Source organism: Ensifer soli, from assembly GCF_041928815.1.
Taxonomy (GTDB): Bacteria; Pseudomonadota; Alphaproteobacteria; order Rhizobiales; family Rhizobiaceae; genus JBHFEI01.
The window spans coordinates 1-112544 of record NZ_JBHFEI010000003.1 but is presented as its reverse complement, the minus strand read 5'-3'; the positions used below and the strand labels follow the sequence as shown (position 1 = coordinate 112544).

Sequence of the window (112544 nt, the reverse complement as noted above, 5' to 3'; positions counted from 1 at the left end):
CGATCTCCACCGCCCGCCTCAACGCCGCGACGAACGCCCAGGGCGAGCTCGACGAACTCTACACGATCGCCGCCGCGGTGATCGGCGGGACGTCGCTCGCCGGCGGCATGGGCACCATCGCCGGCGCCATGCTCGGCGCCCTCGTCATGCAATCGCTGCAATCCGGCATGGTCCTGCTCGGCATCGACAGTCCGCTGCAGCGCATCGTGGTCGGCATGGTTCTCGTTGTCGCCGTCTGGCTCGACACCGTCTACCGCGGCCGCGCCAAGTAAGAAGGAGTTTTGGCAATGACGGAACAACGCACGCCGCTGGTCGAGATGCGCAACATCTCGATCTCCTTCGGCGGTATCCACGCGGTCGACAACGCCTCCGTCGACCTCTATCCGGGCGAGGTCGTGGCCCTGCTCGGCCACAACGGCGCCGGCAAGTCGACGCTGATCAAGATCCTCTCCGGCGCCTACAAGCGCGATGCCGGCGACATCCTGATCAACGGCGCGCCGGCGGAGATCGGCAATCCGCGCGACGCGAAGAAATACGGCATCGAGACGATCTACCAGACGCTCGCCGTCGCCGACAATGTCGACGCCGCCGCCAATCTCTATCTCGGCCGGGAACTGCGCACCCCCTGGGGTACGCTCGACGACGTGGCGATGGAGGCGAAGGCGCGCGAGGTGATGGGGCGGCTCAACCCCAACTTCCAGCGTTTCAAGGAGCCGGTGAAGGCGCTTTCCGGCGGCCAGCGGCAGTCGGTGGCGATCGCCCGCGCCATCCTGTTCAACGCCCGCATCCTGATCATGGACGAGCCGACCGCAGCACTCGGACCGCAGGAAACCGCCCAGGTCGGCGAACTGATCAAGCAGTTGAAGCGCGAAGGCATCGGCATCTTCCTGATCAGCCACGACATCCACGACGTCTTCGACCTCGCCGACCGCGTGTCGGTGATGAAGAACGGCCAGGTCGTCGGCCATGCCAGAACCCAGGACGTCACCAAGGACGAGGTGCTCGGCATGATCATTCTCGGCAAGGTGCCGCCGGGCGCCGTGCCGGGCCCCGGCGCCATGCAGACGGCCTGAAAGGCGGGCGCCGCCGCCGGCGGCGGCGCAGGCCCAGGTTGTCGGCCAGTATCTGGACGGCACCCCACGCCGTCGACCTCCCCGCTCCTGCAGGAAAGCGGACGGGCGGGTCGGCGGCGGTCCTCGCCGTCCGACGCCGGGGATCCGGGCGGCTGCCCACCCCCGACGCTGCGCCAGAAGGACTGATAGGGAAGCCTGCCGCGTTCCGGAAGCGAAACGACCGACCCTTTTCCGGCGTGTCACGCCCCCGACGACGAGGTGCCTTTTCCAGGCGCCTCATGTCTTACGCACGGAACGTCGTCACCGGCGACCGGACACAAACAAGACGTGTTCGTTTCTGCTTAATTAATCTATAGTTGTATTTTCGGTGCTTCACTTGCATTGGCGCTGAATATGATAAATAAAGTGTTAATAGTTGTATTTTTCCAAAGAACGACCCTTGCGTGAAATCAGCGCCCGCGAGCGCTCGACCTGTTGCGTCCGAGTTTGATCAAGCCGAAATCATTTCAGATGACCAGCAAGTGATGGGGGCAGCGCATGCCGCACGCCATATCGCGTGTTTCATCCTTCATGGCCGGGCGCGGAAAGTCACGCCGGCCCGATATCACGATGGCGGAGATCGTGCGGGCCGCCGACCGGCTTCTCGTGCGAAGCCATGCGCGGCCGGACGAGGATGCTCCGGACGGCCCCCCGCGGGATATCGATCCGCCCGTGGCGATCAGCGGCCCGGTGGCACCGCCGCGCCGGAGCGCGCTCGTTGCCAAGCGGTGCGTCGATATCGTCTTTTCCTGCATCGCTCTTTCCGCATTGATGCTTCCCATGCTCGTCCTTGCCCTGCTGGTGCGACTGGAAAGCCGGGGATCACCGATCTTTCTCCAGGAGCGCATCGGGCTCGGTGACCGCCGCTTCCTGATCGTCAAGTTCCGCACCATGGGCACGGCCGGCTGCGATCCCTCGGGCGTGGCGCAGGCTGTCGCCGGCGATGCCCGCGTCACCCGCCTCGGCCGCGTCCTGCGCCGGACCAATCTCGACGAACTTCCGCAATTGTGGAACGTGCTCGTCGGCGACATGTCGCTGGTCGGGCCGCGGCCGCATGTGCCGGGCATGCTCGCCGACGGAAAGCCCTATCCGGAGGTGGTCGCGGGCTACGGCCTGCGCCACCGGATGCGACCCGGAATGACGGGGCTTGCGCAATGCCACGGCCTGCGCGGGCCGACGGACGACCGCAGCCGTGCGCTCCGCCGCATCGCCTGCGACGTCGCCTATATCCGGAATTTTTCCCTTCTCCTCGACCTGAAGATCATGGTGAGAACCCTCGTGACCGAGATCCGCGGCGGCACCGGGACATGAGGCGCGGAGTGTCGGGCGCGCACAGCGGTTCCTCGTCCATCCCGACGCCGCGAAAATTGGCCATGAGAACGGGGACGCGACGACCCGACGGCCACTTGAGATCCATGTCCGGACGAGCCCGCTGCTCGTCGGACCCGAGGCGATTACGGCGCGGCACGGATCGCGCCTTGCCCGCGCCGCCGAAAGCCGGGCCGATCGGCAAAACGGTTTCCGTCCTGCGCGCCAAGACGCAAAAGCCGCCTCTGGACGCGGCTGCGATGTCTTGTCATCTTCGGGACCGTGCGATGAAGCGAAGGGGAAAAAGCGCATGTGCAATGCCTGTGTCATCGAATCGGTAAAGGACCGGATGCTGTCCCGGCGCAGCCTGTTCCGCGCCGCCGCCGCCGTGGCGGCGGTCTCGGCCGTGCCGGCCGTCGTCACGCCGCGTGCTGCCCAAGCCGCGCCGCCGTCTGGGGTCACCGACCTGACCCACGAACTGCATGAGGGATTTCCGACCTTCTTCGGCGACCAGCAGTTCTTCCGCGACCAGAAGTTCAATTACGCCGAGCACAAGTTCAATCTCTTCGAACTGCGCGTCAACGAACACACCGGAACCCATCTCGACGCGCCGCTGCATTTCTCCGCCGATGGCGCCTCGGTCGCGGAAATCCCGGTCGAAAGCCTCGTCGTGCCGCTGGTCGTGGTCGACATCCGCGAGAAGGTCGCGGCAGACCCGGACGCGCAACTGACACCGGACGACCTCAAGGCCTGGGCCGCCAGGCACGGCGACATTCCGGACCGCGCCGCCGTCGCGCTTCTGTCCGGCTGGGACGCCCATGTCGGCAGCGACAAGTTCCGCAATGCCGATGCCGAGGGCAAGATGCATTTCCCCGGCTTCCACGCCGAAACGGCGCATTACCTGCTCGAAAACACCAAGGCCGCCGGCATCGTCGTCGACACGCTGTCGCTCGACCATGGCCCCTCGCCCGATTTCGCCACCCATTACGCCTGGCTCGCCGCCGGCAAATGGGGTCTCGAGGCCGCGACGAACCTCGACAAGCTGCCGGCGAGCGGGGCGACCCTCGTCGTCGGCGCGCCGAAGGTGCGCGGCGGCACCGGCGGCCCGTCCCGCGTCTTCGCTCTCGTCTGACGCGGCGTCGCCCCGCCGACGCCTGGGGCAGGAACGCACGCTTCGCGCTTGACGCAGGCGGCGATCCATCGATACTCAGGCGTCGATACGGGGAGAGGGCCATGCCATCGGGAGGAGACCGGCGCGACGCGGATGCCGGAGGGGAACGGCGCGTCCGCGTGTTCATGCGTCGATACGATTGCGGGCAGATCGCCCGTGACCGCGCCCGCCGGCGGGCAGTCTTGCCAAAGGCTGCATCCGGCACAATGACCGTTACCCTCCCACGGAAAGCACCACGGAGCGGCGGCCGTGCCTCTCCCGCGTTCATGCTCTCGGGCGGTGTCCCTGTGCCTGCGCACGCTCTCGACACGCGGGCCTGAGGCATGGCCGGTCGCTTTTTCCTGGCCGTCGACGCAGGCACAGGCAGCGGCCGCGCCGTTCTCTTCGATGCGGAAGGCCGGCAGGTCGCGGCCGCCCAGCATGAATGGTCGCACCGCGCCGATCCGCGCGTCGAAGGCTCGATGGATTTCGACGTCGAGGGCAACTGGGCGCTGCTGAGCCGGGCGATCCGCCAGACGATCGCGGAGGCGGGCATCGTCGCCGCCGACATCTCCGCCGTCAGCGCGACCAGCATGCGCGAGGCGATCGTGCTCTACGACGCGGACGGCGGCGAGCTCTGGGCCTGCGCCAATGTCGACAGCCGCGCGACGGGCGAGGTCCGCGACCTCAAGCGCGATCATCCCGCGCTTGAGCGGTCTCTCTACGACCGGTCCGGCCAGACCTTCGCGCTCGGTGCCCTTCCTCGTCTGCTCTGGCTGAAACGCCATCGTCCCGATGTCTACGCCCGCGCGGCCCGCGTCGGCATGCTCTCGGACTGGGTGCTGGCCCGGCTTTCCGGGGTGATCGCGTCGGACCCCTCCAATGCGGGCACGACCGGGCTTTTCGATCTTTCCCGGCGTGACTGGCTGCCGGAGGCGGCGCGCAAGGCGGGGCTGCGCGACGATCTCTTCCCGCCCTGCGTCGAGCCCGGTACCATCATCGGCGCGGTCACGCGCCGCGCGGCGGAGGCAACGGGGCTTGCAGAGGGAACCCGCGTCGTCATGGGTGGCGGCGACTGCCAGATCGGCACCGCCGGCCTCGGCGTCGTCCGGCGCGGCGATTGCGCCGTGCTCGGCGGCACCTTCTGGCAGCAGGTCGTCAATGTGGCTCCCGACCTGCGCGATCCGTCGATGGATCTGCGGATCAATCCCCATGTCGTCACCGGGCTCAACCAGGCCGAGGCGATCAGTTTCTTCGTCGGCCTCGTCATGCGCTGGTTCCGCGACGCCTTCGGGGCCGAGGAAGTGGCGGAGGCCGCCCTGACCGGGGCAGACGCCTATGCGCTTCTGGAGCGCCGGTCGGAAAGCGTGCCGCCGGGCGCCTACGGCATCATCCCGATCTTCTCCGATGTGATGCGCTACGGCCGGTGGTACCATGCCGCGCCATCGCTGCTCAATCTCTCGATCGACCCGGCGCGCGCCGGCAAGGCGGCGATCTTCCGGGCGCTGCAGGAGAACGCGGCAATCGTCGCGGCACGCAATCTTTCCGCCGTGTTCGACCTTGCCGGCACGAGACCCGACAGGGTGATCTTCGCGGCCGGCGCCGCCAAATCGGCGCACTGGTCGCAGATCCTCGCCGATGCCACCGGGCTGCCGGTCGTCACGCCCGTGGTCAAGGAAGCGACCGCGCTCGGCGCGGCCGCGGCCGCCTCGATCGGCACCGGCGCCCATCGCGACTTCGTCGAGGCCGCGGACCACTGGGTCCGCTGGGACCGGCGCTTCGACCCCGACCCAGCCCGCAACGAGATCTATGCCCGCGCCGGCGAACGCTGGGCCGCGGCCTATGCGGCCCAGCGCCGCCTCGTCGACGACGGCGTCACCACGGCGCTGTGGAAAGCCCCCGGGCTTTGACCCTTCCGCGACCATCCGCCTTCAAAAAGGAGACACCATGCTGATCCAGATCGTCACCGTCCATGTCCGCGAGGGATGCGCCGAGGAATTCCTTGACGCCTTCCGCCTCAATTACGAGGGGACGCGCAAGGAGCCGGGCAATGTGCGCTTCGACGTGCTGCGCCACGCCGACGCCCCGAACAGCTTTTCCATCTACGAGGTTTTCCGCTCGGCCGAGGCCGTGGAGGCGCATCGCCAGACGGAACACTACAAGGAATGCATCCGCCGGATCGAATCGATCCAGGCCGCGCCGCGCAGCAAGGTCTTCTACGAGGCGGAATTCGCCGATTTCGGCGATTGACCGCGCGGCAGACAGAGGCAAAACGGCCTCAGTCCGCCTGAAGCCGCAGGAGACAGGCGCGCAGCTCGTAGGCGGCGCAGACGATGTGGTAGAGACTGCTCGCCGGCGCCGCCTCCTCGACGAAGCGGCCGTCGGGCAGCATCTTGTCGCGCCAGAGCCCCGGAAGGGGCGTGTCGAGAAAACGTTCGAAGGCGCGGGCGGCGCTGACGGCGGAGGCAAGATAGGGCGCCTGCCCGGCCGACGGCACACGCGCGGCAAGCCGCACCGCCGCCTTCAGCCATTCGGTCTGCGACCAGAGCCGCGCCAGCGGATCGGCGACGCTCAGATCATCGAGCAGGCCCATCATCGCCACGTTCCGCTCCGGGCAGACGCCATGGGCGTCGGCGAGGTCGAACAGCCGTTTCGAGGCGGCAAGCGCCCGCTCGTTGCCGCGACGCTCGCCCCAGTTCGACAAGAGCCAGGACCATTCGAAGAGATGCCCCGGCTCCACCTTCCGCCCCTTCGGACCGGGGAAAGGCGTCCAGTCGACATCGAAGAACTCGCGCAGCACGCCGCTTTCGGCATCGATCAGGCGGGAAAGCGCCAGTTCCGCGATGTCGTCGGCGAGCTTGGACCAGGCCGTCCGGTCGAAGCCCTCGACCGTCTCGCTCGCCATGCAGGCCTCGAAGAGATGCATATGCGGGTTGGCGCGCAGGGGATAGCGCCGCGGATCGTCCTCGTGGAAGCCGCCCTCGGGATGCTTGCAGCGCAGGACGAGCGCCTGCCGCATGGCGTCGCTGCGGGCCGACAGTTCCGCCCGGCGTTCCGGCAGCGCCTCGGCGAGCGTCGCAAGCGCGAGAAAGGCGAAGGCCTGGATGTAGAGATCGAAGGACGGATCCGTGAGGACGCCGTCCGCCGTGGCGACCGCGCCGTAGAAACCGTCGCCGCGCGCGAAGACGCGATCGAAGGACGAGAGCGCGGCTTCGGCCGGCAGGCGCCAGTCGCCGCCCCATCCCTTGAGCCCGGCCTCGGCGAAGGCATAGGCCTGGCGCGGCGGAACGCGGCCGCGCCGGTCGTCCCGCGTCGCGGTTCCGTCCAATGCCACGGTCTCGGCCAGGCCGCCGCCCGGACCGTCGAACCCGACGCGTGCCCAGAGCGGCAGCGCATCGTTTTCCAGCCAGGAGATCAGACGTCCGCTGAAATCGGCCAGGGCCATCAGGCTCGCACGGCGAGGATCATGCGCGCTCAAGGATGGACCGCCACTCTCATTCGGAAACCCACGCTCATGACGTCGCATCAATCGCTCAACCCTGTCCGGCTCCACCGGGAGCCGTCCCTCGCCGCGATGCTGGCGCCGCCTTACCGGAATGCTTGGCATCAACCGGGCTCCCCGCCCCCGCAACCGCGGAAGCCATAGACCAAATCCCCCCGGTGCCGCAACGAAAATGCCGCACCCTGCCGCCGTCCTGCCTGATGACGACACGGACGGCGCAATACAGGAAACCGCGACATCCTGCACCTGTCGGATCATGTTTTCCTTAAGAAGAGGCCGAACTTCTTAACGAACAGACGAAACGCCAGGATATCGCCGATCGCGGTCGGGAGGGATGTGCGGGTCCTAAACGGGTGCGGTTCGGCCCGACCCGGGTCCGCAGGCAGGCGCTCGCAGATCGATGGCGCGACGGACAGGGTCGCCGCGCGGCTTGACCGCACGTCGTCGCGGTCAGCCGGAGCGCGCGAGCTTTCCCTCCTCCGCCTTGTAGAAATACTGGCTCGCGACCAGCCAGCCCTTCAGCGGCCGCAGCGGCGGAATGCAGGTCAAGAGCATGAACGGTCCCGTGACCAGAAGCTGCGTCATAAGCGAGGCCGAGAAGGCGACCTCCAGCCAGACGGCGAGAAGAACGCTCGGCACGCAGGCAAAGCAGATGACGAAGAAGGCCGGGCCATCCGCCGGATCGGCAAAGCCATAATCGAGCCCGCAGGCCTCGCAGCGCGGCGCGAGCGTCAGGAACCCCTTGAAAAGATGGCCCTCTCCGCAGCGCGGGCAGCGGCCGCGGATCCCGGTCTGCATCGGCGGCAGGATCGGATAGGAATCGGACATGGCGGACACCTCAATGAATGCAATCAACATAATTCTTGAATGCATTCATTCAATGCAACAATACGCCGTCTTTGTCCAGTCGACAGAATGACGCAGCGCCCGCCGTCCCGGACGACACGCGCATGTCCAGCTGATACATGATCGCTTCAGCGGCGGAGAAAGCGGCAAAAACAAATGAATAGAGCGCGTCCGGTGAACCGGTGACGGCCGGCAAGGCCCTGAAACGACGGAACGCCGCGCATCCGAGAGGGACACGCGGCGTTCGCCAATCCGGTCTTTTTTTAAGAGGCGCCCAGGCGCACGACGCGGAGGATGTTGCCCTCAGGGCGCCAAAAGTCCCGCAAAGCCGGCATTGATCCGCTCGGCCGCCTTCGGCGGCAGTTTCACGGCCCTGGCGGCCTCGAGATTTGCCGGCGCATCGCCCGCCTGAATGACCGCAACCATGCCCATACTGAAATGCGGCGAGCATTTGACGCCGTAGATGCCTAGCTCCGTCACCGTCAGCACGTATTCCTCGTTCATCTTGCTCTTGAATGGCTTCACACCTTCGGGGAGCATGCCCTTGATGGCCTCGACATTGTGGCTCTTGTCGGTCGGCACGAAACGGATCGTGTCGCCCGGCGCCGCCTTGACGAAGGCGGGCTCGAAGACCATCGCGCCTTCCTTGCCCTTGTTCAGCATCTGCACCTGATGTTCCGCCGCCGCGGCGGCGCCTGCCGCCATCGTCAGCGCCAATGCCATACCGATCACCTTGCGCACCCGCCTGCACCTCCCTGTCGCCAAGATCGTTGCCAGCGATGTCCCATGGCGGGCTAGGCGGCGCAATGCGACCTTGGTGCCGGGCTTTCCTGCCCGGCGGCAGATGCCGGTCCGGCTGCGCGCCTCATCCGCCCTGGAGCACGAAGGCCGCAAGCGCCTCGGGGTCGATCGGCTTGTAGAGGATTTCGAGCCCCGCCGCCCGCGCCGCATCACGGGTTTCCGCCGTGCGGTTGGCGGTGATGATCCGCGTCGGCCGCTCGCCGTGGCGGGCGTGGAGCATCGCGACCGTCTCGACCCCGGTCAGCCCATCGCCGAGCTGCTGGTCGACGAGATAGACGTCCGGTACGATGCCGATTTCCTCCAGCAGGTCGAGCGCCTCCTCGCCGCTCGCCGCCTCCAGCACACCGACCCCGCGCCGCTCGAGCAGCAGCGCGATCGCCCGGCGCAGATCGGCATCGTTCTCGACGAGAAGGACGATGCGGTCGCTGCTGTCACCGGGTTCCTCCGGAATGTCGGGCGGCGCGTCCCGGTGGACCGGCGCATCGGCCGAAAGCGCCAGTTCTACGGAAAAGCAGGTGCCGGTGCCGGGCACGGAGCGCAGCGACAGGCGGTGATCGAGCAGCGCGCAGGCGCGCTCGACGATGGCAAGGCCGAGGCCCATCCCCTCCGAGGCGGAGGCAGACCCCTGGATCCGGTGAAACTCGCGAAAGATCGCCTCCCGCTCCTCAGGCGCGATGCCGGGCCCGGTATCATGCACCTCGATGCGGACGAAACGCCCGGCCCGGCGCGGGCCGACCAGCACCCGGCCCTTCGCCGTGTAGCGGATGGCGTTGCTGATGAGGTTCTGCAGGATGCGGCGCAGATAGGTCGGATCGCTGGAAACCGTCAGCGCCGAGGGCAGGATGTCGAGCCTCAGCCCCTTCGCCGCCGCCATCGGGGCGAATTCGTCGGTGAGCTGGGAGAGCAGCACCGACAGCGGCACCGGCGCGATCTCGACGGCGGCGCCGCGGGCCTCGAGCCGCGAGATGTCGAGCAGCGCGCCGAGAATGCCCTCGACGCTGACCAGCGCGTTGTGCGCCTTTTCCAGCGTGGCGCGCAGGCGCGGCGCCTCCGCGTCGTCGCGCGCCGCCGCCATGAACAGCTTCGCCGCCGAGAGCGGCTGGAGGAGGTCATGGCTCGCCGCCGCGACGAAACGGGCGCGCGCCGCATTGGCGCGCTCGGCCTCGGCGAGCGCCGCCTCGAGATCCTCGGTCCGGGCGGCGACGCGCGCCTCCAGGGAGGCATTGGCACGCAGCATCGCATGGATCGCCAGCCGTTCGCGCGTCACGTCGGTGAAGGACATGACGAAGCCGCGCCCGGGCATTTCCTGGGCGAAGACGTCGAGCACCATGCCGGAGCCATGGCGCAGTTCGAACGACAGCGGCCCGCGCGGCGCGGCCTTGCGGGCCCAGGCCCAGAGCGCATCGGCGGTGAAGCCTTCGCCGAAACCGGCCTGCCGGGTCATCCGCGCCGCCAGCACGTCGAAATGGGTGCCCATCCGCAACAGCGTCACCGGCATGTCGAGAAGCTGGGCGAGGCGGCGGTTCCAGCCGACGAGGCGCCGGTCGGCGTCGAAGATGCCGACGCCCTGGTTGATGTGGTCGAGCGTGGCGCGGATGATGCGCGCCTGGTCGTCGAGCAGCTTGCCGCGCTCCTCGCGCTCCAGGCGGATGATGTCGGTGACGTCGGTCTGCAGGATGACGGTGCCGCCGTCGGCCGTGCGCTGCTCGCTCACCTGCAGCCAGCGGTCGCCGACGAGACCGACATTGAAGACCTGCCGCTGGCGATGGTGTCGGATCCGCTCCGTCGCCCAGCTCTTCGGCGTGACGCCGCCCGGCAGGGCCAGCGCGCTCGAACGGCTGACGAGATCGACATAGTCGCTGAAGCTGATACCCGGGCGGATAAAGGGGAGCGCATCGACGAGGTCGCGGCAGAAGCGGGAATTGCTCAGAACCAGCACCTCGGCCGCGTCGAACAGGGCAAATCCCTCCTCGATCGCCTCGATCGCCTGGGAGAGGTCGCGCCGCGCGCGCTCGGCCGCGCTGTTCGCCTCGTTGAGCAGTTTCAGCGTCACTTCGAGGTCGCGGGTGCGCTGGCGCACGCGGTCCTCGAGTGCGGCGGCGCGGCGGAACTGCTCGAAGGCCGCGCCGCGCTCGCCGGAGCTCTGTTCCGCATGGCGCATCAGCGATTCCGCGATGGTCAGAAGCTTCTCGACATTGCGCTCCGCACCGTCGGCCGGATCGATCAGGCAGTCCGAAATGCGCTCGCTCACGGTTCCCTCTCGGCGACCGGCGACCCGGGCGGATAGAAGGCGAGGCCGGTCATGGTGTGGTTGACATGCATCGGGCCGATCTGCTCGCCATAGGTGGAGAAGCCGACGACGCCGTGGCGGCGCAGGAGGTCGGAGACGCGGCCGGTCATCTGCTTTTCCTGCGCCTCGAGCCGGCGCAGGATGCAGTCGAAGGCGAGGATGGCGGCAGGGGGCACGCGGTCGTAGAGCCGGTCAAGCTCGCGGGCGAGATGGGCGACGAGGTCGCGCGGCTCGGCGAGCGTCAGCACCACGCCCTCGTCGATCGCGGAGAAGAACAGGAGCTCGCCGGACGGCAGGATGCGCTGGATGGCGCGCACGTGATGGCGCTCGCCCATCTGCACGGCGAGCGGATGGGAGGCGAAGGTCCCGGCGTCGAGATCGGCGGGATCCATGCCGAGGACGCGGCCGATCTCGTTCAGGGCCGGCTCGGCATTGATGCGCCGCACGATGCGGGCGGCGGGATCGGCCTCGGTCACCACCAGACGCCGCGCCGTCGGCACTAGGTGATCCATGTTGAAGACGCGCACCGCACAGGCGCTGCGCACCACGGCGACCACCGCGGCATTGCGCAGGATGCGCGTTCCCTCGATGACGAAGGTCTCGCGGAAGCGCACGCCGTCGCCGGCCGAGCCTCCGACGATCGGCATGGCGCCCGTTCCGGCGGCAAGCGCCGAGGTCAGTTCGTCCTCCTTCGCGGAGAGGCCGTCGACGAGCAGCAGCGCGAATTCCTCCGGCAGATGCGCATGGTCGCGGGTCAGCCTCTGGCGCACGTTCAGAAGGTCGTTCGACAGCGCGCGCGGCACAATGTGCGTGAGATCCGGAACGAGCACGGTCTCGGCGGCGAAGTGGCGGTCGGGAAAACCGATCGCGACGATGCAGCCCTCGTCATAGCCCTTGCCGGCGATCTCGCCCGCCGTGGTGCAGCCGACGAGCCGGCTCGCCGGCAATTGGCGCGCCGCCGCCGCGACGATCGCGCCGAGGTCGGCGTCCGGCGACAGGAACAGCACGACCAGCGCGAAGGGACCGGGCCCGAGCCCGGCCGAAAGCCGCGTCACCGCATCGGGCTCGCGGGCTCCGGCGACGGCGCGCGCGACGAATTGATCCTCCACGGGCATTGGCCTCCTCCGCCGAACGGCCCCGTCGACAGGGTATGCCGGAACCGCACCGCACGGAATGCCCTCCGGCCGGAAAATGCGCGCCCCCTGACGAAAGTCGCAGACGCGGCGTCAGGCCTCGGGGGCCATGACGGCGAAGCTCGCCCCTTGCGCGAAGAGCACCGCCTGCATCCGCGTCTGTACGCCGAGCTTGCGCATGATCGCCGTCACATGCGCCTTCACCGTCGTCTCGGCGATCGACAGTTCGTAGGCGATCTGCTTGTTCATCCGCCCGGCGCAGACGAGCTGCAGGATGCGTGCCTGCTGCTTCGTCAGGAGTGCAAGCCGCTTCACCGCCTCGTCCGAGGCGGTCGGCGCGGAGGATTCGAGCACCATGCGGCTCGCATGGATCTCGCCGCGCGAAATGACGGCGAAGGCTTCCCGGAACTCCTCGCGCGGCGCGTGCTTGGGGATGAAGGCGTTGACCCCGGCCTTCAGCGCCGCCCGCACCACCCGGACCTCGTCGAGCGAGGAGACGACGACGATGGGGGTGTCCGGCGCCGCCTGGCGCAGCCGCACCACCCCGTCGAGGCCGTTGACGTCGGGCAGGTTGAGATCGAGCAGGATCACGTCGGGAAGCGGCCCGGTCGACAGGCGCGCGAGCGCGGCCGCAAGCGTGCCGGCCGATTCGACCTCGGCGATGCCGACCGGCCCGGTGAGCGTCATCGCCAGCGCATCGCAGAACAGCGGGTGATCGTCGACGATCAGCGCGGAATGGAGATGCCTCACGGTCCTCTTGGTCTCAAGCCCCTGCGTCATGCGGAATTCCCGGAAAGGCTGGCGATAGGTCAACATCGTGCATGTCCATTCTGAGTGCATCAGGCTCCGCCCGCAGCGGAAATGCAAGGGCCGGGCATGATGCCCGGCCCTGCCCGATCAGTTGGCCGAGGCCAGTTGCTTCGGGAGGCGGAAGGTCCAGACGAGGCCGCCCTGATTGAGGTAGTTGACCTTCTTGGCGACCTCGCCGCCCCAGAGCGGCACCGCGCCGCCCCAGCCGGAGATGACGGAGACATATTGCTCGCCGTTCTGCTCCCAGGTCACCGGCTGGCCGACGATGCCGGAGCCCGTCTGGAACGACCAGAGCTTCTCGCCGGTCTCCGCATCGAGCGCGAGAAACTCGCCCTCGGGATTGCCGAAGAACACGAGCCCGCCCGCCGTCGTCATCGCCCCGCCCCAGAGCGGCGCGCCGTTCTTGTACTCCCACTTGATCTCGCCTGTGTTCGGGTCGATCGCCTTCAGGCTGCCGATGTGGTCGTCGAAGATCGGCTTGATGGTGAAGCCGGCGCCGAGATAGGCGGCCCCCTTCTTGTAGCTGATCGGCTCGTTCCAGATGTCCATGCCCCATTCGTTCGAGGGCACGTAGAACAGGCCGGTCTTCTGGCTGTAGGCCATCGGCATCCAGTTCTTGCCGCCGAGAAAGGAGGGAACGGCGAAGACCTGCGCGCCCTTGTCGCCGTCAGCCGCCGCCGACGGGTCGCCCGGACGGTTGTCCTCGTTGTAGATCGGCCGGCCGGTCTCGTCGATGCCCTTGGCCCAGGAGATGTTCTTGACGAAGGGATGGGCGGAGACGAACTTTCCGTCCTCGCGGTTTAGCACGTAGAAGAAGCCGTTGCGGTCGGCGGTGGCGAAGCGCTTGTTGCCGTCCTTGTCGACGAAGGGCACCACCTCGTTGACGCCGTCGAAATCCCAGCCTTCGCGGGGCGTCGTCTGGTAATGCCACTTGATCTCGCCGTTCTTCGGGTCGATGCCGAGGCGGCTTGCCGCATAGAGGTTGTCGCCCTTGTTGCCCTCGACCGGCTTGCCGGCGCCGCGCAGGTGGCTGTTCCAGGGCGACGGGTTGCCGGCGCCGAAGACCAGCGTCTTCGTATCGGCGTCGTAGGAGCCGCCGAGCCAGGTGGCGCCGCCGCCGGTCTTCCAGAGATCGCCCGGCCAGGTGGCGTTGAGCGTGCCCGTCATGGTGCTGTCCTTGCCCATGTAGGTGCCCATGTGCCCTTCGATCACCGGCCGGGTCCAGACGAGCTCGCCATTCTCGGCATTGCGCGCCTGCACCTCGCCGACTACGCCGAACTCGCCGCCGGAATTGCCGGTGACGACGAGGCCGTCGACGATCAGCGGTGCCGCCGTATAGCTGTAGCCTTCCTTGTAGTCGGCGATCTTCTTGTTCCAGACGACGGCGCCGGTCTTGCGGTTGAGCGCGACGAGACGTGCGTCGAGCGTGCCGAAATAGACGTTGTCGCCGAAGATCGCGGCACCGCGATTGACGACGTCGCAACAGGGCAGGATGCCCTCCGGCAGGCGGGCGTCGAACTGCCAGAGCTCCTTGCCGGTGGCGATGTCGATCGCGTAGAGCCGGCTGTAGGAGCCGGTAATATACATGATGCCGTCATAGATGATCGGCTGGCTCTCCTGCCCGCGCTGCTTCTCGCCGCCGAGGCTGAAGGCCCAGGCCGGCAGGAGGTTCTTGACATTCGTCCTGTTCAGCGTTTCCAGCGGCGAGAAGCGCTGGAGACCGCGGCCCATGCCGTTGGTCAGCACGTTGTCGACGGTCTCGGCATCCTTCGCCAGGTCCTCCTCCGTCACTCCGGCCTGCGCAAACCCTGCGTAAGCCAAGACCGCCACCGCGGCCAGCACGACGCTCTTCATACCATCCTCCCTCTCGGATCAGCCCGCGGCAGCGCACGGACGTTGCGCCATCATCATCCGCCAGCCGCCCCGGGAGATGAATTGGACCTAGGTCGTAGGGGGCCGCCCCCGCCATAGGTCGTATTTCCGCAACGTTGACGGGGAGATAGGCTGGCACGGACGAGGGAGGAGGAACCCGATGGCCGTCATGCGACCCCTGATCGGCGCGATGCTCGCCGCGCTCGTTCTCGTCCTGCCGGCATGGGCCGGCGAGCCGGTGCTGCGCGCCGCGCTGCAGCTTTCCGGCACCGTCAACTGGGAAGCGGACACGATCCGCCACTACAGGCTCGACCGCGACAACGGCTTTTCCCTGGAGGTCACCGACGTCGCCGGAACGCCGGCGGCCCAGATCGCGCTTCTCTCCGGCGCGGTCGACCTGATCGTTTCCGACTGGCTGTGGGTGGCGCGCGAACGCGCCGGCGGGCGCGACCTCGTCTTCATCCCCTATTCGAGAACTGTCGGTGCGCTCATGGTTCCGGCGGACAGCCCCGCCCGGACGCTTTCCGACCTCAAGGGAAAGGCGATCGGCGTCGCCGGCGGGCCGCTCGACAAGAGCTGGCTGATCCTGCGCGCCTACGCGCTGAAGATCGAGAATGTCGACCTCGCCCGCGAGACCGAACAGGTCTTCGGCGCGCCGCCGCTGATCTACAAGGCGGCGCTTGCCGGCGAGGTGGCGGGTGCGGTCAATTTCTGGAATTTCGGCGCGCGGATGCAGGCGGCGGGCATGCGGCAGCTGGTCGGCATCGCGCAGGCGGCCGCCGCGCTCGGCCTCGACCCCGACACGCCGCTGCTCGGCTACGTCGTCAGGGGGGATGTGCTTTCGGCGCATCCCGGCCTCGCCGACCGGCTCGCCGCCGCCTCGCGGCAGGCGCGGGAAAGGCTTTCGGCGGATCCCGGCGCCTGGGAACGGCTGAGGCCGATGATGAAGGCCGCCTCGGAGGCGGAATTCGCGGCGTTGAAAGCGGGCTTCCTCGCCGGCACGCCCAAACCTGGCCCGGTCGACGAGGCCGCCGCCGCCCGCATGCTGGCGCTGATGCGCGAGATCGGCGGCGCGGACCTCGTCGGCGACCTGGAGACCCTGCCCGATGGCGTCTTCCACCAGCCCTGACGCTGAGCCTGCCGCGCGACTGGCGCTTAAGGGCGGCGGCCCGGCGGGGGTGCTCGGCCCGCTGGCGCTCACCCTTCACCGCGGCGAAACCGTGGCGCTCACCGGCCCGTCCGGCGTCGGCAAGACGACGCTCCTGCGCATCCTCGCCGGGCTCGAGCGGCGCTTCAGGGGGGAGAGACAGGTGCCCGGCCGCATCGCCGTGGTCTTCCAGGAGCCGGTGCTCCTGCCCTGGCGCGACGCGCGGCAGAACCTGTCGATCATGACGGGCATCGATCGCGCCGGGGCGGAACGATGGCTCGGCGCGGTCGGGCTGGAGGGCCTCGGCGGGCGCTATCCCGGGCAATTGTCGCTCGGGCAGCAGCGCCGTCTCTCGCTCGCCCGCGCCTTCGCCGCGCGGCCGGACCTGATCCTGATGGACGAACCCTTCGTCAGCCTCGATCCGGGCCTGGCGGGCGAGATGATGGCGCTCCTCGAGCGGCTCCAGTCGGCGCAGCCCTCCGCGACGCTGATCGTCACCCATGTCGAGGCCGAGGCCCGGCGCCTCGCCGGCCGCATCCTGCGCCTCGAAGGGCGCCCGGCACGCCTTGTCGGCGATCAGAACGCGGGCGCGTATTTCCAGTTGTCGGCGTCGGGCGTCACGACGTCGAGATCGTAGCCGGCGTCTTTCAGCCTGCGGGCCGTGCCGAGCCCGCCGCGCGCCGCCTCGTCGACGAGACGCCGGCCGAGAGCCTCGTTGCGCGCGACGCCGCGGCCGCGCATCAGGTCGAGGCCGTAATTGAACATGCCGACCGGATCGCCGGCATCCGCCGCGCGCCGGTCCCAGTCCGCCGCCGCATCCGGGTTCTCCGGACCGCCGAGGCCGTTGTCGTCAAGCTGCGACATCCAGGTCATCGCCCCGGTCCAGCCCTCGGCGGCGCAGCGCTCGAAGAGGGTGCGCGCCATTGCGTGCCGGCCCGACTTGGTGATGTAGTAGCCTGTCGCGCAGATCGTCATGCTGGTGCGCCCCTCGGCGACGTCCTTCATGACGCGGTTCAGCGTCAGTTCCTCCGGGTTGAGCGTCCCGCCTTCCGTCTCGATCGACTCGGGCACGGCGGCGGTGCCGTCGGCAAGGGCGGGCGACCCGGCGAGACAGGCGGCGACGAAAACGGCGGAAACGGCGATGCGCATGGCGGGTCTCCTCAGGCCTTTCGCGCGGTCAGTCCCCGCGCCGGATCATAGCCCCAGAGCGCCGCGAGCGCGAAGACCGCGAAGGCCGCGAGCGTCACGCCGAGGGCGACCGGGTTTCCCTTGGCATAAAGGGCGAAGCGGATCAGTTCCACCGCATGGGTGAAGGGATTGAGCGCGCAGAGGTCGCGCAGGCGCGGCGATGCCTCCGCCATCTTCCACAGCGGATAGAGGGCGGAGGACAGGAAGAACATCGGGAAGATGACGAAGTTCATCACGCCGGCGAAATTTTCAAGCTGGCGGATCAGTGACGAGAGCATCAGCCCGAGCGCGCCGAGCATCATCGCCGCGACCGCGATCGCCGGCAGCGCCGCGACATAGCCGAGGACGGGAAACCTTATACCGTAAAGGCCGGCGATCAGGAGGAAGACATAGGCCTGCTGGACGGAGATGAGGCTGCCGGCGAGCAGCCGGCAGAAGAGCAGCCATCCGCGCGGCAGCGGCGCCGTCAAAAGCAGCCGCATCGATCCCATCTCCCGGTCATAGACGAGGCTTAAGGACGACTGCATGCCGTTGAAGAGCAGGATCATGCCGACGAGGCCGGGGACGATGTAGATCTCGTAGGTGATGTAGGTCTGGTAGGGCGGCGTGATCGAGAGGCCGAGCGCGGCGCGGAAGCCGGCGGCAAAGACGAGCAGCCAGACAAGCGGGCGCACCAGCGCCGCCACCAGCCGGCCGCGCTGGCCGAGGAAGCGCAGCGCCTCGCGCTCAAGGATCGCGACGAGGGCGACGAAGGGTCGGGCCCGCCGCGAAGGCCGCTCCGCATCCTCGGGCAGTCGGTTCGCACCCCTACCGGCTTCGGTCATGGCGCGGCTCCGGTCATGGCGAGAAAGCGCCGCGTCAGGTCCGCGCCGCCGATCGCGCCGGCCTCGCCATCGGCCAGCACCCGGCCGCGATGGAGCACGACCAGCCGGTCGTCCGGCCGGACCTCGTCGACGAGGTGGGTAGCCCAGAGCACCGTCAGCCCGTCCTCGATCGCCAGCCGATGGACATGGGCGGTGATCGCGGCGCGCGAGGCGGCGTCGAGGCCGACCGTCGGCTCGTCGAGCAGCAGCACGTCTGGCCGATGGAGGAGCGCGCGGGCGATCTCCATGCGCCGGCGGTGGCCGCCGTTGAGCGCCGCCGCCCGCTCGCCGGCACGTTCCGCCATGCCGAGCCGGTCGAGCGCCGCAGCGGCGCGCATCTCCGCCTCGCGGCCGGAGAAACCATGCAGCGCGGCGAAATAGAGGAGGTTGCGCCTGACGGTCAGGTCGAGGTCGAGCGTCGAGGCCTGGAACACCACGCCCATGCGGGAAAGCGCGGCCCTCGGCGCTCGGGCAAGATCGAAGCCGGCAACCGTGACGCGGCCGGCGCGCGGCGAGAAGAGCCGGGTCAGGATGCCGAACAGCGTCGATTTGCCGGCGCCGTTCGGCCCGAGCAGGGCGCAGAACCGGCCGGGCTCGACGGTGAAGGAGACCGCGTCCAGGGCGCGCTTCGCGCCCCAGTCATGGGTCACCCCCTCGATCGCCAGTCCGGCCATTTCCGCAAATCCCGTTGCGGAGCATTTGCAGCGAGAACGGGCTCGCCTGCCATGCTCCCTCCTGTTGTCCTCGACGCACTGCCCAACGGCCGGGCAGGACCGCTTCGGCGTCGGGCAATCCCCTATTCGATGGTGATCGACACCTGCTGCGTCTCGCCGGTGCTGCCCGGCACCTTGAGGTGGTATCGTCCGGGTTTGATCGCGATGAAGCTCACCTCCGCTTCCCCCGCCTCGTCGAATTCAAGCGAATCGAGGCCCAGGGGGCGGATCTCGATGCCCTCGATCACCACCTCGTTGACCCAGATCGCCCGGAAGAAGCCGGCGCCTTCGAGCGCCAGTTCCTGGCTGCCGTCCGCCTCGATCGTCAGCGTGTAGTATGTGCCAGACTTCAGCCGGAGCGCCTCCTTCGACACCGGCTCGCCGGCCGAGAGGGTGAGCTTCGGCAGCTTTTCCCGGTTGCCCGCCGAAAGCAGCCCGGCGAGCCCGAGCTCCGCGCCGCCCGCCTTGTCGTCGTCGTCATCGGCGATGGCGCCGGCCGGCAGCATCAGCGCCAGGGCCGCAGCCAGCATCAGGCGTTTCGTCATCTCTCTTCCTCCCTCTCTCTCCGGAAACCTCATGGCCGCGTCGCCGCCCCCCAGGGAAAGCGCCCGACCTTGATCGACTTCACCGGTTCGAGCAAGGCGACGTCGATCACGGTGACGTCGCCGGACACCCCGTTCGTGGTGAAGAGCTGCGTGTGATCCGGCGAGAACGCCATGTGCCACACGCGCCGGCCGACCAGCACGTAGGACGTGACCGCGAAACGCTCCATGTCGATGACCGCGACATGGTTCGCCGGCCCGAGCGCGACGAAGGCGGTCTTCTGGTCCGGCGTGAACTCGAAACCGACCGGCTGGATGCGGTCGGCATTGATGCCGGGGATCTCGAAGCGGATCTTCGCCTTTTCGGCCTGGGTCGCGACGTCGAAGACGGTGATCGTGCCGCCGATTTCCGAGGAGACCCAGAGCTCGGTGCCGCCCTTGGCGAATTCCGCATGCCGGGGCCGGCTGTCGACCAGCGTGTTGGCGAAGATCTTCTTCGTCTGCGTGTCGATCCAGTGCGCCATGTTGGTCGTCTCGGAGGTGGTGATGACGATCCTGCCATCCGGCGAGACCGCCATCCCCTCAGGCTCGATGCCGACATTGATCTGGCCGACAACGGTGCGGCTCTCGACATCGACCACGGTGGTCACCGCGTCGTCCTCGTTGGCGATCCAGAGATGCCGGTTGTCGGGCGCCAGCACGAACTGCTCGGGATCCTCGCCGGAGGGCAGCTCGTGCAGGATCTCGCCGGTCGCGGGATCCATCACCTGCACCGTGTCGCTGTCGGAGGCGCAGATATAGACGCGGCTGTGGTCGGAATTGAAGGTGATGCCGCGCGGCCGCTCGCCGGTCGGGATGGTGCGCGTTACCTCGAGCGTCGCGGTGTCGATGACGGAAATCGTGTCGTCCTTCTCGTTCGTCACCCAGATCTCGCCCGCGCTCGCGGCAAGGGGCGCGGTCGCGGCGGCAAGGGCCGCCAGCATCAGCGTCGCGTGTCTCATCATCCTCCTCCGAAGGCGGTGCAGGCGCTTTCGGGCTGGTCGAGCCCGAGCGTGTCCATGTCGTTCGTCTGGTGCAGGTAGCCCTCGAGCGGCGCGAGCTCGACGAGCGCGCGGTCGTTGACCACCGCCATCGGCTGGCGAAGCTGGCCGTTCCAGCCGCGATAGCTGAGCGAGCGGCCCTTGAAGCCGTCGAGCGCGAAGGCCGGGGACAGGATGAAGGCGCGCAACGCCTTGGGATCGGCCGAACCGGTGCGCGTCACCGCCTCGCCGACGCTGCGCAGCGCCGCCCACGCGGCATAGTCGCGCGGGCCCATGTCACGCTTCGCCGCTTTTTCGAAGCGGTTCTGCAACTGCACCGCGCCCCATTGTTCGAGGACAGGCGCCCAGACCTCGCCATGAAGGCCGGTCGAACCGGCGACCGGGCGCGGCAGCCAGGTGTTGTGCAGCACGTAGCGGGCGAAATCGTCGGCCTCATCGGCGACGAGCAGCATGTCGTGGTCGGGAAAATCCTGGGTGAAAAGCGGGATTTCCTGGCCGGCGGCGCGGCGCAGGTCCGTGTCGAAGCTCCAGTCCTTCTCCGCAAGAATGTCGACGCCGAATTTCTGGGCCGAGGCCTTCAGCGTCGCGGCGAAGGCCTTGTCCTCCGGCTTCGGCCCGGTGACGAGCACCGTCCGGGTCCAGCGCCGCGCCTTCAGCACCTGCATCAGCGCGTCGGCGCGCATGCCGTCCTCGGAGATCGTATGGAGGAGATTGGCCCGGCAGTCGGCGTCGCGCAGGCGCCGCGCGCCGGAGGAAACGTTGAAGAGAAGCGCGCTGCTCGCCTCCGCCAGATCGGCGATCCTCAGCATGTCGGCGGCGGTTGCATCGAGGAAGAGGATGCGGGAGCCGGCGAGCGCCTGCCTCGCCGCCGCCAGAAGGTCGCCCCCCGGCTCGACCGAGACGACCGCGAGGCTGTAGTTGTGGCCCATGAAGCTGCCGGTGGTCTTGGTGTCCGTCAGCGCCAGTTCGGCGCCGGCGATGCCGCGATCCTCCGGGATCGGATCGAGGTTGGAGAGAACCGGCGGCGCCTCCGCCTCCTGCCGGAGATAGGTCATCGGGATGGCGATCTCGGCCAGCGCCGGCCCCGCCAAAAGCGCGGCGATCAGCGCAAGGCACGGCAAGGCGCGCAACGTCGCAGAACCTGTCATCGTCGATCCTCCCGTTCGAAACGGTAGAGGCTGGCCCCGCCCGTGGCCAATACGACCTTGGTCCCATCCGAGGCGGCGAGCAGCACGAGGGTCGCGACCTAGGTCGAATGTTCCGCATCCTCCGCCTCGCCTACACATTCGGCGACAGGCAGGAGAGACGAAGGAGGAGACCATGCCCACGAAACGATCCGCGACGCTTTCGCGCGGCGGCCTTGCGGCATTGACGCTGCTGGCGACGGCCGGCGTGGTGATCGCCCATGGCGACGTCGCACCGCAGCCGGTCAAGACCGACGCGCTGCCGGATGTCGGCGAGGAATGGCTGACGGAGAACCCCTACCGCGAGGCGAAGGCGGGCCGCGAGGTCTGGCAGAAGGCGGTCGAGATCGGCGCGTCCGGTTTCACGCAGAACTGCGCCCGCTGTCACGGGCTCGGCGCGGTCTCGGGCGGGCTGGCGCCGGACCTGCGCTTCCTCGAGGCAGCCGAGTACGGCGACGAATGGTATATCGAGCGCTTCCGCCACGGCTATACCCAGGACGGCACGACGAAGATGCCGGCCTTCGGCGACGTGCTCGGCCAGAAGGCGGCCTGGGCGATCCGAACCTATGTCGAGACGCGGCCGGAGGACGGGGCGCTCGACGCCCATTCGAAGCGCCTGCACGAGATCCGCGACCAGCTCGCGGCCGGCACGGTGAGCGATGTCGCCGGGCTGAAGACGGAGCTGGAGACGATCTCGGCGGAGGTGAAGACCGCCTCCGGCGCACCGATCGCCGACAGCGTCGCCTTCGAGGCCGCGCGCCTGCTGTCCGACAAGGCGGAGAGCTGGAAGAAGGCGAGCGACGTGCTGACCGTCGGCCTCTCGGCGACGAACTGACGCCATGATGCGCCGCCTGCTGCTGGCCGCCCTTGCCGGCGCCGTCCTTCCGGGCGGCGCCTTCGCGCGTTGCGAGGGCTCCGTTCCCCAGCCGAAACCGCAGAACACCTTCTCGCAGGATGTCGGCCGCGACTTCGACCGCATCCTCGACGACGGCTGGATCGAATTCGCGCTTTACGAGGATTTCCGCCCCTGGTCCTACGAGGAGAAGGGCAAGGCGGCAGGGGTCGACGTCGAGATCGGCAGGCTGATCGCCGGAGACCTTGGCGTGACGCCCCGCTTCCGCCTCGTCGCCGCCAGCGAGACGCTGGAGGCCGATCTCCTCAATTACGTCTGGAAGGGTGCCACGGTCGGCGGCCATGTCAGCGACGTCATGCTGCACGTGCCCTATGACAGCGCGCTCGTCTGCCGCATCGAGCAGGTGAGCTTTACCGGGCAATATGCCGTCGAGGCGGTGGCGATCGCCTATCGCAAGGCGGACTATATCGAAAAGCCGCCGACGCCGCCCTTCTTCCGCTTCGACCCGGTCGCCGTTGAAAACGATTCGATCGCGGATTTCTACCTGACCTCGCTGATCGGCTCCGTCGAGACGATCCGCCGCTACCGTTCGGCCGACCTCGCCATGAACGGGCTTGCCGCCGGCGAGACGCGGGCGGCGATGGGGCCGCGCGCCCAGCTCGAGGAGGGTGTCAACCGTCATCCGGGAGCGGGCCTCGGCGTGCACGAGCCGCCGCTCGTCGGTTTCGCGCGCGGGCGCTGGACGCTCGGCGTCGGCGTCAACTTCCAGCACAAGGACCTTGCCTACGCCGTCGACATGGCGATCGAGAAGGGGCTTGCGGACGGACGGATCGCGAAGATCTTCGCGGCGCACGGGCTCACCTATACGCCACCGGAACGTTAGAGCATGTCTCGCAAAAGCGCGCAGCGATTTTGCGAAAAGACATGCGTAAAAACAAAGACCTAAAGCGTACGAGCGAATCTGAAAGATCGCGACACGCTTTAGCCGTCAGAAGGTGGAGAGATCCCCGGCAGGATCGACGGCCGTCACCTGCAACAGTTCCGGCACGCGGCGGAGCGTCGCGCGGATCTCTTCCGCCGGCATCAGGCAGAAGGCGGTGGAGAAGCCGTCGGCCAGCGCGGCACTTCGCGCTTCCACCGAGACGGTCGACCAGAGCGGTGGGCGACCGTCCGGCGCAAGGATGTGGAAGGCCTCGCCGAGACGCATCGCCGCCGGGCTGGAGGTGGCGATCGCCGTGCCGTCGAGCGAGCGCGTCGCGACGAGCCCCTCGGCCGGGTCCTCGACGCCGATCGCGAAGGGACCGCCGATCGCCGCGAATTCGCCCATGTCGATCAGCACCTGGCGATAGCCCGCCGTCTTTAGCAGGTTTCGTACCCGGTCGGCGGCATAGCCTTGGGCGATGCCGTTGAAGGTCAGCGCCTGGCCGGGGCCAAGCATCGGAGACGGCGCGAGAACCACCCGGTGCCAGCCGATCGCAGCCCGCGCTGCCGCCGTGTCCCGCCCCTCGGCGAGCGCGCGCCACAGGGGTTGCACCGTCGGGTCGAACCGGCCGCCCGTGTCGCGATGAACCCGATCGCCGAGGTGAAGGAGATCGACGAGCGCGGTCGGCGGATCGTCGAGACGGCCCGCCGCGTTCAGCCGCGACAGCGCCGAATCGGCGCGGAACAGGCTCGCGGCCGCCTCGATCTCGGCGATCGTCGCGGCGATCGCGGCGCCGACCTCGTCCGCCAGCGGCCGCGGTCCCCGGAGATCGACGCTGACCAGCCCGCCGAGCGCCTCCGCCTGCCAGCGCGTCACCGAGGCACGGGCGGCGCCGGCGATGGGAACCGTCGCGCAGATGGCGAGAAAACGCCTCCGCCTCATGCCGCCACCCCTTTTTTTGCCATACGCGGACCCGGCATCGCCTTTCCGCGCGCCGCGAGGACCAGCGGCACGCATTGCCGGCGGTCGTCATGGATGGTGACGCAGTCGAGGCACTGGAAGCATTCGGAATAGTCGATCCTGCCGGAGGCTTTGATCGCGCCGTAACGGCAGCGCACCCGGCAGAGCTGGCAGGGCGTCCCGCATTCCGTCCGGCGCGGGATCCAGTCGCGCCCGCGCACGAGGCCGCCGATCGCCATCAGCGCCCCAAGCGGGCAGAGATAGCGGCAGAACCCCTTGAAGGTCACCATGGCGAGGACGAGCCAGAAAGCGGCATAGGCGACATAGTACCATTCCCGCCGGAAAAGCGTGGTCACCGCCGTCTTGAACGGCTCGACCTCGGCCGCCGTCTCGGTCGCTTCCGGCAGCAGGAAGGCGACGGCGACGAGGCCTGCGAGGGCGAGATACTTGATCCGCTTCAGCCGCCGGTCCCAGAGCGGCGACGGGTTCCATTCCTTCAGGCGCAGCCACTGGCCGAGATGATGGGCGAACTCCTGCATGGCGCCGAAGGGGCAGAGCCAGCCGCAGAAGAGCCCCCGCCCCCAGAGCACGAAACCGAGGATCGCCGCCGCCCAGACGAGGAGCGAGAACGGATCGTAGAGCAGCACGGCAAGGCTGCCGCCGCCGGTGGCCGCCCGCATCGCCGCGAGCGCGGTGACGATCGAAAGCTGCCCCTGCCCCCACCAGCCGACGAAGACGACGACGACGCCGAGGATCGCAAGCCGCGCGGGCGTGGCGACGCGCGGTGCCGACAGGCGATGCATGCCGGGCCCGAGCGCCAGAAGCAGGCCGGAAAGCCCGATGGCGAGCACGATAAGGTCCCCCTTGCGCGCAAGGATCGCCTCCTGCCAGGCCGGGCGCTGTTTCGTTTCTCCCGCGCGGATGTAGAAGGCGGGATCGGCAGCGAGCGTCAGGGAGAAATGCCGCGATCCCATCTCCGGCTGCAGCATGCCGTGGGCGCGCACCGCCTGCGCCGACAGCACCCAGTCCCGCGTCGGATCGAAGCCGAGGCGGCGATCGATGCGCAGGATCATCGCGGTGCCCTCCGGCACGCCCGGTCGCGTCGCGAAACCGAGGTCCGCGTCGCGAAGCGCGACGGGCAGGCCGTCCTGTTCGGCCGACAGCCGGTCCGGCGCGGTGTTGCGGACGAAATCCGGGGAGACGAGTCTATGCCGGCCGGCGTCGATGACGAGGATCGGTTCGTCGTCCGGCGAGACCGCGAGAAAGCGCGCGAGGTCCTTCAGGCTGTCGTCGGTCAGCACGGCGCGGGCGATGGAGGGCGAGCCGATGTCGATCGCCCAGAGATCGAGGTAGAGACCGTGCGGATCGGCCGCCGCGTCCGGGTCGTCATCGGCCCAGCGCGTGCCGGCGAAGCTCGTGTCGAGCTCTGCATTGGTCACCTTGAGATTACGGGCAAGTCCTCGGGCGACGAGATCATCGAAGGAGAGCACCGTATCCATCGAAGGGTCAGGGCGAACCGGGGGGCCGCTGGCGATGCCCTGCATCTTCTCGCGCGCGACCGCCAGCGTCGCGGCGAGGATCGATTCATGCGCGATGCGCACCGAGGCGGTCGCCTTGGTCACCCCGTCGAGATAGACGAGGTCGCTGCCGCCGCCCGCCGCACCGTAGGGCGTGCCGACCACGAGGGGTTCGCGGATCGAATGGCCGCGATACTGCTCGAGAAAGGCACGCAGCGGCGCCTCGCCGAGGCCGGAGACGAAGATCGGCTCGTTGTGCGACACGAGGCGCACGTCGAGGAAACGGCCGTCGCGGTCGATCGTCACCAGCATGTCGATCGGCGCGCCGGAGAAGCCCGGCAGCGGCGCCAAGGGCCCGGTCTCGAAGACATAGCCGGCCTCCGCGCCTCCCGAATTGAGAAGGCTCCACACGCCCTTGTCGTTGACCGGCTCGCCGAGCGCGTAGGGCGGCACGATCATCGCCTCCAGCGCCTCGCGCGCGAGCGGCGCGGCGGCGGCAGGCAGGGCGACCAGCGCCAGAAGCAGCAAGGCAAGCCGGATCGCCGCTGTCCTCCACATGGCGCGATCCTCCCTGAGCCGAACCTAGAGGCGGTGCGCGCGCGGGAACATACGACCAAGGTCGCGAGGCGCCCCGACCGGGGTCATCGCTATGATCCGGCACCGGGGAGGACGAGATGACCGAGGAACCGATCGCCCACCGCCCGCCGCGCGGCGTCTTCCTGGCGTCGCTGGCGCTCCTCGTCCTCTTTTGGGCCTTGCTCGCCTGGCTGAAGTCCGACGAAAGCGTGCTTCCGGGCCCCTGGCATGTGGCGGACGTATTCTGGACGGAGGCCGCCTCGGGCAGGCTTCCGCGCGACCTGGCGGCGACGCTGGCGCGGGTGGGCCTCGCCTTCACGCTGGCGATGGCGGCAGGGTCGCTGATCGGCATCCTGCTCGGCCGCCATCCCCGGCTCGACCGCTGGGCCGATCCCTGGGTGACCGTCTTCCTCAACCTCCCCGCGCTCGTCCTCATCGTCCTCTGCTATCTCTGGATCGGCCTCAACGAGACGGCGGCGATCACGGCGGTGACGCTGAACAAGACCGCGATGGTGCTCGTCACCCTGCGCCAGGGCATGCGCGCCTGCGATCCCGCGCTCGACGAACTCGCCACCGTCCACCGTCTCGGTTCCCTCGCGCGCCTTCGCCACGTCGTCCTGCCGCAGCTCCAGCCCTGGTTCGCGCTCAGCGCGCGAAACGGCATCGCCGTCATCTGGAAGATCGTGCTCGTCGTCGAATTCCTCGGCCGCTCGAATGGTATCGGCTTCCGCATCCACCTCTATTTCCAGCAGTTCGAGACGGCGCATGTGCTCGCCTATGCGCTTTCCTTCGTCGCGGTGATGCTCGCCGTCGAACGTCTCGTCCTTGCGCCGTGGGAGGCGCGCGCCAACCGCTGGCGCCGCTTCCCGTAAGGCAGGCTGCCACCGCGACCTTGGTCGCATTGTGGAACGGCACCGACGGGTGCAGCCTCCGTGTCGCGGTGACCCCGCCTACTGGAGGAGAGCAAGACATGGCCTGGAAGAAACCCGTCGTCAAAGACATCGCCTGCGGCATGGAAATCAACATGTACGGCCCGGCGGAGGACGATCCGCGTCCCGACTATCCGTTCTGAACAGGACGACGGTGCGTATCGTCGTTCTCGGGGCAGGCGCCGGCGGCGGCCTGCCCCAGTGGAACTGCGGCTGTGCGCAATGCGCGGCCGCGCGCCGGGGCCTGATCGCGCCGATGACGCAGAGCGCGCTCGCCGTCAGCGTCGACGGCGACGAATGGGTGCTGCTCAACGCCTCACCAGACCTGCGCCAGCAACTCGCCGACTGTGCGGCACTCCATCCGCGCAGCCTCAGGGGAAGTCCGGTCCGCGCCGTCGTGCTTACCAACGGCGATGTCGACCACATCGCAGGCCTTCTGACCCTGCGCGAGAAGACCGGTTTCATGCTCTTCGCCACGGAGGCAACGCAGGGCGTGCTCTCGGCCAACAGCGTCTTCAACGTGCTCGACCCGGCGCTGGTGACCCGCAGCGTCATCGCGCTCGACGTTCCGTTCGAGCCCCTGCCCGGCCTGACGGTGACGCCCTATGCCGTGCCCGGCAAGGTGCCGCTCTACCTCGAGGACGAGGGACCGCCGGCGCTTGCGGCGATGGGGGAACAGACGATCGGCCTTGAACTGCGCACCGCGGAGCGCGAGGTGCACTATGTTCCCGGCTGTGCGGCACTGCCCGACTGCCTGGTGAGACGGCTGGAACCCGCCGACGCCGTCTTCTTCGACGGCACGATCTGGACGGACGACGAGATGCCAGCCTCCGGCACCGGCGCCAAGACCGGCGCCCGCATGGGGCATATCGCGATCGGCGGAGCGGAAGGCTCGCTTGCGCGCCTCGCATCGCTTCGCGGCCGTCGCCTCTACACCCACATCAACAACACGAACCCCGCTTTGATGCCCGGAAGTTCCGCCCGCGCTGCGATCGAGGCCGCCGGCTGGGAGATCGCGCGGGACCGGATGGAGATCCTGCCTTGACCATCACGCCGCGCCATGACGACCTGCCGCTCGACCGCGGCACCTTCGAGGCGCGGCTGCGCCGGATCGGCGCGGAGCGCTATCACGACCGCCATCCCTTCCATGCGAGGCTGCATGGCGGCCTCTGCACCATGGACGAGGTGCAGGCCTGGGTGATCAACCGCTGGCACTACCAGTCGTCGATCCCGATGAAGGACGCCGCCTTCCTCTCGCGCTGCCGCGATCCGGACCTGAGGCGCATCTGGCGCTCGCGCATCGAGGACCATGACGGCGGCGTCGAGGCGGGCGGCGGCATCCGTCGCTGGCTGCGGCTTGCCGAAGGCGTCGGCCTCGATCCCGCCTATGTCGCCTCCGGCCGCGGCGTCATGCCCGCCACCCGCTTCGCCGTCGACGCCTATGTCCGCTTCGTCCGCGACGAACCGCTGATCGCCGCCATGGCAAGCTCGCTTACCGAAATGTTCGCCCCGGCGATCCATGCCGAACGCATCGAGGGGCTGCTCTCCCACTATGCCTTCGCCGATCGCGAGACGATCGCCTATTTCAGCCATCGCCTGACCGAGGCGCCCAAGGACGTTCGCTTCACGCTCGACTGGGTGCTGACCCATGCGACGAGCCGGGCCGAGCAGGAGGCGGCAATCGCCGCCCTCTCCTTCAAGACCGACGTGCTCTGGGCCCAGCTCGACGCGCTCTGGAACGGCTATGTCGAGGGCCGGATTCCGCCGGGCGCCTGGCGCCCCGGCGAGGGCCGGCGGGAGATGCACCGATGAAAGGCGACCCCGTTCCCGTGCTGCCGCGCGGCACGCGGCTTCATCACGACCGCGTGCGCGACGCCATGGTGCTGCTCGCGCCGGAGCGCGCGCTGATGCTCGACGAGATCGGCACGGCCATCCTCGCCGAGGTCGACGGCGTCTCGACCCTCTCGGAGATTTCCACGCGGCTGGCGGCGCGCTACGGCGCGCCGGAAGAAGAGGTCGCCGGCGACGTCCGTGCCTTTCTCGACGGTTTCGCCGTCAAGCGCCTGGTGGATTACCGATGACCCTGCCGCCGCCCCCGATCGCGCTGCTCGCGGAACTGACCCATCGCTGTCCGCTCTCCTGCGCCTATTGCTCGAACCCGCTCGAACTGACGGGACGCGCGGCGGAACTCTCGACGGAAACCTGGACGCGGGTGTTTCGCGAGGCGGCTGCGCTCGGCGTGCTGCAACTCCATCTTTCGGGCGGCGAGCCGGCCGCACGGCGCGATCTCGAAGCACTGGTGCGGGCGGCGCGCGAGGCAGCGCTCTACGTCAATCTGATCACCTCGGGCATCGGCCTGACGCCGGCGCGCCTCGACGCGCTGGAGGCGGCCGGCCTCGACCATGTGCAACTGTCGCTGCAGGCGATCACCGCGGAAAAAGCCGACTGGATCGGCGCCTATCGCGGCGGCTTCGCGCGCAAGCGCGCCTTCGCCGCCGAGGTGCAGGCACGCGGACTGCCGCTGACGGTCAATGCCGTCATGCACCGCCACACGCTCGACGATCTCAAGGCGACGATCGCCTTCGCCGCCGATCTCGGCGCGCGCCGCGTCGAGGTCGCCTGCGTCCAGTTCTACGGCTGGGCGCTGCAAAACCGCGCGGCCCTTATGCCGTCGCGCGGGCAGGTGGAGGAGGCCAAGGCGGTGATCGCCGGGGCGCGGGAGGCCTATGCGGGCCAGATGATGATCGACTTCGTGCCGCCCGACTACTACGCCGATTACCCGAAGGCCTGCATGGGCGGCTGGGGTTCGACGGGGCTGAACGTGGCGCCGGACGGAACCGTGCTGCCCTGCCATGCCGCCGCGACCATCCCGGGCCTCGTCTTCGACCGGGTGACGGAACGCGGCCTTTCCGAGATCTGGCGCAACGGTACGGCCTTCAATGCCTTTCGCGGCCATGGCTGGATGCAGGAGCCCTGCCGGAGCTGCGCGCGGCGGGAGCACGACCATGGCGGCTGCCGCTGCCAGGCGATGGCGCTCGCCGCCGATCCGGCCGCGACCGACCCGGTCTGCCGCCATGCGCCGACGCGCGGCCTGGTCGACGCGATCCTTGCGGCGGAGGCCGCAGCCCCCGCGCCGGACTTCGTCCATCGCGGCCAGCCGAGCTGAAGGGGGCGCGATCCAGCCCTCGGCGGAGCTTGCGCAATCGGCGGGTGGAGGGCGCTGTCGCCCCGGAGCGTTGCGCTATCAAAGGGAGCGGGATGGCCCAAGGCGGTGCCGAGCCCGGAAAACCCGCGCTGCCGCCGCATCCGAAGCGGCCCTGCCCCCTCCCGCCGGCCGCGGCGGAAGCGCCGCCAGACCGGCACCGCATGCGACCGTCCGGATTCCGGCACCACACGGGCGCCGGAAAACCGATGGGCACCGGGGGACGCGTTGCCCCGGCCGATCAGCCCGTCTGCCACAGGCGACACCCTCGTCGCCGAAGGATGTCCCACGGCCCACGTCCTCAGCCGAGCGTATTGTCCGACCAGTCCGGCGCGATATGCCGGTGGGAGACCGCCGGTTCGCGGTCGTGCAGCAACCGCAGCACGCGTGGCGGTGTCAGCGGCAGGCGGGCGACAGGCTTGCCGATGGCGTTGGCGACAGCGCAACCGATCGCGGCGCCGACGGCGAGGATCGGCACCTCCCCCGCGCCCTTGGTGCCGAGCGGCCCGATCGAGGGGGCGCCCTCGTAGAGATCGGCGACGACCGGGACGACATCCCCGGCGAGCGGCACGCGATAGGTCTCGAACCCGTCCTCGGCGATGCGTCCGTCCTTCGCGATCGTCACCTCCTCGTGCAGCGCATAGCCGAGCCCCTGCACCACGCCGCCCTGGATCTGGCCGAGAATGGCGCGGCGGTTGAGCGCGCGGCCGACATCCTGCACGACGCGGTAGGCGAGCACCTCGACATGGCCGGTGTCCGGATCGACCGCCACTTCCGCCTCGTGCACGACGAAGACCGGAATATCGAGCGCATCGAGGAAATGGCCCATGGCGCAGCCTGCCATGGCCGGCACGTTCTTCGCGGTGAAGCTGCCGGTGCCGCTGATCGGCCCCGTGGTCGCCTGCGCCTGGGCGACGATCGCGGGAATGGCGACGCCCGAGCCCGGCCGCCCGGCGATCTCGACCCGGCCCTCGCGCAGGACGAGGGCGGTCGGTGCCGTCTGAAGCATCTCACCCGCCGCCTTCAGCAGCTTCTCCTTCACCTCGCCGCAGGCGGCAACGCTCGCGGCGCCGATCGACACCGTGGTGCGCCCGCCGCCGACGCCGACGTCGAGACCCGCCGCATCCGTATCCGCCTCGCGCACGATGACGCGGTCGGGATGGAGCCCGAGTTCGCCGGCGACGATCTGCGGCAGCGCCTGCATCATCGTGCCCGAACCGATCTCCACACCGGAGGTGACCAGCGTCGCGCTGCCGTCGGCATTGAGGTTGACGGTGGCAGCCGACGGGCCGACGAAGACGAACCAGGTGCCGACCGTCGTCGCCCGGCCGTAGAGTCGGCCATCCGCCTGTGCCTCGGCCGTGCCGGTCGTCGCGCGCAGCACGTCCATCCGCTCCAGCATGGGCCCGAGCACGTCGGCTTCGAAGACCTGGCCGGTGGCGCCGAGGTCGCCGTCGCCCAGCACGTTCCTCTTGCGGAAGTCGACCGGGTCGAACCTGAGCGCCGCGCAGATCTCGTCCGTATGCCGTTCCAGCGCAAAGGTGTTGTAGACGCCGTTGCAGGCGCGAAACGCCCCGTTCGGCGGGGTGTTGGTATAGACGGCGCGGCTGACGAGGCGGATCGCGCCGACCTTGTAATTGCCGCCGAGCGTGTGGGCGGTCATCGTCGTCAGGAACACCTGCTCGCCGCCATAGGCGCCGCAATCCATCAGCACCACCGCCTCGCGCCCGGCGATCTCGCCCTCGGCGGTGACGGCGGAGCGGATGACGATCTCGGCATTCTCGCGGCAGAGGCAGGTCGCCATCTCCTCCTGCCGGCTGTTTTCGAGGATCACCGGCCGGCCGGCGATCTTGGCGAGCAGCGCCGTGATCGGCTCGATGGTCGCATCGAACTTCAGGCCGAAGCCGCCGCCGACCGGTGGCACGGTGACGCGCACGCGGCCCGGCGGGAGCTGCATCACCCGCCCGGTGACGCCGCGCACGGTCCAGGGCACCTGCGTCGAGGTCTGGATATGGGCGCGGCCGTCTTCCCAGGAACCGATCGCCACGCGCGGCTCGAAGGGGACATGGCTCTGGCGGCCGACCTCGAGCCGCGATTCGACGATGGTGACATCCGGCCGGGCGAAGGCGGCGTCGACGTCGCCGCGCACCGATTTCGCCTCCCAGGCGATGTTGCCGGCCCGCGCGCCGCCCTCCGTCAGCACCTCGTAGCTCTTCCAGTCGGCATGAACGAGGCGCGCATCGGGCGAAAGCGCGTCCGCCATCGTGTAGAGCGGCGCGAGTTCTTCCACCTCCAGCATGATCGCGGCCAGCGCCGCGTGCGCTTCCGCCTCGCTGTCGGCGGCAATCGCGGCGATCGGCTCGCCATGGTAGCGGATCGCGTCGATGGCGAAGAGCGGATGGTCGGCGATGCCGATGCCGTAGAGGCCGGGCGCATCCGCCCCGGTCGCGACCGCCCGCACACCAGGACAGGCGAGCGCGGCGGAGACATCGAGACGCAGGATGCGACCGCAGGGGATCGTCGACCGCAACAGCACGGCATGGAGCATGTCCGGCCGGCGGCGGTCGTTGGTGTATTTCGTCCGGCCGCGCAGCTTGTCGCGCGCATCGCGCCGGGGGAGGTCCATCACGGTCGCGGATGGATCAGCCATGGGTCGCCCCCTCCTGCCCGCGCGCGACGAAGGCCATGACGGCATCGACGATGCGTTCATAGCCGGTGCAGCGACAGATATTGCCGACCATCGCCGCCTTTACCGCCTCCCGGTCCGGAGCCGGAGTGTCGCGCAGGAAGGCGGAGAGGCTCATCACCATGCCGGGAAAGCACATGCCGCACTGGACGACGTCGGCCTCGGCGAAGGCGGCCTGCAGCGGATGCATCGCCGCCTCGCCGGTCGCCAGCGCCTCGATCGTCGTCACCGAGGAACCGGCAAGGAGCCCGACCGGCTTCAGGCAGGACATCACCGCCGCCCCGTCCACCTCGACGGTGCAGGCGCCGCAAAAGCCCTCGCGGCAGACGGCCTTGGTGCCGGTCAGGTAGCGCTCGTTGCGCAGCAGATCGACCAGCGGCGTCATCGGATCGCCATGGAAGCGGCAGGTGCCGCCATTGAGCGTGAAGGTCACCGTCATGCCGCAGGATCCCCTTTCGCGGAAAGCCCGGCCAGCGCGCGGCCGAGAAGCGCCGGCAGCACCTGCCGGCGATACCAGCCGTCGGCCTCGATGCCGTCGCGGCCCTCGAAATCATTGTGTTCGGCCGCGAGCGCCGCGACGCGCTGCGGCTCCTGCCATCCCGGCCCGGCCTCGGCGGCGATTGCCGCCTCCAGCGCCGTCCAGCGCCGCGCCTCCGGCTCGACCGAACCGACGGCGATGCGCAGGCGGCCGTCCCCGTCGCGTGCGACCGAGACGATGGCGACGGGATAGTCGCCGGCCCGGCGCAGCGGCAGCCGCCGGTGTGCGCTCGCCATGATGTCGCGCGGACAGCGGATGCGGGTCACGAGGGCATCGACAAGCAAGGCGCGGCGACGCGCGAGAAAGTCCGGCATCGGCAGGACGAGGGTGCCCTGCGCCGTTTCCACCTCCACGGAAGCCCCGCAGGCGAGAAAGGCGGGCACGAGGTCGGCGGCGGCAAAATCCGGCGTGCAGAGATTGCCGCCGACGGTCGCCACGCGCCGGATCGCCGGATTGGCCGCGCCACGCGCGGCGTCGGTGACGGCGGCGAATTCCGGCACGCCACCGAGCGCCCGGGCCAGCGCCTCATGCGTCACGCCGGCGCCGATCGTCACATGGTCGGCGCCGATCTCGACGGCGGAAAGGTCCGCGATCCGGTGCAGCGACACGAGAGACGCCGGGAGCGGAACGCTCCGGCGCGGATCGCGCATCAGCCAGGTCGCGCCGGCGAGCACCTGCGCGCCCTGCCGACGCGCGGCGAGCGCCTCGCCGAGCGTCGCGGGCGACAGAAGCATGCGCTTTTCGTCAAGGATCATCGCCGGGGGCTCCCTTCGCAATGCAGTCGCGATTGATGCGATGCAGCATCGTCGCATGAAAAAGCGGCGCGGCGAACCTGAAATCCGCCGCGCTGGCGATGTCTCAGCCCCAATGGGCGACGGAGCGCGCTTCGAAGCTTTCTCGGAACTGCGCGGTCGTCTTCGGCAGCACGGCGCCCGTCTCCCAGTCGAGGATGACGGCATAGCGGCGCACCGCGTCGAGCGCATCGATCTCCCCGGCCCGGTATTTTTGCGAGACGATCTCCGGATCGGTACGCGCCCAGTCCCTGCGCCCGGCGCGGATCTCGGCGCGGGCCGCTTCGGTCGCCGCCAAGTCCACCTCGTAGGCGCAAAGGTCGGCGTCGATCTCGCGGATGACCACGCCGTAATCCGCCTTCGCCCGCGCGATCGAGACGTAGTCGTCGATGACGTCCTCCTTCACCTTTTCCGGATCGCGCTCCAAGGGATCGCCGAAGCCGCCGCCGCCGGCGGTCGGCCGGGCGAACTCGTCGCCGGAGAAGACCGGATAGTCGGAGAAGACCGAGCCGAGCCACTTGGCGTTCTCGTCGCCGGCGCGGCGGATGGTCAGCCCGTGCGGCATCGAGGGAAGGCCGCCGTCGACGCCCCAGACGACGGCGCGCTCGCGGTCGCATATATAGGACATGACGGCGCTTTCCGCTTCCAGCAGCACCGAGGTCTTCTGCAGGCCGACGCCGCCGCGCCATTTGCCGGGACCGGCCGAGTCGCGCAGGATCTGGAATTCGGTGGTGCGGGTCGGGTTGACGCGCTCGTTGCCCTCGTTCGGCTGCGACATCAGCCCGGTGCCGAAGCAGGCGGTGGTGACGTCGGCGCCGTCCTTGCCGTTGCGCCCGCCCCAGCCGCCCGGCAGCCATTCGTAGAACATGAAGATCGGCTTTTCCGGCTTGCGGGCGTCGCGGCCGCCGGCGAGCAGGTATTCGAGGTTGAAGGCGCAGGCGATCGCCCGCTCCGGCATGATCTTCGACCACATCTCGAAGATCGCGTTCATGATCTTCTCGAAGGGCATGAGGAAGCCGGTGACGGCGACCGGCCATTCGGCGCTGACGACGCTGTTCTTCGGCGCCGTCACCGAGATCATCCGGTAGAAGCCGGAATTGAGCGGCAGGTCGGGGAAGAAGGTCTTGGTGCCGGCGACGACAGCCGAGAAGGTGGCGCCGGGCGCCGAATTGTACATCGAGGCGATGGTCGAATGGCTGCCGGTGAAATCATAGTGGATCTGGTCGCCCTTGATCGTCATCTTGATGCGGATCGGGATCATGCCCTCGCCGGTCGCGGGATCGCGGTCGATATAGTCGACCGTCTCCCAGGTGCCGTCCGGCAGTTCGGCGACGCGACGACGCACGGCGCGCTCGACATAGTCCTGCACCTCCTGCATGCCCTGCGTCACCTGCTGGCGGCCATATTTGCGCACGAGCCGGAGAAGTTCGCGCTCGGCGACCTGGGTCGCCTGGGCCTGCGAATGGATGTCGCCGATGATCGAGGCCGGATCGCGGGTCTGGGCGGCGATCAGGTTGGCGACGTCCGAGCAGAAGGTGCCGCCGCGGAAGAGGCGGACCGGGGTGATGCGCATGCCCTCGCGGAACATGTCGCGGGCCGAGACGTCGAAGGAACCGGGCACCGAGCCGCCGAGATCCGACCAGTGGCCGTTCGACTGCGAGAAACCGATCAGCTTGTCCTCGTCGAAGATCGGCCGGACGAGGCGCACGTCGCTGAAATGGGTGCCGCCGGCGTAAGGGTCGTTGATGGCGTAGACGTCGCCCGGCGCCATCTCGCCCTCGAACACGCGGATCACCTCCTTGCAGGTGTTGTGCAGCGTGCCGACATGGACGGCGATGTCGTAATTGCCCTGCGCCACCGAATTGCCGTCGGCATCGTGCAGCGCGTTGGAGAAGTCGCGGTTGTAGATGACGAAGGAATAGCAGGTGCGCAGCATCTGCTCGGCCATCTGGTCGACGGCGGTGATGAAGGAATTCTTCAGCACCTCGAAGGTGACGGGATCGAGGCTCTGTTCCGTCTGCGGGAAGGTGTTCATGGCTCAGCCCTTCGTCGTCGTGATCAGGATGTTGAGGAAGGCGTCGACCTTCGCGCCCATGCCGGGCGGCACCACGGTGGTGCTGTCGAACTGCTCGACGATCGCCGGACCGGAAAAGGCCGCGCCGGCGGAGAGTTTTTCGCGCTCGTAGATCGCTGCGTCGTGGGACACGCCGTCGAACCAGACCGCCCGGCGGCCGACGGGCTCCGGGGCATGGGCGACCTCGTCATATTTCGGCAGATCCGCCTTGGGCACGATGCCGAGCGCCTTGACGGCGACGCGGAAGACGGAGACCGGCGCCTCGTCGCGGCGGAAGTTGAACTCGCGCTGGTGCTCGGCGTGGAAGGCCTCGATCAGGTCGGCGACGCTGACGATGCGGGCGGGCGCGGCCACGGACAGCGAGCGCCACTGGCCCTGATACATCATCTCGACGGAACGTTGCAGCGCCATGTCCTTCTCGGCGACGCCCTCATGCGCCAGCCGCTCGACGGCGTGCGCCTCCATGCGGGCAAACGCCGCCTCCATCTCCTCGGGTGCCACGGAGGACGCATCCGCCATGAAACTGTCGGAGAAATCGTGCTGGATGTCGACGAGCAGGCAACCCAGCGCAGACGTCACGCCGGGATTGGGCGGGACGATCACGGTCGGAATCGCCAGTTCCTTTGCCACAGCAGCACCATGCAGCGCGCCGGCGCCGCCGAAGGCGACGAGGGCGAAATCGCGCGGGTCATAGCCGCGACTGATGGAGAGCAGCCGCACGGCATTCGCCATGTTGGCATTGGCGACGGCGACGATCGCCTCCGCCGCCTGGTGCAGCTCCATGCCGAAGGGTTCCGCGACCGTGGTCCTCACCGCCGTCTCGGCAAGCGCCGGGTCGAGCGTGATCTTGCCGCCGGCAAGGCTGGTGCCGAGCCGGCCGAGCACGACATTGGCGTCGGTGTTGGTCGCCGTCCCGTTGCCGTTCTTGTAGCAGGCGGGACCCGGATAGGCGCCGGCCGATTGCGGGCCGTTGCGCAGCGAACCGCCCTCGTCGCGCCAGGCGAGCGAGCCGCCGCCGGCGCCGATCGTCAGTACCTCGATCGAGGGGAACCGGATCGGATAGCCATACTCGATGTACCAGTCCTTGGTGATGCGCGGCTCGCCGTTCCAGGCGAGCGACACGTCGGTCGAGGTGCCGCCCATGTCGAAGCCGATCGAATTGGGGAAGCCGCAGAGATTGCCGATGAAGCGGCTGGCGATCGCACCGGCGGCGATGCCCGAGCCGGCGAGGCGGGCGGAGAAATCGCGCACGCTGCCGGGCGTCATCACGCCGCCGCCGGAATGAAGGAGAAGCAGGTCGCGCGTGTAGCCGCCCGCAGCCAGCGCGTCGCCAAGCCGCGAGACATAGTCGACGACGACGGGAGCGCAGACCGTGTTGGCCATCGTGGTGGAGAAACGCTCATGCTCGAAGATCTCAGGCATGACCTCCGAGGAGATCGACACCGGCACGTCCGGCATGACCTCCTTCAGGATATCGCGCATGCGCCGCTCGTTCGCACCGTTGACATAGGCATTCATGAAGCAGACGGCGATCGACTTGACCTCGCGCTTCTTCAACACGGCGGCGACGCGGCGGGCCTCCTCCTCGTTCAGCGCCTCCAGCACCGCGCCCGTCGCATCGACACGCTCGCCGACCGTCAGCCGGTCGCGGCGCGGGATATAGGGCTTGGCGACATCCTTGTAGGTGTCCCAGAGGTCTTCCTTGTTCGCCCGGCGGATTTCCACGACATCGCGGAACCCCTCGGTGCAGACCATGGCGGTGCGCGGCAGGCGGCGGGTGATCAGCGCGTTGGTGGCGACCGTGGTGCCGTGGGAGAACATCGTCACCTCTGAAAGATCGATGCCGCCCTGCTCGATGCCGTTGAGGATCGCCTGCATCGGGTCGTGCGGCGTCGAGGCCGTCTTCTCGATGCGGATCGCACCCGTTTCCTCGTCCATGATGCAGATATCGGTGAAGGTGCCTCCGACATCCACGGCCACTCTCGTCTTCGTCATGTTCGGTCCTTTGCAGGCTGGGTGTTGCGGACACGGCTGCCCGACCGCCGCGTCTCCGGGAGGCGGCGTCAGCGTCGTGACATCGATGAAACCTATGGCTGGAGTCTGTCAGGTTCATTCTGAACCAGACAGACCCGCGGCTCTTTTGCTGTCGTTTGTCGTTTCGGGATAACCGGGGTCCACCCCATCCCCGACAACCCTAGTGCCGGCTGCCCGCCCGCGCCACGGCCTCCCGGCGCGTGTCGCTCGGCGAGCGGCCGAAGCGCGCCCGGTAATGCTTGGAGAACTGCGACTGGTCGGCAAAGCCCCAGCGATAGGCGATCTCGGCGATCGTCGCGGTGTTCGTCGCCGACATCAGTTCCTCGGCGCAGTGGTCGAGGCGGCTGTCGCGGATGAAGCCGACGATCGAGGCGTCGCTGTCCTGGAACAGGCCCTGCAGGTAGCGCAACGAGATGCCGCAGGCCTCCGCCACCGCCTGGGGGCCGAGCGCCGGGTCCTTCAGATTGTCGCGGATATACTGCTCGGCGCGGTGCAGGTGCCCGGCGCGGATGGAAGAGACGCTGCTGTTCAGCACCCGCTCGTCGCTGACGATCGAGAGGCAGAGCATGTCGAGGATGTGCCGGCCCATCATCTCGCGCGCCGCCGCGTCGATCTCGTCGATATGGCCGATCGTGGTGCGCACCGTGTCGAGGAAGAGGGCGGCGACCCCGCGCGTCGCGTCGAAACTCAGCGCGCTCAGCCGCTCGGTCGCGCCGATGCGCGAGCGCACGCTTGCCGACGGCACCTTCAACACCCAGAGCGCGTTCGGCCGGCCGTGCCAGAATTCGTAAGGGGCATCGCCGCGCTCGACGATGAAACCGCCCGGCGCGCAGGCGACGGTGCGCGACCCTTGCGAGAAATGCACCTCGCTCGTCTCCGGCACGGTGATCAGCAGGCTCGCATCCCGCTCGTTCAGGAAGTGGCGGCGATGCCTGCGGTAGCTGACCCCGCCGCAGCGCATCTTCGACACGCCGATCAGGCCGAGATTCCAGGTTTCGAGCACACCCGAGAATTCACGCCGGCTGCGATAATCCGTATCGAGCGGAAAGTAGGTTTCGGTGACCGCGGCCTGCCAGGCATCCCCGCCCGAACGGCCGCCGATGCTATCGACGACGTATCTCATTCCTCGACATTCCCCTGCCTGCCGGGCCCCAGCCTGCCGGGGTCGGCCCGTTCTTTTTGTGGAAGGAAGGATACAGCATTTTCGGGCGCCGTATTGGCAAAAAGCGCATAAATTTATGTCCGCCGCCGCGCGGCTTGCGCCTACTGGGCGAGATAGCCACCGTCGATCACGAGCTCGGAGCCGGTCATGAAGCTGCTTTCGTCGCTGACGAGGAACAGGCAGCCATGGGCGATCTCGCGCGGCGTGCCGGCGCGTTTCATCGGTGTCGCCTCGATGACCACGCGGTTGAGATCGGCGGGCTGGGAATCGGTCAGCGGCGTGGCGATGAAGCCCGGATGGACGGAATTCACCCGGATGCCGAACGGCGCATAGGTGATCGCCGCGTTCTTCGTCATGTTGCGCACCGCGCCCTTGGTTGCATGGTAGGCGTGCGCGCCGGAAACGGACGCATTGCCCCAGATCGAGGAGATGTTGACGATGGCGCCGCGCCCCGCCCTCTTCATCGGCTCGACCACCGCGCGCATGCCGAGGAAGACGCCGGTCTGGTTGACGGCGACGATGCGGCTCCATTCGGCAAGGCTCAGCGTGTCGAGGGGCTCATAGGAGATGATGCCGGCATTGTTGACCAGTGCGTCGATGCGGCCGTGGGTCGAGAGAACGGTGCCGACGGCGTCCCGCCAGTCCTCCTCGCTGGAGACATCGAGGCGGATCGCCTCGACCCCGGCGGGATAGGCGCACCCCTCCGGCCGGCTGCTCGCCGCGACGACGACCGCCCCCTCCTCGGCGAAGCGTTCGACGATCCCGAGACCGATCCCGCGGGAGGCACCGGTGACCAGGACGACACGATCTTTCAGGCGCATGGACTCGACTTTCACTTTCGGCATGACATGCGCCGTACTGTCGGGCGGCGCCGGCGGCCTGTCAATCGCGCGGCGCCGCGCGCGAACGCCGCCCTCCTGCACCACCCGTTCGCCGGTGACGACGCTATCATGACAGGACAAACGCCACCGCGCGCAGGACGCGGCCGGCACCTTGAAAATCCGGCATCCAAATGCATCGGGAGACCCGCAGAACGCATAGTACATCGGAGGAAATGTGCTACGCTCCGTTCCCGAAACGACAAAATGCATCGAACATGCCGCTGACGTCTGGGAGGACTCCATGGTCGAGATCATTTCGAAGCGCGACGGTCCGCGTCGGGAGGACGCGCATCTCAAGGACATGCTCCGGCAGAACCGGGGAACGATCCACCGGCTCGCCGATCTGCTGAGCGACGGCCACTATTCCCGCTCGCTGCAGCCGAAACAGAAACCCGAGGCCGAAGGGCTGGTCATCCATGTCGGTGGCGCGCCTCCCGCAGCACCGGAACCCTCGCCGCAGGTGCGCGTCACCCCGAACGGCCGGGTGATCGTCGCCGACATCTCGAGCGGGCGGCAGATGCTGCATCTCGGCGACCTGCGCGACAGCGGGGCGATGCGCAGCTTCGTTCTCGCGACCGCAGCCCACGGCTATATCGCGCCGCTCGACGCCGCGACGGCGACGATGCTCGACGACCTCGACCGGGTCATGATCGGCCCGGCCTACGGCGCGGATGCGCTTGCCGCCGACATCGGCCAGCGCCTCGACATTCCCTGGCAATCCTGAGCGTCGACCGGCGGCCGGGAACCGGCACGCCTCGCCCTCGCCGTCTTCCCTCGAAGCGTGGATGTGATTGCCGATGAAACAGGACAGCACCGCCAGCAGCCCGCCGATCGGCCGGTTCGTTCCGGACGCCACCGCCCTTTATGCCGATTACGATGAGATCAACACGATGCGCGCCTGGGAAAGCGTGATCGAGGGACGGACGGGTCCGCGCTCCTGCGCGCTTCCCGTCCGTTCGACGATCAACGAATCCTGGTTCCGCTGCGCCGAGAGCGGCATCGACGCCCAGCGCAACGAGGCCCCGCTCGAGACCGACCGCGACGCGGTCGAGGCGATCGCGCGGGGCAATGCCGAACTCCTCGCCGCCGCCACGCGCCCGTTCGCCGCCATCGGCCGGATGCTCGAAGGCACCGGCGCCATGTTCGTGCTCGCCGACAGCGACGGCGTGCTGATCGACGTGATCGGCGACCGCAAGACGATCTTCAGCGGCATGGACATCCATCTCGGCATCGGCGGCAAGTGGACGGAGGACGTCGTCGGCACCAACGGCATCGGCACGGCGCTGTGGACCGGCGAGCCGGTCTTCGTCCACGCCGCCGAACATTTCTGCGCCGGCATCAAGAGCTGGACCTGCGCCGGCGCGCCGATCCGCGACCCGTTCGACGGCAAGGTGATCGGCGTCGTCGACCTGTCCGGCCATCCCGACATCTTCCGCCCGCACAACATCGCCCTCGTCGCCGCGGCCGCGCGCGAGATCGAGCGCGCGCTCGCCGACTCGCAGAACGCCGAGCGCACGCGGCTGCTTGAGGCCTTCATCGCCTCGGCGAGCAATTACCGCGCCTCCGACGGGCTGATGATCATCGACCGGCACGGGCGCGCGATCTACAGCAACAACGTGCCGATGGCGGAGGGGACGCGTTTCGGCGAGACGATCCGGCAGGGCGCGCGCCACTGTCGGTTGCCGGAGCTTTCGAACTCCGGCTTCCTCGACACGATCGCCAGGACACTGCCCGAAGAGATGCAATCCTGCCTGGTGCGCCCGCTGGAACTCGACGGCAATGTGCGCGGCGCGGCGCTGGTCTTCCCCAAGGTCGACATGGCGCGGGTGCTGGTGGCAGGCATAGCGCTTCCCTCCCGGCTGCGCGAGGCCTCGGCCGCCATAGTCGGCGAGAGCGACGCGCTGCGCGAGGCCGTCGACGTCGCCTGCCGGATCGCGGCGACCGGCGAGGTCACGTCGCTTCTGATTGAAGGCGAGACCGGCGTCGGCAAGGAGCTTTTCGCCCGGCTGATCCATGCCGGCGGCGGTGCGCCCGACAGCCCCTTTGTCGCGCTCAACTGCGGCGCCGTCACCAAGGAACTCTTCGGCAGCGAACTGTTCGGCCATGTGCCGGGCGCCTTCACCGGCGCGTCGCGCGAGGGCAAGGCCGGCGTCTTCGAGCGCGCCCATCGCGGCGTGCTGAGCCTCGACGAGATCGGCGAGATGCCGATCGACATCCAGCCCTTCCTGCTGCGGGTGCTTGAGGAGCGCATCGTCCACCGGCTCGGCGACAGCCGGGGCCGCACGGTCGACGTCCGCCTCGTCGCCTCGACCAACCGGGACCTCCGCCAGGAGGTGGCCGCGGGGCGCTTCCGGCGCGACCTGTTCTATCGCGTCAGCACCGTGTCGATCCAGGTGCCGCCGCTGCGCGAGCGCGGCGGCGACTGGTTGCGGCTCGTCGAGCATTTCAACGCGAGGCTCGCCGCCCGCAAGAACGGCGCGCCGCTGCATTTCACCAGCGAAGCGCTGGATGCGCTCTCGGCCTATCGCTGGCCGGGCAATGTGCGCGAACTGCGCAATCTGGTCGAGAGGCTGCATGTCCTGTCGCGCGACGGCATCGTCCGGCGCGACGACCTGCCCGCCGACCTGCGCATGGCGCAGGCGATGCCGCTCGCGGTCGCCGGCGCGGCTCAGGCGCAGGGCAGCGCCACGATCCTGACTGTCGAGGAGGCCGAGCGCCAGGCGGTGATGAGCGCGCTCGCGGCGGAAGACGGCAATGTCAGCCGCGCCGCGCGCCGCCTCGGCATCTCGCGGCCGACGCTCTACCGCAAGCTCGACCAGTTCGGCATAAGGCGCGGCTTCGTCTGACGGCCAACAATGCCGGCGGGTCCGACAAGGGATGTCAACCGCGTGTTGCGCGGAAGCCGGAAGCGGTCGCGCGACAAAGACGGCGATAGGCTGTGGACGGAATACTCTGAAGCATCGGGACGACGGGAATACCGCTCCTATGCGCCCTCGTCCCAAAACAGTGAGCCGGCGGAGAGGATCCGCCGGCTTTCGTTTTTACCGTCGCTCAGGCGCGGCCGAGCCGCTCCGCTCCCCCGCCGAGCGCCGGACCGGCGGTCGGATCGACCTCGTCCTCGGCGAGATCGCCGATCAGCGTTTCCGTCGTCAGGATCAGCTTGGCGACGGAGGCCGCATTGCGCAGCGCGGTGTAGGTGACGCGCACCGGATCGACGATGCCGGCATCGATCATGTTCTGGTAGGTGCCGGTCGCCGCGTTGTAGCCATGGCCGCTGTTGACGCGGGTGACCTCGGCGATGATCGTCTCCGGATCGGCACCGGCATTGACGGCGATGCGCCAGAGCGGCCGGGTCAGCACCGATTTCACCAGCCGCACGCCCTCGGCGACGTCACCGCTGACGCCCGCCAGCACGTCGTCGAGGACGGGCGAGACCTGGGCGAGCGCCGAACCACCGCCGGCGACGACCCCTTCTTCCGCAGCAGCCCTGACGGCATGCAGCGAATCCTCGATCAGCTGGATCGTGCGCTTCTGCTCGACCGGGGTCACGCCGCCGGCGGAGAGGACGGCGGTCCCGCCCGAAAGCTTGGCGAGGCGTTCGCGCAGCTTGTCCTGCTCGACATTCGGCGGCGCCGCCTCGTATTGCCGCTGCACCTGGGCGCGCCGGGCGGAAATCGCCGCCGGATCGCCGCCGCCGCGAATGACGGAGGTGTGGGTCGACGAGGTGCGTACCCGCTCGGCCGAGCCGAGATCCTCCGCCGTCACGTCCTCGATGCGGCCGCCGAGATCGCGGGCGATCACGCGCCCGCCGGTGACGATCGCCAGATCCTCCATCATCGCCTTGCGCCAGTGGCCGTATTCCGGCGGATGCACGACGAGGTATTTGCCGGGGCCGCTGCGGCCGAGCAGCGTCACCACCACTTCCGGCGCCATTTCCTCGGCGACGATCAGCAGCGGCCGCCCCGCCTTGTCGGCGATCGCCCGGACGCCGTCGAGGGCGGAGGGCTCGCGGATCTTCAGGTCCGTCATCAGGATCAGAGGATGCTCCAGCACCACCTCCATCTTCTCCTGGTCGGTGACCATGTGATGGGAGAGGTAGCCCCTGTCGAAGGACATGCCCTCGACCACGTCGAGCGTCGTTTCCGTCGTCACGCTGAAATCGGTGGTGATGACGCCGTCGGTGCCGACGCGCTCATAGGCCTCGGCGACGAGCGCTCCGAGCTTCGGGTCGGTCGCGGCGATCGTGGCGACGGCGGCGAGCGCGCCGTTGCCCTTGGCCGGCTTCGCCTTGGCCTTGAGAGCGGTGACAATCGCGTCGACGGCAAGGTCGATCCCCTTGCAGAGATCGACGGATTTGGCGCCGCGCTCGTTCGCCTCGATGCCCTTCTGCACCAGCGCGTTGGCGAGCACGATCGCCGTCGTCGTGCCGTCGCCGGCAATCTCGTTCGTCTGCATCGAGACCTCGCGCACCACCTGCGCGCCCATGTTCTCGAAGCGGTCGGAAAGCTCGATCTCGGAGGCGATGCTGACGCCGTCGCGGGTGACCATCGGTGTACCGATGGGACGGTCGATCATTGCGTTCATGCCGCGGGGTCCGAGCGTCGGCTCGACGGCGGCGGCGAGGCGGCCGACGCCGCGGGCAAGCGCCTTGCGCGCCTCGGAATTGTGCAACATCAGTTTGGGCATGGTTCCTCCTTCCGCCTGACGGGCGGCTTGTTGATTGCTGGCCAGTCGGGACATGGCCTTCTCGTTTCAGATCACGGCCGGCCGCCCCTGCGCCGGCACGCGGCCGGCGATGAAATCGACGAGCGTCGGCTCCCCGTCGACGCGGTCGACCTCCTTGTAGCGCGTGCCCTTCAGCCCCCGGCAGAGCGCGCCGTTGAACTCCATGTTGATGCGGACGCTGCGCAGATCGGCGAGATGGGCCACGAGCCCCGCCGCATCGACCGCGCCCCCGTCGAGGTCGACGATCGCGGCCTCCTCCGGCGTCCGCTGCGGAAAGCGGATACGGACGATCTCGCGGTAGCGGGCGACGACGGTGCCATCGACGCCGCGCACGGCATCAAGACCGGCAAGCGTCAGGCCGACGACCGCCTCATCGGAAAGTCCGGCGGCGCGCAGGGCGAGGATCACCGCCTCCTGCCGCCGCTGGAAGGCCTTGCGCCGGAATTTCTCCCGCAGCGCCTCCAGATCCGCCTTCTCGGCGAGCGCGCCGAAGATCTCGGAGAAGCCCCTGCCCTCGGCGATGCCCTTGTTCACTTCCTCGGCGAACATGTGGTCGTGCAGGGTGATACGGAAGGAAGGTTGCCAGGAGAGGGCGGCAAGCGCATTCCTCAGGTCTTCCAGCATCAGGAAGGCGAAGTTCGGCGAACACCAGTAGGTCGGCAGGCGGAAATCGACGGCGACGGCACCCGATCCGTCGATCTCCGCCCGGTCGATGAAGCCCATCTCGGTGACGGCTTCGTCGAGCTCGGGATCGTTGACGGTCGCAAGCTGCCGCCAGAGTTCCCTCCGGCGGCGTTCGTCAAGGGCGAGGCTGTCCATCGCCTCACTCCGCGGCGATGCTGAAGGGCGAACCGGCAAGCGCCTTCTTCTTCGCCTCGATGTCGATGTCGTAAAGGCGCGCGGCGTTGAGGCCGAGGATCTTTTCCTTGATCTCCGGCGTCAGGTCGACACCGCGCTCCTGCTTGATATCCTCCGGCAGCTCGAAGGCCCAGAATTTCTCCACCAGCCAGCGCGGCGTCCAGATCGCGTAATCCGAGCCGAACAGGATCTTCTCCGGCCCGACCCAGAACAGGAGCTCGGCGATGACCTCGGCGAAATAGCGCGGCCGCGAATGGATGAACGGCAGGGCGACGGCCAGACCGCCATAGACATTGGTCTCCTGCACGGCGACCCAGCAAAAGTCGTCGAGCCGCGGCAGGCCGCAATGCTCGACGATCCAGTTGAGGTTCTGGAAATCGGTCGCGGCATAGTCGACGTCATGGACGTCGAAGGCGTCCTTGTTGAGCGGGATGATCGTCGGGCCCTTGTGGACATGGACATTCTTGATGCCGAGCTTCTCGCAGAGCTCGAAACAGCGATAGGCGTCCGGGTCGTTGAGGCGCCAGCCCTTGGACGCTCCGTTCCACTCGGCCGTGTACATCTTCACGCCCTGGATGTCGTAGGTCTCCTTCATGAAGTGGATGTATTCGAGCGCCTTCTCACCATCGCGCGGATCGAAGGAACCGTTGATGATGAACCGCTCCGGGTAGCGCTGCGCCATTTCGGCATTGCGCTCGATCGTGTTGAAGCCGGTCTTGTAGAAGTCCTTGAGATAGGTCGACTGGACGATGGCGACGTCGTCGGGACCGTCGATGAACAGGTCGCGATAGAGGTCGTCGGCGCTGTATTTCTCGAACTTCGCCTTCTCCCAGAGCTGCTCCTTCGGGCTCAGCGCCGTGTGATAGGCGTAGAAACACTCGACGAACTGCTTGCCGTGGATATTGCGCTGGTTCTCCGGGCTGCCGTCCCAGAAATGCGTGTGGCCGTCGACGATGAAGATCTCTTTGCCTTCGGGGGTGACGTACATGGTTCTCTCCTCCTCTTCGATGATGCGCTTGCGGCCGGCGCGGCCTTTGGCGGACGCGCCGGCCCTTCCCCCGCCCTCAGATGTATTCGAACACCTCGTCCATATCGCCGAATAGGATGACCTCGTTGTCGTCGATGCGGACCATGCGGCCGTAATGGGTGGAGGTGTTGACCTCGAAGATCTCGGCGGTCATCTCGCGGCCGAGATATTCGCTGATCTCGTCCATCTTGAAGATCAGCTTGCCGTTGCCGTCGATGCGGATCATCGCCGGCTGGTAGGTGACGACGACGCCGGGCTTCTTGCTCATGAACTCGGCGATGGCGCGGGCCTCGACCGAGTCGTTCATCGTCACCCCACACTGGTGCGAGATGGTCTGCTCGAAGGTGATGTCCTTCATCGACTTGAAGATGTTGTCGTGCGAATTGTCGCGGGCGACCACGGACATGTGAGTTCTCCTTGTGTTGTTTAGCGCTTGAGGCCGAGTTCGCCGAGGATCCTGCCGATCCGCTCCTCGGACTGGGCGCGGACGTCGGTGAAGGCGACGGGCTTCGAATGCGGCATCGACCAGATCGGCTGAAGCCCCTGCGCCGCCTTGTCGGCGAGCGCGGCATGCTTGTTGATCCAGCCCTGGAAGAGCGCGCGGTTGTGGTCGCCATAGGCATGGTCGTTGGCGAGCAGGTAGGCGAGGTCGATCGTGTTGGCGAGGTTGCGTTCGTAGTCGGCCTCGGCGGCGGAGATCACCGGCGGCGTGATGAAGTCGTGATTGGCCGCCGCCGCCTGCATCAGGAAGCCGGAGCGGAACAGTTCCCCGACCAGCGGCTCGAAGACGAGGTTGATGGCGAAATACTGTTCGAGATAGTCGGTCGTGCCCATGATGGTCTCGACCGCCTCGCGCGTGCCCTGCCAGATGCCGTCCTCGAGCCAGGTCTTCTTGCCGAGCTCGTCGTCCCAGCCTTGAATGTCCATGCCGATCTCGGCGAGATAGAGCGTGATGTCCTGGGAAAGGCGGAGCTTGTAGGACGAATTCGTCAGCGTCGCATTGTTGATCATCTGGGTGTAGCCGTAGCGCTGCGCCTGCATCAGCGAGGTGCCGAGGCCGAATTCCGCGTGTTTCCAGGCGCCGAGATGGGCCTGCAGCACCTTGCTCCAGACCTTGTCGAAGGTTTTTGGCGCACCGGCGCGCCGCGCGTTGGCGATCACGCTCTGCACCATCGTCTCGATCTTCGACTGGCGCTGGTAATGGGTGCGCTCCCACTCCTGGTCGGGTGCGCGGAAGGCGTGCCAGTTGGAGCTTTTCGCCGCCGTGTTGTCCTTGACATAGGCGCCCTTGCCGTTGGCGAACGAGATGATCCAGTTCTGGATCAGGTAGCGTTCGGGATCCGGCTGGACGTCGACGGTGACGTCCTCGTAATGGGTGGCGCGCTGGCCGCGCGGTTCGAAATAGCGGTATTTCCGGCTGTCGGAATCGGCGAAGATCGCCGCGCCGGCGGCGCCTGAGCCGACCGAACTCGATAGTGCAGGCATGGTCTCACTCCCTTGTTGCCCGTTCCAGTGATGCCGGCGGCAGGCCGCGCGGCTCCGTCCGGCGCCTCTCTCCCGACGCGCCGCAACTCGCTGAATGTTCGTGGAGTCCCTTGAGGGGACGGATGTGTCAGTGGCCCGGCGTGCCGCCGCCGGACGAGGTGGTGAACTTGTCGAAGAAGATGCGTTCGCTCTCGAAACCGTTCATGAACAGAACCGGCTGCAGCGCGTCGATCATCGGCGGCGGGCCGCAGGCATAGACGTCTCCCTCGCCGTCGATGGCGAGCGCCTTCAGCCAGCCGTCGACCCGCTCGTGCACGAAGCCGCGCTCGCCCGTCCAGCCGCTCTCCTCGCCCGCATGCGAGAGCACGGGGATGAAGGTGACCTCCGGATGCCTGTGCGTCAGCGCCGCGATGCGGTCGAGATGGAACAGATCCGCCTCGGTGCGGGCGCCGTAGAAGAAATAGACCGGACGCTGCTCGCCGCTTTCGAGATGGTCGTTGAGGATCGACCAGACCGGCGACATGCCGGAGCCCGCCCCGACCAGCACTAGCGGTCCCTCTCGTCCCTCGCGCCGGAAGCAGGTTCCGTAGGGCCCGACGACGGTGACGGCGGCGCCGATGCGGATTCCGCCGGCATCGAGCTCTCCGGAGAATTTTCCTTCGGGGTATTTCTTGATGATGAAGGAGAGTTTCTGGGTTTCGCCCGGCGAATTTGCCATGGAGAACGAGCGTGTAATCGTCTCCCCTTTTTCCGTGGTGACCGTGATGTCGACATATTGCCCCGCCCAGAACTTCATCGAGGAGCCGAGTTCGATGTCGATGCCCCGGATGTCGTGGGTGAGTTTCTCGATGCCGGTGATGCGTCCCTGGAAGGTCTTCACCGCGATCGACTTCGACAGCACCTCCTCGTCATAGTTGAGAAGCTCGACCTCCATGTCGGAATAGGCGATCGTCCGGCAGAGCAGGATATGACCGGAATCCTTCTCCATGTCGTTGAGCGCGAAGGTCGAATATTTGAGCATGTCGACCTCGCCGTCGAGGAGCACGCATTTGCAGGCGGAACATTGCCCCTCCTTGCAGCCATGCGGCAGCGCGATGCCCTGGCGGAACGCGGCGTTCAGCACCGTCTCCCCGTTCTCGACCTCGAATTCGACGCCGACCGGTTCCAGGCGGACCGTGTGCGCGGCGACCGGCACTTTCTGAGCCTCAGCCATCGTTTTGAAATCTCCCAATCCCGTCCACGTCCCTTCGTCAGGGCCGCGGCCTCTTCCCTGGTGTCGCGGAGGCCGGCAACCGGCCTCCGCGCGCGTCTGACCTTAGTTGCAGGGCTTGATCTGGAAGCCCGCGCGGTACTCGGCGAGGTGCTTCTCCCGGTCGGCCGGCGACATCTCCCGCAGCAGCGTCAGCGGCGAGAGCAGCGTGTGGCCGCGCACGTCGTCGAGCGTCCACATGTCCTTGGCGTCGAAACGCAGGTGCGGCTGCGGCACCAGCGTCTTGCCGTCGGAACGGACGAAGTTCAGGTCCTTGATCGCGTCAGCGAGATCCCAGCCGTGATAGAGGGTCTCCCATTCGCGCTTGCCGGAGAAGCGGCCCATCGCCGGCGTCGGCCGGCCCTGGTACTCGTCGGCAAAGGCCTCGACGGCCGTCCAGCGGTCGAGCTCGTGGGCGAAGGTGTGCAGCTGCCCGTCGATCTCGTCGACCACCATGTCCTCGCGGATGAGGCAGGGAACGAGGCAGCTCCAGCAGCGATGCGGATAGACGTAGCCGGTGTCCTGGTTGAAGGTGATGACGGTCTCGCCCGGACGGCTGAGCTTGTCGTACCACTTCCAGAACTCGCCGAACTGGGCGTACCAGCCCGGATACTTCGCCTCGAACCAGTCGAAATCGGCCTCGCGCTGGGCCTCGATGCGCCAGAAGTTGACCGGCCAGCCGACCGCGAAGAACTGCGCCACCTTGTGGACATAGTGCTTCTTGGTGATCCGGTTCCACGCCTCGTGCACGTCGTCGTGGTGGATCTTGATGCCGTATTTCTCGAGCGGCAGCATGTAGGTGCGGTAGTAGTCCTCGAAGATCCAGCGATGCCACATCTCCGCGTAGGACTCCTTGTTCTTGTCGCGGTTGGTGGTGCCGTATTCGATGAAGGTGCCGATGGCGGCATCGACGATCGCGTGGTTCTGCCAGAAGGCGTAGCGCAGGTCGCGTTCGAGCAGCAGGTGGTTTTCCGGCTCCTTCAGCGCCGCCATCAAGAGCGAGTGGCCGTTGCCGATGTGCCGGCTCTCGTCCGACTGGACCGAGAGGAACACGGTCGGCAGCGCGTAGTCGCCGTTGCGGGCGGCTTCCGAGGGCATGGCGACGAACAGCGTGTTGGTGAAGGCGGTCTCGGCGACGACGGTGAGGTACAGGCAGGCGGACGTCATCACGTCACCGGTGATGAAGCCCTCGCCGAACTGGCGGCCGATCGTCGTGGCGTAGCACTTGCCGAAGGCCTCCTCGGTGATGTCGAAGCCGGCCGGGTCGATGTAGTTCTCCATGTACCACTTCTTCAGGTTCATCTGAATGGTGGAATGGCGGAACTCGTCGACCATCTGCATGGTGAAGCCGGTTCTGAGGTCCTCGCCCGGCGCGATGCGGGCGACCATCGCCATGGAGCGGGCGGCAGAGATTTCCGGGAAGGGGATTATCGCCAGGAACAGCTTCATCCATTCGACCCAGCGCGGCTCGACATTGCGGAACATGTCGCCGCGCAGCGCCGCGTCGAGCGCGCCGTAGACGCGGTTGTCCTTTTCCTCCTGCATCGGGAAATAGGAGCGCAGCACCTGCTTCATCGGGTCGCGCGGCGCCTTGGTGATCTTGTAGTCCGTCGGAAACGTCATCGCTTCCTGGACATAGGTCGGGTTCCAACCGAGGTCGGAGATCTTCTTCGTCGCCTCGCCGACGGAGATGCCGCGCTGCGAGGTAATCTTGTTCAACGTCAAGGACGACATGGGTCATCAGCCTCCACTTGATAAGGATGCCGCGAACCGCCTCGGGTTCCGGCCGGTACGGCGCATGCGGCGCCGCGAGCGAGAGTCGGAACGGCTGGGCAAGGGGCACGCAAAGATCCGCGCCCGAACACCGCAGCGTTCGTGAAATCTCGGCAAAGGTGATGAAGGGGTGCCCGGACTCCTCGACCGGACGACGCATTACCGCTCCCCTTGCCCTTCGTTCTTCTTGCGTCGCTGTGAGCGCGATGACTTTGTGTCACAAGCGATGCAACGGGCGTGCCAGTTTCAATTTCCGCCGTTTTCCACCAAATGACGCGCGGCCAGCCCGGCGAACTGTAACATTTCTTTACGTTCGTAACGGACAGATGTAATGGTGTATCTTCAGGATTTACAGATCTATACATCTCGCAACTGCGAGATAAACAGAAGTAGACACGAATATTTCTGTAAGATACCTTCGTAAATCTCGACTTCGTCAACAGAATAGGGAAGACCCATGCCCGGCACCCATGGAGACAGGCCGCTTCCCGACGGCGGCGCGGCGGACGTGACGACCGCGCTGTCGCGGCTGATGCAGCGCGACCTCGTCTTCGTCATGCGCTTCATCGGCGAGAGCCAGTCGCTGATGCAGGGCCATTTCCAGTCCTTCATCCTCGCCGAGCTGGCGCTGAACGGCATCACCGAGGAGACGCATCCGCTGATCCATGCCTTTGTCGAGCGCCATGCGATCCTGCTGCGCGACTTCGTCTTCTCCGGCGTCGCGCTGTCGCGGCAGTTCCGCGTCGAGGAGATGGAGCGGCTGACGGGCGACACGATGATCCGGGTCGACGTCTGGGACCAGCTGCGCAGCCATGTCGAGATGGCCGAGCGCCAGTTCAGGACCCAGATTCCAACGCTGCCGACCCTGCTCGACGCCTGGAAAACGCCGGATGGTGGGGCCGGGCCATGACGGCCGGAACGTCGCTTTCAGTGGCGCGTCGGGGCCGAGGGCCAGGCGGAGAGGAGGCCGGCGGGGTTTTCGCGCAGCAGCCGGTGTGCCTGCGCCATCACGGCCTCGGCGACCGCCGGATCGAGCGCCGCGAGCGCCTCCTGCGCCGCGAGGGTGGCGGCCGGATCATCGGCGGCTCCGGCGGCGGCGAGCCGCTCCAGGCAGGGATGGCCGGGGTCGAGGCGGTCCTGCGCTGCCCGGTGGAGCGCGGCGAAGAAGGCGGGCCCGAAGCTGTCGAACATGGCATGCCTCCCGTCGCTTTCGCGCGCTTTCCCGCGCACTCCCCTTCAGGAAGGACACAAGCCCGATGAACGGTCAAGACCTGTTCCCCGCCCCGCCCGCGCCCGCCTCCGTCGTCCACCTGCTCGAACGCAGGCTCGCCCTGACGGCGGGCGTTGCCGCGCTGACCGCCCGGATGCAGCGACTGATCCGCGAAACCTCCGGCATCGAGATGGAGGTACTGCGCCTCGAGATCGCGCTCGGCGCCGCGCCCGGCGATGGCGAACTGGCGCGCGAATTGCAGGAGGTTCTGGAAAAGGAAACGGCGCTGCGCTCGGCCCAGCTCGACTGCCTGCAGGAGACGGTCGCGGCCGAGGACGCAATCGCCGAGGTCGACCGGCTGATCGCGGTTTCGAACGGAGGACAGACATGAACCAGCAGACGACGCCCAACCTCACCCTGTTCGACCTGCTTGCGCGCCACTGGAAACGGCCGTCGCCGGTCCGGGAGATCCGCTTCAATGTCGACGACACGCTGCTCGCCGCCCGCGGCGAGGACGGCACCGTCGTCTTCGCCCGCATGGCCGACAACGAGCCGCCCGAGGCGCGAATCGTCACCGAGGGCGGGCAGACCGGGCTGAAGCCGCGCGAAGGCAGGCCGGCGCCGCTGATCATCACCCGCGTCAAGGACGGAAGCGCGATCGCCGCCGATGCCGGCGGTGGCTTCCTCTGCGGCACCGGCGAAGGCCGGCTCGTGCGCCTCAGCCGCGCGGGAGAGACGAGTGAGGCGATGAAGGTCGCGGACCATGCCGTCGCCGCGCTCGAGCGGAATGCGGAAACGGAGCGGATCGTCTTCGTCGCGGGCGACCGGCTGACGCTGCTTTCCGGCGACGGCGAGAGGGTGGAGCTCGATCTTGCCGGAACCGCCACGGACCGGATCGCGCTTTCGCCCGACGGCACGCGGCTGGCGCTCGCTGGCGGGGAGCGGCTGGAAATCCGCGTTGTCGGCAGCGCCATGAGGTCCGTCTTCCGCCTGCCGGTGCCGGCCGCCGTCCTGACGCTTGCCTGGAGCGGCGACGGACGCTGGCTCGCCGCCGGTCTCGAACGCCACGGCCTCTGCCTGGTCGACGCCATTGCCGGGCGACCGGTGCAGATCGAGGATTTTCCAGGCCCCGTCGCCGATCTCTGCTTCGGCGGCGAGGGCGCGTTCATCGCGGCCGGCGCGTACCGCATCGCGGCCTGGTCGATGCAGCCGCCGCCGATCGCCAGCAGCGCCGACGGCTCGTTGCTGACCGGCCGCGCCGGCCTTGCCCTGGTCACGGCGGTTTCGGCGCAACCGGCCGGCCGGCTCGTCGCCGCCGGCTACGCCAACGGCCAGGTCGTCGTCGCGCCCCTCGGCAGCCGCGAGGACCTGATCGTGCGCCCCGCCGGCGCGCCGGTGACGGCGCTCGCCTGGACAGCGGACGGCCGGCATCTCGCGCTCGGCGACGAGGGCGGCACGCTCGCCGTCGTGACCTTTCCCGCCCAGCTCTTCAAATGACATCAAAGGAGGAAACCATGCAGACAGAGCTTACCCCCGAAGACACCAGCAAGGACCTGTTCTTCGAGAAGATCGCCGCGCTTTCCCGCGAGATGGTGGCCGAGCACGGCCGCGATTTCAGCATGGGCGCGCTGGTGCTTGGCGCCCGCTGGATCGCCGAGGGCCGCGCCGATCCGGGCCGCCTCGCCGGCAAGGCACGGGCGAGCTGAGCGTAAACGGTGTCGTCCCGCCGGGAGCACCACTCCCGGCGGGACGGGCACCAGAAGGGCTGTTTCAGCCGGGGCGAAGCTGCTGCGGCGTGCCGTCGCGATAAAGCAGGCAGACCGTCCTCAACAGCGAGGCGAGGTTCGGCATGCCGCCATGCTGCTCGAGCGCCTCGTCGTAGAGCGCCGCGATCAGCTTCGGCGTCGACAGGCCCTCGCGGCTGGCGATGTCCTCGAGCACCTCCCAGAAGGCCCGCTCCAGCCGGATGCTCGTCGAGTGCCCGGCGATGCGCACCGAACGATTGATCTTCATGAAACGCTCCCGGCGCTCCGCCGCCAACATCCTGCACATCATGGTCTCCTCCCTGCCGCCGCGCGGCCCGCTCATGACGACACTCCCCGCCCGGACCCGGACGGAGAGCGATGTCTTCCCTTCCCGACGGCGTGCGCCGAGGGAGGGCGGCCCGTCGCGACGGCCGCCCTCCCTCGGCAGCCGGTTACGGAACAAGCACGGCCCGCCCGTGGATCTTGCCGCTGTTGAGGTCGTGCAGCGCCTTGTTGGCATCGGCCAGCCGGTACTCCACCGTGGTGAGGTTGACGAGGCCGCGATCGGCAAGCGCCATCAGTTCGACGAGTTCGGCCCAGGTGCCGACCAGATTGCCGATGATGTTCTTCTCGGTGATCACCATGTCGACCGTCGGCACGCGGATCTCCTCGCCATAGCCGACGACGTAGTAGCTGCCCATCGGCCGCGTCATCGCCAGTCCCTTCGTCGTCGTGCCCTTCTCGCCGACGAAGTCGATCACGGCCTCGGCGCCCTGGCCGCCGGTCAATTGCAGCACCGCCTCGACCTCGTTGCCGTCCGCCTTGACCAGCCGGTCGGCGCCGATCTTGCCGGCGAGCGCCAGCGAATCGTCCGACGTATCGACGACGATGACGTCCGCGGCGCACATCGCCTTCAGGCACTGGATGCCGATATGGCCGAGCCCGCCGGCGCCGATGACGACGCAGCTTTCGCCGGGCAGCAGGTGGCGCGTCGCCTTCTTGACGGCGCGATACGCGGTCAGCCCGGCATCGGCATAGGGCGCGACCTCCTTCGGCGTCAGCGTCTTCGGCAGCGGCACGATGTTGCGCTCCGAGGTGCAGAGATATTCGGCATAGCCGCCATTGCAGTCGAGGCCGGGAAAGGTGCCCGGCCCGTGCATGTCGAAGCCGCGCCGGCAGGCAAGGCAGGTGCCGCCGGAGATCTTCGGATGGACGATGACGGGGTCGCCGACCTTGATGCCCTCGACCTCCTTGCCGATCGCCTCGACCCAGCCGGCATTCTCGTGGCCCATGATCAGCGGCAGGAGCGACTGGCCGTCCTTGTCCATGTGCGGCCGCCAGACGCCCTCGATGATGTGAAGATCGGTGCGGCAGACACCGGCGCCGCCGATGCGGACGATGACGTCGGTGGATTTGGTGATCTTCGGATCCGGCACATCCTCGTAGGACACCCAGTCGCCCGCCTTCAGATGGTCGTCATACCGTTTCAGAACCTGCGCCTTCATGCTTGCTGTCTCCTCCACTGGCCGGATCGATGCCGGCGACGACGGAAGATCAGCAACCGCCGTGCCAGGCGAAATTATCAAGATACGTCATGAGCTTGACCGGATCAGAGCCCGCCGCGCCGTCCAGCCGCTGGACGCATCGGACGGGCGGACTGTCCAGTTTCTGTCTATTGCCGCGCCGCGGGAGCCGCTGGTATCCTGACGCGGTCGTTGCATGAAGGAGGAGACATGCAGCACCTGTCCGGCATGGACCGCGCCCGCCAGGCGCTCGAGAAGGGCGACCGCTTTCCGGCCGGCGCGCTGCAGCCTATCGTCGCGGAAAGCTGGCTGCGCTGCCGCGACGCGGGGCTCGATCCGCGTGCGGCGCCGGGGGTAAGCGTCATCCCCTTTTCCGACGTCCGGCGGCGGCGCGAGGCCCATGCCGCCGTGCGCCGGCTGGCGATGGCCGAGATGCAGCTCCTGCACGCGCAGATCGCCGGCTCCAATTTCATGATCGCCTTCGCCGATCCCGACGGCGTCGTCCTCGACACGATCAGCGACCAGCATTTCGCCGACAGCGGCGCCGGCCGCGCGATCATTCCCGGCAGCCGGTGGAACGAGAACGAGCGCGGCACCAATGCGCTCGGCCTCGTCGCCACCGCGCGCCGCCCCGTCGCCGTCTACGGGCGGGAGCACTATTTCGTCAGCCACGGGCACCTCAGCTGCATGGCGGCGCCGGTCGTCGGCGCGGACGGCACGGTGCTCGGCCTGCTCGACGCCTCCTGCGCCTTCGAGGCGCGCCAGGAACACACCCACGCCCTCGTCCGCATGGCCGCCGCCCAGATCGAGAACAGCCTCGTCTTCCAGCACTCCTCGCAGAGCTTCGTCTTCGCCTTCCATCCGCGCGCCGAATATCTCGACACGCTCTCGGCCGGGCTGCTCTCGGTCTCGGTCGACGGCGAAGTCACCTCGGTCAACCGGGCGGCGCAGGCGCTTCTCGCCGGCCTGCCCGCCCGCCTCGGCGCCCGCTTCGACGCGCTGTTCGACGCCCGCTTCGGCGCGGCGATGGACGGGCTGATGGGCGGCGGCGTGATCCGCGTCCGCGATCGGGCCGGCAGCGGCGTCTTCATGATCTGCCGCCAGATCGGCCAAAGCCAGGGCGCGCCCTCCCCGAAACCCGCGGCCGCCCCGCCGCCGATGCCGTCGGACGCGGCACCCGATTTCGTCTCGGACGATCCGGCGCTGCGCGGGGCGCTGAAAGACCTCGCCGAAGCGGTGGCGCTCGCCATGCCGGTGCTCGTCACCGGCGAGACCGGCACCGGCAAGGAGCTGATGGCGCGGCACGTCCACCGCCTCAGCCGGCGCAAGGGCGCCTTCGTCGCGGTCAATTGCGGCGCCGTGCCGGAGGACCTCTTCATCGCCGAGCTGTTCGGCCACGAGCGCGGCGCCTTCACCAACGCCCGCAGCGAGGGCGCGCCGGGGCTCGCGCGTGCCGCCCATCTCGGCACGCTGTTTCTCGACGAGGTCGCCGACATTCCGCTTGCCGCGCAGACCGCGCTGCTGCGTTTCCTCGACGGCATGGAGGTCCGCTCCGTCGGCGCCAGCAGGACGGAGCGCGTCGACGTGCAGATCGTCTCGGCGACGAACCGCGACCTCGAGGCGATGGTGGCAGGGCGCGGCTTCCGCGCCGATCTCCTCTACCGGCTGAACGCCTTCACCGTGCGCCTTCCGCCGCTCGGCGCCCGCTCCGACCTTCCGGCGATCGTGCGGACGCTGGTCGAGACCCTGGCGCCGGGAACGCCGGTGACGGACGCGGCGGTCGCGGCCCTGTCCGCCCGCCCCTGGCCGGGCAATATCCGCGAGCTGAAGACCGTGCTGCAGCGGGCGCTGATCCGGAGGCGCGGCGATTTCCTCGACGAGGACTGTTTCGACGCGCGCCCTTCGCAGGCGACGGCGGGCGACTGCTGCGCGGAGTGCGGCGAGCGGCCCCTGAGCCGGGCGAAATGCCAGGAGATCCGCGCCGTCCACCGCCAGACGGGCGGCAACATCTCGCATACGGCCAAGAGGCTGGGACTGTCGCGCACCACCGTCTACAAGCATGTGCGTCCCTGATGACGCCCTGCCGGGCCGGTCGGAAGCATCACCCCACTGCGGCCCGCAGCCGGAACCGTTCTTGCCAAGGCCGGAACATCGGGGATAGGTCTTCCGGATCGCTGCCCAAGGGAGGTCAAACGTGCCGCATCCATCCGAACTCCTGGACGAGGCGAGCCTGCGCATCCTCGATCTGATCCAGGCGGACAGCGAGATCAGCAATGCGGAACTCGCCGAGCGCGTCGGCCTCTCGGCCTCGCCCTGCTGGCGGCGCGTCTCGGAGATGCGGGCGCAAGGGGTGATCCGGGGCGCGGTCGCGCTCGTCGATCCGCTGAGGCTCGGCCTCGCCGTCAATGTCTTCGTCCACGTGACGCTCACGAAGCAGGACCGGGATTCGCTCGACGTCTTCATCAAGGCGGTGCGCGGACGGCCGGAGGTGATGGAATGCTACCTGATGACCGGCGAGGCCGATTTCCTGCTGCGCGTCGTCATCGAGGACCTGATCCGCTACCAGGAACTGATGCTCGATTGCCTGACGCGGATTCCGGGCGTCGCCAACATCCGCTCCAGCTTCGCCCTCGACCAGGTGAAGTACACGACCGCGCTGCCGACGGGGCACCTGCGCCGGATGAAATGATTGACCCGGATGCGGCCCGGATCCGGTCGATCCTGCCGGCGACCGCGCCGGCTCCGGAGATATCCGGCAAGCTTTTCCGCCTCTGCCGGCGTAATCTCGCCGGGCAACGGGAGCGAGGGAGGAGAGCATGACGGAACCGGTGATGGCGCCCGAGGCGCTGGCGCGCCTGCGGGACCTGGAGCGGCAGGTGCTGTGGCACGCCTGCTGGATGATCCACAACGCCAACCACATCCGGGAGAAGGACGATGTGAAGGTCGGCGGCCACCAGGCCTCCTCCGCCTCGCTCGTCTCGATCCTGACGGCGCTCTATTTCCATGTGCTGCGGCCGGAGGACCGCGTCGCGGTCAAGCCGCACGCGGCCCCCGTCTTCCACGCCATCCAGTATCTGATGGGCAACCAGACGCAGGACAAGCTCGAACGCTTTCGCGGCTTCGGCGGCGCGCAGTCCTATCCGAGCCGCACCAAGGACGTCGACGATGTCGACTTCTCCACGGGTTCCGTCGGCCTCGGCGTGGCGATCACCGCCTTCGCCTCGATCGTGCAGGACTACATCGCCGCCAAGTCCTGGTCGAAGGACCGGCCGGCAGGCCGGATGGTGGCGCTGGTCGGCGATGCCGAGCTCGACGAGGGCAATGTCTACGAGTGCCTGCAGGAAGGCTGGAAGCACGACCTGCGCAACACCTGGTGGGTGATCGACTACAATCGCCAGAGCCTCGACGGCGTGGTGCGCGAGGGGCTGTGGCAGCGCATCGAGGGCATCTTCACCGCCTTCGGCTGGGACGTGAAGGTGGTCAAATACGGGGCGCTGCAGCAGGCGGCCTTCCGCGAGCCGGGCGGCGAGGCGCTGCGCCGCTGGATCGACGCCTGCCCGAACCCGCTCTATTCGGCGCTCACTTTCCAGGGCGGCGCGGCCTGGCGCAGGCGACTGACGGACGAGATCGGCGCCGAGCCCGGCGTCGCCGCGCTTCTTTCCGCCCGCAGCGACGACGAACTTTCCGACCTGATGAGCCATCTCGGCGGCCACTGCCTCGAAACCCTCGTCCACGCCTTCCGGAGCGTCGACCACGACCGGCCGACGGTCTTCGTCGCCTATACGGTGAAGGGCTGGGGCACGCCGCTCGCCGGCCACAAGGACAACCATGCCGGCCTGATGACGAAGGCGCAGATGGAAACGTTCCGCGCCCGGATCGGCGTCGCCGAGGGACGGGAATGGGAGCCGTTCTGCGCCGTTCCCGAACCTGGGGCGCTTCGCGATTTCCTCGCCACGGTGCCGTTCTTCGCCCGCGGCACGCGGCGCTTCACCGCCCCTGCCCTTCCCGCTCCGGGACCCGTCTTCCTCGACGACCGCGAGCTTTCGACCCAGGCGGGCTTCGGCAAGATCCTCGACCGGCTCGCCCAGCGCGACGATCCGCTCGCCGGGCGCATCGTCACCATGGCGCCCGATGTCACCGTCTCGACCAATCTCGGACCCTGGGTCAACCGGCGCGGGCTCTTCTCGCGCGACCGCCGCGCCGACACGTTCCGCGACGAGCGGGTGCCCTCGGCGCAGAAATGGGAGTTCGGCCCGGCCGGCCAGCACATCGAGCTCGGCATCGCCGAGATGAACCTCTTCCTGCTGCTCGGCGCCGCCGGCCTCTCCCATGCGCTCTTCGGCGAGCGGCTGCTGCCGGTCGGCACGGTCTACGATCCCTTCGTCGCCCGCGGCCTCGATGCGCTGAACTACGCCTGCTACCAGGATTCCCGCTTCATGATCGTCGGCACGCCCTCGGGGGTGACGCTGGCGCCGGAAGGCGGCGCGCACCAGTCGATCGGCTCGCCGCTGATCGGGATCAGCCAGGACGGGCTCGCGAGCTTCGAACCGGCCTTCCTCGACGAGCTCTCGGTCATCGTCGACTGGGCCTTCGACTATATGCAGCGCGACGGTGCGGCAACCCATGACGCGCGCACCTGGCTGCGCGACCAGACCGGCGGCTCGGTCTATCTGCGGCTGACGACGCGCCCGCTCGAGCAGGTGGCGCTGCGCCGCGAGGACCCGGCCTTCCGCCAGGGCGTCATCGACGGCGCCTACTGGCTGCGTCCGCCCTCGCCGCGCAGCCGCGTCGTCGTCGCCTATCAGGGCGTCGTGGCGCCGGCGGCGCTCGCCGCGGCCGGGCGTCTCGCCGGCCGTCACGGCGACGTCGCAGTACTCGCGATCACCTCCGCCGACCGGCTGAACGCGGGATGGACCGCCGCGCAGCGGGCCCGCAGGCACGGCAGCCGCCAGGCGATCAGCCATGTCGAACAGCTCCTTGCCGGCCTGTCGCGCGCGGCGGGCATCGTCACGGTCATCGACGGCCACCCGGCAACACTCGGCTGGCTCGGCGCCGTCGGCGGCCACAGGACGGTCTCGCTCGGCGTCGAGCATTTCGGCCAGACCGGCACGGTCGCCGACCTCCACGCCCATTTCGGCATCGATGCCGAGGCGATCGTCGAGGCGGCCGAGGTGCTGGACGCGCAGGGTGCCGGCTGAGCAGCCGCACGACGACGATCCGCCCATAGGGCAGCGGCGGTCAGTCCGCCGTCGCCTTCAGCTTGTCGATGACCGCGGCGCAGGCCTCCGTCCAGGCCTGCGGCACGTCCCGCCCGCGCAACACGTCAAGGCCCCGCTCGGTGATGCCGCCCGGCGTGACCAGTTCCTCGAGCAGCCGTTCCATGCCCTCCGGCTTCTCGGCGATCAACCGCCCGGCGCCGGAAAAGGTCAGCGCCACCAGGCGCCGCGCGGTTTCGGGATCGAGCCCCTCGGCCGCCTGCCAGTTGGCGGCAAGCCGGATCAGCTCCTGCGCCCAGCCGTAGATCGCGGCGCTGACGGTGGCGATCTCGAAGTCGGCTTCGGCCTTGAGCGGGATCACCGGCCCGAGCGGATCGAGCAGGATGCGGGCTTCAGCGATGTCGGGAAACGCGGTCGTCGGGCTCGCGCCGACCTCGCAGGCCGTGACCGGCATGATGCGCATCACCCGCGCGCGAAGGGCGGCCTTCTCCAGAACGGCGATCGGGACGCCGGCGCAGGCCGAGACGATCAGGTGGCGCTCCCGCCAGGGCAGGCCGGCAACGGCTCCCGCCGCATGGGCCGGCCGGACGGCGAGCAGCACGATGTCCGAGCTTTCGACCAGCGCATGGTTGTCTGCGGCCAGCGGGATCATGTATTCAGCGGACAGCCTGGCCGCCTGCCCGCGCGGGGACAAAAGCAGGCCCGCGGGCGGATGGCCGCTGGCGATCAGCCTGCGAAGGATGGAATGCGCCAGATGACCGACGCCGAGAATTCCGATAATCATGGTTTCCCTTTCCGCTGCCCCGCCGAGCCTCCCGCGGCGACGGGCGGCATGCTGCCGTTTCGAGGTTTTGTGGAATGACGATCGAGAAGACGAAGCCGGCGCGCAAGCCGGCGACCGCCGCGAGCGCGAAGACGGACAAGGCGCCGAAACCCGCCAAGGACCCGCGCCGCAGCGCCGACAGCAGCGAGAAGGCCTATGCGATCATCCGCAAGCAGCTGGTCGAATTCCAGCTGAAGCCCGACGAGAGGATCAACGAGGTGCAGCTCGCACGCTCGCTCGGCCTGTCGCGCACGCCGATCCGCGAGGCGCTGAACCGGCTGGCGAGCGAGGGCTTCGTCGCGCTGACGCCGAACCGCGGCTTCTTCTTCCGCGCGCTCGACATCGACGACCTGCTCGATCTCTACGAACTGCGCTCGATCATCGAATGCGCCGCCTTCACGCTGATGTGCGAGCGCGGGACGGATGCGGACCTCGACAGGCTGAACACCTACTGGCAGGCGGCGAGCATCCGCTACCGCGAACGCGACCCGGACGAGATCCTGCAGCTCGACGAGGGGTTTCACCTGCTGATCGCCGAGCTCTCCGGCAATCCGGAGATCCGCAACCAGCTGGCGACGATCAACGCCCGCATCCGCTTCATCCGCCGCATCCAGATCCAGCATGTCAGTCACGACCAGGACCAGGTGACCGCCCATTCGCGCATCGTCGACGCCGCGCTCGCGCGCGATGCCGGCAAGGGGGTGGAGCTGTTGAAATCCCACATCGTCATGACCGTCTCGGCCACCAAGCGCGCGCTCAAGGATGCCCTCCTGAAGGTCTATGTCGGCGATGCGGAAGGGCGCCGCCGCGGCCGCGAGGCCGGCGAAAGCTGACCCCGGCGCCAATCTACAAATTTGAATGCATTAATGTCGACACTTTTCTTGACGTCGCCGCCGATGTCTGGTGTGATGCCCCTCGTCGGTCGCAGGGAGCGGGTTCCCGACAGGTCCGATGGCGGCTTGCCGCGCATCCATGACGACGCCTCGCCAGCACGGGCCGGAGCGAAACAAGATAAGGGGAATGACGATGAAATACCTGATTGCCGCCCTTCTGGGCACCACCATGCTCGCCTCGCAGGTCCAGGCGGAGGAAATCACCGTCGGCATCGCCGGCCCCATCTCCGGCCCCCAGGCCTTCTTCGGCACCACCTGGCACAACGGCTTCAAGCTCTATGTCGACAAGCTGAACGAGGCCGGCGGCGTCAACGGCGTCACGATCAAGTACAACCAGCAGGACGATAAGGCCGACCCGCGCGAAGGCACGCTCGTCGCGCAGAAGTTCTGCGACGACGACGACGTCGTCATCACCGTCGTCAACTTCAATTCCGGCGTCGCCCAGTCGACCCTGCCGATCTACGAGGAATGCTCGCTGCCGAACATGACCTTCGGCTCGAACCCGGCGCTGACGCAGCAGGGCTACAAGTTCATGGTCCGCCCGGTCGCCAACGATCTCGCCGGCGCCCTGCTTCCGGCCGAATACGCGCTGAAGGAGCTCGGCGCCAAGACCGCCGTCATCGTCAACGACAAGCAGGTCTTCGGCCAGGGCATCTCCGAGATCTTCGGCAAGAATTTCCAGGAAGGCGGCGGCAAGGTGCTGAACACCTTCGCGGTGGCGCCGACCGACGTCGATTTCACCGCCGTGCTGGCCCAGATCAAGACGCTGAAGCCCGACGCGATCTATCTCGGCGCCGTCATGCCGCAGCTCGCCCTCTTCGCCAAGCAGATGCACGAGCAGGGCGTCACCGCGACGCTGATGGTTCCGGACGGCGGCTACACGCCCGAGCTGATCGACCAGGCCGGCGAGGCCAATATCCAGGGCACGCTCGTCGCCATCCAGGTCCCGCCGATGGACGCGTCGCCGGCGATCGCCGAATTCGCCAAGCTCTACAAGGAGAAGTATGGCGAGGAGGCCGGCCCCTACTCGATCTACGGCTACACCCAGGGCCAGATCCTCGAACAGGTGCTGAAGACGACCAAGGGCCTGTCGCGCGAGGAGATGAACGACGCGCTGCATGCCGTGAAGGTCTCGACCGCCGTCGGCGAGCTCGAATTCGACGAGATCGGCGAGCTGAAGGTTGCCCCCTCCTACCTCTACAAGGTCGAAGGCAAGAACTTCGTCCTCATCGGCCAGAAGTAAACGCACCGGCCGGCCGGCAGGGCCGTTGCCAACGAGGCCGCGCCGTCGCATCATCGACGGTGCGTCCTCGGGCAGTGCCGGCAAGGCCAGAGCCGGTCGTTTCGAGGTTTTCGGCGCCAGAGACGAACGGGCCCGCGCGGTCGCATGTGACGGATCGAGAGTGTCGGCTGCGGCCGGCGCCGCCCGGCATGCCGCGCCCGAGCCTCCCCCGTCGTCGCACATCAAGCGGGGCTCCCCATGCTAGGAACCATCGTCCAGCAGACGTTCAACGCGCTGACGATCGGCGCGATCTATGCGCTGATCGCGCTCGGCTACACCATGGTCTACGGCGTGCTGCGCATGATCAATTTCGCCCATGGCGAAATGTTCATGCTCGGCGCCTATGCCGCCTTCGTCCTGCTCGTCCTCATGCTGCCGGACATCGGCGCGGCCGGCGCCTTCGCGCTCACCGTCGCCTTCTTCGGCGCGGTGCTCGCCGTCGGGGCGATCGGCGTCGGCATCGAGCGTCTGGCCTACAAGCCGCTGCGCAGCTCGACGCGGCTCGCCCCGATGCTGAGCTCGCTCGGCGTGTCGCTGTCGCTGGTCACCGGCGTGCAGATCGCCGCCGGGCCGCAGCCGCGCGTCTTCCCGAGCTTCTTTCCCGTCCAGCGCTACGAGATCCTCGGCGGCACGGTGACCTCGGTGCAGATCGGCATCCTCGTCGCCTCCTTCCTGCTGATGGGGGGCCTGCATCTCTTCGTCAACCGCTCGCGCCTCGGCATCGTCGTGCGCGCCGTGTCGGAAAGCCGGCCGACGGCGCAGCTCCTCGGCATCAACGTCAATGCCTCGATCAGCCTGATCTTCTTCCTCGGGCCCGTGCTCGGAGCCGCCGGCGGCATCCTCTATTCGAGCTATTACGGCATCATGACCCCGAGCATGGGCGCAGTGGTCGGCCTCAAGGCCTTCACCGCCGCCATCCTCGGCGGTATCGGCTCGATCCCCGGCGCGATGCTCGGCGCCTTCATCCTCGCCTTCGTCGAGGTCGGCGGCACGGCGCTGCTGCCGATCCTCTCGGGCGGCGCCATCGGCACCGAATACCGCGACGTGCTCGCCTTCGCCATCCTCATCCTCGTGCTGCTCTTCCGCCCCGCCGGCCTGCTCGGCGAGCCGGTCTCGGAAGAAAGCATGGTCTACAAGAGGGAATTCTGATGGCCGCATCCGCCACGCGCCCGCCCCTGCCGCGCTGGGCCGCATTCCTGATCATCGCCGCGGCGGTCGTGCTCCTCGTCGCGACCCCCTTCCTGCCGAACTACTACATCCGCGTCGTCAACGGCCTCCTGATCTACATCCTGCTTGGCATCGGGCTCAACATCGTCATCGGCTATGCCGGTCTCCTCGATCTCGGCTTCGTCGCCTTCTACGCGGTCGGCGCCTATACCTACGGGTTGCTGGCGAGCGGCCAGTTCGACATCCACCTGCCGCTGCTCCTGATCCTGCCGATCGCCGCCTTCATGGGCGCGATCGTCGGCATCCTGCTCGGGCTTCCGGTGCTGAGGCTCCGGGGCGACTATCTCGCCATCGTCACGCTCGGCTTCGGCGAGATCATCCGCATCGTGATGAACAATATGGACTGGCTGACCAACGGTCCGCAGGGCATCGCCCGGCTCGACCGGGCCGACATCCTCGGCATCCCGGTCGCAAAGCCCTCCGAGATCTTCTTCCTGCTCGTCTTCACCGTGGTGCTGACCGCCATCATCGTCTGGCGGATGGAGAAGTCGATCCTCGGCAAGGCCTGGGCGGCGATCCGCGAGGACCAGGACGCGGCGCGCGGCGTCGGCATCAACACGACCAACGCCAAGCTCGCGGCCTTCGCCACCAGCGCCACGATCGGCTCGATCGCCGGCGTCATCTTCGCCGCCTCGCAGCGTTTCGTCAGCCCCGAAAGCTTCACCCTGCAGGAATCGGTGCTGATCGTTCTCCTGATCGTCGTCGGCGGCATCGGCAACATCCTCGGCATCGTCGCCGGCGCCACCATCCTGATCATCCTGCCGGAGGTGCTGCGCGAATTCGCCGAGTGGCGCATCCTCTTCCTCGGCCTGCTGATGGTCGTGCTGATCATCATCCGCCCGGGCGGCCTCGTGCCGCGCGGCTTCGGCCCGGAAAAACTGTTCGGAGCGCTGTTCCGCCGATGACCCTCGTTTTCGACCATCTTCGCAAGCAGTATGGCAGCAACGTCGCCATCGACGACGTCTCCGTCACCTTCGAGCCGGGGCTGATCCACGGCATCATCGGCCCGAACGGAGCCGGCAAGTCGACGCTGATCAACATGACCGCCGGGTCCTACACGGTCTCGGCGGGGAGGATCGTGCTCGACGGCAAACAGGTCAGCGGGCTGAAAAAGCACGAGATCGCCAATTCCGGCATTGCCCGCACCTACCAGAACATCCGCCTCTTCGACCAGATGACGGCGCTCGAGAACCTCGAGGTCTGCTTCTATCCCGAGGATGCCGGGCGCTCGGTCAAGGAGGTGCTCTGGCCGCCCTATGCGCGGGCGCGCAGCAAGGAGCGCCGGCGGATCTGCATGGAGAAGCTCGCCTTCTTCGACCTTCAGGGCTGGCGCGACGAGGATGCCGGCAACCTGCCCTACGGCCGCCAGCGCATGCTGGAAATCGCCCGTGCTCTCGTGCGTGATCCGCGCGTCCTGCTGCTCGACGAGCCGGCCGCCGGCCTCAACCATCTGGAGACGGCGGAACTGACCGCAAAACTTTCGGCGCTGAAGGCGCCGGACCGGATCATGATCATCGTCGAGCACGACATGGATCTGGTGATGACGCTCTGCGACCGCATCGTCGTCATGCATCACGGCAAGCTGCTCTTTCAGGGAACGCCGGCCGAGGTGCAGGCAAGCGCCGACGTCCAACACGCCTATCTGGGGACAGCCAATGACATCGACGAGATCAAATCCGCTGCTGAGGATCGACGGCTTAAGCTCGGGCTACGGGCGCATCGGGGTGCTTCATGACGTCTCCGTCGCGGTCCATCCGAACGAGATCGTCGTCATCCTCGGGCCAAACGGCGCCGGCAAGACGACGCTGCTGAACTCGATCTCGGGCGTGGCGCGGGCAAGCGCCGGCACGATCACCTTCGACGGCGAGGACATCACCGGCGCACGGCCCGAATCGGTGGTGCGCAAGGGGCTTGCCCACTGCCCGGAAGGCCGGCAGATCTTCCAGCGGCTCTCGGTCGAGGAGAACCTTGTCGCCGCCCATATCGGGCGGGGCACGAAGAGCTTCGAGGCACTGCGCGAGGACGCCTTCACGCTCTTCCCGATCCTCAAGGAACGGCGCAATTCCTCGGCAAGCCGCATGTCGGGCGGCCAGCAGCAGATGCTGGCGATCGCCCGCGCCCTGATGGCCGAGCCGAAGCTGCTAATGCTCGACGAACCCTCGCTCGGCCTTGCGCCGAAGATCGTGCACCAGATCTTCCGCATCATCCTCGACCTGTCTCAGACAGGCATCGCCATCCTGCTCGTCGAGCAGAACGTCCAGCTCGCGCTCGAATGCGGCGACCACGCCTACCTGCTCAACACCGGCCGGGTGAAGCTCGCGGGCAACGCACAGGAGATCGCCTCGCACAGCGCGCTCGGCGACCTCTATCTCGGCCATGTCACGGAAGACAGCTTGCATGTTTGAGATCGACTGGAAGACGCCGCATCTCTGGCGCAAGACGGCGCCGTCGGGCGCCGGCCATCCGGCGCTGAAGGAGGACGTCACCGCCGACATCGTCGTCGCCGGCGGCGGCTTCACCGGTCTCTCGACGGCGATCGCCGCCGCCTCGACCGGCCTGAAGGTCGTGCTGCTCGAGGGCAACGAAATCGGCTCGGCAGCATCAGGCCGCAACAACGGCCTCGTCATCTCGCATCATTCGAAGGCTTCGCCCTCGGAGATCGAGGCGGCCTATGGCAAGACGATCGGCGAGCGCTATAACGGCCTCGTCTCGACCGCCGCCGGCACCGCCTTCGGCCTGATGGAGAAATACCAGATCGACGGGCACCAGGTCAGGAACGGCTGGATCCAGCCGGCCCATTCCGAGCAGGCCGCCGCCCGCGTGCGAAAATTCCATGACGAGTGGCGCGCCTTCGGCCATGACGTCGAATGGTTTGACGGGGCGGAGGTCTCGCGCCGCATCGGCAGCCGCTATGTCGGTGGCTGGATGGCGAAGGACAGCGGCCACATCAACCCTTACGCCACCGTCTGCGGCTTCGCCGCCGCCGCCGCCGGCGAAGGTGTCGCCATCTACGAGAATTCGCGCGTCGAGGCGATCGAGCCCGATGGCAAGGGCTGGCGGCTGAAGACGGCGCAAGGCTCGGTGCGCGCCGACCAGGTCGTGCTCGCCACCAATGCGCTGACCGGCAAATTCTGGCCGAAGCTTGAACAGGCGATCATCCCGATGCAGGTGTTCCAGGCGGCGACCGCGCCGGTGCCGCCGGAATTGCGGAGCAAGATCCTGATCGACAACCCCGCCGTCTCCGACACCCGGCGTGACATCCGCGCCTTCCATTACGACCGCGATTTCCGCATCGTCACCGGCGGCACCCACACGCTCTGGCACAATGCCAAGGCGCGCGGCCTCGCCAAGGCGCAGAAGATGCTCGCCGACGCATTCCCGATGCTGGGGCCGGAGCCGAAGGTCGACGAATACTGGGAAGGTGTGTTCGGCGCCGTGCCGGACCGGAAACCCCGGCTGATGCGCCTCGCCCCCGGCGTCGTCTTCGCCGGCATCTATTCCGGGCGCGGCGTCGCGCTCTCGCTGACGCTCGGCCAGAAGGTCGGCCTCTGGGCCGCCGGCAAGCTTGAGGATGCCGACATGCCGCTGCCGGTGACGGACCTGAAGCTGGTGCCGATGCATCCCGTCGCCGTGCAGGTCGCGCGTCACATCCATCCCTGGCACCGGATCAAGGACCGGTTTTCCTGAGGGCGCTTTCCTGGCCACAATGACAGGCTGCGCGGCCGCTTGGCGGCGCAGGCCATCCGGGATTTCGAGGCCGAGTGCCTGTCGATCGTCGATCGCATGGAGGCCGGCGAGGATATCCGGCCGGTGATCACCCGCGATGGCGTTCCGAGAGCCTATGTCCAGCCCGCGGCATCCGCCGACATGGGAAAACCGGACCCGCCACCGACCGGCGGAGGGTCCGGGGCCCGATCACTGGTTCTGCTTCAGCATCGTCTCGGCCGAGATGAAGCCCCAGGTGAGGTTGGGGCCGAGCGTCGTGCCGGCGCCGAGCGCGCGGGTACCGATCGGATTGGCCATGGCGAGGCCGGCGGCGTAGAGGCCGGCGATGATGCTCCCGTCCTCGCGCAGCACCTGGCCGCGCTCGTTGGTGCGCGCGCCGCCCTTGGTGCCGAGGAAGGAACGGTTGAGCGACAGCGCCACGAAGGGTCCCTTTTCGATGCGGCCGAGCTTGTTCTTGGCGCCATGCGCCTTGTAGTCCTCCCAGCCGCCCTCGCCGCGGCGGAAATCCTCGTCGCGGCCCTTGTCGCAGAAGCCGTTGAACCGGTCGACGGTGGCGCGCAGCGCCGCCGGATCGAGGCCGATCTTCCGCGCCAGTCCCTCGATCGTCGCGTCGCGCACGATCCATTTGCGGTCGTAGGCCGCATACCAGCGGAAGGGCAGCGAACGGGTGAGGAAGCGTTTGTCGCCGACCAGCCAGACCGGCAGGTGCAGCGGCGCGCCGGTCGCCGGGTTGCGGCGGTCCATCGCCTCACCGATGTTGAAGTCGTTTTCGCTGACGAAGCGTTTCGCCGTGCGGTCGACGACGATCGAATGCGGCTCGGCCTGGAAGGTCATCGGCAGGCCGTGCAACTGTCCTTCGTAGCGGGTCGGCATGCAGGGATAGACGTTCGCCTGGTCCATCCGGTCGAGCTTGGCGCCGATCTTCCCGGCCATGATCTGCCCGTCGCCCTCGTTGGTGCGCGGGCTGCCGATGCGGTCCATCGGGCCGGGAAAATGCCGCTCGCGCAGCGCCTTGTTCCATTCGAAGCCGCCGGTGGCGAGCAGCACGCCGCGCCCGGCCGCGATCGTCTTCCTGACGCCCTCGTGCTCGACGACCGCGCCGGTGACGCGGCCGGTGTCGTCCTGCGTCAGGTCGAGCGCGCGGGCGTTCAGAAGGAAGCGCACCCCGGCATCCATCGCGCCGCGGATGAGCCCGGTCATCAGCGCCGTGCCCTGCCCGCCGCTGTTGGTGAGGAAGCGCCAGGCAAGCTTGTGCAGGACCTTGAGGCCCGCCGCCACCGGATGGTGATAGGGGTCGAGATCGACCATTTCCTGATAGGTGAAGATGTGCGCGAGCGTCGAGCGGCGGATGTTGTGCGTATACTTGCCGAGCAGCCGGCGGCTCAGCGGCTTCGGCGAGACCATGCGGCCCTTCATCTTGCCGCCCGGCTTTTCCGCAATCGGGTCCGGCTCGTTGACGAGGGCGAATTCGAGCGGCGTCGACTGCTCGATGAATTCCAGCGCGCGCGGCGCGGCTTCCGAGAAGGACTGCCACAGCGCATCCTCGTCCTTCGCCCAGCCCTCGGGAGAGGCGGCGCGCAGATAGGTCAGCGCCTCCTCGCGGCTGTCGGAAATACCGGCCGCCTTCGCGACATGGTTGGCCGGGATCCAGACGCCGGCGCCCGACATGGCGCTGGTGCCGCCGAGGAGACCGGTCTTTTCCACGACGAGCACGTCGAGACCGCCCTTGCGCGCCCGGAGCGCCGCCGACATCGCGGCGGAACCGGAACCGATCACAAGCACGTCGCAGGTCAGGTTGACTTCGCTCATCGAGAACACCGTGGAATGGAGAGGGCCGATGCACCGGTTGGCGGGCCCGCGTTGGCCGGAAGACAGGACGGAGTATGGGACAAGATTCAAAATCTGTCCACTCTTGTGTAGACACTTTAGATGCGCTAGCGTCGTCGCCTGTCGACCGATTTTTGCCGGAGGAAGAGCCGAGATGACGGAAGAGACCAGAGCGGAGGATCGCGGGCATGTGCTTGTCGTCGGTCCCGACAAGGCCGAGAGCTACTGGCAGCCGGTGCCGGCCAACGGCCATATCGAGGTGGCGCTGGCGCCGCATCATGTGCCGATGGAATTTCCCTTCGCGCTCGGCACCCAGACGGTCGCCCCCGGCGGTCACGTTCGCGAGCACGCGCACGACCGTAACGAGGAGGCGCTCTACATCCTCGAAGGCAGGGGCCGCGCCGTCATCGACGGCGAGAACCATCCGCTGCTGCCGGGCACGGCGGTCTTCCTCGGCCGCAACCGGCGCCACATGTTCATCAACGAGGGCGACACGGACCTGAAATGGGTCTGGCTGATCATCCCGAACGGGCTTGAGGACTTCTTCCGGCTGATCGGAAGACCGCGCACGGCCGGGGATCCGGCGCCGGAAAACTTCCCCCGGCCGGAAAACGTGCTGGAAATCGAGCGCCAGACGGTGTTCGCCGCCCAGCCGCAGGACCAGCGCAAGCCCTGACGACCCTTGGGGCATGGTTGGCGGAAGATGGCCGGTGGGGCATCGCCGGTGGTATATGCCCGGCGCATGACGGCGGAGAAGGCGCGTTCAGGTGATCGCGTTGTCTCCGGAAAGCTCCGGCGGAAGGGCGAGACGATGGCGACGACGCGCGGACTGCATCTCGGCATGATCGGCTTCGGCGCCATCGCGCGGGACGTGCACCGTCATTTCTCCCGCCGCGCCGGGTTTCGCTTCACCGCGCTTCTGCGACCGGAAAGCCGGGCGAGGCTTCCCGACGACGTCACCCGCGTCGACGGCGCCGGCGCGCTCGTCGCCGCCGGCGCCGATCTCGTCGCGGAGATGGCCGGACATTCCGCGGTCGCCGCCGATGTGCCGGCGCTGCTTGCGGCCGGCCTGCCGGTGCTGATCTGCTCGACGGGCGCGCTTGCCGATCCGGCCGTCGTCGAGGCGATCGAGACGGCGCGGCATTCCGGCGGAACCCGCCTGATCCTGCCGCATGGCGCGATCGGCGGCCTCGACTATCTCGCCACCATCGCCCTCGTTCCCGATGCCGAGGCGACCTACGTTTCGCGCAAGCCCCCCGCCGCCTGGCGCGCCGAACTTGCCGCGCTCGGCCACGATCCGGAGGCGCTCGCCGCCCCCGTCATTCTCTTCGAGGGGTCGCCTGCCGAGGCCGCCCGCCTCTATCCGAAGAACCTCAATGCCGCGCTCACAGCCGCGCGCGCCATCGGCCCGGCGCGGCTCACCGTCCGCGTCGTCGCCGATCCGCAGTCGGCCGGCAACACCCATGAGATCGAGGCGAAAAGTGCGGCAGGCACCGCCTTCTTCCGTTTCCTCAACACGCCTTCGCCGGACAATCCGAAAACCTCGATGCTGACGGCGCTGAGCGTGATTGCCGCCATCGAGGCCTTTGCCGGGGCCGCCCGATGAGCGCCTATGTCGCCGATGACGGCTGCCGCATCCATTACGAGGTTTCCGGAGAGGGACCGCCGCTCCTGCTGCTGCCCGGCCTTGGCGGCGACGGACGCTTCTGGTCGGGCGTCGCGCCGCTGCTGGCCGAACGCTACCGGGTGATCGTCGCCGACCATCGCGGCGCCGGGCGCAGCGACCGGCCGGACGGCACCTACACGATCGGCCGCATCGCCCGCGACGTCCTCGGCATCCTCGACGCGGAAAGCATCGGCGGCGCGCGCCTCGTCGGCCATTCGACCGGCGGCGCCGTCGTCCAGACGCTGGCGCTCGACTGGCCGGAACGGGTCGAGGCCATCGTCATCAGCGGCAGCTGGAGCCGGCCGGACGCCCGCTTCCGCATGATCTTTTCCGTGCGCGAGGCACTCCTCGCCCATGGCCTGACCGAGGCCTACCAGACGCTCACCCATGTGCTCGGCCATGACGCCGCCTGGCTTTCCGGGCGCGAGACGGCGCTCACCGAGGCTGCCGCCCGGGCGGGCGAACGCCTTGCGCCTCTTTCCGTGACGATCGCCCGGATCCGCATGCTTCTCGACTTCGACCGCCTCGCCGATCTCGGTGCGATCCGCTGCCCGACGCTGGTGATCGGCGGCAGCGACGACATCATGGTCCCGCTTTATCTGGCCGAAGCGACCGCTGCCGCCATTCCCGGCGCGCATCTCGAGACGATGACCGGCGGACATTTCTATCCGGCCGCCCACCCAGCCGAATTCGCCGCCCGCGTTGAAACCTTCCTCCGGCAACAGGATCGAAACCGATGAGCGAGATTGCCGCAGAACTGAAGGCCGAACGCATGCGCCCCGGCGCAGACCTCGTCGCCGAGGGCCGCGCCATGGCGGGCGACTGGCGGCTCGGCACCAGCCGCTTCATGCGCGAACGGGCGACGGCGTCAGAGGCCGCCTACAAGCGCGAGGCCGGTGCGGCGGGCCGGATCATGCAGCATGCCCATATCGGCTTCCGCAATGTCGAGCGCACGCTCTGGGCGATGGACCATGTGCACGAGACCTGCGCGAAGGGCGGCGTCACGGTCGACCGCTTCGGCATCACGCTCGACTGGTCGATGGGCTATCCGCTGGCGATGCGCGAGAAGGCGCCGCGCGGCACCGGCATCGTGCTGACGGGGGCGGAGGACTTTTCCCGCATCATCGAGGCGACGCCGGCGGCCGCCCATTTCGGCGACTTCATGCTCGGCCTGCCCGGAGCGCTCGAAAACACCCGTGCGGCGATCGCTGCCGGCGCCACGGCGATCGGCAATCTCGGCCAGTACTTCACCTTCCGCCTGCCCTACTGGGACGACGACGTCGCCACGACCGAGGCGACCGTCACCGCGCTCGGCCTGATCGCGGCGCAGGAGACGGACATCCTCGTCCATTCCAATCTCGACGACGGTTTCGCCGGCCTCTTCCTCGACATGTGCTGCGCGCTCGGCATGGTCGTCATCGAGAAATACATCGTCGACGACCTCATTGGCGCCAGGGTCTCGCACTGCTATGGCCATCATTTCTCCGATCCCCTGTCGCGCATGGCTTTCCATGCGGCGCTGCTCAAAGTCAACGACACGCCGGGCACGATGATCTTCGGCAACACGGTCAGCTACCAGTCGACGCCAGCCGGCAATTACGCCAGCCTGTCGAGCTACCTGATGGCCGACATCATGGCGCTGCGCCGCTGGCCGGCGGGCCATGCGGTCAATCCGGTGCCGGTGACGGAGAACAGCCGCATTCCCGACGTCGACGAGATCATCGACGCGCAGACCTTCGCCACGCGGCTCGCGGGCCATGCGCATTTCTACGAGGCGCTGACCGACTGGGGCCCGGTCGAGGCGCTGGCCGACCGGCTGGTCGACGGCGGGCGGCGCTTCGCCGACGCAGCGCTTGCCGGCCTCGCCGCACTCGGCGTCGACATCCGCGACCCGGCGGCCCTGATGCTGGCGATCCGCAGGATGGGGCCGAAGCGGATGGAGCAGCGCTTCGGCCCGGGCCTCCTGTCGGGCGAGGAGACGCGCCGGCCGCTCGTGCTCGCCGAATGGGCGCAGGAACTGAACCACATGGCGCGCGACTGGGTGGCGGAAAAGGGCGCGGGCGCGCTCGGCGACCTTGGCGGCCTCGTCGCCTGCATCGGCACGACCGACGTGCACGAGCACGGCAAGTATCTGGTCGAGCAGGCCTTCGAGGGCCTCGGTGTCGCGATCGTCGACGGCGGCGTCGCGGTCGATCCGGACGTTCTGGTCGACCGGGCGGTCGCAGGCTACGCCGACGTCATCGCCATCAGCACCTATAACGGCGTGGCGCTGCGCTATGCCCGCGACGTGCTACGGGTTCTGGCGGAAAGAGGTCTCGCGCTGCCCGTCATGGTGGGCGGGCGGCTGAACGAGATCCCGGAGGAGTCCAATTCCGGCCTTCCCGTCGACGTCACCGCGGATCTGAAGGCGCTCGGCGTCACGCCCTGCACCTCCCTCGACGACATGCTTCCGCTGCTCGCCGCGATCCGGAGACGCGACACGCCCCGCCCCGCCGCCTGAGGGGCCGGTCCGCAGGACGCAACGGCTTCTCCCGCTTCCCGCTCAGGACAATGCGCGATTTCCCGCTTGCGCCCGCTCCCCCTGTTGTCGGATGATCGGGACGGCGCGGAAGCATGGCGGGGCGGAGGCCGCGGGCTGCCGGAAACGCGGAGCGGCCGGCACGGGACAAGCCGGCACGGCGGGAGGAGACGACCATGAAGGCCCACCTGAAGATCGTACCGGATTTCGAGATGATCATCTGCCCGCCGGCGGAGTCGTTCCGCTGGAACATGCACGACTATCCCTTCTTCGGCGCCAAGTGGCACTACCATCCGGAATATGAGCTGCACCTCACCCGCGCGACCTCCGGCGTGATGATGGTCGGCGACCATATCGGCGAATTCGAGCCGGGCTGCCTCGTGCTGACCGGGCCGAACGTGCCGCACAACTGGGTGAGCGACATCGAGCCGGGCAAGATGGTGCGCAACCGCGACATGCTGATCCAGTTCACGCCCGACTGGGCCGACCGCATCGCCGGGCTCTGCCCCGAACTGGCGCCCGTCCAGACGCTCTTCGACGACGCCGCCTATGGCGTCGAGTTCCTCGGCGCGACGGCTGCGGCCGGCGCCAAGCTTCTCGGCCAGATGGGCCATGCCGACGGGCCGGCCCGCATCGTCCTCTTCATGGAACTGATGATCGCCCTGTCGCGCAATCCGGCCGAACGGCGGACGCTGTCGCGGCTCGCCCCCTTGCGCGAGAAGGTGGCGCTGCCGGCCGAACTCGACGCCGGCATGCGCTACATCCTCGAGCACTACAGCGACGACCTCGACCTCGCCACCGTCGCGCGCCAGGCCGGCATGGAGCCGCAGACATTCTCGCGCTTCTTCAAGCGCCACACCGGCCACACCTTCGCCCGCTACGTCATCCTGGCGCGCATCTACGCCGCCTGCTCGCTGCTGACCCAGACCTACCGGCCGATCACCGACATCTGCTTCGACGTCGGCTTCAACAATGTCGCCAACTTCAACCGGCAGTTCTTCAAGATCTGCCACCGGACGCCGTCGGATTACCGCCGCAGCGCCCACAAGGTCGGCACGGAGGCGCGCGCAGATCCCTTCCGCGAGATCCGCGGCTACGCGGCCGGCCTCGTCTGAGGCCGCGCGCGACCGGGCGCTTCCGCCATATTGCTTTGCACAATCGGCCGTTTTGCTGCATCTGCACAGGCCGAAAAGTATCGGTCGGCAGACACCCACGCGTGGCGTGGCCCGCATTGCGCCTCTAATCTTCCCGTCACGACCAGCGCAAGCCCTTCCGAAAGATCGGGATTTCACTGGGCGAAAGCGATCTCGCAGCCGGGAGGAGCCGGGCGCGGGTCGTTCGGGACGGCCGGCCTGACGCCGGTTTGGGGAGTGGCCGCGCAACGACCGCGGTCCGTCAATTATCCGTGGAGGAAAAGCATGTACAGGAAACATGGCATGGGTCTTGCGGCTCTCGCTTTCGGCCTGATGGCCAGCGTGATGCCCGCGAAAGCCGATTTCTGGTCGGATGCCGGCGCCAAGCTCAAGGGCGCGACCATCCGTGGCATTTCGGAAAGCTCCGCCCCGTCGCAGTATGTCCGCGACGTTCTGGCCCCCGCCTTCACCAAGGCGACCGGCATCGCCGTCGAGTTCGAGGCGACCTCCTGGGACCAGATGTACGACAAGGCGATCAAGGACATGGAAGCCAATACCGGCGTCTATGACTTCGTCTACATCGAGCAGGACATCATCTATTCGTACCTCTCGCGCAACTTCCTCGTCGACATCACCAAGAGCCTCGACGAGAACGCCGGCATCAAGTCGCCGAATTTCGACCCGTCGAAGTTCACCACCTTCATCGACAACTTCAAGGGCTCCGACGGCCACCTCTTCGGCGTGCCGATGGAAGCCTTCCTGAAGATCTACCTCTACCGCACCGACCTCTTCGACGACCAGGCGAACAAGGACGCATTCAAGGCCAAGTACGGCTACGACCTCGCGCCGGCCAAGACCCACCAGCAGTATCGCGACATCGCCGAATTCTTCACCGAGCTCGGCAAGGAAAAGGGCATCGAGCTCTGGGGCACGACCGTCCAGGCGAGCACCGGCCACCCGGCCTCGTACTACGAATATGTCGAATCGATCGCGCCGACCTTCGGCATCTACAACTGGGGCATCAACCTCGAGAACTTCGGCGCCTCCGTCGAAAACGGCGGCAAGATGAACAGCCCCGAGGGCAAGGCCGCGCTGAAGTGGTGGCTCGACAACCTCAACTTCGCCCCGCCGGAATCGACGAGCAGCACCTGGGACGAAGTCGCGGCCACCTTCGCCGCCGGCCGCGCCGCTCAAGGCTTCGTCTATGGCGAGAACGCCGCCTGGATCGCCACCGATCCGGCGAAGTCGAACGTCGTCGGCAAGGTCGGCGTCGCCCTGCCCCCGGTCGAGGACGGCGTGATGGCCGCGGCCGAGAGCGGCGAAGGCTATATCGGCTATTATGACGGCGGCGCCTTCGGCATCCCGACCTCGTCGAAGAACAAGGACGCGGCACTGCTCTTCGTCCAGTTCATCGGCCAGGAAGAGGTCCAGGCGGACTGGGCGGTCGCCTCGTCCCGCGTCACCCACACCTCGACCTATGACGACCCGAAGGTCAAGGAGCAGGACGGCAAGGTCAGCGGCTACTACACGCTGATGAAGGACCAGGGCAAGCTCTTCCGCGGCGCGCCTCCGTTCCCCTTCCACAACCAGGTGCGCGAGGTTGCCGCTCCGTTCATCTTCCAGGCGATCACCGGCGAACTGACGGCCGACCAGGCCCTCGACCAGGCCGCCGCCGCCGTCGACACCGAACTGAAGACGCTCGGCTACCGCAAGTAAACCTCCCAGTCCACGCTGATCGCCGCCGCGCAGGAATGCGCGGCGGCATCGTCGGAACAAGCCTGCTGCGGCCGGGCGCGCCACGCGCCGTCGGGGGGCGGCGAAGCGCCGACATGTTTCCCATCCGATGCCATGATGGCCGCGGGACCGCATCCGCCGACAAGGCGCGCCGGCCCTCCGCCAAAGCGGCATCCAGACGCTCTTTCCGGCGACCGTGTGCGGAGGACATTGGAATGCGATCATCCACAATCGGCTGGCTGATGCTGGCGCCGACCATCATCATCCTCTTCATCTTCGGCGTGCTGCCCTTCCTCTACGTCCTCGTGGTTGCCTTCAGCCAGTGGAACAGCTTCGCCGCCGATCCGACGATGCAGTATAACGGCGTCGAGAATTTCCGCCGTCTCGTCTTCGATCCCCAGTTCCTCAACTCGCTCTGGGTGACGCTGAAATTCGGCATCTTCGCCGTTGTCAGCCAGATCATCCTCGGCTACCTGCTTGCCCAGCTCTTCATGAAGGATTTCCCCGGCAAGGGCTTCTTCCGCACGATCCATACCCTGCCGCTCGTCGTCGCGCCGATCGCCGTCGGCGCCACCTGGCGCCTTCTGACCACCCCCGGCATCGGTCCGCTGCCCTACATCATGCGTACCTATTTCGGCTTCGATCTCAACATCGGCCGCTATGCCGACCAGGCCTTCCTCGCCACCGTCGTCATGGACATCTGGCACTGGACGCCGCTCGTGACGCTGACGATGCTCGCCGCCCTGTCGTCCATGCCCAAGGAACCCTTCGAGCAGGCGCAGATCGACGGCGCCAACCGCTTGCAGATCTTCTGGCACGTCACGCTGCCGCTGCTGAAGCCGACCATCCTCGCCACCGTCTTCATCCGCCTGATGGACGCGCTGCGCACCGTCGACGAGATCTGGCTGCTCACCGGCGGCGGACCGGGCTCGGCCACCCGCTATATCGGCCTGCACATCTGGCGCGTCGTCTTCCCAAAGACCGACTACGGCTATGGCGGCGCCATGTCGCTGATCGTCCTCTACCTCACCATCGTCATGTGCTGGCTGCTCTATGCCGGTCTGGTCGCCCGCCGCGATCTCAGGAGGCCCGAATAATGCGCCGTCTCGCCATCGTCCTGTTCTGGATCGTCTCCAGCTTCGTCACGCTCTTCCCGATCTACTGGATGTTCGTCATCTCGGCGAAGAGCCGCAACGAGCTGTTCAGCATCCCGAGCGTCTGGCTCACCTCGATCTACTGGGAAAACTACACCGGCGCGCTCGCCAATCCGAGCTTCCAGCGCTTCATGACCAACTCGATCGTCATCGCCACGTCGAACGCGATCCTCGTCACCGTGCTCGCCTTCCTCGCCACCTACGCGCTGTCGCGCTACAAGCTGCAGGGCAAGGAGAACGTGTTCTTCTGGACGATCACCAACCGCATGGCGCCGCCGGCCGTCTTCCTGCTGCCGCTGTTCCTGCTCTACACCCAGGTCTTCGTCATCGGCGACTGGAAGCTGTTCGACACGCGCATCGGCCTCATCCTGCTCTATTGCGTCTTCAACCTGCCCTTCGCCATCTGGACGCTGCGCTCGATCGTCGATGCCATCCCGGTCGAGCTCGACGAGGCGGCGACGGTCGACGGCGCCAACACCTTCCAGGTGATCACCAAGGTCGTCTTCCCGCTCGCCCGTCCGGGCCTCGCGGTGACGATGATCCTCACCTGGATCTTCGCCTGGAACGAGTACCTGCTCGCCGCGACGCTGACGAGCGTGGAGGCCCGCACCATCACCACCGTCCTTGCCGAATATGTCTCGACGACGGGCACCAACTGGGGCCAAATGGCCGCGACCTCGATGCTGACCCTGCTGCCGGCGCTCGTGGTGCTCGGCGTGGTCCAGCGCCACATCGTCGCCGGGCTCACCTTCGGCGCCGTGAAGGAGTAGAGCCATGGATCACCCCCCGATCGTCGACCTGGACGCCGAGGACGAGGAAGCGAAGGCGATCAAGCCGGAGCGCCGCGGCTTCCTGCCGATCCACACCAACGCCTTCGACCGCGGCTTCATCGGCGTGGTCTGCTTCATCGCCATCCACCTGTTCTGGATGCGCTTCCTCGAACAGTCCCTGTCGCTCTACATTGCGACGGTTCTCTCGGTGGCGCTCGCGGTCCTGATCGTCTCGCGCGGCTGACGGGCGGACACAATCCCTTTTGCGGGCGCAGAGCGCCCGTGCCCTCTCGCGGGTGGCAAAGCCCGCGCACCCAAGGAGCTCAAACGTGGAATCGCTGGTTCTCGAAGAAAAAGGTCGCCTGTCGCTGCGCGACTTCCCCATCGAACAGGAGGAAAGCGTCGGACCGCACGACGTGCGCATCAAGCTGCACACGGTCGGCATCTGCGGCTCGGACGTGCATTACTACACCCATGGCGGCAGCGGCATCTTCCAGGTGAAGGCGCCGATGATCCTCGGCCACGAGGCCTCCGGCACCGTCATCGAGACGGGATCCGCCGTCACGACGCTGAAGGTCGGCGACCGCGTCTGCATGGAGCCGGGCATTCCCGACCCGAACAGCAAGGCGACCCGCCTCGGCATGTACAATGTCGATCCGGCCGTGCGCTTCTGGGCGACGCCGCCGATCCACGGCGTGCTGCGTCCGACGGTCGTCCATCCCGAAGGCTTTACCTTCAAGCTGCCGGACAACGTCTCGTTCGCCGCCGCCGCCATGGTCGAGCCGCTCGCCGTCGGCGTGCATGGCGCGACCAAGGCGAAGATCAAGCCGGGCGATGTCGGCCTCGTCATCGGCGCCGGACCGATCGGCCTCGTGACGGCGCTGGCGGCGCTAGGCGCCGGCTGCGCCCGCGTCATCGTCGCCGATGTCGACGACACCAAGCTGAAGATCGCCGAAAGCCTCGGCGCCATCTCGACGATCAACGTGCGGCATACCGATCTGGTCGAGAGGATCAACGCCGAGACCGACAACTGGGGCGTCGACGTCGTCTTCGAATGCTCCGGCAACGAGAAGGCCGCGCTCGGCGTCTTCGACGCGCTCGCGCCCGGTGGCTGCGTCGTCTATATCGGCGCCTCCGGCAACACCATCCCCTACAATCTCGGCAAGGCCATGGTGCGCGAAGCCCGCGTCGAGCATGTCTTCCGCTACGCCCATGTCTTCCCGCGCTGCGTCGCCATGCTGTCGTCGGGCGCGATCGACGTCGCGCCGCTGATCACGCGCGTCTTCGACTTCAAGGACAGCGTCGAGGCTTTCGAGATCGCCGCGAGCGCGCCCGCCGGCCAGGTGAAGATGCAGATCGAGCTGCCGCAGTAGGAGAACCGCCATGGCCGAGGTCAAGGTCAGCAACGTCATCAAGAAATACGGGGCCGTTCAGGTCATTCACGGCGTCTCCGTCGACATCGCCGACGGCGAGTTCGTCATCCTGGTCGGCCCGTCCGGCTGCGGGAAGTCGACGCTGCTGCGCATGATCGCCGGGCTCGAGGAGATTTCCGGCGGCGACGTCTCGATCGGCGGCAAGGTGGTGAACAACAAGCCGCCGAAGGACCGCGACATCGCCATGGTCTTCCAGAACTACGCGCTCTATCCGCACATGAAGGTGTCGGAGAACATGAGCTTCTCGTTGAGGCTCAAGGGCGTGGCCAAGGACGAGATCGAGCGGAAGGTGAAGAAGGCCGCCGAGATCCTCGATCTCGGCAAGCTGCTCGATCGCTATCCGAAGCAGCTCTCCGGCGGCCAGCGCCAGCGCGTCGCCATGGGGCGCGCCATCGTGCGCGACCCGCAGGTGTTCCTCTTCGACGAGCCGCTGTCGAACCTCGACGCGAAGCTGCGCGTCGCCATGCGCGTCGAGATCAAGGAACTGCACCAGCGGCTGAAGACGACGACCATCTACGTCACCCACGACCAGATCGAGGCCATGACGATGGCCGACAAGATCGTGGTGATGAAGGACGGCCGCGTCGAGCAGGTCGGCGCCCCCCTCGACCTCTACGACCGTCCGGTCAACACCTTCGTCGCCGGCTTCATCGGCTCGCCCTCGATGAACTTCATCAACGGCAAGGTTGAGAGCCGCGAGGGCCGGCCGGTGTTCATCAGCCAGCACGGCGTCGTGCTGCCGCTGCCGGAAACGGCGGCGAAGGTCGGGCAGGAGGTGACCTACGGCATCCGTCCCGAGCATATCGAGATCGCGCCGGAGGGCCTGCCAGCCTTCGTCTCCGTCCTCGAGCCAACCGGGTCGGAGACGCAGATCTTCGCCCGCCTCGGCGAGGACCCGATCGTTGCCATCGTCAAGGACCGGATCGGCACGCGGCCGGGCGAGACGCTGCGGCTGAAAGTCGACCATGGCCGCGCGCATCTCTTCGACAAGGCGAGCGCCCGTCGTATATGACGGAACGGCGCGGCGGGAGGACGCCGCGCGACGACGACGGATAAAGGGAAGAGGACGATGTTTTTCGAAAAGTTCAGGATGGACGGCCGCGTCGCCGTCGTCACCGGCGGCGGGCGCGGCATCGGGCTGTCCTGCGCCGAGGCGCTGGCCGAGGCGGGTGCGACGATCGTGGTGATCGACCGCGAGGCGGGCCTTGCCGAGGAGGGCCGCGACACGCTGCGCGCCAAGGGCTACACCGTCGAGGCGCGCGTCGCCGACGTGACGAAAACCGAGAGCACGCGCGCCGCCGCCGACGAGATCGCGGCCACCTTCGGCCGCATCGACGTTCTCGTCGCCAATGCCGGCATCGCCCGCTCGGGCACCGCCGCCGAGGATACGCCGGACGAACTCTGGCTCAGCGTCAACGACGTCAACTACAACGGCGTCTTCTGGACCAACCGCGATTTCGGCCGCCACATGCTGAAGGCGGGCCGCGGCGCGATCGTCAATATTGGCTCGATGTCCGGCTATATCGTCAACCGCCCGCAACTCCAAACCTATTACAACGCCTCGAAGGCGGCCGTGCACCACCTGACCGCCTCGCTCGCCGTCGAATGGGCGAGCCGGGGCGTGCGCGTCAACGCGGTCGCGCCGACCTATATCGACAGCGCCATGACCCGCGCCGTGATCGACGAGGCGACGCTCGACGTCTGGCTGCGCGACACGCCGATGGGGCGCATGGGCCAGCCGGACGAGATCGCCTCGGTCGTGCATTTCCTCGCCTCGGACGCGGCGAGCCTCATCACCGGCGCCACCGTCAAGGCGGATGCCGGGTTCACCTGCTGGTAAGGGAGGAAGACACATGGATTTCACCGGCAAGAGCGTCATCGTCACCGGCGCGGGCAAGGGCATCGGCCGCGCCACCGCCGTCATGCTGGCAAGCCGCGGCGCGAAGGTAATCGCGCTGTCGCGGTCCGCAGCCGATCTCGCGGAACTCGACAAGGAGATCGGCAGCACCTCGCATGCCGTCGACCTCGCCGATCCGGACGCGACCCGCGCCGCCGCGCTGAAGGCGGTGCCGGCCGACTACCTCGTCAACTGCGCCGGCACGACCGAGCTCGAATCCTTCCTCGACGTGACGGTGAAGAATTTCGACCTGCTCTATGCCGTCAACACCCGCGCGCCGATGATCGTCGCGCAGGAATATGCGCGCGAGCGGATCAAGGCCGGCGCAAGGGGCGCGATCGTCAACGTCTCCTCCGTCGCCTCCTTCCTTGGCATTCCCGACCACGCCGCCTATTGCGCCTCCAAGGGCGCGCTCGACGCGATGACCCGGGTGATGGCGAAGGAACTCGCGCCGCAGGGCATCCGCGTCAACGCCGTCAATCCGACGGTGACGCTGACCCCGATGGCGGTGAAGGCCTGGAGCGATCCGGCAAAATCCGCCGGCATGCTGTCGCGCATCCCCGTCGGGCGCTTCGCCGATCCCGACGACGTCGCCGAGATCATCCTCTTCCTGCTTTCCGACGAGGCGGCGATGATCAACGGCATCGCCATGCCGGTCGACGGCGGCTTCATGGCCAACTGATGCTATCCGGCGCCACGCGGCGGACGCGTGGCGCATCCTCCCGACGCATAAAGGACGTCCCCTCATGACCCGCTACGACGCGAAGCTCGCCCGTATCCGCTCCGGAAACTACAAGCGCAGCGACTTCATCATCGCCGACGCCAAGGATGGCGACATGGGGCCGAGCATCCGCTCCTGCGGCCCGGACCTGAAGAAGGACGGCACGTTCGAGCGCTACCGCACCCGGCCGGAATTCCTCGCCAATGTCGCCAAGGTGGTGCGGCAGGACATCGTCGACATCATGCTCGTCTCGGCCTCCAACCTGGAGGCCCTCGTCGACGACGGCGTCTTCGACGAAAGCAGCGTCAAGCCGGCGATCCGCGCCAACGACACGACCGACATCTGGGTCGGCCGCGGCGCGGGCTATTCGAAGAAGCCCTCGCGCCCGTTCCGCACCGCCTCGCTGAAGCCGACCCGCCGCCACACCGATCTCGGCCTCTATTCGATCACCTTCAACAACGATCTCGACGCCGACTACGAGTCGATGGTCCATTTCATGGACTTCGTCGAGGATGCCGACGAGAACGGCTTCAAGTATTTCCTCGAGGTCTTCAACCCGAATGTCGACACCGGCATCGCCAAGGAAGACGTGCCCTTCTACGTCAACGACTTCATCTGCCGCTCGATCGCCGGCCTGACCAAGGCGCAGCGCCCGCAGTTCCTGAAGATCCCGTTCAACGGCGCGCGTGCGCTCGACGAACTGACGAGCTACGATCCGAGCCTTGTCGTCGGTGTGCTCGGCGGCGGCGCGGGCACGGCGCGCGACACGTTCGAGCTGATCTTCCAGGCGGAGAAATACGGCGCCCGCGTCGCCCTCTTCGGCCGCAAGATCAACCTCGCCGAGGATCCGCTGGCGATGGTCAAGCTGATGCGCGCGGTCGCCGACGGCGACGTCTCGCCGGAAGAAGCGGTGAAGGCCTATCACGGCGCGTTGCAGGCGCAGGGCCAGACGCCGATGCGCAGCTTGGAAGACGATCTCGTCACCACCGAGACCGTGCTGCACTACAACTGACGCCGGGAACAATCGGGATGCGCCGGGCCGTTCGACGGCTCGGCGTTCCCCGACGGGAGATCGACATGGCAGCAAAGCGCAAGCGCGGTTTCGTCACCGCCGGGACCTGGTGCCTCGACCGCAACCGCATCATCGACGCCTGGCCGCGCGAGGATTCGGTGGCGATCACCTGGGGGCTTGAGGAACGCGGCGGCGGCTCGGCCTGCAACCTCGGCATCGACATGCGCCGGCTCGATCCGGACGTGCCGGTGGAGACGATCGGCCTCGTCGGCGAGGACAGCGCCGGCGAACGGATGATCGCGGAGGCGAAGGCCGCCGGCATCGACACGCGCCAGATGCGCATCGTCCCCGGCGCCACGAGCAACATCACCGAAGCCTTCATCTCGAAGGCGAGCGGGTTGCGCACCCATATCAGCGAGCTCGGCGTCGGGGCGCTGCTGGCACCCGAACATTTCGATTTCTCCGAAACCTCCGGCCGTTTCCTCCATCTCGGCATTCCCGGCGTGCACAGGACGATGGACGGGCCGCAGGACGGGGATGCCAACGGCTGGGTGACGGTGTTGAAGGCGGCGCGCGCGGCCGGGCTCGAAACCAATCTCGAACTCTGCACGCTGCCGCCGGAGCGCCTTCGCGCGGTCATCCATCCCTGCCTGCCCCATCTCGACACGCTGATCGTCAACGACAGCGAGATCGGCGCGCTGGCCGAAATCGAGACGGTGAAAGGCGGCCGTACCGATCTCGACGCGGTCAGGCAGGCCGCGCGCGAGGTTCTCCTGCGCGGCGCGATGCGCCTCGTGACGGTGCATTTCCCGAGCGGGGCGGTGACGGTGACGCGCGACGGCCAGGTCGCCTTCGTTCCCTCCGTCGCCGTGCCGCCGGAGGCAGTCGCCGGGCCGAACGGCGCCGGCGACGCCTTTGCCGCCGGCTTCCTCTACGGCCTGCACGAGAGCTGGGCGCTGGAGGATGCGATCTGGCTCGGCCATGCGGCCGCCGCCTGCTCGCTGCGCACGACCGGGACGACGGACGGCGTCGAGGCATGGCAGACCTGCCTGTCGATCGCCGAACGCTGGGGCCGGCGCAGCGCCTGAACCACACGAACACGAGAACAGACGAGGATTGTGACGATGGACATGGGATTGAAGGGCAAGAACGCGGTCATCACCGGCGGCTCGGTCGGCATCGGCCTGGCGGTCGCCGAGGGACTGGCGGCGGAGGGCGCCAACATCGTGCTCGCCGCGCGCGGAAAGGAGCGCGTCGAGGCGGAGGCGGCGAAGATCGCGGAAAAATTCGGCGTCAAGGCCTGGGGCGTCGCCGCCGATGTCGCGACCGTCGCAGGCGTCGATGCGGTGGTGGCCGCGGCCGAGGCTGCGGGCGGCGCCGACATCCTCATCAACAATGCCGGCACCGGCTCCAACGAGACGATCATGGAGGCGCCGGACGAGAAGTGGCAGGCCTATTGGGACCTGCATGTGATGGCGGCCGTCCGGCTCGCCCGCGGCCTCGTGCCGCAGATGAAGGCGAAGGGCGGCGGCGTGGTGCTGCACAATGCCTCGATCTGCGCCGTGCAGCCGCTCTGGTACGAGCCGATCTACAACGTCACCAAGTCGGCGCTGATGATGTTCTCGAAGACGCTGGCCTCGGAAGTGGTCGGCGACAATATTCGCGTCAACTGCGTCAATCCCGGTCTGATCCTCACCCCGGACTGGATCAAGACCGCCAAGCAGCTGACCGCTGACACCGGCGGCGACTGGGAAGGCTACCTGCAGCAGGTGGCGAACGAGCACGCAACCTCCAAGCGCTTCGGCACGCCGGAGGAACTGGCGCATTTCTTCGTCTTCCTCTGCTCCGACAAGGCAAGCTACAGCATCGGCTCGACCTATTTCGTTGATGGCGGCATGCTGAAGACGCTCTGAGCATCGCCCATGAAAGAAAGGCGGCCCTTTCCAGGAGCCGCCTTTCTGCCTTTCTGCCTCGGGAAAAGGCCGTTGCGTCAGGGCAGCGTGTAGAGCGCGCGCGAGCGCTCCAGATGCCTGAGCATCGCCTGCTCCGCCCCTTCGGCGTCGTTTGCGGCGAGACAGGCGACGATTTCCTCGTGCTCGACCAGGGTCACGTTCTCCTTGCCACTCCAGATCAGCATTTCCGTGTGGTATTCCCGCAGCCAGCCGAGCATGCCCTCGCTGACGGCGCTGAAGATCGGATTGCCGGAAATGGCGGCGATACGGCCGTGAAAGGCCATGTCAGCGCCGACGAAGGCATCCGCGTCGTCAAGGCTTGCGCGCTGCCGGTCGATGATCGCACGCAGCGCCGTGATATCCTCCGCAGCCGCCTTCATCGCCGCCTCGCGCGCCATGCCGCGCTCGAAGAAGATGCGCGCCGACTTCAGGTGTTCGAGCGTATCCGCCGATTGCGACAGCATGATCTTCGCGGTGATGTCGAGCTGGCGGAACAGCGAGTGCGCGCTGAGCTTCAGCACCTTCGCCCGTTCGCCATGGGAGATGGCGACGAGGCCGATACCGGCCAGCGCCTGCATCGCCTCGCGGATCGCGGGACGGCCGACGCCGAAGCGTTCCATCAGCGCGCGCTCGGACGGCATGTCGTCGCCGGGCGCGAGTTCGCCCGAGGTGATCATCGCCTTCAGCCGGGCGAAGACCTCGTCGGACAGCTTGCGGCGGACGATCTGTTCCCGGGGCGCGCTCATCTCTCTCCGCTGCATATCCTTGAGGGCTTTCTTTCCCATATCGCATGCTTTCGCCGCCTTGGCGAAGGGCAGTGCCGCTCACGGCAAATTATCCACCGGGACGGGCTTGCCAAGTTGGAATACTCATTATACCAGTCCAGCCATCACGTCACCCGGAATCTCGCGGGCGGCCAGAGGAGCGACATCGACGATGATGACCACCGTCACCTACCGCATCGAGACGCCCGGCAGCGTCGAGGCCATGGCGGAGAAGATCGCCAGCGACCAGTCGACCGGCACCTTCGTCGAACTGCCGGGCGAGACGCCGGAGCTGAAGGCGCGTGTCGCCGCCCGTGTTGTTGCGATCCGCGAACTGCCCGACGCCGAACACCCGACCTGGCCGGAAGCCGCCCCCGGCACGCGGCTGAAACGGGCCGATGTCGACATCGCCTTCCCGCTGGAAGCGACCGGCACCGATCTCGCCGCGCTGATGACGATTGCGCTCGGCGGCGTCTTCTCGATCCGCGGCATGACCGGCATCCGCATCGTCGACATGACGCTGGCAGATGCCTTTCGCGGCGCCTATCCCGGCCCGCAATTCGGCGTCACCGGCACGCGTCGGCTGACGAGCGTCGAGACGCGGCCGATCATCGGCACCATCGTCAAGCCGGCGCTGGGCCTGCGCCCGCACGAGACCGCCGAGATGGTCGGCGAACTGATTTCCTCCGGCGTCGACTTCATCAAGGATGACGAGAAACTGATGAGCCCGGCCTATTCCTCGCTCGCAGACCGGGTGAAGGCGATCATGCCGCTGATCCTCGACCACGAGCAGAAGACCGGCAAGAAGGTAATGTATGCCTTCGGCATTTCCGCCACCGATCCCGACGAGATGATGCGCAACCATGATCTGGTGCTGAATGCCGGCGGCAACTGCGCCGTCATTAACATCAATTCGATCGGCTTCGGCGCCATGTCGTTCCTGCGCAAGCGCTCCGGCCTGGTGCTGCATGCCCACCGCAATGGCTGGGACATGCTGACCCGCCATCCCGGCGCCGGCCTCGATTTCAAGGTCTGGCAGCAGTTCTGGCGGCTTCTCGGCGTCGACCAGTTCCAGATCAACGGCATCAAGGTCAAATACTGGGAGCCGGACGAAAGCTTCGTCGCCTCGTTCGAGGCCGTCAGCACGCCGCTGTTCGATCCAGCCGATTGTCCGCTTCCGGTCGCAGGTTCCGGCCAGTGGGGCGGACAGGCGCCGGAAACCTACCAGCGCACCGGCCGGACGCAGGATCTGATGTATCTCTGCGGCGGCGGCATCGTCAGCCATCCGGACGGACCGGCGGCCGGCGTGCGCGCCGTGCAACAGGCCTGGGTGGCGGCGGTCAACGACATCCCGCTCGAAACCTATGCCCTCGACCACCCCGAACTCGCCGCCTCGCTGAAGAAATTCGGCGGCAAGGACGCCTGATGACCGACCATCTGCTGCTTTCCTATTACGGCGACGATTTCACCGGCTCGACCGACGTGATGGAATCGCTCGCCGCGCGCGACATCAAGACCGTGCTCTTCCTCGGCGTGCCGGATGAAACCCTGCTTGCCCGCTTCTCCGACTGCCGCGCCGTCGGCATCGCCGGCACCAGCCGCAGCGAGACGCCGGACTGGATGCACGAGAAACTGACGCCGGTCTTCCGGTTCCTGAAGTCGCTGAAGGCGGAGATCTGCCACTACAAGGTCTGCTCGACCTTCGATTCCAGCCCGACGATCGGCAATATCGGCACGGCGGTGGAAATCGGCCGCGCGCTGTTTGAGCAGGACTGGGTGCCGCTCGTCGTCGGCGCGCCGCAATTGAAACGCTACACCGCCTTCGGCCATCTCTTCGCCGGCTACCAGGGCGCCACCTACCGCATCGACCGCCATCCGGTGATGAGCCGCCATCCGGTGACGCCGATGGACGAGGCAGATCTCGGCCTGCACCTCGCCCGCCAGACCGCCCTCCCCTGTCGCCTCGTCGATCTCGTCGCCCTTGCGGCGCCGGATGCGGATGCGCGCGTCGACGCGCTGGTCGAGGGTGCCGACGGCATGGTGCTCTTCGATGTCGACAGCCTCGAATCACAGGCGCGGGTGGGACGCCAGTTGCAGCGGCTGAAGCGCGAGGGCGGCTGGTTCGTCGCCGGCTCCTCCGGCGTCGAATATGCGCTGGTCGATGCCTGGATGAAGCACGGTATCGGCGGGCCGGTCGACTTCCCCCTGCCGGGTGCAGTCGAGCGCATGGCCGTCGTCTCCGGCAGCGTCTCGCCGACGACCGAGCGGCAGATCCGCCACGCGACCGCCAACGGCTTCGACGGCGTCGGCCTCGATCCGCTGGCGCTGGTCGGCGAAAGCGGCGATGCGGCGATCGACGCCGCCGTCGAGAGCGGCATCAAGAGCCTGAAGACCGGCCGCAGCGTGTTGCTCTATTCGGCGCTCGGCCCCTCGGCCGATCGCGGCGCCGATATCGACAGGGTCGCCGGTGCCCGTCATCGCCTCGGCCGGGCGCTCGGCACCATCCTGCGGCGCCTCGTGGAGGCGGAAGGCCTCACCCGCGCGGTGATCGCCGGCGGCGACACGTCCAGCCACGCCCTTGCCGAATTGAAGGTGCAGGCCCTGACGACGCTGCTGCCGCTGCCGCAGACGCCCGGTTCGCCGCTCTGCACCGCCCATGGGCTGCATGCGCCGACCAACGGTCTGCAGATCGCGCTGAAGGGCGGGCAGGTCGGCGCAGATGATTATTTCTCCCAGATCCGCGAGGGCCGACAGGCCTGAAAACCCGCATGCCCGCCTGTTAACACAGACGCATACTGATTGACTCATCATACCAGTTATCTTAAACCAACCTCGAACGAAGATCGGGTGGATACATGACCGCAATTGCACTGTTCGGCGCCGGTGGCAAAATGGGCTACCGGCTCGCCAAGAATCTCAAGGGTTCGCGCTTCGACGTGCGCCACGTCGAAGTCAGCGACGTCGGCAAGGCACGCCTCAAGGACGAGCTCGGCTTCGACGCCGTGCCGGCCGATCAGGCGCTCGCCGGCGCCGAGGTGGTCGTGCTCGCCGTGCCGGACACGGTCATCGGCAAGGTTGCCGCCTCGATCGTCGACAGACTGGTGCCGGGCACCATGGTCGTCATCCTCGACGCCGCCGCACCCTTTGCCGGCCACCTGCCGGATCGTCCGGACCTTACCTATTTCGTCACGCACCCCTGCCATCCGCCGATCTTCAACGACGAGACCGACCCGGCCGCCAAGCGCGACTTCTTCGGTGGCGTCGCCGCCAAGCAGCACATCGTCTCCGCCCTGATGCAGGGTCCGGAAGAGGCCTATGCGCTCGGCGAGGAGGTCGCCAAGGTGATCTGGGCGCCGGTCATGCGCTCGCACCGCGTCACCGTCGAGCAGATGGCGCTGCTCGAGCCCGGCCTGTCGGAAACCGTCTGCGCCTCGCTGCTCGTCGTCATGCGCCAGGCCATGGACGAATGCGTCGCCCGCGGCGTGCCGAAGGAAGCCGCCCGCGACTTCCTGCTCGGCCACATGAACGTGCTCGGCGCGGTCATCTTCGACGAGACGCCCGGTGTCTTCTCCGACGCCTGCAACAAGGCGATCGAATTCGGCGTTCCGGTGCTGATGAAGGACGACTGGAAGCGGGTCTTCGAACCGCAGGAAATCGCCGACAGCATCCGCCGCATTACCTGATACGGTCCTAAGATCCGGCGCCGTCCCGGCCTGACCGCCCGGGCGGCGTCTTCGCCTGGGGCTCTGGAGCCTGTCGGGGAAACGTGGAATCCGGTTTCCCAGAGAGACAAACGATATCAAGAGAAGCGAGCGTCCGTCCGGTCTAGGATGAACCCGACAGACGCGGGAGCATGTCCGGTCGAAGCGGAATCGCTTCGGCGTCGGACGATGCGGAAAGAACAAAAGCGTGGAGCCGCTCCGATGATTTCGTTTTGATCGGATGCTCCAGGCCGATCGCATGATACCGTCCCGCCCGCGGCCATGCCGCGAGGGATGGACCGGGAGAAGGGTGGAGACATGGCAGACCTGCGTGGCGCGCTGATCGGTTGCGGCTTTTTCGCGATCAACCAGATGCATGGGTGGACGGATGTCGACGGCGCCGAGATCGTGGCGATCTGCGACCGGGATCCGGAACGCCTGAAAATCGTCGGCGAGCAGTTCGGCATCGCGCGGCGCTACACCGACGCCGCCGCCCTCTTTGCCGACGGCGGCTTCGATTTCGTCGACATCGCCACCACCGTCAGCAGCCATCGGGCATTGGTCGAGATGGCTGCCGCGCATAAAGTGCCGGCGATCTGCCAGAAACCCTTCGCCCCCAGCCTTGCCGATGCCAAGGCGATGGTCGCGGCGATGGATGCGGCCGGCGTGCCCTTGATGATCCACGAGAATTTCCGCTGGCAGGCGCCGATCCAGGCGGTGCGCGCGGCACTCGACGCCGGCGCCATCGGCACGCCCTTCTGGGGTCGCTTCTCCTTCCGCTCCGGCTTCGACGTGTTTTCCGGCCAGCCCTACCTCGCCGAGGGCAAGCGCTTCATCATCGAGGATCTCGGCATCCACACGCTGGACATCGCCCGCTTCATCCTCGGCGATGCGACCCGGCTGACGGCGCGGACGAAGACCGTCAACCCGAGGATCAAGGGCGAGGACGTCGCCACCATCCTGATCGACCACGACAATGGCGCGACCTCGATCGTCGATGTCAGCTATGCGACCAGGCTGCCGGTCGAGCCCTTCCCGCAGACGCTGATCGAACTCGACGGCACGGAGGGCACGATCCGCCTCGGCCTCGATTACCGCCTCGACGTCACCAACGCATCCGGCACCACCGTCACCGACGTCTCGCCGGCGCTGCTCTCCTGGGCCTCCCGCCCCTGGCACAACATCCAGGAAAGCGTCTTCAAGATCCAGGAACACTGGGTCGCCAGCCTGACGGCCGGCACGGAGACCTCGACCTCGGGCACCGACAACCTGAAGACCTTCGCGCTGGTCGAGGCGGCCTATGAAAGTGCCGCGACCGGGCAGCCGGTCGAGATCGCGGCGCTCGTCGCATGAGCGCGCTTGGCCCCGAAGACGCCTTCCGCCTTTACGGCACGCCGCGCACAGAGACGCCGCCGGTGCGCCTGACCGCCGGCCGTCTCTCGGTCGATCTCGCCGGCGGCAATCTCCGGACCCTACGCTATGACGGCGTCGAGGTGTTGCGCGCCGTCTCCTATCTGGTGCGCGACCGTGACTGGGGCACCTATGACCCCGTCATCGCCGATCTCAGGATCGACGAGGCCGGGGAGCGTTTCTCCGTCTCCTACACCGCCGCCTGCCAGGGACCGGATGGGACGACGCTCGCCGTCACCGCCCGCATCCTCGGCGAGAAAGGCCGCCTGACCTTCGCCGCCGAGGCGCTGACGCCGACAGGCTTCGAGACGAACCGCTGCGGCTTCTGCATCCTGCATCCGATCGTCGGTGTCGCCGGGACGCCGGTGAGGGTCGAGCATGTCGACGGATCGATCGTCGAGACCGCGCTGCCGGACACGATCGACCCGTGGCAGCCGTTCAAGGACATGCGCGCCATCACCCATACCGCGCTGCCGGGCGTCACGGTCGCCTGCCGCATGGAGGGCGACACCTTCGAGATGGAGGACCAGCGCAACTGGTCGGATGCCTCCTACAAGACCTATGTGCGGCCGCTGGCGCTGCCCTGGCCCTATCGGATCGAAGCCGGCGCGCCGGTGCGCCAGGTGATCACCCTGACGATTTCGGACGCGCGCAGCGAGACGGCGGTTGCGACTGGCGTTGGCGATGTCGTCACGCTGACGCCAGGCAGCGACGAAGGAACCCTGCCGGCGATCGGTCTCGTCGTCACGCCCGAAGACGCCAAGGCCGTGCTCGCCGCGCGCGACACCCTGTCCGCCATCGGCGCGCAGGAACTGCTCTTCCACTTCGATCCGACCGCGGGACACGGCGCCGACGCGCTTGCCGATTTCGCCGCGATCCTCGAGGGGCATAGTGGCACCTCGACGCTGGAGATCGCGGTTGCATGCAAGGGCGATCTCGGCGAGGAACTCTCCGGCATCGCCGCACTTGCCCGCGAAGCGGGATTCCGGCCGGATGCCGTGGTCGTGGTTCCCTCGGTCGACCGCCAGTCGACGCCGCCGGGAAGCGTCTGGCCGGACTGCCCGCCGCTCGACGACCTCTATCGCGCCGCCCGCAAGGCCTTCCCGGATGTGCGGCTCGGCGGCGGCATGCTCAGCTATTTCACCGAGCTCAACCGCAAGCGCGTGCCGGCGGAGGCGCTCGATGTCATCACCCATTGCACCAACCCGATCGTGCACGCCGCCGACGATCTCTCCGTCATGCAGACGCTGGAGGCCCTGCCCTTCATCACCCGTTCCGTACGGGCGATCTATGGCGACATGCCCTACCGCATCGGCCCCTCCACCATCGCCATGCGCCAGAACCCCTATGGCAGCCGGACGATGGACAATCCGCAGGGCGTGCGTATGGCGATGGCCAACCGCGATCCGCGCCACAACGGCGCCTTCGGCGCCGCCTTCGCCCTCGGCTATGCGATCGCGGTCGCGCCGGCGGCACTTGAGACCCTGTGTCTAAGCGCGCTGACCGGACCTTTCGGGCTGATCGCCGGCGAGGGCGAGCCGTCCGCCGCCGGCACACTGCGCCCGCTCGGTACGGTGGTGGCCCGGCTGGCGGCGCTCGGCGGCAGCCGGTGGCAGGCGGCCCTGTCGTCCGCACCGAGCCGCGTTCTTGCGATGACGATCACGACGGACAAGGGAGAGCGCGTGCTTGCCGCCGTCAACCTCACCGCGGACACGGTCGCGGTCGACCTCTCGGCCCTTGGCGGCGAGCGCCTCGTTCTCGGCCCCTATGCGGCCGATATCATCACGTTCCCCTGATGAAGAGCATGCGGGCCCGGCGCCGGTGATGCCGGCGCCGGGCGGCAGACGTCAGCTCATCCAGTTGCCGCCGTCGACGTTCAGCGTCTGGGCGACGACATAGCCAGCGGCATCGGAGGCGAGGAAGACGGCGGGTCCGGCGAAATCCTCCGGCCGGCCCATGCGCCCGGCCGGCACGGCCTCGCCGACGAGGCGCTTCTTCTCGCCGAGCGGGCGGTTTTCATACTTGGCGAACAGGGCGTCGACGCGCTCCCACATCGGCGTATCGACCACGCCCGGGGCGATCGCGTTGACGCGGATGCCTTCCTTGACCAGTTCGAGGGCGAGCGACTGGGTGATGCTGATCACCGCCGCCTTGGTCGCGCAGTAGAGCACGATGTTGGCCTCGCCGCGCCGTCCGGCCTGGGAGGAGAGGTTGATGACCGAACCGCCCTCGCCGTGCAGCCGCATCTTCGCGACGACCGCCTTGGTGACGAAGATCAGGCCGCCGACATTGATGTCGAACTGCCGCCGGTACATCTCCTCGGTGACCTCCGCGATCGGCGCCATGTCGAAGACGCCGGCATTGTTGACGAGAATGTCGAGCCGGCCGAAGCGGGCGACGGCCTCGTCGACGGCTTCGGCGATCGAGTCGCCGCTGCGCACGTCGAGCCGCACGGCATGGGCCGACGCGCCGAGCCTCGACGCAAGCTCCGCCGCCGCCTCCGTCTCGATATCGGCGATGACGACCTTCGCGCCTTCCGCGACATAGGCGGTGGCGATCGCCGCCCCGATCCCGCGCGCGCCACCCGTGATGAACGCGACCTTGCCCTTCAACTGCATGTTTTCCTCCATCTTCCGATCTTCGGCCACACCCCGGGGCCTGATCGCAGCCACAGGGAAACCGGGAGCAACCGCTCCATGCGGCCACCCTAGGGCATGAGACGAAAAACCGAAATCCGTCCCGGGAAATATGCAAGGCGATTTAATGCGTTATAGCGCCGTCTCCACGGAATGTGCGGCGCTCGAGGAAAAATTCGATGGTGGCGCACCCGACAGGATTCGAACCTGTGACCTTTGGAATCGGAATCCAACACTCTATCCAGCTGAGCTACGGGTGCTTTGCGGGATGTCGTTCCATCCCGGGCCGAATGGGCTGGTTCTTATCCCAGGAAGGCGCGGGGTTCAATCCGGAAAATACCGGGCGGCGGAAAAAGCCGCGCCGGCGGTGGCCGGGCGTGGCCGTTGGCGGTTACTGGATCGGCTCGAAGCCCAGTTCAGTGGCGTCGAAGGGTTTTTCGTCGAGCGTTGGGGCGGCGGAGAGAAGCGCTTTCGTGTAATCGTGCTTCGGTTCGAAGAAGATCGAGCGGTTGTCGCCGATCTCGACCATCTTGCCGAAATACATGACGCCGATGCGGTTGCAGACCTTCCGCACCATCGCAAGGTCATGCGAGATGAACACGTAGGTCAGGTCGTTGGTCTCCTGCAGCTTCGCGAAGAGATCGATCAGCTTGGCCTGCTCGCCCTGGTCGAGCGCCGACAGCGTCTCGTCGAGGATCAGAAGCTTGGGCTCCAGCACCAGCGCGCGGGCGATCGAGATGCGCTGGCGCTCGCCGGTCGACAGCGCGTTCGGCAGGTCGTCATAGATGCCGGTCGGCAGGCCGACGGCGTTCATCGCCGCCTTCACCCTCTCGCGCATCTCCGGCTTCGGCACCGAGCGCAGGCGAAGCCCCTCCTCGATCATCCGGCCGACCGTCATGCGCGGCGGCAGCGCGTTGTAGGGATCCTGCAGCAGGAGCTGGAATTCGCGGCGCTTGTCGAGCAGTTCCTTGCCGCTGAAGGCCGACAGCGAGGCGCCGCCGAGGCGGATGTCGCCGCTGTCCGGCTTTTCCAGCCAGGTCAGGAGACGCGTCAGCGTCGACTTGCCGCAACCCGACTCGCCGACGATGCCGAAATTCTCGCGCGGCATGATGTCGAAGGACACGCCCTGGACGGCCCGCACATGGTTGAACTGCCCGAAGGAGCCGCGCTTGCGCACCTTGTAGGTGCGCGAGACGTCGCGCACCTCCATCAGCGGCTTGTCGCCGGCCCGCGCCCGGTCCGGCGGCATCTCGTTGGTCGACCAGATGCGCGGCACATGGGTGATGGCGATGCGGGTATAGTCCGTCTTCGGCGCGGCCAGCAGGGCTTCCACCGGCTGTTCCTCGACGATCCGGCCATTGTGCAGCACGCCGACGCGCTCCGACACCTGCCGGAGCGCGGGCAGCGAGGAGGCGAGGAAGACGACGGCCATCTTGCGCTTGAGGCAGAGATCCTTCAGCAGCGAGACGATCTGCGCGGCGACCGTCACGTCGAGCGGGCGGATGATGTCGTCGGCGATCAGCACCGCCGGGTCGGCGCAGATCGCGTCGACGATCATCGCGCGCTGCATCATGCCGCCGGAATATTTCGACGGATAGTCGTGGAAGCGCTCGTTGGGAGAGGCGATGCGCACCTCGTTCAGCAGGTCGAGGACGCGCTTTTCCGCGTCCGCCCGCGTCAGGCGCGGCTGCACGCCCATCAGCTTCTCGACGATCTGCGGCCCGACCGGCACGGTCGGGTCGAGCGCGCTCTGCGGCTTGGCGCCGATATAGGCGATGTCGCGGCCGACGACGATGCGGTTCGACCCCTTCGTGCGGATGTCGCGGTCGGCGAAGGTGATGGTGCCGGCTGTCTGGGCGACGCCCGCAGGCAGCCAGTTGGCGAGCGCCCGGCCGAGCATGGTCTTGCCGGCGCCGCTTTCGCCGTAAATGCCGTAGATCTCGGAATTGGCGACGGAGAAGGACACATTGTCCAGGATGGTCCTGTCGCCGGCGGCAACCTTCAGGCCGGCGACGTTGAGGATGGTCTCCGACGACATCAGCGGGCTCCTGCGTAAACGGCGTTGCGGGCTTTTTCGAGCGAGGCGCCCATCAGGTTGATCGCGGTCAGCGCCACGGCGAGGAAGACGCCCGGACTGGTGGCGATCCACCAGGCATTGATGAGGTACTTGCGGCTGTCGGCGATGATCGAGCCGAAGGAGGGCGTCGGCGGCTGGATGCCGAGGCCGAGGAAGCCGAGGATCGCCTCGAAGATCATCATGCGGGCAATGTCGAGCACGGCGACGAAGGCGATCGGCGGCAGGATGTTCGGCGCGGCGAAGAGAAGCAGGATGCGCCAGTCGCCGGCGCCGACAACGCGAAGCCCGCGCACATATTCCTTTTCCCGCTCGGTGACGGCGGCGCTGCGGGCGACGCGGGCGTAGAGCGGCCAGCCGGACAGGCCGAGCACGAGGATGATCGTCGGCACGGTCGGCTTGGAGATGCCGAGGATGGTGATGGCGAGGATGATCATCGGCAGCGAGAGCTGCGCATCGGTGATGCGCATGATGATCGTGTCCCACCACTTGCCCTTGAAACCCGCGAGCAGGCCGAGGCCGCAGCCGACGATGAACATCAGGATCACGGTGATGACGCCGATCATCAATGAGTAACGCAGGCCGACGAGGCAGCGCATCAGCATGTCGCGGCCAAGCTGGTCGGTGCCGAGCGGATGGGCCCAGCTCCACTTGTCGCCGAGGAAGAGCGGCGGCAGGAACTTCTCCTTCACCACCATCTTCGTCGCGCTGACCGAGGAAACCTCCGGCCAGACGAGGGAGAAGACGAGCAGCACGGCGAAGACCCAGAAACCGATCTGGAAGGCGGTGCTGCGCCAGGCGGTCTTCAGGATGCGCATCGACACGGAGGAGGCGCTTGCCGCCGCCGGCGGCACGGTTCCGACATAGGGATCGGCGAGATCGGTCATCGGCTCAGAGCTCCACGCGCGGGTCGATCATGTAGGCGATGAGATCGACGATGATGTTGATGAAGACGAAGACGGCGCTGATGGTGATGGCGATGCCCTGGATGACGGGGAAGTCGCGGCCGACGACGGAGGTGACCGTCAGGTGGCCGAGGCCGGGATAGTCGAAGATGTATTCGACGACGAGCACGCCGCCGATCAGCGTCGAGAGCTGGATGCCGAGAAGGTTGACGAGCGGCACCGAGGCGTTGCGCAGCGCATGACCGAAGACGATCTTCTGCCGCGACAGGCCGCGCACCTTCGCCTCGTCGATGAAGTAGGACTGCATCACCTCGCCGAGCGAGGTCGTCAGCGTGCGGATGATGAAGGGCGAGATCTCCACGGCGAGCACGATCGCCGGCAGGATGACATAGGCGAACCCCTTGTAGCCGAGCGCCGGGATCAGCTGCAGCTTCACCGACAGGAAGAGGATGAGGATGATCGCCAGCCAGAAATTCGGGATCGACACGAACAGCGACTGCATGCCGAAGGCGAGCCGGTTCTGCCAGCCATGCGGATTGAGGCCGCCGGCGATCCCGATCGGCAGGGAAATGACGAGCGCCAGCATCAGCGCGGAGGCGGCCAGCTGCAGCGTCAGCGGCACGCGCTCGAGGATCAGCTCCCAGACCGGGGCCATGTCCGCGCGCGTCGGATCGACATATTCGCCGCCGGCGGCGATCATGCCGCTCTTCGGACGCAGGTAGGATTGCCCCATGTCGCCCGTCAGCAGATTGCCCATGTAGCGGCCGTACTGGACAAGGATGGGATCGCGCAGGCCCATCTTCTCGGCGACCTCCTCGACCACATTGTCGGGCGCCATGCCGCCGACGATGAGGCGAACCGGATCGCCCGGAACGACGCGCAGAAGCGTGAATATCAGACAGGAGGTGATCGCGATGATCACGAAGCCCTGCAGGATGCGCTTCACCAGAAATTCGACAAAAATCATACGCCTTGCCTATCGTTCAAGAGGCGGTCGTGGCCCTGTTCCGGTCTGGCCCGTCCTCGCGTATCGCCCCGTTGAAACGGGAGGCAACCCGAAGGCGACGGCTCGCCGGGTTCGAGACATCCGGTTTCCCGTTCCGCACGAGAGGAAACCGCCCGCCGCGGTCTCCCCGTCGCGACGGCCATGCCATGCATCGTCCCAAGCCATGCATCTTCCGTCGCCGGCGCCGGCCGACGAACGGCCGTCTCCGCCGTGCGGGGCACGGCGGAGACGGGATCCCTGCGATGATCAGGCGAGCGTCGCCTTGGAGACGTCCTGCATGCCGTTCGGGTAGATGTAGAGGCCTTCCAGGCCCTTGGTGTAGGCGTGGATGAAGACGGAGGAGAACAGCGCGAGCGCCGGCGCCTTGCGGGCAATCGTCGGCAGCGTCTCTTCCTGCAGCACCTTGCGGCGCGCGTCGACGCTCGGCGCGTTGCGCTCCTTGTCGAGCACGGCATCGATTTCCGGATCGACGATGCCGGTGATGCGCTTCGACGAGGAGTGGAAATGCGTGCGGATGACGAGGTCCGGCTCCGGCGAACCCGTGCACCAGCCGCAGTCGATCATGTTGCCTTCGCCGCCGCCGGGCTTGTCGTAGAGCAGGTTGCCCCAGGCCGCCACTTCCAGCGTCTGCAGGTTCACCTTGAAACCCTGCTCCTGCAGCATGCCGGTGATGAGCTCGGCATATTCCTTGGTTTTCGGGTAGAAGCCGACGGAGGTGTAGTAGGTCAGTTCCGGCAGGCCCTCGCCGCCCGGGAACCCGGCCTCCGCCAGAAGCGCCTGGCACTTCTCGGGATCGAATTCCGGATAGTCGGCGACTTCCGTGTAGCCGAACTTGACCGGCGAGATATGCGCCTTCACCGGCGCGCCCGAGACGCCGAGGATCTCAAGGACCGACTCACGGTCGATCGCGTGGCAGGCCGCCTGGCGGATCAGCGGATTGTCGAAGGGCGCCTTCGAGCAGCGGAAGAACAGGTACTTGTTCTCGACCGACAGCGCCTTGGAAATGACGAAGCGGTCGTCGGCGGAGATGGTCTCGACCTGCTCGGCCTCGAGGCGCTCGATCATGTCCGCCTCGCCGTTCATCAGCGACAGCGTGCGGGTCGTCGTGTCGCCGACGAAGCGGTATTCGAGACCGGCGATCTTCGGCTTGCCGAGATAGAAGTCGTCATTGGCGACGAGGATGGTGGAATCGCCCTTCTGCTCGACGAACTTCATCGCGCCGGTGCCGTTCATCCGCGCGGAGAGCTGCGCCTTGTTCTCCACGTCCTTGGCCGCCATGATCGGCAGGAACGACGAGAGGTAGATGTAGAGCGAGGCCGGATAGCCGAATTCCTTGGTGTTGATGCGGCAGGTCAGCTCGTCGACGATGTCGATCTTGACCTGGCCCGGATACCACTGGGCCGGGCGGTCGGGCTGGCAGCCATATTCGTAGGTCGCCTTGACGTCGGCGGAGGTGAAGGGCGTGCCATCGTGGAACTTGACGCCCTCGCGCAGCTTCACTTCGAGCGTATATTCGTCGACCGGCGTCATCGAGGTGGCGAGTTCGAAGATCAGCTCTTCCGGATTGTCCGGCTTCATCGGCGCGCGCGTCAGATAGCCGAAGACATAGCCTTCGACGATGAGCTGGCCGAGATTGGTGTGGGTGGTCGGATCCCAGTTGCCGGTCAGCGCCTCGGCGCCGAGGAAGCGCAGCGTCTTGCCTTCCTGGGCGTAGGCGGACGTAAACAGGAAGTCCGGATTGATGCGGCCGACGCCGGCGGCAGCGGCGACGCCCATGGCGCCCTGGAGAAGGCTTCGTCTCGTGACCATTACATGTTCCCCATTTTTGGATCGTGAACGTTCCGTGGCAAGGCGCATCCGCTTGTCAGGGCTGACGCCGGCCGCAGCACAGGGTTTCCTCTTCCCGTGTCGCGTCCGACCTCAAACCGCGGCTTGGCGCCCGTTGAGCGAAACTGTAGCCGAAAACGCCCGCCGCCAAATTCCTGCTAGTCTACTTTTCCGTTTCCAGGAGTAGGCGGAGACGGAAGGCGCCATGTCGCAAATCGACAAGCGCCTGCAAGCGGCGCGCGCACCGGCCCCTTGCCCGCGGACCGGAAACCCGCAGAATGGCGTCCGCGCGTCTGGATCTTTTGGCCGCGCGATCCATGTCCTGCGGGTCGCGGCGCAAACGGCCCTTCCCGCGGACGGCCGGGACAGACGAAAACAGCAACGGGAGAGAACCATGCCAGTTGATGCGAAATACAAGACGAAGGCCACGGCGAGCGGCGGCGGCCGCGACGGCCGCACCGCCCTTGCCGACGGGACGCTGGAGCTTCAGCTTGTCGTGCCGAAGGAGCTCGGCGGCCCGGGCGGCGACGGGGCGAACCCGGAGAAGCTCTTCGCGCTCGGCTACTCCGCCTGCTATCTCGGCGCGATGCGCGTCGCCGCGGGAGAGCTGAAGACCAAGGTTCCGGAGGGCACGACCGTGACGGCCGAGATCGGCATCGGGCCGCGCTCGGAAGGCGGCTTCGGCATCACCGCCGCGCTCGACGTCTACCTGCCGGGCATGCCGGAGGATGAGGCGCGCAAGCTCGTCGAGGTGACGCACGGGATCTGCCCCTATTCGAACGCCATCAAGGCGAGCGTCGACGTCAAGACGACGACGCGCGGCTGAGGTCGAAGGCGGCATGTCCTTAAACGGACGTGCCGCCCGCCTCCGTCTCGGGCGTCTCCCGCGAGGCCCGGACCGGATCTGACCTCCGGACCATGCGTGAAGGCGGAGAAAGGGAGCATTCCGGTGAACGCCGGTTCACCGGACGTACTCTTGTCATTTATATTCACCGCAGTCTCCAACGCCGAAGCGATCCCGCTTCGGCTGGAAGTGCCCTAGCGCCAGCCGAGCGCCGGCGCCACATGGGTCAGGATCGAGTCGATCACATGGGCGTTGTAGTCGACGCCGAGCTGGTTCGGCACCGTCAGCAGCAGCGTATCTGCTTCCGCGATCGCCTCGTCCTTCTTCAGCTGCTCGATGAGGACATCCGGTTCCGCCGCGTAGCTGCGCCCGAAGATCGCGCGCGTGTTCTCGTCGATGAAGCCGATTTGGTCGTCCTCCTTGCCGCTGCCGCCGAAATAGGCGCGGTCGCGGTCGTTGACGAGGGCGAAGATGCTGCGGCTGACCGAGACGCGGGGCGTGCGGTCGTGGCCGGCCGCCTTCCACGCCTCGCGATAGGCGCGGATCTGGGCCGCCTGCTGCACATGGAAGGCCTCGCCGGTCTCGTCGTCCTTGAGCGTCGAGCTTTGCAGGTTCATGCCCATTTCGGCCGCCCAGACCGCGGTCGCGTTCGAGCCGGCCCCCCACCAGATCCGCTCGCGCAGGCCCTCGGAATGGGGTTCGAGGCGCAGGAGGCCGGGCGGGTTGGCAAACATCGGCCGGGGATTGGGGCGGGCGAAGCCCTCGCCTTTCAGCACGTCGAGGAAGACCTCGGCATGGCGGCGCGCCATGTCGGCGTCGCTCATGCCCTCCTGCGGCTGATAGCCGAAATAGCGCCAGCCGTCGATCACCTGCTCGGGCGATCCCCGGCTGAGGCCGAGCTGCAGCCGCCCGCCGGCGATGAGGTCGGCGGAGCCGGCATCCTCGGCCATGTAGAGCGGGTTTTCATAGCGCATGTCGATGACCGCGGTGCCGATCTCGATCGTCTTCGTCCGGGCGCCGACGGCGGCGAGCAGCGGGAAGGGAGAGGCAAGCTGCCGGGCGAAATGGTGGACGCGGAAATAGGCGCCGTCCGCGCCGAGTTCCTCCGCCGCCACCGCGAGGTCGATCGATTGCAGCAGCGTGTCGGCCGCCGAGCGGGTGCCCGACTGCGGCGACGGCGACCAGTGGCCGAAGGAAAGAAAGCCGATTTTTTTCATTGCATCACTCCCGGGCGGTGCCGATGCCCCGCCATTGAACCTGTCTTGCCCTCGCATATAGCGAGGCCCGGACGCGTGCGCGAGGCGCGGGACGTGAACGGACCGTTTCGGGCTGGATGCGCCAGGCGCAACAGGATGTGAAAGGACGGGCAGTCCGGAACTCGGCCGGGACGCCGGTCACGCGGAACGCGCCTCCGTTCGAGCGCACGGACGGTCCCTGGCGGCGCTGAGCCTGCTCCGGCTGCAACCCTCTGGTGTTTCCCGCCGGTTCGTGGGACCAATGCAGACGCTGTGCCCAAATCTCCCATCCTCGCGACAGGAGCGGCCGATGCTGACCATCGTCTACACGCTGTGCCTCTGGGGTGCCGCGATCGGCTGCGGACTGATCGCCGGCGTCTACTTCGCCTTCTCCGCCTTCGTCATGCGGGCGCTTTCCGCCCTGCCGCCCGAGAGCGGCGCGGCGGCGATGCAGTCGATCAACGAGGTGATCCTGCGCTCCGCCTTCATGCCGCTCTTCGTCGGCACGACGCTCGCCGCCCTCGCGCTGGTCGGGATCGGCATTTTCCGCTGGGGCACGCCCGGCGCGCCGGAGGCGGTGCTCGGCGGGGCCACCTACGTGACCGGCATGGTCATCGTCACCCTCGCCTTCAACGTGCCGCTGAACAGCCTGCTCGCAGGCGCCGCCGGGGGGCCGGAGGCGGCGAAGGTCTGGTCGCGCTATCTCAGCGACTGGACCTTCTGGAACCATGTGCGCACCGGGGCGAGCCTTGCCGCCTGCCTGCTGTTCACTCTATCGATCCGCGCCGACTGAGCACCGTCACCGGCAGGTGAAGCCGCCGTCGATCGGCAGAGAGACGCCGGTGATCATCGAGGCGGCATCGCTCAGAAGGAAGACGATCGGCGCGGCGACCTCGTCTTCCGTCGCCCAGCGGCCGAGCGGCATCTGCGCCAGGAACGGCCCGCCGACCTCCGGCTTCGTCCAGTGGCCGGTGGCGATCGGCGTCATCACCACCGTTGGATTGACGCTGTTGACGCGGATATTGTAGCGGCCGAGCTGCAGCGCCGAGACGCGGGTGATGTTGTCGAGCGCTGCCTTGGACGAGCCGTAGGAGATATGGCCTTCCAGCGCCACCAGCGCCGCCTGGCTGGAGACGTTGACGATCGCGCCGCCCCTGCCGAGCCGCACCATCGACTGCGAGGCATATTTGGTGACGATCAGCGCGCCGCGCGCGTTGATGGCGATCACCTTGTCGAAGACGGCGATGTCGGTCTCCATCGGCGTGGCGATCTCGCCGCCAAAACCGCCGCAGTTGACGACACCCCAGAGGTCGAGGCCTTCGAGCGCGTCGCGGATCTCCGTCTCCGATTCGAGATCGAAGGCAAGCGTGCGGCAGCCGGTCTCCTTCGCGATCGCCTCGAGCGCCGCCTTCGAGCGGCCGGCCGCGATCACGTCGGCATTGGCCTTTACCAGGTGGCGCACGGTGGCGCCGCCGATGCCGCCGCTGCCGCCGGTGACGAGAATGGTGCGGCGATTGAAATCGGTCATGTCGGGGTCTCCTCGCAAGAGCTGAAGGGTCAGGCGGCGCCTTCCAGCGCCGGGGCGCGGTCGCGCGAGACGCGGACGCCGGCCGCGTCGAAGAGGTGGCAGGCGTCGGCGGGAAAGGCAACGCCGATCTCCTCGCCCCGCCGCGCGCGCCGGCCCTTGCTGTCGCGCACGAGCAGGTTGTCGCCGCCGGTTGAGAGATGCAGGAAGGTGTCGCTGCCGAGCATTTCGACGACCGCCGCCGGCCCGCGCCACACGGCCGCCTCGGGGGCGACGAGTTGCACATGTTCCGGACGGATGCCAAGCGTCACCGCCGCGCCCGCATCCACCGGCCGGGAAAGCGCCACGTCGATGCGGGGGCCGAGATCGAGCGCGACCGTCGCCCTGCCGTCGCGGGCGACGACAACCCGCCCCGGCAGGAAATTCATCGCCGGCGAGCCGATGAAGCCGGCGACGAACAGGCTTTCCGGCCGCTCATAGAGATCGAGCGGCGCGCCGACCTGCTCGATCCGCCCGCCATTCATCACGACGATCATATCGGCGAGCGTCATCGCCTCGACCTGGTCGTGGGTGACGTAGATCATCGTCGAGGCGAGTTCGGCCTTCAGCCGGGCGATCTCGACCCGCATTCCGACGCGAAGCGCGGCATCGAGGTTCGACAGCGGTTCGTCGAGGAGGAAGAGTTTCGGCTTGCGCGTCATCGCCCGGCCGATGGCGACGCGCTGGCGCTGGCCGCCGGACAGTTCGCGCGGCTTGCGGGAAAGATAGGCGCCGAGCTTCAGCTTCTCCGCCGCCCTGCCGACCCGGTCGACTATGTCTGCGCGGGCGGTGCGGGCGATCTCCAGCCCGAAGCCGATGTTGCGGCCGACCGTCATGTGCGGATAGAGCGCATAGGACTGGAACACCATGGCGACGCCGCGCTCCGGCGGCTCGGCGCCGCTCATGTCGACGCCGTCGATCAGCAGACGGCCGGAACTCATCGGTTCCAACCCGGCGATGATGCGCAGCAAGGTCGACTTGCCGCAGCCGGAAGGGCCGACGAGCACGCAGAACGCGCCGTCAGGAATGGTCAGCGACAGTTCCGGGATCACGGTCAGCGCGCCGAAACGCTTGGTGATGCGGTCGAGGGTCAGCGTCGCCATGGGTGGTCAACCTTTCACCGCGCCGGCGAGCAGGCCGCGCACGAAGGCGCGCTGCACCAGCACGTAGAGGAGAATGAGGGGAAGCGCGATCAGCGTCAGCACGGCGAAGAGCGCGCCGGGATTGGCCATGTAGAGGCCGGAATACTGCATCGGCACGATGGTGAGCGTCTTCATCTCCGCCTTGGTCAGCACGATGAGGGCGAGGAAGAACTCGTTCCAGGTGACGATGAACTGCCAGATGGTGACGAAGACCAGCGCCGGCCTGACGAGCGGAAGCGCCACGTGCCAGTAGGTCTGCCAGGCGTTGCAGCCGTCGACGCGGGCGGCCTCAAACAGTTCCTTCGGCGAATCCTCCATGAAGGCCTTGAGGATGACCATGGCGAAGGGCACGCCGAGCGCGGCATAGGGCAGGATCAGCCCGATATAGGTGTTCACCCAGCCGAAGGTCTTGAGCAGGATTGCGAGCGGCAGCACCAGCGAGGCGAGCGGCACCATCAGCGTCGTCAGCAGCGTCGTATAGAGGAACATCGTGCCCCTCAGCCTGAGGATGGCGCAGGCGAAGGCGAAGAGCGAGGAGACGGCGACGACGATGACGACGGTGGCAACCGTGACGATCAGGCTGTTCAGGAAGATGCTGCCGAGCGGGTTGTCGCGGATGACGGTGAGAAAATTGTCGAAGGTCACCGGCCAAGTGATCAATTGCGGATCGAAGGCCTGCGACGGCGTCCTGAGGCCGACCGAGAGCATGTAGACCTGCGGCACCATCCAGAAGGCGAGCACGACGAAGAGCACCGCATGGATGACGATCGGCCCGAGACGGGGCGCTTTTCGCACAGCAGCAGGCATCAGGCGCGCTCCCTTTCGGCCGGCGTCAGGCGTGCACCGAGCATGACGATCTGCGCCAGCGACAGGACGAGGGCTATGACGAGGACGATGACGGAGAGCGCCGCGCCGCTGCCGGTGTCGCCGAGGACGAAGCTTTGCTTGAAGATGTAGGTGCCGAACACCTCGCTCGCCCGGTTCGGGCCGCCGCCGGTCATCAGGTGGACGATCGGGAAGGTCTGCAGCGTGCCGATGACGCCGAGAAGCGCGAGCGACTTCGTCGCCGGCGCCAGCATCGGCACGATGACATGGACGGCGAGCCGCCAGCCCGAAGCGCCGTCGACGCGGGCGGCATCGAGAACCTCGGACGGCAGGTTGGCGATGCCGGCGATGTACATCAGCATGGAGAAACCCGTCCACTGCCAGATGTTGACGAGGATCAGCGCGTAGATCGCCGTCGACGGATCGCCGATCGGCGAGGTCGACATGACGATGCCGACCTGTTTCAGATATTCCTGGGCGATGCCGTAATAGGGCGCGTAGATCTGCACCCAGACGAGGCTCACCACCGAGACGGAGGTGACGACCGGCAGGAAGAACATGGTGCGGAAGAAGCCGCGAAACGTCGTGGTATGCCGCTCGATGAAATAGGCGAGCAGCCCGCCGATCAGCATCTGCACCGGAATGGTGATCACGCCCCAGAGCGTCATGTTGACGACGACGGTCCAGAAGGCCGGATCGGAGACGATCGCCGTATAGTTGGCAAGCCCGGCGAAGGTCGCCGCACCGGCTTCGCCGCGCCCGTAGAGGCTCTGGCCGGCGACCCAGAGGATCGGATAGGCGATGAAAACGGTGAAGAGCAGCACCGCCGGCAGGGCGAAGAGATAGACGAGCGACCGGTCGGGCCGAACCCTCGGGCGGGCGACGGCCGGCTCGACGGCGCGCAACGCTTCGACTTGCATAGGAAACACCTTTCGCAACCCGCGGCCGGGCGGATGACACGCCCGGCCGCGTCTCGTCCTGGGGCGGCGTTACTTGGCGGCGAGCGCCTTCTTCGTCGCCTCGTCGACGGCGCCAAGCGCTGCTTCCGGCTCGATGCTGCCAGCTGCGACGCCGGCCAGCGCATTGTCGAGCGCCTCGGCGACTGCCGGCGAGGCGAAGCGCTGGTTTTCCGCCTTGGGCAGGTCCGCCATGAAGCGGGCCGACATCTCCTTCACATGGTCGGTGAGGTCGCCCTTGGGCGAATGACCTTCGAAAGCCGGCAGGTCGTTGAGGTCGTTCAGCGCCTCCTGCAGGCCGACGCCGTTGGTGAGTTCTGCGAGGAAGGTCCAGGCCGCCTCGTTCTTCGCGCCGTTCTTGGTCAGGCCGTAGCCGATGTCGATGCCGCCGACCGGCGGGCTCGCCGGATTGCCGTCCTTGACCGGCGGCATGTAGAAGAAGTCGAAGCCGTCCATGTTCTGGACGTATTCGGAGAGCGGCGGCGGGAACTTGCTTTCCTGCATCCACCAGGAGCCGAGCGCCATCATGCCGACGCGCCCTTGCGCGAAAAGCTGCGCGCCGGTCGGATAGGCATGGGCGCCGAGCGCGCCCTGCTGGAAGATACCATCGTCGAAGAGGCCCTTCCACGCCTTCATCGCCTCGACGAGTTCGGGCGAAGTCCAGGCGACCTCGCCGCCTTGAGCCTTGTCGACGATGCCGGGCGAGAACTGGTTGGCGAGCATCAGGAAGACGTTCTCGTTCTGCCAGCCGTCGGCCGCGCCCTGGAACATCGGGATCTTGCCGGCATCCGTCAGCGCCTTGGCCGCCGCCTTCAGCTCGTCATAGGTCTTCGGTACCGAAAGCTTCAGTTCTTCGAAGAGCTTGCGGTTGTACCAGATGCAGAGAACCTGGGACTCCTGCGGAATGATGTAATAATTCTGATCGCCCGCCGGATTGCCCATCAGCATCTGCTTGCGGTTGACCGGGAAGATCTTTTCCGCCCAGTCGGCGCCCCATTCCTTGGCGGCGCGCTCGTTCACCGGTTCGAGATGCTCGCGATACTGCTGGGTGAGCGAGCCCGGCTGAAGGCCGACAACGTCGGGCAGGCTGCCCGAGGCGGCGGCCGCCTTCAGCGCGGTGATGTATTCCGGGGCATAGTTGTAATAGGTGTAGGTGACCTTGACGTCCGGATGGGCCTTCTCGAAGGCCGCGACCGATTTCGCCATCGTGCTCTGCACGAACCAGGACCAGACGGTCACTTCCTTCTGTTCGGCGAAGGCGGAACCGGTGGCCAGCGCGGCGGCAAGAATCGTCGTCGCGAGAAAAAGCGTCTTTCTCATCGTTACTCCTCCCAGTTGTTCTCAAAGAAGCGCGCCCCGGCCTCGCCGCGACGCCCATGCCGACCCCTCCCCGGGCCGCATTCAGTCAAGCCGGCGCCGCGGTTCTCCCGGCCGCGACGCCGCCTGTCGTCTCAGGGCCGGCCCGCACCCTCCCCGCCTCCACGCGGGGAACGGCAGGCCGGCCGAAGGCGCCTCGCCTCAGGCCGCCTTGACGGCGGCGACCTTCAGCACGTCCTCGGTGATGACGCGGTCGTCCGCCAGCGGACGCACCGCCGTCAGGCCGAGGGTCTGCAATTCCCCGTGATAGGCGCGCACCGCCTCTTCCGGGCCGATATTGCCGTCAGCGACGGCGCGCATCAGCACGAGGAGGTTCAGCGGCGCCTCGGCGAGGTTGATCTTGCGGCCGAAGAGGGCGAGACGGCCGCCATACTTCTCCGACTGGGCGACCAGCTCGAACGTGTCGCGCGTGGTGCCGGCGCCGCCGCCGAGCACGCCGACGATCAGCTCCGAATCGAAGCTCGCCAGCTCTTCGAGCGCGCGCGGGCCGTTATAGGGGATCTTCAGGAATTCAGGGCGCTCGGCCCGCGGAACGCCGGCGAGCGACTTCAGGATATGGTCGTTGAGGAATTCGCCGGTCTGCTCGCGCGAAAGCCCGATCTCGACGTTCGGATTGAAGACCTCGTAGAAATACTTGAACTTGTAGGCCGCAGCCTCGGCGCGGAAGGCGGCGAAGGCATCCAGCGTGCGGATGTCGCGCTCGACGTCGTTGGTGAACGAGCAGGAGTAGAGGCCGAGGTCCGTGCCCTTGTTCGGATAGTCGGCGATGACGCGCTCGATGTTGGTGTCGCGGAACGGCACCGACGGCGTTGCCGCATAGGTGCCGTGGCGCACGCCGGCCCAGCACATCGTCTCGAGGTTGGCGCGGATCGCCGGCTTGACGGCGGAATTCTTGAACACGCCGCGCTCGTCGAGCAGGTCGAGGTTCGACTGCGTCACCAGCATGATGTCGACGATGTCCTGCTCGACAATATCGACGATCTGCTGGATGAACTCCTGGCGCGTGCGCCGGCGCGGCGGCTTGACCGAATAGTCGAAGCCGGTCGCATTGACGCCGCCGCCGGCATCCGGATCCTTGGCGTCCGCGATGATGAAGTCGGTCGGCTTGTAGCGGCCGGCCCTGATATTGGCCAGTTTGGTGTCGAGTCTGGTGACCATCGATGTTTCCTCGGAGTGATTGAACCGTTCTTGGCGCGGAGCGCGTGCCCTTTCGGCGCCTGTTCCCCGCCATATGACCGATCCTTCCATAATCTGTCAATATCTCTCCAAAGCAATCGTCTGCTTTCATCAATATGTCATCCGGGCGCCGGCCCCGGCGGGAAACCTCCGGGATATCGCCAGCGTTTCAACGGGTTGAGGACAGGTTTTTCCGCGGCCTGCCCGCTTCGGGCAGGCGCCCGGCTTTTGTGCGCGCGGAAGACCGATCGATCGGATCCTTCTCTAAAATATTGTTAAAACATCATTCTTTCCACACCCGTCAGGCGGATCCGGATCGCGACCTTGCCCTGCGACGACAAGAAACAGGCTCTGCTCCCGCCCTTCCCCGACCCGCGCATCGGGAAGTTTCTCCGAGAGCGATTGACGCTTTGACAGAGAATGATAGACCTTGGCGCAAACGACGCTGCGGGAGGCGCAGGAGGATTGATGACGACGATGGTTGAATGGGCTGGGCACTACGGGGCGCTCGTGGCGGCGCTTTCCGAAAAGGGCCGGTCGGGTGCCTTTGACGGGATGGGACTGTTTCTTTGCGGGATGAGCACCTGCATCGACGCGCGCGTCGACATGCATGCCATGGAGCCGCTGCTGGCGGCGCAGCCGGGCACGCCGGCGCACGCGCTGATCACGATGCTGAAGGGCCGCGTCGCGCGGGGCATCGGCGGCGAGACACGCTTCGAATGGCCGGAAGGGCCCGCCTGGCTGCGCACGCGGCTCCATCCGCGCCATGCGCTCGGCGGCACCGGCGCGCAGGCGGCCTGGGTGCTGTCGAAGCTCGGGGTGCGCTCGCTCGTCGCGCTCGAAGACCGCTATGCGCTGATGCTGAGCCAGATCCCCGATGGCGTCCTCATCGCCGAGGATGGCGAAGCAAAGCCGGCCGGCGCCATCCGCGTCCAGGCCGAGGATGTGCCCGAGATCTACATTTTCGAATACACAGCAGGCCGGCCGGTCGGCGACGTGACGCCGACACGCTCGTCGCGCATCATCGTGCGTTTCGAGGACCGGGGCGTGCAGGTGGACGAGGCGTTCGAGGCGCTGTCGGCGGAGATCGCCGGCACCGCGGCCGCCGGCCTCATCTCGGGGCTGAACGACGAGGCCCCGGAAAACGTGCCCGCCGCGAGCCGGCGCGTCTTCGACATGGCGCGCGGCTGGCGGAAAGCCGGCCTCGACACGGTGCATTTCGAGCTCGCCGGCTACACCTCGCAGGTGGCGCTTTCGCAGGCGCTCGACGAATCGATCGGGGCCATCACCTCGCTCGGCATGAGCCATTCCGAACTCATCGCCATGGACGCGGGCGCGGAGATGCCGATGGCGGCGATGATTGCGCTCGGCGAGCGCCTCGGCCTCCAGCGTGTCTGCATCCATGCCGACAACTGGGCCGCCTCGGTGGTCACGGGCGATCCCGAGCGCGAACGGGAGGCGCTGATGACCGGCTGCGCGCTGGCGCAGGCCCGTGCCGCCGCCGGCCGGCCCGTCGCCGAGATCACCCTTCATCCCGACGCACGCTTCGAGCCCCTGCCCTTTCCGGAACGTCACCGCGAAGGACGCTGGACCTTCGTCGCCTGCCCCTCGCCCTATCTGGAAAAGCCGGTCACGACGCTCGGCCTCGGCGACAGTTTCACCGCCGGCTGCCTGCTGGTCCTCGGGCAGAGGCCGGAAAGCGGTCCGGACGCGTCTTATCCAACGCCCGCAGGCGCACACCCTTCCAACAGCAACCAGACCGCATAAGGTGCCACTCCATGTATCTCGAGAAACATCGTCTTGACGGCCAGACGGCGCTCATCACCGGCGGCGGGCGGGGCATCGGCCTCTGCGCGGCGGAGGCGCTGGCGGAAGCGGGCGCGAAGGTGATCCTCTC

Annotated in this window: 104 protein-coding genes and 1 tRNA gene (1 of these 105 running past the window's edge); 57 read left to right on the top strand and 48 right to left on the bottom strand. The window is 67.5% G+C overall.

The window, feature by feature from the left end; genetic code table 11:
• From ACEVQ6_RS05475 to ACEVQ6_RS05450, 6 genes are all read left to right on the top strand, one after another.
• On the top strand, nt 1-272 hold the 3' portion of the coding sequence (locus ACEVQ6_RS05475; RefSeq protein ID WP_374887915.1) for a sugar ABC transporter permease. 1042 nt of this gene lie to the left of the window's left edge; only the last 272 of its 1314 coding nucleotides appear in the window; the start codon falls outside the window, past its left edge; the stop codon is at nt 270-272.
• Between the two features lie 15 nt (nt 273-287).
• Nucleotides 288-1073, top strand: a complete 786-nt coding sequence (locus ACEVQ6_RS05470) for an ATP-binding cassette domain-containing protein (RefSeq protein ID WP_374887914.1) — start codon at nt 288-290, stop codon at nt 1071-1073.
• A 609-nt stretch (nt 1074-1682) separates the two neighbouring features.
• A complete protein-coding gene (locus ACEVQ6_RS05465; protein ID WP_374887913.1) occupies nt 1683-2423 on the top strand; it encodes a sugar transferase in 741 nt (246 codons plus the stop codon).
• A 307-nt stretch (nt 2424-2730) separates the two neighbouring features.
• Nucleotides 2731-3552 carry a cyclase family protein gene (locus tag ACEVQ6_RS05460; protein ID WP_374887912.1) on the top strand — a complete coding sequence of 274 codons (822 nt, stop codon included), beginning with the start codon at nt 2731-2733 and terminating at the stop codon, nt 3550-3552.
• Between the two features lie 362 nt (nt 3553-3914).
• A complete protein-coding gene (lsrK, locus tag ACEVQ6_RS05455; protein WP_374887911.1) occupies nt 3915-5480 on the top strand; it encodes an autoinducer-2 kinase in 1566 nt (521 codons plus the stop codon).
• Between the two features lie 37 nt (nt 5481-5517).
• Entirely contained in the window at nt 5518-5820 is a 303-nt protein-coding gene (locus tag ACEVQ6_RS05450; RefSeq protein WP_374887910.1) for an antibiotic biosynthesis monooxygenase, read from the top strand.
• 28 nt (nt 5821-5848) lie between these two features.
• Here ACEVQ6_RS05450 and ACEVQ6_RS05445 read toward each other — a convergent pair whose 3' ends face one another.
• The 7 genes from ACEVQ6_RS05445 to ACEVQ6_RS05415 all read right to left on the bottom strand — a co-directional run bounded on the left by ACEVQ6_RS05445 (nt 5849) and on the right by ACEVQ6_RS05415 (nt 14806).
• Nucleotides 5849-7015 (bottom strand): AGE family epimerase/isomerase, encoded by a 1167-nt coding sequence (locus ACEVQ6_RS05445; protein WP_374887909.1) that lies wholly within the window; start codon nt 7013-7015, stop codon nt 5849-5851.
• Nucleotides 7016-7522: 507 nt separating this feature from the next.
• Nucleotides 7523-7900 (bottom strand): DUF983 domain-containing protein, encoded by a 378-nt coding sequence (locus tag ACEVQ6_RS05440; RefSeq protein WP_374887908.1) that lies wholly within the window; start codon nt 7898-7900, stop codon nt 7523-7525.
• A gap of 321 nt (nt 7901-8221) precedes the next feature.
• Nucleotides 8222-8641, bottom strand: a complete 420-nt coding sequence (locus tag ACEVQ6_RS05435; protein ID WP_374888212.1) for a pseudoazurin — start codon at nt 8639-8641, stop codon at nt 8222-8224.
• 142 nt (nt 8642-8783) lie between these two features.
• A complete protein-coding gene (locus ACEVQ6_RS05430; protein WP_374887907.1) occupies nt 8784-10970 on the bottom strand; it encodes a hybrid sensor histidine kinase/response regulator in 2187 nt (728 codons plus the stop codon).
• Nucleotides 10967-12124, bottom strand: coding sequence for an FIST signal transduction protein (locus ACEVQ6_RS05425; protein ID WP_374887906.1), 1158 nt, complete (start codon nt 12122-12124; stop codon nt 10967-10969). The genes ACEVQ6_RS05430 and ACEVQ6_RS05425 overlap by 4 nt, the downstream gene beginning before the upstream one ends.
• A gap of 111 nt (nt 12125-12235) precedes the next feature.
• Nucleotides 12236-12922 (bottom strand): response regulator, encoded by a 687-nt coding sequence (locus ACEVQ6_RS05420; protein ID WP_374887905.1) that lies wholly within the window; start codon nt 12920-12922, stop codon nt 12236-12238.
• 117 nt (nt 12923-13039) lie between these two features.
• A complete protein-coding gene (locus tag ACEVQ6_RS05415) occupies nt 13040-14806 on the bottom strand; it encodes a PQQ-dependent methanol/ethanol family dehydrogenase (RefSeq protein ID WP_374887904.1) in 1767 nt (588 codons plus the stop codon).
• A 178-nt stretch (nt 14807-14984) separates the two neighbouring features.
• Between ACEVQ6_RS05415 and ACEVQ6_RS05410 the strand changes: the two genes are divergently transcribed.
• Together ACEVQ6_RS05410 and ACEVQ6_RS05405 are read left to right on the top strand one after the other, a co-directional pair.
• The gene (locus tag ACEVQ6_RS05410; protein ID WP_374887903.1) at nt 14985-15953 is read left to right on the top strand and encodes an ABC transporter substrate-binding protein; all 969 of its coding nucleotides are present in this window, start codon (nt 14985-14987) and stop codon (nt 15951-15953) included.
• On the top strand, nt 15931-16608 hold the full coding sequence (locus ACEVQ6_RS05405; RefSeq protein ID WP_374887902.1) for an ABC transporter ATP-binding protein: 678 nt from the start codon (nt 15931-15933) through the stop codon (nt 16606-16608). The genes ACEVQ6_RS05410 and ACEVQ6_RS05405 overlap by 23 nt, the downstream gene beginning before the upstream one ends.
• Here ACEVQ6_RS05405 and ACEVQ6_RS05400 read toward each other — a convergent pair.
• From ACEVQ6_RS05400 to ACEVQ6_RS05375, 6 genes are all read right to left on the bottom strand, one after another.
• Nucleotides 16548-17120, bottom strand: coding sequence for an SEL1-like repeat protein (locus tag ACEVQ6_RS05400; protein ID WP_374887901.1), 573 nt, complete (start codon nt 17118-17120; stop codon nt 16548-16550). The genes ACEVQ6_RS05405 and ACEVQ6_RS05400 overlap by 61 nt on opposite strands.
• An 11-nt stretch (nt 17121-17131) precedes the next feature.
• Nucleotides 17132-17983, bottom strand: a complete 852-nt coding sequence (locus ACEVQ6_RS05395) for an ABC transporter permease (protein ID WP_374887900.1) — start codon at nt 17981-17983, stop codon at nt 17132-17134.
• The gene (locus ACEVQ6_RS05390) at nt 17980-18696 is read right to left on the bottom strand and encodes an ABC transporter ATP-binding protein (protein ID WP_374887899.1); all 717 of its coding nucleotides are present in this window, start codon (nt 18694-18696) and stop codon (nt 17980-17982) included. The genes ACEVQ6_RS05395 and ACEVQ6_RS05390 overlap by 4 nt, the downstream gene beginning before the upstream one ends.
• A gap of 122 nt (nt 18697-18818) precedes the next feature.
• Nucleotides 18819-19280 carry a cupredoxin domain-containing protein gene (locus ACEVQ6_RS05385; RefSeq protein WP_374887898.1) on the bottom strand — a complete coding sequence of 154 codons (462 nt, stop codon included), beginning with the start codon at nt 19278-19280 and terminating at the stop codon, nt 18819-18821.
• Between the two features lie 29 nt (nt 19281-19309).
• Entirely contained in the window at nt 19310-20278 is a 969-nt protein-coding gene (locus ACEVQ6_RS05380; protein ID WP_374887897.1) for a YVTN family beta-propeller repeat protein, read from the bottom strand.
• The gene (locus ACEVQ6_RS05375) at nt 20278-21465 is read right to left on the bottom strand and encodes an ABC transporter substrate-binding protein (RefSeq protein WP_374887896.1); all 1188 of its coding nucleotides are present in this window, start codon (nt 21463-21465) and stop codon (nt 20278-20280) included. The genes ACEVQ6_RS05380 and ACEVQ6_RS05375 overlap by 1 nt, the downstream gene beginning before the upstream one ends.
• A gap of 172 nt (nt 21466-21637) precedes the next feature.
• On the opposite strand from ACEVQ6_RS05375, the gene pedF reads away from it, so the two are divergent.
• A complete protein-coding gene (gene pedF / locus ACEVQ6_RS05370; protein WP_374887895.1) occupies nt 21638-22336 on the top strand; it encodes a cytochrome c-550 PedF in 699 nt (232 codons plus the stop codon).
• Nucleotides 22337-22340: 4 nt separating this feature from the next.
• The gene (locus tag ACEVQ6_RS05365) at nt 22341-23237 is read left to right on the top strand and encodes a substrate-binding periplasmic protein (protein WP_374887894.1); all 897 of its coding nucleotides are present in this window, start codon (nt 22341-22343) and stop codon (nt 23235-23237) included.
• 105 nt (nt 23238-23342) lie between these two features.
• Here the strand turns inward: ACEVQ6_RS05365 and ACEVQ6_RS05360 are convergent, their stop codons facing one another.
• Both ACEVQ6_RS05360 and ACEVQ6_RS05355 read right to left on the bottom strand, forming a co-directional pair.
• Nucleotides 23343-24218: an FAD:protein FMN transferase gene (locus tag ACEVQ6_RS05360; protein WP_374887893.1), complete on the bottom strand. Its 876-nt coding sequence runs from the start codon at nt 24216-24218 to the stop codon at nt 23343-23345.
• Nucleotides 24215-26311, bottom strand: a complete 2097-nt coding sequence (locus ACEVQ6_RS05355; RefSeq protein WP_374887892.1) for a 4Fe-4S binding protein — start codon at nt 26309-26311, stop codon at nt 24215-24217. Before ACEVQ6_RS05355 ends, ACEVQ6_RS05360 begins: the two co-directional genes overlap by 4 nt.
• Nucleotides 26312-26427: 116 nt before the next feature.
• Between ACEVQ6_RS05355 and ACEVQ6_RS05350 the strand changes: the two genes are divergently transcribed.
• From ACEVQ6_RS05350 to pqqE, 6 genes are all read left to right on the top strand, one after another.
• Nucleotides 26428-27201: an ABC transporter permease gene (locus tag ACEVQ6_RS05350; RefSeq protein WP_374887891.1), complete on the top strand. Its 774-nt coding sequence runs from the start codon at nt 26428-26430 to the stop codon at nt 27199-27201.
• Nucleotides 27202-27299: 98 nt separating this feature from the next.
• Nucleotides 27300-27401 (top strand): pyrroloquinoline quinone precursor peptide PqqA, encoded by a 102-nt coding sequence (gene pqqA, locus ACEVQ6_RS05345; RefSeq protein ID WP_374888211.1) that lies wholly within the window; start codon nt 27300-27302, stop codon nt 27399-27401.
• Nucleotides 27398-28303 (top strand): pyrroloquinoline quinone biosynthesis protein PqqB, encoded by a 906-nt coding sequence (gene pqqB / locus ACEVQ6_RS05340; protein ID WP_374888210.1) that lies wholly within the window; start codon nt 27398-27400, stop codon nt 28301-28303. Before pqqA ends, pqqB begins: the two co-directional genes overlap by 4 nt.
• Complete coding sequence (pqqC, locus tag ACEVQ6_RS05335) at nt 28300-29070, top strand: pyrroloquinoline-quinone synthase PqqC (RefSeq protein ID WP_374887890.1); 771 nt, start codon at nt 28300-28302, stop codon at nt 29068-29070. Before pqqB ends, pqqC begins: the two co-directional genes overlap by 4 nt.
• Entirely contained in the window at nt 29067-29339 is a 273-nt protein-coding gene (gene pqqD, locus ACEVQ6_RS05330; RefSeq protein WP_374887889.1) for a pyrroloquinoline quinone biosynthesis peptide chaperone PqqD, read from the top strand. The genes pqqC and pqqD overlap by 4 nt, the downstream gene beginning before the upstream one ends.
• Nucleotides 29336-30424 (top strand): pyrroloquinoline quinone biosynthesis protein PqqE, encoded by a 1089-nt coding sequence (gene pqqE, locus ACEVQ6_RS05325; RefSeq protein ID WP_374887888.1) that lies wholly within the window; start codon nt 29336-29338, stop codon nt 30422-30424. Before pqqD ends, pqqE begins: the two co-directional genes overlap by 4 nt.
• 337 nt (nt 30425-30761) lie before the next feature.
• On the opposite strand, the gene ACEVQ6_RS05320 is transcribed toward pqqE, so the two are convergent.
• The 7 genes from ACEVQ6_RS05320 to ACEVQ6_RS05290 all read right to left on the bottom strand — a co-directional run bounded on the left by ACEVQ6_RS05320 (nt 30762) and on the right by ACEVQ6_RS05290 (nt 40566).
• On the bottom strand, nt 30762-33110 hold the full coding sequence (locus ACEVQ6_RS05320; protein WP_374887887.1) for a xanthine dehydrogenase family protein molybdopterin-binding subunit: 2349 nt from the start codon (nt 33108-33110) through the stop codon (nt 30762-30764).
• Nucleotides 33103-33585 carry a (2Fe-2S)-binding protein gene (locus ACEVQ6_RS05315; RefSeq protein WP_374887886.1) on the bottom strand — a complete coding sequence of 161 codons (483 nt, stop codon included), beginning with the start codon at nt 33583-33585 and terminating at the stop codon, nt 33103-33105. Before ACEVQ6_RS05315 ends, ACEVQ6_RS05320 begins: the two co-directional genes overlap by 8 nt.
• Nucleotides 33582-34439, bottom strand: a complete 858-nt coding sequence (locus ACEVQ6_RS05310) for an FAD binding domain-containing protein (RefSeq protein WP_374887885.1) — start codon at nt 34437-34439, stop codon at nt 33582-33584. The genes ACEVQ6_RS05315 and ACEVQ6_RS05310 overlap by 4 nt, the downstream gene beginning before the upstream one ends.
• A 103-nt stretch (nt 34440-34542) precedes the next feature.
• Nucleotides 34543-36510, bottom strand: a complete 1968-nt coding sequence (locus tag ACEVQ6_RS05305; protein WP_374887884.1) for a hydantoinase B/oxoprolinase family protein — start codon at nt 36508-36510, stop codon at nt 34543-34545.
• A 3-nt stretch (nt 36511-36513) separates the two neighbouring features.
• Nucleotides 36514-38544, bottom strand: a complete 2031-nt coding sequence (locus tag ACEVQ6_RS05300) for a hydantoinase/oxoprolinase family protein (RefSeq protein ID WP_374887883.1) — start codon at nt 38542-38544, stop codon at nt 36514-36516.
• A gap of 199 nt (nt 38545-38743) precedes the next feature.
• The gene (locus ACEVQ6_RS05295) at nt 38744-39706 is read right to left on the bottom strand and encodes an AraC-like ligand-binding domain-containing protein (protein ID WP_374887882.1); all 963 of its coding nucleotides are present in this window, start codon (nt 39704-39706) and stop codon (nt 38744-38746) included.
• A 140-nt stretch (nt 39707-39846) separates the two neighbouring features.
• Nucleotides 39847-40566, bottom strand: a complete 720-nt coding sequence (locus ACEVQ6_RS05290) for an SDR family NAD(P)-dependent oxidoreductase (protein ID WP_374887881.1) — start codon at nt 40564-40566, stop codon at nt 39847-39849.
• 301 nt (nt 40567-40867) lie between these two features.
• Here ACEVQ6_RS05290 and ACEVQ6_RS05285 point away from each other — a divergent pair, with 301 nt between their 5' ends.
• Complete coding sequence (locus ACEVQ6_RS05285) at nt 40868-41350, top strand: hypothetical protein (protein WP_374887880.1); 483 nt, start codon at nt 40868-40870, stop codon at nt 41348-41350.
• A gap of 73 nt (nt 41351-41423) precedes the next feature.
• Nucleotides 41424-43472 (top strand): sigma-54-dependent Fis family transcriptional regulator, encoded by a 2049-nt coding sequence (locus ACEVQ6_RS05280; RefSeq protein WP_374887879.1) that lies wholly within the window; start codon nt 41424-41426, stop codon nt 43470-43472.
• A gap of 205 nt (nt 43473-43677) precedes the next feature.
• Here the strand turns inward: ACEVQ6_RS05280 and groEL are convergent, their stop codons facing one another.
• The 7 genes from groEL to ACEVQ6_RS05245 all read right to left on the bottom strand — a co-directional run bounded on the left by groEL (nt 43678) and on the right by ACEVQ6_RS05245 (nt 51704).
• Nucleotides 43678-45312: a molecular chaperone GroEL gene (groEL, locus tag ACEVQ6_RS05275; protein ID WP_374887878.1), complete on the bottom strand. Its 1635-nt coding sequence runs from the start codon at nt 45310-45312 to the stop codon at nt 43678-43680.
• Between the two features lie 66 nt (nt 45313-45378).
• Complete coding sequence (locus ACEVQ6_RS05270) at nt 45379-46170, bottom strand: iron-sulfur cluster assembly protein (RefSeq protein ID WP_374887877.1); 792 nt, start codon at nt 46168-46170, stop codon at nt 45379-45381.
• Between the two features lie 4 nt (nt 46171-46174).
• Nucleotides 46175-47197: an amidohydrolase family protein gene (locus ACEVQ6_RS05265; protein WP_374887876.1), complete on the bottom strand. Its 1023-nt coding sequence runs from the start codon at nt 47195-47197 to the stop codon at nt 46175-46177.
• A 76-nt stretch (nt 47198-47273) separates the two neighbouring features.
• A complete protein-coding gene (locus tag ACEVQ6_RS05260; RefSeq protein ID WP_374887875.1) occupies nt 47274-47642 on the bottom strand; it encodes an MmoB/DmpM family protein in 369 nt (122 codons plus the stop codon).
• Nucleotides 47643-47662: 20 nt separating this feature from the next.
• Nucleotides 47663-48721, bottom strand: a complete 1059-nt coding sequence (locus ACEVQ6_RS05255) for an aromatic/alkene monooxygenase hydroxylase subunit beta (RefSeq protein WP_374887874.1) — start codon at nt 48719-48721, stop codon at nt 47663-47665.
• 127 nt (nt 48722-48848) lie between these two features.
• Nucleotides 48849-49934 (bottom strand): NADH:ubiquinone reductase (Na(+)-transporting) subunit F, encoded by a 1086-nt coding sequence (locus tag ACEVQ6_RS05250; RefSeq protein ID WP_374887872.1) that lies wholly within the window; start codon nt 49932-49934, stop codon nt 48849-48851.
• A 102-nt stretch (nt 49935-50036) separates the two neighbouring features.
• Nucleotides 50037-51704 carry an aromatic/alkene/methane monooxygenase hydroxylase/oxygenase subunit alpha gene (locus ACEVQ6_RS05245; protein WP_374887871.1) on the bottom strand — a complete coding sequence of 556 codons (1668 nt, stop codon included), beginning with the start codon at nt 51702-51704 and terminating at the stop codon, nt 50037-50039.
• A gap of 496 nt (nt 51705-52200) precedes the next feature.
• Here ACEVQ6_RS05245 and ACEVQ6_RS05240 point away from each other — a divergent pair, with 496 nt between their 5' ends.
• Nucleotides 52201-52653, top strand: coding sequence for a hypothetical protein (locus ACEVQ6_RS05240; RefSeq protein WP_374887870.1), 453 nt, complete (start codon nt 52201-52203; stop codon nt 52651-52653).
• A 17-nt stretch (nt 52654-52670) separates the two neighbouring features.
• Here ACEVQ6_RS05240 and ACEVQ6_RS05235 read toward each other — a convergent pair whose 3' ends face one another.
• Nucleotides 52671-52934, bottom strand: coding sequence for a hypothetical protein (locus ACEVQ6_RS05235; protein WP_374887869.1), 264 nt, complete (start codon nt 52932-52934; stop codon nt 52671-52673).
• Between the two features lie 65 nt (nt 52935-52999).
• On the opposite strand from ACEVQ6_RS05235, the gene ACEVQ6_RS05230 reads away from it, so the two are divergent.
• From ACEVQ6_RS05230 to ACEVQ6_RS05220, 3 genes are read left to right on the top strand one after another with little or no spacing between them, the layout of a single operon-like run.
• Complete coding sequence (locus ACEVQ6_RS05230) at nt 53000-53344, top strand: hypothetical protein (RefSeq protein WP_374887868.1); 345 nt, start codon at nt 53000-53002, stop codon at nt 53342-53344.
• Nucleotides 53341-54450: a WD40 repeat domain-containing protein gene (locus ACEVQ6_RS05225; protein WP_374887867.1), complete on the top strand. Its 1110-nt coding sequence runs from the start codon at nt 53341-53343 to the stop codon at nt 54448-54450. The genes ACEVQ6_RS05230 and ACEVQ6_RS05225 overlap by 4 nt, the downstream gene beginning before the upstream one ends.
• A gap of 17 nt (nt 54451-54467) precedes the next feature.
• Entirely contained in the window at nt 54468-54659 is a 192-nt protein-coding gene (locus ACEVQ6_RS05220) for a hypothetical protein (RefSeq protein WP_374887866.1), read from the top strand.
• A gap of 64 nt (nt 54660-54723) precedes the next feature.
• Here the strand turns inward: ACEVQ6_RS05220 and ACEVQ6_RS05215 are convergent, their stop codons facing one another.
• Both ACEVQ6_RS05215 and ACEVQ6_RS05210 read right to left on the bottom strand, forming a co-directional pair.
• Nucleotides 54724-54966, bottom strand: coding sequence for a ribbon-helix-helix domain-containing protein (locus tag ACEVQ6_RS05215; RefSeq protein ID WP_374887865.1), 243 nt, complete (start codon nt 54964-54966; stop codon nt 54724-54726).
• A 184-nt stretch (nt 54967-55150) separates the two neighbouring features.
• On the bottom strand, nt 55151-56203 hold the full coding sequence (locus ACEVQ6_RS05210) for an NAD(P)-dependent alcohol dehydrogenase (RefSeq protein ID WP_374887864.1): 1053 nt from the start codon (nt 56201-56203) through the stop codon (nt 55151-55153).
• A gap of 228 nt (nt 56204-56431) precedes the next feature.
• Between ACEVQ6_RS05210 and ACEVQ6_RS05205 the strand changes: the two genes are divergently transcribed.
• The 3 genes from ACEVQ6_RS05205 (at nt 56432) to ACEVQ6_RS05195 (ending at nt 61419) form a co-directional block, all read left to right on the top strand.
• Nucleotides 56432-58294 carry a sigma-54-dependent Fis family transcriptional regulator gene (locus ACEVQ6_RS05205; RefSeq protein WP_374887863.1) on the top strand — a complete coding sequence of 621 codons (1863 nt, stop codon included), beginning with the start codon at nt 56432-56434 and terminating at the stop codon, nt 58292-58294.
• Between the two features lie 121 nt (nt 58295-58415).
• The gene (locus ACEVQ6_RS05200) at nt 58416-58910 is read left to right on the top strand and encodes an Lrp/AsnC family transcriptional regulator (RefSeq protein ID WP_374887862.1); all 495 of its coding nucleotides are present in this window, start codon (nt 58416-58418) and stop codon (nt 58908-58910) included.
• Nucleotides 58911-59037: 127 nt separating this feature from the next.
• Nucleotides 59038-61419: a transketolase gene (locus tag ACEVQ6_RS05195; protein WP_374887861.1), complete on the top strand. Its 2382-nt coding sequence runs from the start codon at nt 59038-59040 to the stop codon at nt 61417-61419.
• A gap of 40 nt (nt 61420-61459) precedes the next feature.
• Here the strand turns inward: ACEVQ6_RS05195 and ACEVQ6_RS05190 are convergent, their stop codons facing one another.
• Nucleotides 61460-62221 carry a pyrroline-5-carboxylate reductase family protein gene (locus ACEVQ6_RS05190; RefSeq protein ID WP_374887860.1) on the bottom strand — a complete coding sequence of 254 codons (762 nt, stop codon included), beginning with the start codon at nt 62219-62221 and terminating at the stop codon, nt 61460-61462.
• Nucleotides 62222-62295: 74 nt separating this feature from the next.
• Here ACEVQ6_RS05190 and ACEVQ6_RS05185 point away from each other — a divergent pair, with 74 nt between their 5' ends.
• The 7 genes from ACEVQ6_RS05185 to ACEVQ6_RS05155 all read left to right on the top strand — a co-directional run bounded on the left by ACEVQ6_RS05185 (nt 62296) and on the right by ACEVQ6_RS05155 (nt 69349).
• Nucleotides 62296-63093 (top strand): GntR family transcriptional regulator, encoded by a 798-nt coding sequence (locus tag ACEVQ6_RS05185; protein WP_374887859.1) that lies wholly within the window; start codon nt 62296-62298, stop codon nt 63091-63093.
• 187 nt (nt 63094-63280) lie between these two features.
• Entirely contained in the window at nt 63281-64396 is a 1116-nt protein-coding gene (locus ACEVQ6_RS05180; RefSeq protein WP_374887858.1) for a branched-chain amino acid ABC transporter substrate-binding protein, read from the top strand.
• Nucleotides 64397-64633: 237 nt separating this feature from the next.
• Nucleotides 64634-65584, top strand: coding sequence for a branched-chain amino acid ABC transporter permease (locus ACEVQ6_RS05175; RefSeq protein ID WP_374887856.1), 951 nt, complete (start codon nt 64634-64636; stop codon nt 65582-65584).
• Entirely contained in the window at nt 65584-66567 is a 984-nt protein-coding gene (locus tag ACEVQ6_RS05170) for an ABC transporter permease subunit (RefSeq protein WP_374887855.1), read from the top strand. The genes ACEVQ6_RS05175 and ACEVQ6_RS05170 overlap by 1 nt, the downstream gene beginning before the upstream one ends.
• Nucleotides 66564-67397, top strand: a complete 834-nt coding sequence (locus tag ACEVQ6_RS05165; protein ID WP_374887854.1) for an ABC transporter ATP-binding protein — start codon at nt 66564-66566, stop codon at nt 67395-67397. The genes ACEVQ6_RS05170 and ACEVQ6_RS05165 overlap by 4 nt, the downstream gene beginning before the upstream one ends.
• On the top strand, nt 67318-68067 hold the full coding sequence (locus tag ACEVQ6_RS05160) for an ABC transporter ATP-binding protein (RefSeq protein ID WP_374887853.1): 750 nt from the start codon (nt 67318-67320) through the stop codon (nt 68065-68067). The genes ACEVQ6_RS05165 and ACEVQ6_RS05160 overlap by 80 nt, the downstream gene beginning before the upstream one ends.
• Nucleotides 68060-69349, top strand: coding sequence for an NAD(P)/FAD-dependent oxidoreductase (locus tag ACEVQ6_RS05155; protein WP_374887852.1), 1290 nt, complete (start codon nt 68060-68062; stop codon nt 69347-69349). Before ACEVQ6_RS05160 ends, ACEVQ6_RS05155 begins: the two co-directional genes overlap by 8 nt.
• Before the next feature lie 228 nt (nt 69350-69577).
• On the opposite strand, the gene ACEVQ6_RS05150 is transcribed toward ACEVQ6_RS05155, so the two are convergent.
• Nucleotides 69578-71197: an FAD-dependent oxidoreductase gene (locus ACEVQ6_RS05150; protein ID WP_374887851.1), complete on the bottom strand. Its 1620-nt coding sequence runs from the start codon at nt 71195-71197 to the stop codon at nt 69578-69580.
• Nucleotides 71198-71369: 172 nt separating this feature from the next.
• Here ACEVQ6_RS05150 and ACEVQ6_RS05145 point away from each other — a divergent pair, with 172 nt between their 5' ends.
• The 16 genes from ACEVQ6_RS05145 (at nt 71370) to ACEVQ6_RS05070 (ending at nt 87166) form a co-directional block, all read left to right on the top strand.
• Nucleotides 71370-71891 carry a cupin domain-containing protein gene (locus ACEVQ6_RS05145; RefSeq protein ID WP_374887850.1) on the top strand — a complete coding sequence of 174 codons (522 nt, stop codon included), beginning with the start codon at nt 71370-71372 and terminating at the stop codon, nt 71889-71891.
• 135 nt (nt 71892-72026) lie between these two features.
• A complete protein-coding gene (locus tag ACEVQ6_RS05140; protein ID WP_374887849.1) occupies nt 72027-72821 on the top strand; it encodes an aspartate dehydrogenase in 795 nt (264 codons plus the stop codon).
• Nucleotides 72818-73621: an alpha/beta fold hydrolase gene (locus tag ACEVQ6_RS05135; protein ID WP_374887848.1), complete on the top strand. Its 804-nt coding sequence runs from the start codon at nt 72818-72820 to the stop codon at nt 73619-73621. The genes ACEVQ6_RS05140 and ACEVQ6_RS05135 overlap by 4 nt, the downstream gene beginning before the upstream one ends.
• Nucleotides 73618-75381 (top strand): cobalamin-dependent protein, encoded by a 1764-nt coding sequence (locus tag ACEVQ6_RS05130; protein WP_374887847.1) that lies wholly within the window; start codon nt 73618-73620, stop codon nt 75379-75381. Before ACEVQ6_RS05135 ends, ACEVQ6_RS05130 begins: the two co-directional genes overlap by 4 nt.
• Before the next feature lie 194 nt (nt 75382-75575).
• Nucleotides 75576-76514 (top strand): helix-turn-helix domain-containing protein, encoded by a 939-nt coding sequence (locus tag ACEVQ6_RS05125; protein WP_374887846.1) that lies wholly within the window; start codon nt 75576-75578, stop codon nt 76512-76514.
• A 321-nt stretch (nt 76515-76835) separates the two neighbouring features.
• Entirely contained in the window at nt 76836-78248 is a 1413-nt protein-coding gene (locus tag ACEVQ6_RS05120; protein WP_374887845.1) for an ABC transporter substrate-binding protein, read from the top strand.
• Between the two features lie 233 nt (nt 78249-78481).
• Nucleotides 78482-79363: a carbohydrate ABC transporter permease gene (locus ACEVQ6_RS05115; protein ID WP_374887844.1), complete on the top strand. Its 882-nt coding sequence runs from the start codon at nt 78482-78484 to the stop codon at nt 79361-79363.
• The gene (locus ACEVQ6_RS05110; protein ID WP_374887843.1) at nt 79363-80190 is read left to right on the top strand and encodes a carbohydrate ABC transporter permease; all 828 of its coding nucleotides are present in this window, start codon (nt 79363-79365) and stop codon (nt 80188-80190) included. The genes ACEVQ6_RS05115 and ACEVQ6_RS05110 overlap by 1 nt, the downstream gene beginning before the upstream one ends.
• Before the next feature lie 4 nt (nt 80191-80194).
• On the top strand, nt 80195-80434 hold the full coding sequence (locus ACEVQ6_RS05105) for a DUF2160 family membrane protein (RefSeq protein ID WP_374887842.1): 240 nt from the start codon (nt 80195-80197) through the stop codon (nt 80432-80434).
• Nucleotides 80435-80519: 85 nt separating this feature from the next.
• Entirely contained in the window at nt 80520-81563 is a 1044-nt protein-coding gene (locus tag ACEVQ6_RS05100; RefSeq protein WP_374887841.1) for an NAD(P)-dependent alcohol dehydrogenase, read from the top strand.
• Nucleotides 81564-81573: 10 nt separating this feature from the next.
• Nucleotides 81574-82635: an ABC transporter ATP-binding protein gene (locus tag ACEVQ6_RS05095; protein ID WP_374887840.1), complete on the top strand. Its 1062-nt coding sequence runs from the start codon at nt 81574-81576 to the stop codon at nt 82633-82635.
• A gap of 57 nt (nt 82636-82692) precedes the next feature.
• On the top strand, nt 82693-83463 hold the full coding sequence (locus ACEVQ6_RS05090; protein WP_374887839.1) for an SDR family NAD(P)-dependent oxidoreductase: 771 nt from the start codon (nt 82693-82695) through the stop codon (nt 83461-83463).
• A 13-nt stretch (nt 83464-83476) separates the two neighbouring features.
• Nucleotides 83477-84202 (top strand): SDR family oxidoreductase, encoded by a 726-nt coding sequence (locus ACEVQ6_RS05085; protein WP_374887838.1) that lies wholly within the window; start codon nt 83477-83479, stop codon nt 84200-84202.
• Nucleotides 84203-84266: 64 nt separating this feature from the next.
• Nucleotides 84267-85253 carry a beta/alpha barrel domain-containing protein gene (locus ACEVQ6_RS05080; protein ID WP_374887837.1) on the top strand — a complete coding sequence of 329 codons (987 nt, stop codon included), beginning with the start codon at nt 84267-84269 and terminating at the stop codon, nt 85251-85253.
• Nucleotides 85254-85318: 65 nt separating this feature from the next.
• Nucleotides 85319-86341, top strand: a complete 1023-nt coding sequence (locus tag ACEVQ6_RS05075) for a carbohydrate kinase family protein (protein WP_374887836.1) — start codon at nt 85319-85321, stop codon at nt 86339-86341.
• A gap of 36 nt (nt 86342-86377) precedes the next feature.
• Nucleotides 86378-87166, top strand: a complete 789-nt coding sequence (locus tag ACEVQ6_RS05070; RefSeq protein ID WP_374887835.1) for an SDR family NAD(P)-dependent oxidoreductase — start codon at nt 86378-86380, stop codon at nt 87164-87166.
• 77 nt (nt 87167-87243) lie between these two features.
• On the opposite strand, the gene ACEVQ6_RS05065 is transcribed toward ACEVQ6_RS05070, so the two are convergent.
• Nucleotides 87244-87951, bottom strand: coding sequence for a transcriptional regulator NanR (locus ACEVQ6_RS05065; RefSeq protein WP_374887834.1), 708 nt, complete (start codon nt 87949-87951; stop codon nt 87244-87246).
• Between the two features lie 190 nt (nt 87952-88141).
• On the opposite strand from ACEVQ6_RS05065, the gene oiaX reads away from it, so the two are divergent.
• The 5 genes from oiaX to apnL all read left to right on the top strand — a co-directional run bounded on the left by oiaX (nt 88142) and on the right by apnL (nt 94876).
• Nucleotides 88142-89395, top strand: a complete 1254-nt coding sequence (gene oiaX, locus ACEVQ6_RS05060; RefSeq protein ID WP_374887833.1) for a 3-oxo-isoapionate-4-phosphate decarboxylase OiaX — start codon at nt 88142-88144, stop codon at nt 89393-89395.
• Entirely contained in the window at nt 89395-90729 is a 1335-nt protein-coding gene (locus tag ACEVQ6_RS05055) for a four-carbon acid sugar kinase family protein (protein ID WP_374887832.1), read from the top strand. The genes oiaX and ACEVQ6_RS05055 overlap by 1 nt, the downstream gene beginning before the upstream one ends.
• Nucleotides 90730-90824: 95 nt before the next feature.
• The gene (locus ACEVQ6_RS05050; RefSeq protein WP_374887830.1) at nt 90825-91652 is read left to right on the top strand and encodes a phosphogluconate dehydrogenase C-terminal domain-containing protein; all 828 of its coding nucleotides are present in this window, start codon (nt 90825-90827) and stop codon (nt 91650-91652) included.
• A gap of 336 nt (nt 91653-91988) precedes the next feature.
• Nucleotides 91989-93023: a Gfo/Idh/MocA family protein gene (locus ACEVQ6_RS05045; RefSeq protein WP_374887828.1), complete on the top strand. Its 1035-nt coding sequence runs from the start codon at nt 91989-91991 to the stop codon at nt 93021-93023.
• On the top strand, nt 93020-94876 hold the full coding sequence (gene apnL / locus ACEVQ6_RS05040) for a D-apionate lactonase (RefSeq protein ID WP_374887827.1): 1857 nt from the start codon (nt 93020-93022) through the stop codon (nt 94874-94876). Before ACEVQ6_RS05045 ends, apnL begins: the two co-directional genes overlap by 4 nt.
• Before the next feature lie 51 nt (nt 94877-94927).
• Here apnL and ACEVQ6_RS05035 read toward each other — a convergent pair whose 3' ends face one another.
• The 6 genes from ACEVQ6_RS05035 to ACEVQ6_RS05010 form a co-directional block, all read right to left on the bottom strand.
• Nucleotides 94928-95698, bottom strand: coding sequence for an L-iditol 2-dehydrogenase (locus ACEVQ6_RS05035; RefSeq protein WP_374887826.1), 771 nt, complete (start codon nt 95696-95698; stop codon nt 94928-94930).
• A gap of 201 nt (nt 95699-95899) precedes the next feature.
• Nucleotides 95900-95976: transfer RNA gene (locus ACEVQ6_RS05030), tRNA-Arg, on the bottom strand.
• 131 nt (nt 95977-96107) lie between these two features.
• Nucleotides 96108-97754 (bottom strand): ABC transporter ATP-binding protein, encoded by a 1647-nt coding sequence (locus ACEVQ6_RS05025; RefSeq protein ID WP_374887825.1) that lies wholly within the window; start codon nt 97752-97754, stop codon nt 96108-96110.
• Nucleotides 97754-98677, bottom strand: coding sequence for an ABC transporter permease (locus tag ACEVQ6_RS05020; protein WP_374887824.1), 924 nt, complete (start codon nt 98675-98677; stop codon nt 97754-97756). Before ACEVQ6_RS05020 ends, ACEVQ6_RS05025 begins: the two co-directional genes overlap by 1 nt.
• A gap of 4 nt (nt 98678-98681) precedes the next feature.
• Nucleotides 98682-99662, bottom strand: a complete 981-nt coding sequence (locus ACEVQ6_RS05015; RefSeq protein ID WP_374887823.1) for an ABC transporter permease — start codon at nt 99660-99662, stop codon at nt 98682-98684.
• Nucleotides 99663-99947: 285 nt separating this feature from the next.
• On the bottom strand, nt 99948-101510 hold the full coding sequence (locus ACEVQ6_RS05010; protein WP_374887822.1) for an ABC transporter substrate-binding protein: 1563 nt from the start codon (nt 101508-101510) through the stop codon (nt 99948-99950).
• A 412-nt stretch (nt 101511-101922) separates the two neighbouring features.
• Between ACEVQ6_RS05010 and ACEVQ6_RS05005 the strand changes: the two genes are divergently transcribed.
• On the top strand, nt 101923-102354 hold the full coding sequence (locus ACEVQ6_RS05005) for an organic hydroperoxide resistance protein (RefSeq protein WP_374887821.1): 432 nt from the start codon (nt 101923-101925) through the stop codon (nt 102352-102354).
• Nucleotides 102355-102566: 212 nt separating this feature from the next.
• Here ACEVQ6_RS05005 and ACEVQ6_RS05000 read toward each other — a convergent pair whose 3' ends face one another.
• On the bottom strand, nt 102567-103589 hold the full coding sequence (locus ACEVQ6_RS05000) for an LLM class flavin-dependent oxidoreductase (protein ID WP_374887820.1): 1023 nt from the start codon (nt 103587-103589) through the stop codon (nt 102567-102569).
• 328 nt (nt 103590-103917) lie between these two features.
• Here ACEVQ6_RS05000 and ACEVQ6_RS04995 point away from each other — a divergent pair, with 328 nt between their 5' ends.
• Entirely contained in the window at nt 103918-104400 is a 483-nt protein-coding gene (locus tag ACEVQ6_RS04995; RefSeq protein WP_374887819.1) for an anthrone oxygenase family protein, read from the top strand.
• A 6-nt stretch (nt 104401-104406) separates the two neighbouring features.
• On the opposite strand, the gene ACEVQ6_RS04990 is transcribed toward ACEVQ6_RS04995, so the two are convergent.
• The 6 genes from ACEVQ6_RS04990 to ACEVQ6_RS04965 form a co-directional block, all read right to left on the bottom strand.
• The gene (locus tag ACEVQ6_RS04990; RefSeq protein ID WP_374887818.1) at nt 104407-105135 is read right to left on the bottom strand and encodes an SDR family oxidoreductase; all 729 of its coding nucleotides are present in this window, start codon (nt 105133-105135) and stop codon (nt 104407-104409) included.
• A 29-nt stretch (nt 105136-105164) separates the two neighbouring features.
• The gene (locus ACEVQ6_RS04985; protein ID WP_374887816.1) at nt 105165-106274 is read right to left on the bottom strand and encodes an ABC transporter ATP-binding protein; all 1110 of its coding nucleotides are present in this window, start codon (nt 106272-106274) and stop codon (nt 105165-105167) included.
• A 6-nt stretch (nt 106275-106280) separates the two neighbouring features.
• Entirely contained in the window at nt 106281-107120 is an 840-nt protein-coding gene (locus tag ACEVQ6_RS04980) for a carbohydrate ABC transporter permease (protein ID WP_374887815.1), read from the bottom strand.
• Complete coding sequence (locus ACEVQ6_RS04975; protein ID WP_374887814.1) at nt 107120-108058, bottom strand: carbohydrate ABC transporter permease; 939 nt, start codon at nt 108056-108058, stop codon at nt 107120-107122. The genes ACEVQ6_RS04980 and ACEVQ6_RS04975 overlap by 1 nt, the downstream gene beginning before the upstream one ends.
• A 69-nt stretch (nt 108059-108127) precedes the next feature.
• Entirely contained in the window at nt 108128-109414 is a 1287-nt protein-coding gene (locus tag ACEVQ6_RS04970; RefSeq protein ID WP_374887813.1) for an ABC transporter substrate-binding protein, read from the bottom strand.
• A 198-nt stretch (nt 109415-109612) separates the two neighbouring features.
• Nucleotides 109613-110629, bottom strand: coding sequence for a hypothetical protein (locus ACEVQ6_RS04965; protein ID WP_374887812.1), 1017 nt, complete (start codon nt 110627-110629; stop codon nt 109613-109615).
• Between the two features lie 486 nt (nt 110630-111115).
• Between ACEVQ6_RS04965 and ACEVQ6_RS04960 the strand changes: the two genes are divergently transcribed.
• Nucleotides 111116-112414 (top strand): ADP-dependent glucokinase/phosphofructokinase, encoded by a 1299-nt coding sequence (locus tag ACEVQ6_RS04960; protein WP_374887811.1) that lies wholly within the window; start codon nt 111116-111118, stop codon nt 112412-112414.
• Nucleotides 112415-112425: 11 nt separating this feature from the next.
• Nucleotides 112426-112544 (top strand): SDR family NAD(P)-dependent oxidoreductase (locus ACEVQ6_RS04955; RefSeq protein WP_374888209.1); only part of this gene is annotated, 119 nt, incomplete at its 3' end.

Coding starts and splice junctions, on each gene's coding strand:
- ACEVQ6_RS05470 (WP_374887914.1), top strand. CDS start 288: ATGACGGAACAACGCACGCCGCTGGTCGAGATGCGCAACATCTCGATC.
- ACEVQ6_RS05465 (WP_374887913.1), top strand. CDS start 1,683: ATGGCGGAGATCGTGCGGGCCGCCGACCGGCTTCTCGTGCGAAGCCAT.
- ACEVQ6_RS05460 (WP_374887912.1), top strand. CDS start 2,731: ATGTGCAATGCCTGTGTCATCGAATCGGTAAAGGACCGGATGCTGTCC.
- lsrK (WP_374887911.1), top strand. CDS start 3,915: ATGGCCGGTCGCTTTTTCCTGGCCGTCGACGCAGGCACAGGCAGCGGC.
- ACEVQ6_RS05450 (WP_374887910.1), top strand. CDS start 5,518: ATGCTGATCCAGATCGTCACCGTCCATGTCCGCGAGGGATGCGCCGAG.
- ACEVQ6_RS05445 (WP_374887909.1), bottom strand. CDS start 7,015: ATGGCCCTGGCCGATTTCAGCGGACGTCTGATCTCCTGGCTGGAAAAC.
- ACEVQ6_RS05440 (WP_374887908.1), bottom strand. CDS start 7,900: ATGTCCGATTCCTATCCGATCCTGCCGCCGATGCAGACCGGGATCCGC.
- ACEVQ6_RS05435 (WP_374888212.1), bottom strand. CDS start 8,641: ATGGCATTGGCGCTGACGATGGCGGCAGGCGCCGCCGCGGCGGCGGAA.
- ACEVQ6_RS05425 (WP_374887906.1), bottom strand. CDS start 12,124: ATGCCCGTGGAGGATCAATTCGTCGCGCGCGCCGTCGCCGGAGCCCGC.
- ACEVQ6_RS05420 (WP_374887905.1), bottom strand. CDS start 12,922: ATGACGCAGGGGCTTGAGACCAAGAGGACCGTGAGGCATCTCCATTCC.
- ACEVQ6_RS05415 (WP_374887904.1), bottom strand. CDS start 14,806: ATGAAGAGCGTCGTGCTGGCCGCGGTGGCGGTCTTGGCTTACGCAGGG.
- ACEVQ6_RS05410 (WP_374887903.1), top strand. CDS start 14,985: ATGGCCGTCATGCGACCCCTGATCGGCGCGATGCTCGCCGCGCTCGTT.
- ACEVQ6_RS05405 (WP_374887902.1), top strand. CDS start 15,931: ATGGCGTCTTCCACCAGCCCTGACGCTGAGCCTGCCGCGCGACTGGCG.
- ACEVQ6_RS05400 (WP_374887901.1), bottom strand. CDS start 17,120: ATGCGCATCGCCGTTTCCGCCGTTTTCGTCGCCGCCTGTCTCGCCGGG.
- ACEVQ6_RS05395 (WP_374887900.1), bottom strand. CDS start 17,983: ATGACCGAAGCCGGTAGGGGTGCGAACCGACTGCCCGAGGATGCGGAG.
- ACEVQ6_RS05390 (WP_374887899.1), bottom strand. CDS start 18,696: ATGGCCGGACTGGCGATCGAGGGGGTGACCCATGACTGGGGCGCGAAG.
- ACEVQ6_RS05385 (WP_374887898.1), bottom strand. CDS start 19,280: ATGACGAAACGCCTGATGCTGGCTGCGGCCCTGGCGCTGATGCTGCCG.
- ACEVQ6_RS05380 (WP_374887897.1), bottom strand. CDS start 20,278: ATGAGACACGCGACGCTGATGCTGGCGGCCCTTGCCGCCGCGACCGCG.
- ACEVQ6_RS05375 (WP_374887896.1), bottom strand. CDS start 21,465: ATGACAGGTTCTGCGACGTTGCGCGCCTTGCCGTGCCTTGCGCTGATC.
- pedF (WP_374887895.1), top strand. CDS start 21,638: ATGCCCACGAAACGATCCGCGACGCTTTCGCGCGGCGGCCTTGCGGCA.
- ACEVQ6_RS05365 (WP_374887894.1), top strand. CDS start 22,341: ATGATGCGCCGCCTGCTGCTGGCCGCCCTTGCCGGCGCCGTCCTTCCG.
- ACEVQ6_RS05360 (WP_374887893.1), bottom strand. CDS start 24,218: ATGAGGCGGAGGCGTTTTCTCGCCATCTGCGCGACGGTTCCCATCGCC.
- ACEVQ6_RS05355 (WP_374887892.1), bottom strand. CDS start 26,311: ATGTGGAGGACAGCGGCGATCCGGCTTGCCTTGCTGCTTCTGGCGCTG.
- ACEVQ6_RS05350 (WP_374887891.1), top strand. CDS start 26,428: ATGACCGAGGAACCGATCGCCCACCGCCCGCCGCGCGGCGTCTTCCTG.
- pqqA (WP_374888211.1), top strand. CDS start 27,300: ATGGCCTGGAAGAAACCCGTCGTCAAAGACATCGCCTGCGGCATGGAA.
- pqqD (WP_374887889.1), top strand. CDS start 29,067: ATGAAAGGCGACCCCGTTCCCGTGCTGCCGCGCGGCACGCGGCTTCAT.
- pqqE (WP_374887888.1), top strand. CDS start 29,336: ATGACCCTGCCGCCGCCCCCGATCGCGCTGCTCGCGGAACTGACCCAT.
- ACEVQ6_RS05320 (WP_374887887.1), bottom strand. CDS start 33,110: ATGGCTGATCCATCCGCGACCGTGATGGACCTCCCCCGGCGCGATGCG.
- ACEVQ6_RS05315 (WP_374887886.1), bottom strand. CDS start 33,585: ATGACGGTGACCTTCACGCTCAATGGCGGCACCTGCCGCTTCCATGGC.
- ACEVQ6_RS05310 (WP_374887885.1), bottom strand. CDS start 34,439: ATGATCCTTGACGAAAAGCGCATGCTTCTGTCGCCCGCGACGCTCGGC.
- ACEVQ6_RS05305 (WP_374887884.1), bottom strand. CDS start 36,510: ATGAACACCTTCCCGCAGACGGAACAGAGCCTCGATCCCGTCACCTTC.
- ACEVQ6_RS05300 (WP_374887883.1), bottom strand. CDS start 38,544: ATGACGAAGACGAGAGTGGCCGTGGATGTCGGAGGCACCTTCACCGAT.
- ACEVQ6_RS05295 (WP_374887882.1), bottom strand. CDS start 39,706: ATGAGATACGTCGTCGATAGCATCGGCGGCCGTTCGGGCGGGGATGCC.
- ACEVQ6_RS05290 (WP_374887881.1), bottom strand. CDS start 40,566: ATGCGCCTGAAAGATCGTGTCGTCCTGGTCACCGGTGCCTCCCGCGGG.
- ACEVQ6_RS05285 (WP_374887880.1), top strand. CDS start 40,868: ATGGTCGAGATCATTTCGAAGCGCGACGGTCCGCGTCGGGAGGACGCG.
- ACEVQ6_RS05280 (WP_374887879.1), top strand. CDS start 41,424: ATGAAACAGGACAGCACCGCCAGCAGCCCGCCGATCGGCCGGTTCGTT.
- groEL (WP_374887878.1), bottom strand. CDS start 45,312: ATGCCCAAACTGATGTTGCACAATTCCGAGGCGCGCAAGGCGCTTGCC.
- ACEVQ6_RS05270 (WP_374887877.1), bottom strand. CDS start 46,170: ATGGACAGCCTCGCCCTTGACGAACGCCGCCGGAGGGAACTCTGGCGG.
- ACEVQ6_RS05265 (WP_374887876.1), bottom strand. CDS start 47,197: ATGTACGTCACCCCCGAAGGCAAAGAGATCTTCATCGTCGACGGCCAC.
- ACEVQ6_RS05260 (WP_374887875.1), bottom strand. CDS start 47,642: ATGTCCGTGGTCGCCCGCGACAATTCGCACGACAACATCTTCAAGTCG.
- ACEVQ6_RS05255 (WP_374887874.1), bottom strand. CDS start 48,721: ATGCCTGCACTATCGAGTTCGGTCGGCTCAGGCGCCGCCGGCGCGGCG.
- ACEVQ6_RS05250 (WP_374887872.1), bottom strand. CDS start 49,934: ATGGCTGAGGCTCAGAAAGTGCCGGTCGCCGCGCACACGGTCCGCCTG.
- ACEVQ6_RS05245 (WP_374887871.1), bottom strand. CDS start 51,704: ATGTCGTCCTTGACGTTGAACAAGATTACCTCGCAGCGCGGCATCTCC.
- ACEVQ6_RS05240 (WP_374887870.1), top strand. CDS start 52,201: ATGCCCGGCACCCATGGAGACAGGCCGCTTCCCGACGGCGGCGCGGCG.
- ACEVQ6_RS05235 (WP_374887869.1), bottom strand. CDS start 52,934: ATGTTCGACAGCTTCGGGCCCGCCTTCTTCGCCGCGCTCCACCGGGCA.
- ACEVQ6_RS05230 (WP_374887868.1), top strand. CDS start 53,000: ATGAACGGTCAAGACCTGTTCCCCGCCCCGCCCGCGCCCGCCTCCGTC.
- ACEVQ6_RS05225 (WP_374887867.1), top strand. CDS start 53,341: ATGAACCAGCAGACGACGCCCAACCTCACCCTGTTCGACCTGCTTGCG.
- ACEVQ6_RS05220 (WP_374887866.1), top strand. CDS start 54,468: ATGCAGACAGAGCTTACCCCCGAAGACACCAGCAAGGACCTGTTCTTC.
- ACEVQ6_RS05215 (WP_374887865.1), bottom strand. CDS start 54,966: ATGAAGATCAATCGTTCGGTGCGCATCGCCGGGCACTCGACGAGCATC.
- ACEVQ6_RS05210 (WP_374887864.1), bottom strand. CDS start 56,203: ATGAAGGCGCAGGTTCTGAAACGGTATGACGACCATCTGAAGGCGGGC.
- ACEVQ6_RS05205 (WP_374887863.1), top strand. CDS start 56,432: ATGCAGCACCTGTCCGGCATGGACCGCGCCCGCCAGGCGCTCGAGAAG.
- ACEVQ6_RS05195 (WP_374887861.1), top strand. CDS start 59,038: ATGACGGAACCGGTGATGGCGCCCGAGGCGCTGGCGCGCCTGCGGGAC.
- ACEVQ6_RS05190 (WP_374887860.1), bottom strand. CDS start 62,221: ATGATTATCGGAATTCTCGGCGTCGGTCATCTGGCGCATTCCATCCTT.
- ACEVQ6_RS05185 (WP_374887859.1), top strand. CDS start 62,296: ATGACGATCGAGAAGACGAAGCCGGCGCGCAAGCCGGCGACCGCCGCG.
- ACEVQ6_RS05180 (WP_374887858.1), top strand. CDS start 63,281: ATGACGATGAAATACCTGATTGCCGCCCTTCTGGGCACCACCATGCTC.
- ACEVQ6_RS05175 (WP_374887856.1), top strand. CDS start 64,634: ATGCTAGGAACCATCGTCCAGCAGACGTTCAACGCGCTGACGATCGGC.
- ACEVQ6_RS05170 (WP_374887855.1), top strand. CDS start 65,584: ATGGCCGCATCCGCCACGCGCCCGCCCCTGCCGCGCTGGGCCGCATTC.
- ACEVQ6_RS05165 (WP_374887854.1), top strand. CDS start 66,564: ATGACCCTCGTTTTCGACCATCTTCGCAAGCAGTATGGCAGCAACGTC.
- ACEVQ6_RS05160 (WP_374887853.1), top strand. CDS start 67,318: ATGACATCGACGAGATCAAATCCGCTGCTGAGGATCGACGGCTTAAGC.
- ACEVQ6_RS05155 (WP_374887852.1), top strand. CDS start 68,060: ATGTTTGAGATCGACTGGAAGACGCCGCATCTCTGGCGCAAGACGGCG.
- ACEVQ6_RS05150 (WP_374887851.1), bottom strand. CDS start 71,197: ATGAGCGAAGTCAACCTGACCTGCGACGTGCTTGTGATCGGTTCCGGT.
- ACEVQ6_RS05145 (WP_374887850.1), top strand. CDS start 71,370: ATGACGGAAGAGACCAGAGCGGAGGATCGCGGGCATGTGCTTGTCGTC.
- ACEVQ6_RS05140 (WP_374887849.1), top strand. CDS start 72,027: ATGGCGACGACGCGCGGACTGCATCTCGGCATGATCGGCTTCGGCGCC.
- ACEVQ6_RS05135 (WP_374887848.1), top strand. CDS start 72,818: ATGAGCGCCTATGTCGCCGATGACGGCTGCCGCATCCATTACGAGGTT.
- ACEVQ6_RS05130 (WP_374887847.1), top strand. CDS start 73,618: ATGAGCGAGATTGCCGCAGAACTGAAGGCCGAACGCATGCGCCCCGGC.
- ACEVQ6_RS05125 (WP_374887846.1), top strand. CDS start 75,576: ATGAAGGCCCACCTGAAGATCGTACCGGATTTCGAGATGATCATCTGC.
- ACEVQ6_RS05120 (WP_374887845.1), top strand. CDS start 76,836: ATGGGTCTTGCGGCTCTCGCTTTCGGCCTGATGGCCAGCGTGATGCCC.
- ACEVQ6_RS05115 (WP_374887844.1), top strand. CDS start 78,482: ATGCGATCATCCACAATCGGCTGGCTGATGCTGGCGCCGACCATCATC.
- ACEVQ6_RS05110 (WP_374887843.1), top strand. CDS start 79,363: ATGCGCCGTCTCGCCATCGTCCTGTTCTGGATCGTCTCCAGCTTCGTC.
- ACEVQ6_RS05105 (WP_374887842.1), top strand. CDS start 80,195: ATGGATCACCCCCCGATCGTCGACCTGGACGCCGAGGACGAGGAAGCG.
- ACEVQ6_RS05095 (WP_374887840.1), top strand. CDS start 81,574: ATGGCCGAGGTCAAGGTCAGCAACGTCATCAAGAAATACGGGGCCGTT.
- ACEVQ6_RS05090 (WP_374887839.1), top strand. CDS start 82,693: ATGTTTTTCGAAAAGTTCAGGATGGACGGCCGCGTCGCCGTCGTCACC.
- ACEVQ6_RS05085 (WP_374887838.1), top strand. CDS start 83,477: ATGGATTTCACCGGCAAGAGCGTCATCGTCACCGGCGCGGGCAAGGGC.
- ACEVQ6_RS05080 (WP_374887837.1), top strand. CDS start 84,267: ATGACCCGCTACGACGCGAAGCTCGCCCGTATCCGCTCCGGAAACTAC.
- ACEVQ6_RS05075 (WP_374887836.1), top strand. CDS start 85,319: ATGGCAGCAAAGCGCAAGCGCGGTTTCGTCACCGCCGGGACCTGGTGC.
- ACEVQ6_RS05070 (WP_374887835.1), top strand. CDS start 86,378: ATGGACATGGGATTGAAGGGCAAGAACGCGGTCATCACCGGCGGCTCG.
- ACEVQ6_RS05065 (WP_374887834.1), bottom strand. CDS start 87,951: ATGAGCGCGCCCCGGGAACAGATCGTCCGCCGCAAGCTGTCCGACGAG.
- oiaX (WP_374887833.1), top strand. CDS start 88,142: ATGATGACCACCGTCACCTACCGCATCGAGACGCCCGGCAGCGTCGAG.
- ACEVQ6_RS05055 (WP_374887832.1), top strand. CDS start 89,395: ATGACCGACCATCTGCTGCTTTCCTATTACGGCGACGATTTCACCGGC.
- ACEVQ6_RS05050 (WP_374887830.1), top strand. CDS start 90,825: ATGACCGCAATTGCACTGTTCGGCGCCGGTGGCAAAATGGGCTACCGG.
- ACEVQ6_RS05045 (WP_374887828.1), top strand. CDS start 91,989: ATGGCAGACCTGCGTGGCGCGCTGATCGGTTGCGGCTTTTTCGCGATC.
- apnL (WP_374887827.1), top strand. CDS start 93,020: ATGAGCGCGCTTGGCCCCGAAGACGCCTTCCGCCTTTACGGCACGCCG.
- ACEVQ6_RS05035 (WP_374887826.1), bottom strand. CDS start 95,698: ATGCAGTTGAAGGGCAAGGTCGCGTTCATCACGGGTGGCGCGCGCGGG.
- ACEVQ6_RS05025 (WP_374887825.1), bottom strand. CDS start 97,754: ATGTCGTCGGAGACCATCCTCAACGTCGCCGGCCTGAAGGTTGCCGCC.
- ACEVQ6_RS05020 (WP_374887824.1), bottom strand. CDS start 98,677: ATGACCGATCTCGCCGATCCCTATGTCGGAACCGTGCCGCCGGCGGCG.
- ACEVQ6_RS05015 (WP_374887823.1), bottom strand. CDS start 99,662: ATGATTTTTGTCGAATTTCTGGTGAAGCGCATCCTGCAGGGCTTCGTG.
- ACEVQ6_RS05010 (WP_374887822.1), bottom strand. CDS start 101,510: ATGGTCACGAGACGAAGCCTTCTCCAGGGCGCCATGGGCGTCGCCGCT.
- ACEVQ6_RS05005 (WP_374887821.1), top strand. CDS start 101,923: ATGCCAGTTGATGCGAAATACAAGACGAAGGCCACGGCGAGCGGCGGC.
- ACEVQ6_RS05000 (WP_374887820.1), bottom strand. CDS start 103,589: ATGAAAAAAATCGGCTTTCTTTCCTTCGGCCACTGGTCGCCGTCGCCG.
- ACEVQ6_RS04995 (WP_374887819.1), top strand. CDS start 103,918: ATGCTGACCATCGTCTACACGCTGTGCCTCTGGGGTGCCGCGATCGGC.
- ACEVQ6_RS04990 (WP_374887818.1), bottom strand. CDS start 105,135: ATGACCGATTTCAATCGCCGCACCATTCTCGTCACCGGCGGCAGCGGC.
- ACEVQ6_RS04985 (WP_374887816.1), bottom strand. CDS start 106,274: ATGGCGACGCTGACCCTCGACCGCATCACCAAGCGTTTCGGCGCGCTG.
- ACEVQ6_RS04980 (WP_374887815.1), bottom strand. CDS start 107,120: ATGCCTGCTGCTGTGCGAAAAGCGCCCCGTCTCGGGCCGATCGTCATC.
- ACEVQ6_RS04975 (WP_374887814.1), bottom strand. CDS start 108,058: ATGCAAGTCGAAGCGTTGCGCGCCGTCGAGCCGGCCGTCGCCCGCCCG.
- ACEVQ6_RS04970 (WP_374887813.1), bottom strand. CDS start 109,414: ATGAGAAAGACGCTTTTTCTCGCGACGACGATTCTTGCCGCCGCGCTG.
- ACEVQ6_RS04965 (WP_374887812.1), bottom strand. CDS start 110,629: ATGGTCACCAGACTCGACACCAAACTGGCCAATATCAGGGCCGGCCGC.
- ACEVQ6_RS04960 (WP_374887811.1), top strand. CDS start 111,116: ATGACGACGATGGTTGAATGGGCTGGGCACTACGGGGCGCTCGTGGCG.